Raw genomic sequence first — 112,882 nt, 5'->3', positions numbered from 1 at the left:
TGACGTCTTCCAGCTCACCGTCCAGCTGCCGGAACAGGGAAAGCACGCCATCATTAGTGCTTATGATGATGTGGGCGAGCACGCCTTTATTCCAAGTGGTGGCGTAACCGACGATCACACACCACTGCTTCGCGGCACCGCCAATGCCTATGATCATGTGCAAGTATTCAGCAATGGCATCATGCTTGGTCGCACGATGGCCAATGCCAACGGTCAGTGGGAATACGCGGCGGTGCTTGGGCTTGGGCTCAACAGCCTGAACATCTATACATCCGCAGGTCTCAGTGAAGCCTTCGTGATCACAGTGGTCGCGCCGCAAGCTTCAGGACCCACTATCACCCATGTCTATGATAATGTCGGCGAGTTTGGATTCATCGAGAAAGGTCAGACCACCGACGACCGTACGCCCGGCATCATGGGAAACGCTGCGCCGGATACGCTTGTTGAGATTTTCAGCAATGGTCAAAAAATCGGCCAAGTCATGACGAATGCGAATGGCAGCTGGAATTATTCGCCATATCTGCAGAATGGCGTTCACAGCCTGACTGCCCGAACCGACTCTGGTGTCAGTGAGCCCTTCGTGATCACCGTACAGGCACCGGACACAAGTAACGCGCCGCGCATAGAAGCAATGTTCGACTTCCACGGCGAATATCAAGGAGAACTCGGAGATGGCGCGACCACCGATGACCGCGCCCCTTTGATAGTGGGTCGTGCGGACGGCCAGGCAATCGTGCAGATTTTCGCCAACGGCACCCTGATCCACACACTGCAGGCCAGCAACAGCGGCATGTGGTCCATCAATGTGCCACTGCATCATGGCACGCACGTCATCACCGTCCAGTCCAACGGAATGACTAGTGAGCCGTTCACTGTGAGCATCGTAGACCCAGCCATAGCACGCGAAAGTAATGCGAGCGCTCTCAATGCAACCGAGGAGACCGGGGCCCAATTGACCTACCAGGACCTGTTCAGCACCATCGATCAGCTGTTCGAAGCACCGGCCATGCTGGTGGCACAAGGCCCCTCACCACTGGATATCGACGAGGCGGCCTTCAACGACGCTACCATCAGTGCTGGCGTCATGATCAATGTTCAACCTGCACTGCCACCACTGCACCAATCGGAGTGGATTGAACACGTCGGCTGATTCGTCGGCGCCACATGCAAGCCCCCGACCCATCGGGTCGGGGGCTCGTGGTCCAACGATCGAATCTGCGGCCAGCTATTGAGCCGCGCGCACACTCTCAAGTGGATCGTGCTTCACCCAACGCCGTAGGACACCCGCATCGGCGTACTGACGGGCAATCGCCTGATAACCGTCGAAGCGGCTACTGACCTCACCGACCTGGTTGCCGTAGTGTTCACTTTCGGCGGTCAGCACTTCCAGCAGGCTGCGCCTGCCGAGGTGATGCCACTGCTCGAAGAACGCCGTGCGAATCGCGTCGGATTCCACTGACAGCTCGCGGTACAGGTCGGCACGCGCAAACAACGCAGCGGCGTCTTGGTCGGCCCTTCGGACCCGCAACTCAAGGTCCATCTGCTGTTGCGCCATTGCCTTCTGGGCAGCCTCGGCACGATGCAGGGCAGCACGCCTGGCTGCCTTTGCCGAACCGCCACGGAACGCAGCCCAGCTCACCGTCAACGAGGTCTGCCAGGGCGAGGGTCGTCCCAGCGCATCCTCGGCGGTGCTCTTGTTGATGTCCCAACTGACCTGCGGCACTGCCGCCGCACGCACCACATCGGCTTGTCGCTCAGCCGCCGCCACGCTGGCCTGGGCCTGCTGGATCGACGGATGCTGATCGAGCGTGCGCAACAGGTCGTCCAGATCGGCGCGGTGGAATGGCCAGTGCGGATGGGCGGGGAACACCGGCATCTGCTCGCCCAGCCGCGCACGGAGATTGATCTCCGCCTCCTGTGCGCGTGCCTGTGCATTTTCACGTGCAGCCTGTGCAGAGAGCAGTCGTGCCTTGGCCTGGGTCAGTTCGCTAGTCCGCCCCCGGTCCACGGCCACGATATCGGCCAACATGGTGACCAACGCCTGCATGCGGACCTCAAACTGCTCCGAGACCTGCACGATCAGTCGCTGCTTGTCGCGTTCCAGGAGGTTGGCCACGATCTCGTGGCCCAGCACTTCGTGCTGGGCCGCCAGCGCTGCCTCGGCGGCCACGGCAGCATGCTGTCGGCTAGCGATGGTATGGCGGATGCGTCCGCCATCGTAAAGCGGTGTCGTGATGTTCAACCGAGCATCCACACGACCGCTACGGTCACGGTCAGGGTATCGCCCGCCTGACAGGTAGGAACGGTCGGCGCCCACGCTGACCTGGGGCCATCGCTGGCCCTTGGCCTCATCGATCTCCGCGGCAGCCACGTCGATCTCGGCCAGCCCACGCTGCAGCGTCGGGCTGCGCTGGGCCGCGACATCGAACGCACGCCGGATCAGCAATCGCAGCTCATCCTCTGACGTCCCGACTGCCTCACCGCTCAGCGGTAGCGGCCTGACGCCTGACGGTGGATTGGCACAGATCGCTGGACTGCACAGCAACGCTGCCAGACATACTGGCAGCAGGAAAAGCGGCGGCACGCAGCCAAAGCGACCCGTGCGGCCGCCAGTACGGGGCTTCGTGATCATCACGCTCAACGCTCCCGGAAGGCTTCGCGACCGCGGAGCACCGGTTTGAGCAGATAGTCCAGGATGGTCTTTTCGCCGGTGCGGATGTGCATGGAGGCGACCATGCCCGGCAGGATCGGCAATTGCTTTCCACCCGCCTCCAGCACGCTGCTGTCGGTCAGCACCAGCACCCGATAATAGGTGCTGTCGGGATGGCCGCTCGCGGCCTTCTGCTCGTCGCTGAGCGTGTCCGCACTGATGTGCTGGACCACGCCGCGCAGCCCGCCGTAGATGGCGTAGTCATAGGCGGTGATCTTGATGGTCGCCGGCAGCCCGGGACGAAGAAACGCGACGTCTGCAGGGCGGATCTTGCCTTCCACCAGCAACTGCTCCTCCAGCGGTACGATCTCCAGGATGCGCTCACCGGGCTGGATCACGCCGCCGAGGGTGGTCACCCGCACGTTCTTGACCGTGCCGCGGACCGGGGCGGTGAGGACGGTCCGCTCCACCACGTCCGCGCGCCCGATCAGGTTCTCGCTGAGCTGCGACAGCTCCATCTCCAGCCGGCTGAGTTCCGCGTTGGCATCGGCCTGGAATCGGTTGCTGCGCTCGACCATCTGGGACTTGAGGTCGTTGGCCTGGCGCCGCATGCGCAGGATCTCGACTTCCGACATCAAGCCCTTGGCCGCCAGCGGTTCGGCCAGTGCGATCTCACGCATGGACAGCGCATGGCTGTGCGCCAGCGCGCGCAGGCTCTCATCCAGTGCCCGCTTCCTGGCCTGGTAGGCCAGCGTTTCCTGGCGCACCAGGACCGGATCCTGCTGGACGGCTGCGTCGAACTGCAGGGGAAGCTGGTACGCCTCGGCATGCAGACGCGCGATCGCCGCTTTCAGGCTCAGGTGTTTGGAGGCCGCTTCCCGGTAGCTGGCATCCGCGCGGGTGGGATCCAGCCGGAGCAGCACGTCACCGCGTTCGACGACGGCGCCTTCGCGGACATTCATCTCCGCCAGGATGCCGCCCTCCAGGCTCTGGATCACCTGCTCGCGACTGCTTGAAATGATCTTCGCCTCGCCCTGGGTGATCTCCTCCACACGCGACAGCGCGGCCCACGCCAAGCCAGCAATGAGCGTGACCAGGATCAGGTACAGCACCGCACGCGACCCGGGCGTCGTCTGGTTCAGCAGCGAGGCCTGGATATCGCCCATGAACGCCGTGTCGCCGGCGGACAGCCGGGGACCGCGGGGCTTGCGACGGAACCAGCGACGGATCATGCCGCGGCTCCTGCCGCAGGCACGGGCGCCGTGCTCTTGGGCGTGGCCCGCAGCTGGGCCAGCACGGTGTCCTTGGGCCCATCCGCCACGATGGCGCCGTCATCCACCACGATCACCCGATCGACCAGCACCAGCAGCGCCGGCCGGTGCGTCACCAGCACCAGCGACTGCCCCTCGGTGGCGCGCTGCAGATGCTGCAGGAACGTGGTTTCGGTCTGCGCATCCATCGCGCTGGTCGGTTCGTCCAGCAGCAGCAGGTGCGGCCGTGCGAGCAGGCTGCGGGCCAGCGACACCAGTTGGCGCTGGCCACCGGACAGGCCCTCGCCCATTTCGCCGATCGGCAGGTTGATGCCCTTGGGATGCCGGGCCGCCACATGGTCGAGCCCGGTCAAGCGCAGGACGTGCAGAAACTCCTCGCTGGTCGCGTCGGGCCGGCCGATCATGATGTTCTCGCGCAGCGAGCCGTAGAACAGGCGCGCGTCCTGGCCCACATAGCCGACCGCAGCGCGCCAGTCCGCCGGATCGATCTGGCTGACATCCAGGCCATCGCTGAACATCTGGCCGCTCACCGGTGCATACAGGCGCGCCATCACCCGCAGCAGGGTGGATTTACCGCTTCCCACGCGACCCAGGATGGCGACCCGCTCACCGGCCTCGATCTGCACGCTGACATCGGTCAGCACCGGCGGATTGGGTTCCATCGGCGGCGCCGGGTAGGAGAACCCAACGCCTTTCAGGGTTATCTGCCCGCGCAGGGTGGGCTTGGCCAGGTAGGCCACCTGCGGATCGCGCTCGGTCGGCTTGGCCATCAGCGCGTTCAATGAGGTCATCGCCGCCTTGGCCTGCTGGAAGCGGACGGCCAGCCCGACGACCTGGCCCAACGGGGCGGTCGCACGCCCGGCCAGCATCACCGTGGCGATCATCGCACCCATGCTGAGCCTGCCGGCACCGATCAGGTAGACGCCGCTGACGATCAGCGCGACGGTCTGGAGCTGCTGCAGGAACGCCACCATCCCGGTGGCCACGCTGGACAGACTGCGGGACTTCATCGACGTTGCCGCCGCCAACGCACTGAAGCGTTCCCAGCGGCGCCGCATGTACGATTCGCCGCCCACTGCCTTGAGCGTCTCCAGGCCTTCCACCGTTTCGATCAGCACCCCCTGCTTGAGCGACGACTCGCGCAGGTTCTCCTGCATGGTGGCGGCCAGCGGCCATTGGATGGCGACGCTGATGATCAGGATCAGCGGAATCAGCAGCAGCGGAATCCAGCCCAGTGGGCCGCCGATGGCGAAGATCACCGCGACGAACATCAGCACGAACGGCAGGTCCGACACCAGCGCCAGCGTGGCCGAGGTGGCGAAGTCACGCACCGATTCGAACTCACGCAACTGGTTGGCGAATGCACCGGAAGACGCAGGCTTGTTCTCCAGGCGGATCGACAGCGCCTGCCGGAACAGCATCGCCCCCAGGATCAGATCGGCTTTCTTGCCGGCCGAATCCAGCAGGTGGGCGCGCACATACCGCGAGACCGCCTCCAGGATCATCGCGATGACCACGCCGATGGCCAGCGTCCACAGCGTCACGTAGGCCTGATTGGGCACCACCCGGTCGTAGACATTCATGGTGAAGAAAATGCTGGCCAGCGCCAGCACGTTGATCAACAGCGCGCCGATCGCCGCACTGCGGTAGTAGCGCCGGTAGCGCCACAACGTGCCGAACAGCCAGTGTCCGCCCGGCGTGGGCAGCACCTCGCCGCCACGCGTATCCAGTGTCGCCAGCGGTTTGACCAGCACGGCGTGGCCGGCATACATCCGGTCCATCTCTTCCTGGCTGAGCTCCACCGGATCGGCGCCCATTTCCGGCAGCATCACCTGGTAGCGCCAGCAGCGCGGCGTCGCTTCCTCGTCCACCCGCCGGCCCAGCAGGACGCAGCCGCCCTGCTCCCTGCGCAGCAGGATCAGCGGAAACAGCTGCGCGGGCAGCGCCGCAGCGGCACGTGCCACCAACCCCGCCCCCAGGTTGGCCTGGGCCAATGCGGCCAGCGCCAGCGAGGGCGACAGCTGGCTTCCCTTCGGCAACCCGGCTACCAGGGCCTCGGGCGAGCGGTCCACCCCATGGTAACGACACATCCAGGACACGCTGGCGAGCAGCGAATCCGGAATACGGTGTGGCGACGCCGGCCCCGGCAAGGCGGGCGCCTGGGTGGGCTCGGCGGGAGTGGCACTGTCCATCTACTGGGTCCTGGGGGTGGATCCGCAAAACGCCTGCGGCAATGCGCCCACTGCTCGTGTTCACGAACAGCAGGCACACGCCGCGGCCGCGGAGTCATCCGGCCAAGTATGCGGACGGGCAGCGAATCGCCCGATAGAACAATTACTAAAAACGCGTCGCTCAGAATTTGTAGGTCAGCGTCAGCCGCACATTTCGCGGCTCCCCCCAGGTGTAGGTGCTGTACCAGCTGAAGATCGTGTAGTACGGCTTGTCCAGCAGGTTGTTGACGTTGAGCGTGGCCGACAGCTGGTCGTTGAACTGGTAACGCGCCATGGCATCGAGCAGCCAGTAGGGCTCGGTGCGGTGGACCTGGCTTCCGCCGGTGGCCGGGTTGGTGATGGTGCCGAAGGTGCCGCCCTGCCAGCGCGCGCCACCGCCGAGGCTCCAGCCGTCGGCCGCGCCGGTGAGCCGGTAGCTGGTGTGCACGCTGAACTGGTCTTCCGGCTCCAGCGTGGAAACCTTGGTGGACTGCTGGCGTGCGATCTTGTGCGCGTAGCCGCCCTGGACCTGCCAGCCCGGTGCCAGCTGACCGGACACTTCCAGCTCATAACCTTTGGTGCGCACGCCCATCAGGCCTTCATAGGCGATCCCGCCACTCGGCGTCCTGCCGCCAGTCGGTTGCGCATAGTTGTCCTGCTCCAGCTGGAACACCGCCGCGCTGGCGTTGAGGCGGCCATCATGGAATTCCGCCTTCAGGCCGGCTTCGTAGCTGCGCCCTTCCAGCGGGTCCAGCACCCGGCCCTGCTCGTCCTGGTTGCCCTGCGGTTTGAAGATGGTGCTGTAGCTGGCGAACACGGAGAAATTGCGATTCAGGTCGTACACCAGGCCGGCATACGGGACGATCACGCCGCTCTCGTCGGTATCCGGAGATTCATAGTTGGCGATGCGGCTGCCGACGATCAGCTTCAGCGGATCGGCCAGGTCGAAACGGCCCACCACATAAGCGCCGCTTTCGCGGGTGACCTGGTTGTCACCGTAGCCCCACTGCCAGTCCGGCTCGGGCACATCACCGGTCCAGGCGTAATAATCGGCGACATCGCTGACATAGCCCGGCTGCGGCGAGTAGCCGTTGTTGACCCAGTGCTTGCGCGACACGCTGCCACCGACGACCAGGTCGTGCTGGCGGCCGAACCATTCGAACTTGCCACTGACGTACAGATCGGCCGCGTTGCTGGTGGTCTTGCCGATGTACTGGCCCAGCCACATGTTCACGCCCTCACCGGTGACCGGATCGGGATTGCCGCCGGCCGCTGCGCCCAGCGAGGCGTCATACCCGTTGACCTGGTGGTTGAGCTGCAGCTTGGCGACCCAGTCATTGCCGAAGGTATGCTCCAGCGTGGCGAAGCCGGTGCGCGCGTACTGGCCCCAGCGGCTCCAGCGTGCGCCGTTGTTGAACGAGCGCGGCATGTCGTTGAAGTTGCCCCCACTGTCCAGCAGGGGAATACCGCCCCAGCTGGAGCCTTCTGGATCGCTGTCCTGGTAGTCGGCACCGACGGTCAGCAGCGTGCTCTCGCCGATGTCCGCTTCGAGGATGCCGTAGAAGACTTCATTGCTGCGCTGGTAGTGGTCGACGTTGGAATGCTTGTCCTGGTAGGCGCCGACGACGCGGCCGCGTACGCGCCCGCTCTCGGTGAGCGGCCCGCCGACATCGACCTCGGCCCGGTAGCTGTCCCACGAACCGACGCCCAGCGTGGCACTGCCGGCGAGTTCACGGGTGGGCTTCTTGCGCACCAGGTTGATGGTCGCGCCCGGGTCGCCCATGCCGGTCAGCAGGCCGGTGGCGCCCTTGAGCACTTCGATGCGGTCGTAGATCGCCATGTCGCTGAGCGTATTGCCCGCCGAATAGGCCGAATCGCGCGCCATCGGAATGCCGTCGTACTGGAAGTTCTGCACCGCGAAGCCGCGCGCGTAGTACTCGGTGCGCTCGCTGTCGTAGGTGACGATGCTCACGCCGGGCGTGACCTTCATGACGTCATCGATGCCGTTGAGGCCGAAGTCGTTCATTTCCTGCCGCGTGATCACGCTGATCGACTGCGGCGTCTGGCGCGGGCTGAGCACCAGGCGGGTGGCCGTGGCAATGGTACCGGGCGTATACGAATCACTGCCTTCGGTCACGGTGCCGAGCTGGTTGGCGGTGACCTGCACGGTCTGCAGGGTCTGCGCGCCGTCCTTGGCCGGTGCGTCCCCCGCCGGCGCCTCTTCGGCCTGCACGGCCGCGGTGGACAGGGCAAGGCCGAGCACGCAGACCATCGCCTGCATCAGCGGGGAGATCGAGGGAACAGCACGACGGCGACCCGAGTGGATCGGGGCAACACGGAACGGAACGACGGACACGGCAATGCCTCCAGGCAGGAAAGAATTCCTCTGGCGGCGGCTGGAGGGAACGAATGCGCGGCATGATGCCGCATCCGGGGCGCCAGTGGAAGATGGACCCCGTTGCGGCACTAGGCGTTCTGGAGAGAACCGACCGCCAGGTCAGCTGCGCGGCACCGGCGCATCCGTGGCGATCAGCCTTTCCTGCTTGAGCTCGGCCCAGAATGCGGCCGGCACCGCCACCGCCATGGAAGCGACATTGGCCAGCACCTGTTCCGGCGTCCGCGCGCCCGGAATCACCGCCGAAACCACCTCCGGCGCATCGGCGAACTGCAGCGCGGCCGTGCGCATGTCCACGCCGTGGCGATCGCAGACGGCCTGCAGCCTGGCGCGCTTTTCCGGTGCCCAGGAGGGGACCGTGCCGTCGTAGAGATAGCGGTCGCGCCCGGCCAGATAGCCGGCCAGCAGCGGCGAGCCGACCACCACCGATGCGCCGTGCGCGGCGATCTTCGGGAAGGTGTCATGCAGCGCCTGCTCGTGGTCCAGCAGCGAGTACTGGCAGGCAAGCAGGAAGATGTCCGGGTCCGCCTCGGCCACCGCCCGCAGGGCCGGCTCAGGGCGATTGACGCCGAAGCCCCAGGCCTTGATCAGGCCCTCCTCGCGCATGCGCGTCAACGCGGGCATCGCGCCCTTCGCCGCTTCGGCGAAGCGCTGCTCCCACGGCATGCCGAGGTCTTTCTCATTGTCGGGCGACAGGTCATGGATGAAGACCACGTCCAGCTGCGAGACACCCAGGCGGTTGAGGCTGTCTTCCACCGAACGGCGCGTGCCATCGGCGGAATAGTCGTAGCGGTAATGGAACGGCGACGGGTTTTTCCACATCGTCTCCTGCAGTTCGCCGGCGGTCGCGGTCAGCAGGCGGCCGACCTTGGTGGACAGCGTGTACTCGCGCGCCGGATGGTTGTGCAGGTGATGGCCGTAGCGACGCTCGCTCAGGCCGAGTCCGTACCACGGCGACGTATCGAAACAGCGCACTCCGGCCGCATACGCCGCGGCGAGGGTAGCGTCGCTCTGCGCGTCGGTCGCGGCCGCAAACCCGTTGCCGATCGCGACCCCGCCCAGGCCCAGCCGGGTCTGCGGACGGTAACGCCCGCCCTGTCGCGCGGGATTGCCCGGCAAGGGCTTTGCCGCTGCCTGACCACGGGTGGGCATGACGCTGCCCGGGCCGGCCGACTGGGCCATCAACGGTGAGGCGGCGAAGGCGGCGGTGCCGGCGGCGGCAACGGAGAGGAAGTGGCGACGTGCGTTCACGGCGACTCCTGGTTCTGCGGGGGAAGCCATCAGCCTCGCAGAACCGGGGTGCACAGCACGCGTGGGTGGCGTCAAGGCAGCGGCAACAGCGCATGCCCCTACACGCCCAGCGCTTCAGCCCGGGCGCGCGCCGGCGGCCAGAAGCAGCGCCTCGATCTCGCGGTAACCGCGCTGGCGTGCGTGCTGCAGCGGGGTCACGCCGTCACCGTCGGCCAGGTTCACGTCGGCCTTGGCGGCGATCAATTGACGGACGATCTGCACATGGTGTGGACCGCCATCGCTCAGGATGATCGCCTCCAGCAGCGCCGTCCACTTCAGGTTGTTGACGTGATCGACCTCGACACCGGCCGCGATCAAGGTCGCCACGGCCTCCACATGGCCGCGCTCGGCGGCCGGGATGAGCGCGGTGCCACCGTAGCGGTTCGTGCTTTTCAGGTCGGCCCCGGCAGCGAGCGTGGCACGCAGGATCTCCAGATGCCCGCGGGCACCGGCGTACAGGTACGGGCTGTCCTGGATCGCATCCTTGGCATTGACGTCGGCGCCGGCCTGGATCAGCGCCTGCGCGGCGTCCACGTGGTTGTGGCGGGTGGCCACCAGCAGCGGCGTCGCCTTGGCGGCATCGCGCGCATCCACCTCGGCACCCTGCCCCAGCAGGGTCCGCACGGCCGTGGCATCGCCCGTTTCCGCAGCCCGATGCAGGCGCTCGCCCAACGATGCAGCACTGACCGGCAGGACCATGCCCACCAGCATGCTCATGACCACCCAGCCGCGTAGCGACATTCGTCGAATCGACATGCTTGCTCCTTACGCCGGCAGCGCCAGGGGTGTCGCCGCTCAACAACGACCGTAGCCGAGACGCCGCCCCAGCACCAATGAAGAATGCGGATCGACGTCATGTCTGCTCCGAATGCAGCGGCCGGGAGGGGGTGTCCACGCCCTCCGCATGATCCGGACCGCATAAAGAAAAAGGCCTCCGTACTTGCGTACGAAGGCCTTTCCTGTAACTGGCGGAGCGGGAGGGATTCGAACCCTCGATAGAGTTTTAAGCCCTATACTCCCTTAGCAGGGGAGCCCCTTCAGCCACTCGGGCACCGCTCCAGTGTTCTTGGTCCGCCGCTGCGATGAATCATCTCAGCGGGGGCGCGAATAATAACGTTTTCCGCGCCCTCAGGTAAAGCCTTAATCCGAAGAATTTTCACTTCCGGATGCATTCGGCTCATCGCCGCGCTGGATCCGCTGATAAATCTCTTCGCGGTGCACGGCCACGTCCTTCGGAGCAGTGATACCGATACGCACCTGGTTGCCCTTGACGCCGAGCACGGTCACGCTGACCGAGTCACCGATCATCAGGGTTTCGCCTACGCGGCGAGTCAGGATCAACATTTGTTCAAGTCTCCAGGGGAACCGGTGGTGGGCATTTCCCCACCGGCTTGGCGCCCCGGCAAGAGCGCCCCACGACAACGGGAAAAGATTCGCCATAGTACCGTCAGGCCTCCCGCCCCTTCAAGGAGCAGGAACCGTCAGGTTGTTCAGATACGGGGGGTAACCCAGTCGACGACCGCGGCCAGTGCAGAAGCAAGGGCGGGCCCGTCCTCACCACCACCCTGGGCGAGGTCCGGGCGGCCGCCGCCCTTGCCCCCGATCTGACTGGCGATATGGGCCAACAGTTCCCCGGCCTTGACCTTGCCCATTGCGCTGCCGTTCACGCCCGCCACCAGGGCGGCCTTGCCGTCCTGGGTGCCGGCCAGCACGATCACCGCGTCGCCGAGCTGCTGCTTCAGCCGGTCGATGGCATCGCGCAGGGCCTTGGCATCGAAGCCTTCCAGACGCGCGGCCAGGATCTTGATGCCGTTGACCTCGACCGCGCCGGCGCCGAGATCGGCCGTCGCACCGGCGGCCTGCTTGGCCTTGAGCGCCTCGAGCTCGCGCTCGAGCTTCTTCTGGCGCTCGCCGAGCTGGCGGATCTTGTCGACCACGTCGCCGGCGTTGCCGCCGAGCAGTGCGGCCGCTTCACTCAGCTGCGCTTCTTCGTGGGCCACGTAATCCAGGGCGCCCTGCCCGGTCACCGCTTCGATGCGGCGCACGCCCGAGGACACGCCGCCTTCGGAGGTGATCTTGAACAGGCCGATGTCGCCGGTGCGCGAGACATGCGTACCGCCACACAGTTCGGTGGAGTAGTCGCCCATCTTCAGCACGCGCACGTGCTCGCCGTACTTCTCGCCGAACAGCGCCATCGCGCCGAAGTCGAGCGCTTCCTGCATGCCCATGTTGTGGACTTCGGCCGCGTTGTTGGCGCGCACCTGCTCGTTGACCTTGCGCTCGATGATCGCCAGGTCCTCGGCGCTGATCGGCGCGAAGTGCGAGAAGTCGAAGCGCAGGCGATCAGGCGCGACCAGCGAGCCCTTCTGCTGCACGTGGGTGCCCAGTACTTCGCGCAGGGCGGCATGCAGCAGGTGGGTGGCCGAATGGTTGAGGATGGTCGCGCCGCGGCGCTGGCCATCGACTTGGCCGGACAGTACATCGCCGACCTTGAGGCTGCCCTGGGTGAGCTTGCCCACGTGCCCATGGAACTGGCCCGCGAACTTCTGGGTGTCGCTGACCTCCACCTGCACGCCGGTGCGGGACAGGATGCCGTGGTCACCGACCTGGCCACCGGACTCGGCGTAGAACGGGGTCTGGTTGGTCAGCACGATGACGTCATCACCGGCCTGGGCGCTCTCCACCGGGCGGCCGTCCTTGAGGATGGCGACCACGGTGAGGTCGTCGGCCTGCAGGCGGTCATACCCGAGGAACGCGGTCGGCTTGAGCGTGGCGACCAGATCGGCCGACAGGGTCACGCCACCGCCGAACTTGCCGGCGGCGCGCGCGGTCTCGCGCTGGGTGTCCATCGCGGCGTTGAAGCCCTCGATATCCACGGTCAGGTCACGCTCGCGCGCGATGTCCTGGGTGAGATCGAGCGGGAAGCCGTAGGTGTCGTACAGGCGGAACGCATCCACGCCGGGGATCACGCCGTTGCTGACCTTGGCCGCCACGTCGTCGAAAATCTTCATGCCCGAATCCAGCGTTTCAGCAAAACGCTCTTCTTCGGCCTGCAGGGCGCGCACCACGGTGTCGACCTGGGCCGGCAGTTCCGGATAGGCCACGCCCATCTGCTCGACCAGGGTCGGCACCAGCTTGCTGAAGAACGGCTGGCGCACGCCCAGCATCCAGCCATGGCGCAGCGCGCGGCGGATGATCCGGCGCAGCACGTAGCCGCGGCCTTCATTGGACGGCAGCACGCCGTCGACGATCAGGAACGAGCAGGCGCGGATGTGATCGGCGATCACGCGCAGCGACTTGTTTTCCAGATCGGCCATGCCGGTCAGTTCGCTGGCCTTGCGGATCAGCGCCTGGAACAGGTCGATTTCATAGTTGGTGTGGACGTGCTGCAGGATCGCCGCCAGGCGTTCCAGGCCCATGCCGGTATCCACGCACGGGGCCGGCAGCGGCACCAGGGTGCCGTCGGGCTGGCGGTCGAACTGCATGAAGACCAGGTTCCAGATCTCGATGAAGCGGTCGCCGTCTTCATCCGGCGAACCCGGGGGGCCGCCGGCGATGTGGTCGCCATGGTCGTAGAAGATCTCGGTGCACGGACCGCACGGACCGGTCTCGGCCATCTGCCAGAAGTTGTCCGAGGCGAACGGCGCACCCTTGTTGTCGCCGATGCGCACGATGCGCTCTTCCGGAACGCCGACCATGTCGCGCCACAGCGCGTAGGCCTCGTCATCGGTCTGGTACACGGTGACCAGCAGGCGCTCGGCCGGCAGCTTCCAGACCTGGGTCAGCAGCTCCCAGGCCCACGCGATGGCGTCCTTCTTGAAGTAATCGCCGAAGGACCAGTTGCCCAGCATTTCGAAGAAGGTGTGGTGGCGCGCGGTGTAGCCGACCTGGTCCAGGTCGTTGTGCTTGCCACCGGCACGCAGGCAGCGCTGGACGTCGGCGGCGCGCACGTAGCTGCGCTTCTCGGCGCCAAGGAACACGTCCTTGAACTGCACCATGCCGGAGTTGGTGAACAGCAGGGTCGGATCATTGCCCGGCACCAGCGGCGCCGACGGCACGATCGTATGACCCTTGCCCTTGAAGAACTCAAGGAAATCGCTGCGGATCTGGGAGGTAGTGAATTTGACGGATGCGTTCATGGGGGGCTGGCTTTGTGCGGGCCGGTCAGTCCCTGGCACGCAGCCCCAATGGCCGGGTGTCAACTTCAGGACCGCCGAAACCACAAAGGGTATCAGGCCCGGGCCGCTCAGTCCTCAGGGTCGTAACGGGTGGCCTGGCGGATGCTGTCGCCGGCGAACCCGCGGCGGGCCAGAAGATCGGCGGCTTTGCGCCGCTGGGGCAGTTCCTGCAGGCCGGCCTCGCCGAAACGGCGGCAGACCAGGTCGCGGGCATTCTCGGTCCAATCGCCTTCGAAGGTGTCCATGGCCGCGGCGATCTGCTCGCTGTCCAGGCCATGCGTGCTCAGCTCGGCGCGGATGTGGATCGGTCCATAGCCGGTATTGGCACGGATCCGGACCAGGTTCTCGGCAAAACGGGTGTCGTCCTGCCAGCCGGCCTCGGCCAGCTGGGTGACGGCGGCCTCGGCGGCCTCGTTCTCGATGCCACGGGCCTGCAGCTTGCGGGTCAACTCTTTACGCGAATGTTCCCGCCGTACCAGCAGCCCCAACGCCCGTTGGACCGGCGTCTGTTCCTGGACACGGCGTTTGCGCCGGGGTGCGGGGGCATCGGAGTCTTGCATGGCAGCGGTCCATTACAGTGCGCCGTCCTTGGCGCCATCCCGTCGGGGATAGGTGAAACCACGGGACAGGGCGAGCGTCACTGACGGCGCTGCCCTGCCCCGCAGGAAACTCACTCGGCGTCGTCTTCGGCCTCGTCACCGCCTTCACGCACGGCCTCTTCCGGCTGGAACTTCTCACGCAGCTCGGCTTCCAGGCGCTGGGCAACCTGCGGGTTGTCACGCAGATAACCGCGGGCGTTGTCCTTGCCCTGGCCAATCCGCTCTTCGCCGTAGCTGTACCACGCACCGGCCTTCTCGACCAGCTTGGCTTCCACGCCCATGTCGATCAGTTCGCCTTCGCGGCTGATGCCTTCGCCGTACAGGATCTCGGTGATGACCTGCTTGAACGGAGGCGCCAACTTGTTCTTGACGACCTTGATCTTGGTCTGGTTGCCGATGATCTCGTCGCCCTTCTTGATCGCGCCGATACGGCGGATGTCCAGGCGGACCGAGGCGTAGAACTTCAGTGCGTTGCCGCCGGTGGTCACTTCCGGGCTCTGGCCCGGCATCATGACGCCGATCTTCATGCGCAGCTGGTTGATGAAGACCACCAGGGTGTTGGAGCGCTTGATGTTGCCGGTCAGCTTGCGCAGCGCCTGGCTCATCAGCCGGGCCTGCAGGCCCGGCAGCTGGTCGCCCATTTCGCCTTCGATTTCGGCCTTCGGGGTCAGCGCGGCGACCGAGTCGACCACCACGATGTCCACCGAGCTCGAACGCACCAGCATGTCGGCGATTTCCAGCGCCTGCTCACCGGTATCCGGCTGCGACAGCAGCAGGTCGTCCACGTTGACGCCCAGCTTGGCGGCGTAGATCGGGTCCAGCGCGTGCTCGGCGTCAATGAAGGCAGCGGTACCGCCCTTCTTCTGGCATTCGGCGATCGCCTGCAGGGTCAGGGTGGTCTTGCCCGAGGATTCCGGACCGTAGATTTCCACGACACGGCCCTTGGGCAGGCCACCGATACCGAGGGCGATATCCAGCATCAGCGAACCGGTGGGGATGACCTCGACCGCCTCGACGACGCGGTCGCCCATGCGCATCACGGCGCCCTTGCCGAACTGCTTTTCGATCTGGCTCAGCGCGGCGGTGAGTGCACGCTTTTTGTTTTCGTCCATCGGAGTGGTCCTTGCAGAGGTCGTGTCGGTGGAGGTGCTGTCTTTGGAAGTCTTCTTGGCCATGGGTTCACTTTAAGGCTGGCGTATCGCACAGGCTGAGATTCTGCCCGGCGTTCGGAAAAAAATTATCGGACATCCGTACCAACCTCAGCAGAACCAGAGATGTGCCACAAAAGACCGCGCGTGATTCGGGGAACAACAGGGTCAGCGGTTGGGCCGCAGCAACCCGCAATAGAGGCCTTCGATCGCGAAGTCCTGGTCCGGCAGTACTTCGATCGGCTTGTAATCGGGATTGCGTGGCAACAGGCGGATCCGGTCCTTGCCCATCTTCAACAGCTTGACCGTGATCTCGTCATCGATGCGGGCGACCACGATCTGGCCGGAGCGCGCATCGCGGGTGCGGTGCACGCCGATCAGGTCGCCATCGAAGATGCCTTCATCGATCATCGAGTCGCCCTGCACCTTCAGCAGGTAGTCCGGCGCCGGCGAAAAGAACACCCGGTCCAGCACCACGAAATCATCCGAGCCGATGTCCGCCCCGATTGGCAGACCGGCCGCGACCCGGCCCAGCACCGGCAGGCGCAGGACATGGTCCGGCAGCGCCGCGGCGGGCAGCGATTCGGGCAGGCCGCCCTGCAGCGCCGGCGCCTGGACCAGCCGGATGCCACGGGCCTGGCCGGGAATGCGACGGATCGCCCCGGCCTGCTCCAGCGCTTCCAGATGGTACTGGGCGGCGCGGACGCCCTTGAAGCCGAACGCACGGGCGATTTCGGTCTGCGACGGCGGTGCGCCATCGGTCTCTATACGCTCGGCGATCAACTGCAGGATCGCCTGCTGGGTATCGGTCAGGTCCATGGTTAGTAGTATTACTACTAACGATGCGGGCACGCAAGTGCCCGCAGAGGAAGAGCCATTACAAGGCGGGCGATCCGGCCCCGGCCGAAGCCGCCAGCGACGCCTGTAGCCACCGACCGTTGGTCGGTGAGCGCGCGCAGCGCGGCAATGCCTGGCGGCGCGGACGCGTGTCGCTTGCGGCCATCCCTCCGGGGTTTAGCCTCTGCATCTCTTGGGTCAGGCATCCGTGGGGCCGGATGAGGAGCAGCCTTGCATGGCGTGGCTCCGCGGGGGCAAGCGATGAACGGGCCTGCCGGGCAGGAGCAGCCGACCAACGGTCGGCTCTACGCGCAATGGGCCGCGTGGGCGGCCCATTGCGGGGATCCTGCGAATCCCAGCGGCAAGAACCCTACGGGTTCTTGCCGCTGCGCCAGATCGAAAACAGGATCCACACGCCGCAGAATCCGGCCCCGATGAAGCCGGCCACGCCCAGCGCGAGCAGCCAGCGGCTGGAGACGCCGCCGACGCTGTGCATGACGATCGAGGAGCCGATGATCAGCGCGGCGGTCACGATGCCCATCACCAGCCGGTTGGCGGCGCGGTTGACCTGGTCGCCGAAGCCCTGCAGCGCGGTGGTCTCGATCTTGAGCTGGAGCCGACCGCGGCGCGCCATCTGCAGCAGCCGGCGCACGTCGCGCGGCAGATCGCCGACCAGGTCCATCACCCCGACCAGGCTGCGCTTGCCACGCTTGAGCATGGCACCGGGCGAATAGCGCTGCCACATCACCCGCTCCAGGTACGGGCGCGCGGCACTGGCCATGTCGAACTGCGGATCGAGCTGGCGGCCCATGCCTTCCAGCGTGAGGAAGGTCTTGATCATCAGGGCCAGGTCGGCCGGCAGGGTCAGCGCGTACTGGCGCAGCAGCTGGGTGATGTTGCCCAGCATCAGGCCCATGTGCAGGTCTTTGAGCGGCACGCCGCGATACTGGTCGACGAACGTGCTGATGTCCTGCTGCAGGCGCGATTCGTCGACCTCCACGCCGCCGGCCCAGTCCAGCAGGATGTCGGCCACCTGCTCCGGCTCCTGGGTCACCAGGCCATGCAGGAGCTGGGCGACCTGGAAGCGGCGCTGCTCGGAGATCGCGCCGACCATGCCGAAATCGATCACGCCGATGCGGCCGTCACGCAGGTAGATGATGTTGCCCGGGTGCGGATCGGCGTGGAAACACCCATCCTCCAGCACCATCTTGAGCACGATGCGCGCCCCGGTCCGGGCCAGCTGCACGCGATCCAGGCCGGCTGCATCGACACCGGCCAGGTCGCGGCCGGGGATGCCATCGACGAAGTCCTGCACATTGAGGCTCTCGCAGGTCCATTGCCAGTGCACGCCGGGAATGAGGATGTCGTCGCGGCCTTCGAAGTTGCGCGCGATGCGCTCGGCATTGCGGCACTCGGCAGCGAAATCCAGCTCACGGCGCAGCGACACCTGGAACTGCTGGACCACCTCGGCCGGGCGATAGCGCTGCAGATCCGGCAGGCGTGCCTCCACGATCTCGGCCAGCCGCGCCAGCAGGCGCAGGTCGGCTTCGATCACTTCCCGGATGCCCGGACGACGGATCTTCAGCACCACGGCGGTGCCGTCCTGCAGCGTCGCGCGATGCGCCTGCGCCAGCGAGGCGGCCGCCATCGGGGTTTCGTCCAGCCACGCGAACACCTCGGTGGCCGGCGCCCCCAGATCGCGCTCCAGCTGATCGCGCACCTGTGCATACGGCAGCGCGGGCACCGCGTTCTGCAGTTCGGAGAATTCCGCGATCCAGTCCGGCGGGAACAGGTCCACGCGGGTGGCCAGCACCTGGCCGAGTTTGACGAAGGTAGGGCCGAGGTCTTCCATCGCGCGGCGCACGCGCACCGGGGCGGTCATCCGCAGCATCTGCTGGGTGTCGTTCCAGTGCAGCAGGCGGCCGGCGCGTTCGAGCACATCGGCCAGGCCGATCCGGCGCACCAGGTCGCCGAAGCCATAGCGGATCAGAACCGACGCGATTTCCTGCAATCGCCCCAGGTCACGCACGGTACCCAGCGTTTCCCACATCGGCCCACTCTCCTGTCAGCACACCCGGTCAGGATGTCACAACAGCGGGAAGATTCCCGTCAGCGCCTGCTGCACGGTCTGCCGCCGTATGGCTTCGCGGTCGCCGTCGAACTGGAACAGCTGTGCACGCGCGTAGCCGCCCCGGCCCTTCCAGCCGATCCAGACGCTGCCGACCGGCTTGTCTTCGCTGCCACCGCCCGGCCCGGCGATACCGGTCACCGCCACGGCGATGCCGGCGCCGGAATTGATCAGCGCGCCGGAGACCATTTCCAGCACGGTCTCGCGGCTGACCGCACCGAACTGTTCCAGGGTCTGCGCGCGCACGCCGAGCAGGCGCTGTTTGGCTTCGTAGCTGTAGACCACCATGCCGCAATCGAAGAATGCCGAGGACCCGGCGATATCGGTCATCGCCTTGGCGATCCAGCCGCCACTGCAGCTCTCGGCAGTCACCAGCTGCAGCGATGCCTGCTGCAGGCGCTGGCCCACGTCGCTGGCGAGGGCGCCCAGCTCGGCGTCGGAAGGAACGGTCATGGGGAATCCTGGATCAACGGGGGAACGAACGTCCCCTGTTTTAGCCGAAATCGCGCGTGGTGTCGTGTGTCACCGGGTGCGGCGAAGCGGCGCGATGCGGGCGAACGAAGCGGTGCCGGCCAGTGGCCGGCACCCTCGTCACCATTCCGGAAGCTTCTCCGGGAGCATCGCGCGGATCGGTTCGCCGCCCTCGCCGGCCGCCAGCTTCTCGGCCTCGGCGATCGGGATTTCGACCTGCAGCAGCCAGCCTTCTTCATCGCTGGCTTCGCTGCGCACGACTTCCAGCTGGTGCAGGCGCGACCGCAGGCGACCGGCACTCGGCGGCAGCCGCAGCTCACCGCTGACGTGCTGCAGGCCCAGGCGCTTGCCGAGCACGGACTGCAGCAGCGGCAGGCCGACGTTGTCGCGCGCGGAAATCCAGACCCGTTCGCGTCGGGCACTGTCGGGAACGCCGTCCTGGCCATCGTGGCGTACCTCGGCCCCGTCGATGCGGTCGATCTTGTTGAACACCAGCAGCTGCGGCAGGTCGCCTGCGCCGATGGCGGTCAGCACTTCATCGACCTGTGCGATGCGCTCCTCGCGATGCGGATCGGCGGCATCGACCAGGTGCAGCAGGAAATCCGCTTCGCGCGCCTCGGACAAGGTCGAACGGAAGGCGGCGACCAGATCATGCGGCAGGTCGCGGACGAAACCGACGGTATCGGCGAGCACGACGCTGCCACCCGGCAGCGCGATACGGCGCACGGTCGGATCCAGCGTGGCGAACAACTGGTCCGCGGCGTAGGCCTCGGCACCGGTCAACGCGTTGAACAGGGTCGACTTACCCGCGTTGGTGTAGCCCACCAGGGCCACGCGCGGCAGCTCGCTGCGCAGGCGCGCACGGCGCATCTGGGTGCGCTGCACTTCCACCTTCTCCAGCTTCTTCTGCAGCTGCTCCACCCGCTTCTGCAACAGGCGGCGATCGGTTTCCAGCTGGGTTTCACCCGGGCCACGCAGGCCGATGGAACCACCGCGCTGGCGCTCCAGATGGGTCCAGCCACGGACCAGCCGCGTGGACATGTGGCGCAGCTGCGCCAGTTCCACCTGCAGCTTGCCTTCATGGCTGCGCGCACGCTGGGCGAAGATGTCCAGGATCAACCCGGTCCGGTCGATCACGCGCCGCTCCAGGAACCGCTCCAGGTTGCGCTCCTGGCCTGGCGACAGGGCATGGTTGACCAGGATCAGGTCGGCACCGGTGGCCTCGGCCGCCGCCTTGACCTCGTCCAGCTTGCCGCTGCCGATCAGGATCGACGGATTGGGCCGATCGATGCGCGCGGTCAACGTGGCCGCGATGCTGGCCCCGGCGGAGCGGGCCAGATCGGTGAACTCTTCAAGCACGTCTTCTTCGAGCCGGCCGACATGCGGCTGGATCAGGAGTGCGTGTTCGCCTCGCTTGGAACGGTCAAACACGCAGCTCTCCAGAAATCTTCACGCGGTCACTCAACGTCGTCATCACCTTGGACGCCATCGGCGCCATCATTGGATTGCACATAGCCACCACCGGGCCCGACCTTCACATTGCGCGCCGGCACCACGGTCGAAATGGCGTGCTTGTACACCATCTGGCTCACCGTGTTACGCAGCAGCACCACGAACTGGTCGAACGACTCAATCGTTCCCTGCAGCTTGATGCCATTGACCAGATACACCGACACCGGCACACGTTCGCGCCGAAGTGCATTCAGAAACGGATCCTGCAGCGATTGCCCCTTGGACATTGCACACTCCTGATTATTGTTTTTATGGTCTTCCGGCAGTTGCCACGGCCCCCGCCGCCCGCCGGAACCTTTGATGGTACACGGCGCAGGCGCGTGAAGGCGTGGACTCAGCGTGCGACGAAGGTCGACACCGCATCCGCCAGGGAAGCGTTGTCTAGATGGGGATCGAACCAGCGCGCATCAAGCTCCCCGCGCAACCAGGTCAGCTGGCGCTTGGCCAGCTGCCGGGTGGCCTGGATGCCACGGTCACGGAACTCGGCGGCCGTGCCCTGCCCGTCCAGGTATTCCCAGGCCTGCCGGTAGCCCACCGCGCGCACCGCTGGCAGATCCAGCGGTGCGGCGACGTCGGCCATGGCCGGCAGGGCGCGCAGGCCGCGTACTTCCTCCAGGAAGCCCTGGGCGAGCATCGCGTCGAAACGGGTTTCGATGCGCTGGTGCAGTACCTTCCGTTCACGCGGGGCCAACACCAGCTTCAGTGCTCGCACCGGCAGCCGGTCCACGCCGGGCAGCTTCTGCCAGTCGCTGATCGGGGTCCCGGTCAGTCGATACACCTCCAGCGCCCGCTGGATGCGCTGCGGATCGGTGGCATGGATCCGCTTGGCGGCGGCGGGGTCAACCCCGGCCAGTTGCGCGTGCATCGCCGCCCAGCCCTGCTCCGCTGCCTCGGCGGCGATCTGCACGCGCATTGCCGGGTCGGCTTCGGGCATCGGCGACAGCCCCTGCAGCAGGGCGCGGAAGTACAGGCCGGTGCCGCCGGCCAGGATCGGCATGCGCCCGCGGGCGATGATGCCGCGGACGGCCCGGGCGGCATCGCCGGCGAACTCCGCCGCCGAATAGGTCTGCCACGGGTCACGCACGTCAAGCAGATGGTGCGGCGCCTGCGCACGCTCGCCCGCATCGGGCTTGGCCGACCCGATGTCCAGCCCGCGGTAGACCAGTGCCGAATCGACGCTGACGATTTCACCGTCGAACTGCCGGGCCAGGGCGATCGCGGTCGCGGTCTTGCCCGAGGCGGTCGGGCCCATCACCGCGATCGCCAGCGGTCGCTGGTCGACGGCCATCAGTCCTCGTCCGGCCAGCGCGGCATCGTCGGCGCGGCAGACACCCGCGGCATCGGCACGGCATCGACCGCCGCCCACACCTTCAGGGCATCGACCGTGGCCGCGACGTCGTGCACGCGCAGCAGCATCGCACCACGCTGGGCGGCGATCAGGTGCGCGGCGACCGAACCGGCCACGCGGTCACGCGGCTGCTCACGGCCGGTCAGCTCACCGATGCTGCGCTTGCGCGACAGGCCGGCCAACATCGGGACACCAAGCTCAAGAAAACGGTCCGAGCGCGCCAGCAGGATCATGTTGTGTTCGGTGGTCTTGCCGAAGCCGAAGCCCAGATCGATGATCAGGTGCTTCTTGGCCACGCCGGCCATCTCGGCCTGGAACATGCGTTCGGTCAGGAAACGATGCACCTCGGCGACCACGTCGTCGTAATGCGGGGTGTCCTGCATGCTGCCCGGCTCGCCCTGCATGTGCATCAGCACCACCGGCACGCCGAGCTCGGCGGCAGCCTCCAGCGCGCCGGGCTGGCGCAGCGCATGGATGTCATTGATCAGGCCCGCGCCGGCGGCGACCGCGGCGCGCATCACCTCGGGCTTGAAGGTGTCGATGCTGATCGGCACGGAGGTTTCGCGGGCCAGGCGTTCGATCACCGGGATGACCCGGCGCAGTTCTTCGTCCAGCGGCACCGGCGCACTGCCAGGCCGGGTCGACTCACCGCCGATGTCGAGCAGGTCGGCACCCTCGTCCACCAGCTGCAGGCCGTGTGCGACCGCAGCCTCGACGCTGTCGTGCTCACCCCCGTCGGAGAACGAATCCGGGGTGACATTGACGATGCCCATGACCCGCGGGCGATCCAGCCGCAACAGACGGCCGCCGCAATCGAGCTGGGGAGAAATGTCGAACATGGGCAGATCCACGAAGTACGCCAGCGCGTAGTTTACGCCGGACCACGCGAGCGCCTGCCGGTCCCGCTGATGAGGTCGACCCTCAGCGCTGGCGGCGCTTGCGTTCCACGTACACCGTCTTGGCGATGCTCATCAGCACGCCGACCGCGATGCCGATGCCGGCGCCGAGCAGGAAGTTGTCGCGGGTCAGGCCGATGGCCACGCCCACGATCGTGGCGATCACCATTTCGGTGGTGTGCGAGACCGGCTGCGGTGGGGGGGCGGACATGGCGACTCCAGAACGGGAACGGAAACAGGCCCTCATTATGACCTGCCGGAAACGACGAAGGCCGGGTTTCCCCGGCCTTCGTCACTTACGTGGGCACCACTCAGATCTGTTCGGCGGGGCCGGCGATCGGGGCGACCGGACGGGCGTCGCCGCCCTTGTCGTTGTTGCCGCCATCCTTGTTGCTGGCTGACTTGTCCCAGCCCGCCGGCGGCGGCGGATCGCGCCCTTCCATCACGGCGTTGATCTGCGGCGCATCGATGGTCTCGTACTGCAGCAGCAGCTGGGACATCGTATGCAGCTTGTCGAGGTTGGCGGTCAGCAGCTCGGTGGTACGGGCGTAGGCCTTGTCCAGGATGCTGCGGACCACTTCGTCGATGCGGCGGGCGGTGTCGTCGGAAACACTCTTGTGCTGCGTCACCGAACGGCCGAGGAACACTTCATCGTCCTCTTCGCCGTAGGCGATCGGGCCGAGCTCGTCGGACAGGCCCCACTTGGTGACCATGTTGCGGGCCATCTTGGTGGCGCGCTCGATGTCGTTGGACGCGCCGGTGGTGACCTTGTCGGTGCCGAAGATCAGCTCTTCGGCGACGCGGCCGCCATACAGCGAGCACAGCTGCGATTCGATCGCCACGCGGTTCATCGAGTACTTGTCGCCTTCCGGCAGGTACATCGTCACGCCCAGCGCGCGGCCGCGCGGAATGATGGTGACCTTGTAGACCGGATCGTGCTCGGGCACCAGGCGGCCGACGATGGCGTGGCCGGCTTCGTGATACGCGGTGAGCGTCTTTTCTTCTTCGCTCATCGCCATCGAACGGCGCTCGGCACCCATCAGGATCTTGTCGCGGGCACGGTCGAAGTGGTCCATGCGGACTTCCTTCTCACCGCCACGCGCGGCAAACAGCGCGGCTTCGTTGGCCAGGTTGGCCAGGTCGGCACCGGAGAAGCCCGGGGTACCCCGCGCGATCACCATCGGCTCGACATCGTCGGCCAGCGGCAGCTTGCGCATGTGCACCTTGAGGATCTGCTCGCGGCCCTTGACGTCCGGCAGGCCGACCACGACCTGGCGGTCGAAACGGCCCGGGCGCAGCAGCGCCGGATCCAGCACGTCCGGACGGTTGGTAGCGGCGATGACGATCACGCCCTCACCTCCCTCGAAGCCGTCCATTTCGACCAGCAGCTGGTTCAGGGTCTGCTCGCGCTCGTCATGACCGCCGCCCAGGCCGGCACCGCGATGGCGACCGACGGCGTCGATTTCATCGATGAAGATGATGCACGGGGCCTGCTTCTTGGCCTGCTCGAACATGTCGCGCACGCGGCTGGCGCCGACGCCGACGAACATTTCCACGAAGTCCGAACCGGAGATCGAGAAGAACGGGACCTTGGCTTCACCGGCGATCGCACGGGCCAGCAGGGTCTTGCCGGTACCCGGCGGGCCGACCATCAGCACGCCGCGCGGAATCTTGCCGCCCAGCTTGGTGAACTTGGTCGGGTCGCGCAGGAAGTCGACCAGTTCGCCGACTTCTTCCTTGGCCTCGTCGCAGCCGGCGACGTCAGCAAAGGTGACCTTGATCTGGTCTTCGCCCTGCAGCTTGGCGCGCGACTTGCCGAAGGACATCGCGCCCTTGGCCCCGCCGCCACCGCCCTGCATCTGGCGCATGATGAAGATCCAGAAACCGATGATCAGGATCACCGGGAGGAAGTTCATCAGGATCGCGCCCAGCGAGATGCCGCTGGACGGAGGTGCCTGTTCGAATTCCACCTTCTTGCCGCGCAGCACGTTGATCAGATCACGATCGTAGGGCGCGGTGATGGTGCTGGTCTGGCCGTTGCGGGTGGTATAGGTCACATCGTTGGCACCGCCACGCATTTCGCCCAGCACTACTTTCTGGATGTTGCCGCTGTCCACCTGGTCCAGGAACTGCGAGTACGTCGCCCCCTGCGCGCCGGCTCCGCTGCTCTTCGGCGAGAAGCTCTGGAAGACCACCATCAGCACGACGGCGACGACCACCCATAGCAGGAGGTTCTTGGTCAAGTCGTTCATCCTCATTGGCTCCGGTGTTCCTCTAATTCCTGACGCGATTCGTATGGTTGAGCTTACTTGATCTGCGCGCGTTTTCCCTGCCCCAAGGCGTACACCTCGGGCGAGCGCTTACGGGACGCTTCAGGCTTGCGGATCACCACTTTGTCGTACCGGCGGCGCATTTCGCGCACATAGTCGTCAAAGCCCACGCCCTGGAACAGCTTGATCAGGAACGCGCCACCGGGCTTGAGATGGTTGTCGGCAAACTCCAACGCCAACTCCGCCAGGTGCATCATCCGCGGTTGGTCCACCGCGTCCATTCCACTCTTATTGGGGGCCATATCCGAGAGCACAAGGTCTACCGGCTGATCCCCCAGCATGGCTTCGAACTCCGATAGGACGGTTTGCTCCCTGAAGTCACCGTGAAGGAACTCCACGCCGGCCAGCGGCGGCATCTCCAGGATGTCCAGAGCCAGCACCCGGCCGGTATCGCCGATCTGGCGGCGGACCTGCTGGGACCAGCCGCCGGGGGCGGCGCCCAGGTCGACCACGACCATGTGCGGCTTCAGCAGCCGATCCCGCTCCAGCAGCTCCTCCAGTTTGTAGGCCGCGCGCGAGCGCATGCCCTCGGCCTGGGCCTTCTTCACGAAGGGGTCGGCGAAGTGCTCTTTCAACCAACGTTGACTGCTTTTGCTGCGGGTTGCCATTGAGATGCGGGTCCGATGGGGAGGTCATGATACCCTGATCGCCCCAGTTAACCGCTTGTTCCTGAATGGCTATCGCCCTGACGTCTTCCCAAACCCGTTTCCTCCGCGGCCACGCGCATGATCTGAAAGCCCTGCTCCAGATCGGCGGCAAGGGGGTGACACCGGCCTTCCTGGCTGAACTGGAAGAGGTGCTGGAGCGCCACGAGCTGATCAAGGTCAAGGTCGCTGCCGAAGATCGCGAGGCCCGTGATGCCCTGATCGCTGAGCTGGTCAGTGCCAGCGAAAGCGCGCTGGTGCAGCGCATCGGCCACGTGGCCGTGCTGTACCGCCCGAGCAAGGAACAGCGCCAGATCGTCCTGCCGCGCGGCTGATCCCGGAACGCCCATGCAGCTGAGCCACGAAATCCCCGACTACGCCTATGCCCTGCGTGCCGCCGATGGCCGCAGCGCGAAGGTGAATGACCGGACCCTGGCGGCCAGTTTCATCCTGGCCCCGGACACGCTGATCGAAGCCTGGCCGGTGGCGGACATCGCCCGCCTGACCCCGGAAGACCTGCAGCCGGTGCTGGCGCTGAACCCGGCGCTGGTGGTGCTGGGCACGGGCGATACCCAGGTGTTCCCGCCCGCGGCGGTCATGGCCGCGTGCCTGACCCGGGGGATTGGACTGGAAGTGATGAACAACCCGGCCGCCGCACGGACCTTCAACATCCTCGCCAGCGAGGGTCGCAAGGTGGCGGCGGCATTCATCCTGAAGGGGTGAGACCGGCAATTCCGTTCAGAAAAGGCCGCCCTTGGGGCGGCCTTTTTCGTGGTTACTTCGGCGGCAGGTACAGCAGCGGGTCGACCGGCTTGCCGTTGTACCGGATCTCGAAGTGCAGCATGTCGCGCGCGGCGCCGGTGCGGCCCATCTCGGCGATCTGCTCGCCGGCCTTCACGCTCTGCCCTTCGTTGACCAGGCGCTTGCGGTTGTGGCCATACGCTGACAGCCACTGGTCGCTGTGCTTGATGATGATCAGCTCGCCGAAACCGACCAGGCCGGCGCCGGAGTACACCACCACACCCGCCGCGGTGGCTCGGACCGGCTGGCCGCTGGTACCGGCGATGTCCACCCCCTGCTTGGTCGCTTCACCGGCCACGAAGCGGCCGACGATCGCACCATCGGCCGGCCAGCGCCAGCTGATGTTGCTCTTGATCGCCGTGGTCGGCGCCGGGGTCGCGGCCGGGGTGCTGCCCGGGCGCGGCGCGGTGACCACGGTGGTCGGGGCGCGGCCGGGGCTGCCACTGCCGCCGGGGTACAGGCGCAGCGATTGGCCGGGATAGATGGTGTACGGCTCGGCCAACCCGTTCCAGGCAGCCAGATCGCGCGGCGTGATGTTGTGGATGCGGGCGAGCGCATACAGCGTATCGCCACGACGGACGACCGCGGTCTGGCCCGGCTTGGCCACCGAGCTCTGCGGCGTGCTGTGGGCCACGCTGCCGCCCGACCCCGACGGGCGCACCACGGTCGCGGTGCCACAGGCGCTCAGCGCCGACACCACCAACAGCAGCGCGCCGCTGCGCACTCCTTTGCTCAAACGATCAGCACTCATGCGAACTTCGACCTCCATACAAGCCAGGCGACCAGCACGACCACCAGCGCGGTCGCGATCCAGCCCAGCGGTTCAATCCAACGGCGCAGCGCAGCTTCCGCCCGCGGCCCGCCAATACGAATGACCGCCGCGAGCACATACACGCGCTTGCCTCGGCCGATCAACATGCTCAGGAAATACTGCGGCAACGGCACGCCGACGATACCCGATGCCCATGTGAAGACCTTCATCGGGATCGGCATGAAGCCGCCCAGCACCAGGAAGGTGAACACCGCCCACGGCGACTCGGCCATCTTGGCCTGCACGATGGCGATGCCGCCTTCGATGCTGCCCAGCATGCCCAGCGCGGCAAACACCGGCTTGAGCGCCTCGAAGGCGAAATGGCCCAACGCATAGCCGACCAGTGCACCGGCCATCGAGCCGGCCAGGCTGAGCGTGGCGAACCACCAGCCGCGCTTGGGCTGGGCCACGCACATCGGGGCCAGCATCACCTCGGGCATCACCGGGAAGATGATCGCCTCGATGAAGCTCAACACGGTCAGATAGGTCGGGGCGCGCTCGTGCGCGGCCCACTTCATCGCCCGCTCGTACAGCGGACCAAAAATCTTCATGACGCAACGCTCCTTGGAATCAGTCCAGCATGCCAGACAGCAACGGTACGAACGTGACCGGCGCCAGTACCTGCTGTTCGACACTGCCGTCGTCGCGACGGGTCAACTGGATCAGCGACTGCGCGCCCGGGCCACCGACCGGTGCGACCAGGCGGCCACCCACGGCCAGCTGCTCGACCAGTGCATCGACCAGCGCCGGTGCCGCCGCGGTCACCACGATCGCATCGTAGGGACCGTGCTCGGCCCAGCCGATACGGCCGTCATCGTGCTTGCTGCGGATGTTCATGCCCAGCGCGCGGAAGCGCTTGCGCGCCTGCCGCAGCAGATCGCCGATGCGCTCGACCGTGTAGACCTCCAGCCCGATCGCGCCCAGTACGGCGGCCTGGTAGCCGGAGCCGGTGCCCACTTCCAGCACCTTCTTCGGCGCCGACTGCAGCACCGCTTCGGTCATGCGTGCGACCACCCAGGGCTGCGAAATGGTCTGGCCGTGACCGATCGGCAGGGCGGTATCTTCATAGGCACGCGAGGCCAGCGCTTCATCGATGAACAGATGGCGCGGCACCACGCGGATGGCGTTGAGCGTGGCTTCGTCGGCGATGCCGGCGTCGCGCAGGCGGTCGACCAGCCGGTCGCGGACGCGCTGTGAGGTCATGCCGATGCCGACCGCTTCGGGCTGCAGGCGCAGGCGTGGACTCATGCCGGTCGGTCCAGCGCGGCGGTCAGCCCGCCGACCCAGCTGGCCACCTTCTCCAGCGCCTGGTAGCGGGTGAGGTCGACCTGGATCGGGGTGATCGAGATGTAACCGTTGCGGACCGCGTGGAAATCCGTGCCGGGGCCGGAGTCCTGTTCGCGCCCGGCCGGGCCGATCCAGTACACCTGGTTGCCGCGCGGGTCGCGCTGGGCAATGCAGCCTTCGGCGCGGTGACGGTTGCCCAGGCGGGTCACTTCGAAGCCCCGGACCTCGCTCCATGGCAGGTCCGGCACGTTGACGTTGAGGATGGTGTCGGCGGGCAGCGGGTCGGCCTTGAGCCGGGTGACGATCTCCACGGCGGCGCGGGCGGCCGTTTCAAAGTTGCGCGGCTCGTGATTGTGCGTGACCAGCGACATCGCGACCGCGGGCAATCCCAGGAAGCGCCCTTCCATCGCCGCGGACACGGTGCCGGAGTAGATCACGTCATCGCCGAGGTTGGCCGCGTTGTTGATGCCCGAGACCACGATGTCCGGCTCGTACTCGAGCATGCCGGTCAGGGCCAGGTGCACGCAGTCGGTCGGGGTGCCGGCCACCGAGCAGGTGTAGTGGTCGATGCGCTTCATGCGGATCGGCAGGTCCAGGGTCAGCGAATTGCTGGCGCCGGAGCGATCACGATCGGGGGCGACCACGGTCACTTCATGACCTGCGTCACGCAATACCGTGGCGAGCATCTTGATGCCTGGCGCATCGACACCGTCGTCGTTGCTGACCAGAATCCGCATCTGCGATTTAACCGCTTGATTTTTCAAGACTTCGATTCCATCACTTCCCACTGTTGGCGGCGGTGGCCCTGCCCCTTACGGAGCGCGGCGACCGCGCAAGTGCGTCAGCTATTGTGCCGCAAGCGGACAGATCGTCCTACCCCGATAACGGTAGGCATCGACCCTCCCGCCCATTAGGCTGTACGCATGTCACATCCTGAAGACGAAGATCCTGCGGCCCTGTTCCGGGCCGCCATCGGCGAGGTCACGCCGCTGCGCAAGGTGGTCACCCCGCCGCCGGCCACGCCGCGGCCCAAGCCGCGCGCGCGCATGGCCGAACAGGATGAACAGGACGCCCGTGGCGAATTCGCCCGCCTGCTGCGCGACAGCAGTCCGCTGGAGGCCGGTGACACCGCCAGCTACCGGCGCGAGAACCTGCCGCCCCGGATGTTCCAGCGGCTCAAGCGCGGCCAGTATTCGGTGCAGGACGAGCTGGACCTGCATGGCGCGACGGTGGCGCAGGCCGAGACGCTGGTGCGCCAGTTCCTGGTGGACGCACATGCCCATGAGTACGGCTGCGTGCGCATCATCCACGGCAAGGGGCTGCAATCCGATGGCGGTGCACCGGTGCTGAAGAATCTGGTTGATCGTCTGCTGCGCCTGCGCAACGATGTGCTGGCGTTCCATTCCGCGCCCGCCGGCCAGGGCGGCACCGGCGCGGTGCTGGTGCTGCTGGGCAACCGCTGACGCCGGCCCCGGAATCACCGCCACCGCACGCACGGTAGAGCCGACCGTTGGTCGGCTGCCTTCCAGCGCGGCACCGGAAACTCCCACACCGCACAGCCGACCCACGGTCGGCTCTACACGGCTCAGGTGTCGGACTGGCTGGCGTCTTCCACCGGCCCAAGCTCATGCAGCACCGCCGTGGCATAGCACCCCGGCGGCAGCGCGAAGCTGAGCTCCAGCACATCCGGGGCCAGCCACTGATGCTGCAGCATCGCCGGGCGCAGGCGCAGCGCGCGCCGTTCCTGCTTCAGCCGGGCACTTTCCAGGCCGGCCCGCAGCGCGAGCGACTGTTCGTCCGAGACCGCGCCCAGCTCCAGCTCGGCGGCGGCAGCGGTGCTGCGCAGTTCGCCCTCGCCCCACAACGGGCCACTGGGATGGATGTCGAAGCGGCCAAGACGATCGGCCAGCAGATCCGTCCACGGCTCCGGGCCGAACACGCTGCGGCTGCCATCGAGCATCCAGACCTCACCGTCCAGCGGCGCGTCCCAGTTGCCCTGCTCCACGCGCGCGGCCAGCACCTGGTTGAACAACGCCGAGCGGGCCGCCGAGAGCAGCAGCGAGCGTTGGTCCGGGCGCATGCGGCGGCCGCCGAACATCGCCAGCGCCGCCGGCACGTTGCCGCCATCGCGACCGAAGCGCTGCTCACCGAACCAGTTGGGCAGGCCGCGCGAGGCGATGTGGGAAAGCCGCGCTTCGATGGCGGCGGCATCGCCCTGCACGTCGCGCAGGACCAGCTTGAAGCGATTGCCGGCCAGCGCACCGCGCTGCAGCTTGCGGTTGTGCCAGGTCGATTCGACCACCTCGATTTCATCGGAGGCCAGCAGCGCCGGATCCGGCGCCACGCGCTTGGGCAGGTGCACGCTGAAACGCTGCGTGGTGACCGCATGGCGGTCTTTCATGCCCGCATAGCTGACCGCCATGTCCGGCAGCCCGGCCCATCTGGCCAGCACCTTGGCGACATGCACGGTGTTCGCGCCGCGCTTGCGGATCGTCAGCAGCAGGTGTTCGCCCTCGCCGCTCGGCTCGAACGCCGGCAGTTCGTCGACCTGGAAATCTTCGGGCGTGGTCCGGATCTTCGCGGTGAGCAGCGGCGCACCGAACGCCAGCGGCAACGGGATCACAGCGCCACCAGCAGCACGCTGGCCTGGGCTGCGATGCCCTCGCTGCGGCCGGTGAAGCCCAGCTTTTCCGAGGTGGTCGCCTTGACGCTGACGCGGTCCAGCGCGATCCCGAGCACGGCGGCGATGCGCTCACGCATGGCCAGCGCGTGCGGACCGACCTTGGGCCGCTCGCAGATCACGGTGATGTCGGTGTTGCCGACCTGCCAGCCGCGCTCGCGCAGCAGGCCGTTGCAGTGCTCAAGCAGGTGCGCGCTGTCCGCACCCTTCCAGCGCATGTCGGTCGGCGGGAAATGCACGCCGATGTCACCCAGCGCCAGTGCACCGAGCATGGCATCGCACAGGGCGTGCAGGATCACATCGCCATCGCTGTGCGCGAGCACGCCACAGCTGTGCTCGACACGGATGCCACCGAGCATGACGTGGTCACCCTCGCCGAAGGCATGGACGTCGTAGCCCTGTCCGATGCGGAAGGGAGGGAACTGTGGCGTGGTCATTGCGGGAACCTGCGGTTGGGTGTGGCGCGTGCGGACGTCAGGGTTCGCGACGCGACAACACGAATTCGAAACGGGACAGATCAGCCGGGGTGGTGACCTTGAAGTTGTCTTCGCTGCCTTCCACCAGCAGCGGGCGCAGCCCCTGGCGTTCCATGGCCATGGCTTCGTCGGTGACCTCCACGCCGGCGTCGGCGGCCTCCTGCAGCGCGCGCGCCAACTGGTGGCGGCGGAACAGCTGTGGGGTCAGTGCACGCCACAGGCGCTCGCGCGGCTCGGTGGCATCGATGCCGCCGTCGTCGCCGGCACGCTTGAGGGTGTCGCGCACCGGTGCGGCCAGGATCGCGCCGACCGGATCGGCACGCCCCACTTCCAGCAGACGGCCCAGGTCGGCAGCAGCCAGGTTGGGGCGTGCGGCGTCGTGCACCAGCACGAAATCATCGGCGCGCACGTCATCGGGCAAGGCGCGCAGTCCGGCCAGCACCGAGCCGGCGCGGGTCGCCCCGCCGATGCAGGTCAGGATGGGTTTGTCCGCCAACGACTGCCAGCCTGGCCAGTCGGCGTCGTCCTCGGCGACCACCACCATCACCCCGGCCACCACCGGGTGCGACAGCAAGGCCTCGAGGGTATGGGCCAGCAACACGCGGTCGCCGGCCAGTAGATACTGCTTGGGCGTGGGCCCGCCGAAGCGGGTACCCCGGCCAGCGGCGGGAACCACCGCCCAGATGCCGGCCATCAGGGCACGTCCTGGTGCGGGGCATCCGGATCGGAAACGGCGGTCGGGGCACGCGGCGGCGGCACCGGCGCGTCTTCGACCACGCGGTAGAACTTCTCGCCGGGCTTGATCATGCCCAACTCGCTGCGCGCGCGTTCTTCGATGGCCGCCTCGCCTTCCTTGAGGTCCTTGACCTCGGCAGCCAGCGCGTCATTGCGCTGCTGCAGACCGGCGTTGTCCCGCTTCTGGTTCTCGACCTGGGCCTCGAGCATCATCACCTCGCCCGAGTTGCCCGGCCCAAACCAGAAGCGGTACTGCAGCCACGCGAGCAGCAGCGCGAGCACCAGCAGCAGCCAGCGCCAGTTGCGCATGCGATCAGCGCTTCAGCGACACGAACGCGTCACGACCCGCGTAACGCGCGCCGGCACCGAGGGCTTCCTCGATACGCAGCAGCTGGTTGTACTTGGCCACGCGATCGCTGCGGCACAGCGAGCCGGTCTTGATCTGGGTGGCGGTGGTGGCCACGGCGATGTCGGCGATGGTGGTGTCTTCGGTTTCGCCCGAACGGTGCGAGACGATCGAGGCGTAGTTGGCTGCGTGCGCCATGGCGATCGCTTCCAGGGTCTCGGTCAGGGTGCCGATCTGGTTGACCTTGATCAGGATCGCGTTGGCGGTGCCGGACTCGATGCCTTCCTTGAAGATCTTCGGGTTGGTGACGAACAGATCGTCACCGACCAGCTGCACCTTGTTGCCGATGCGGTCGGTCAGCAGCTTCCAGCCGGCCCAGTCGTTCTCGGCCAGGCCGTCTTCGATGGTGATGATCGGGTACTGCGCGGCCCAGTCGGCGAGGAAGTCGACGAACTGCTCGGAGGTCAGGCGCTTGTTCTCGCCGACCAGGTTGTACTTGCCGTTCTCGTAGAACTCGCTGGAGGCCACGTCCAGGCCCAGCAGCACGTCTTCACCGGCGGTGTAGCCGGCCTTGCCGATCGCTTCCAGGATGGTGTCCAGCGCTTCGACGTTGCTGCGGAAGTCCGGCGCGAAGCCACCTTCGTCACCCACCGCCGTGCTCAGGCCATGGCCCTTGAGCACCGACTTGAGCGAATGGAAGATTTCGGTGCCGGCGCGCAGCGACTCGGAGAACGAGGTGAAGCCGACCGGCAGCACCATGAACTCCTGGAAATCGACGTTGTTGTCGGCGTGCGCGCCGCCGTTGATGATGTTCATCATCGGCACCGGCAGGGTCACGTCGCGCCCGTTGGCCAGGTGCTGCCACAGCGCCTGCTTTTTCGAGGCGGCCACGGCATGCGCATTGGCCAGCGAAACCGCCAGCAGCGCATTCGCGCCCAGGCGGCCCTTGTTCTCGGTGCCGTCCAGATCGATCAGGCGGCGGTCGAGGCCTTCCTGGTCGGCGGCATCGAAGCCCTTCAGCGCCGTGGCGATCGTGGTGTTGACGTTGGACACGGCGTTGCGCACGCCCTTGCCCAGGTAACGGGTCTTGTCGCCGTCACGCAGTTCCACCGCTTCCTTGGTGCCGGTCGAGGCGCCCGACGGCACCGCGGCACGACCGAACGAGCCGTCCTCGAGGATGACTTCGGCTTCCAGCGTGGGGTTGCCACGGCTGTCGAGGATTTCACGGGCGTGGATGCTGCGGATCGTGGTCATAGCGGGCCGGTTACCAGTCAGAGAGGGGAGGCGCCGCCAACGCAGCGCCGAAAACATGCCGCGTGATTATCCCTGCACACCCGCCACTTGCCAAATCGGCGTGGCGGACGGCAGTACCCCGGCCACGCCGGCGTGGCGCGAGGTCAACGAGGGGATCAACAAGACCAGCAGCAACAGGCCCAGCAGGGCCAGCGCGGCACCGCCGCCAGCCGCCTGCCGGCGCAGCCGGAATGCGAGCACGCTGGCGGTGACACAGACCAGCGCGACAGTACCGGTCAGCGACAGCGTGACCAACAGCAGCGGCCGTACCGAGCGCAGCGCGTTGTCGCCATCGCCGGGCGTGCCGACGCTGGCAAACACCAGCAGGACCAGCACGAACACCCCACCCCAGGCGGTGATCGCCGCACCCAGCGCGATCCAGCCCCAGGCCCAGCCGCGCCAGCCGCGGCGCACCGCGGGTGACGGCGGAATGTCGGCCATCATGCGAAGCGCGAGAACCCGTGCTTCTTGGTGACCGCGTCGAGTTCCATCAGGGTTTCGAGCAGTTCTTCCATGCGGTCCAGCGGCCATGCATTCGGGCCATCGGACAGCGCCTTGGACGGATCCGGATGGGTCTCGGCGAACAGGCCCGACACACCAACCGCCACCGCCGCGCGCGCCAGCACCGGCACGAACTCGCGCTGGCCGCCGGAGCTGTTGCCCTGCCCGCCCGGCAGCTGCACCGAATGGGTGGCATCGAACACGACCGGGCAGCCGGTATCGCGCATCACCGACAGCGAACGCATGTCGCTGACCAGGTTGTTGTAGCCGAAGCTGGCACCGCGCTCGCAGACCATGATGTCCTGGTTGCCGGTGGCCTTGGCCTTCTCGACGACCGGCTTCATGTCCCACGGCGAGAGGAACTGGCCCTTCTTGATGTTGACCGGCTTGCCGGCCGCGCACACCTTGGTGATGAAATCGGTCTGCCGGACCAGGAAAGCCGGCGTCTGCAGCACGTCCACCACCGAGGCCACTTCGTCCATCGGGGTGTACTCGTGGACGTCGGTCAGCACCGGCACGCCGATCTGCTTCTTCACTTCGGCCAGGACCTTCAGGCCCTCTTCCATGCCCGGGCCGCGGAAGGCGGTGCCCGAGGTGCGGTTGGCCTTGTCGAAGCTCGACTTGAAGATGAAGTTGATGCCGAGGCGATCGGTGATTTCCTTCAACTTGCCAGCCACGTCCAGCTGCAGCTGCATCGACTCGATCACACACGGGCCGGCGATCAGGAACAGGGGCTGGTCCAGCCCGACGTCGAATCCACACAGTTTCATGGCGTTTCCTTGTTGTCCGGCGAACACTGGCCTGGCCAGCCGCCGTGGGTGATTAGCGCTCTGCAATGGGGGCACGCGGCCCCCACTGCAAGTGCGGCGTGCCGATCAGGCGGCGGCGTCCTGCGCCAGCTTGCCACCGGCCTTGCGCTCGCGCGCGGCACGGATGAAGCCGATGAACAGCGGGTGGCCTTCGCGCGGGGTGGACAGGAACTCCGGGTGCGCCTGGCAGGCCAGGAACCACGGGTGCTGGTCGCGCGGCAGCTCGATGACTTCCACCAGGGTGTCGTCCATCGACTTGCCAGCGATCACCAGGCCCGCATCTTCCAGCTGGGTGCGATAGCGGTTGTTGAACTCGTAACGGTGGCGATGCCGCTCGGACACCACGTCCTTGCCGTACAGCTCGCGGGCCAGCGTGCCCGGCTTCAGGCGCTGCTCCTGCAGGCCCAGGCGCATGGTGCCGCCCAGATCGCTCTTGTCGTCACGCTTCTCGACATCGCCGGTGGCGGTGCGCCATTCGGTGATCAGGCCGATCACCGGGTTCGGCGACTGGCGGTCGTTCTCGGTGCTGTTGGCGCCTTCCAGGCCCGCCACGTGGCGGGCGAAATCGACCACCGCAGCCTGCATGCCATAGCAGATGCCGAAGTACGGCACGTGCTGCTCACGGGCGAACTGCGAGGTCAGCACCTTGCCTTCGAAACCGCGGTCACCGAAGCCGCCCGGCACCAGGATGCCGTCGACATCCCTGAGCGCGGCCAGGTCGCTGTCTTCCAGCTCCTGTGCTTCGAGCCATTTCAGGTTGACCTTGGTGCGCTGGCGCAGACCGCCGTGCTTGAGCGCCTCGCCGACCGACTTGTAGGCGTCCTGGTGATCGACGTACTTGCCGACCACCGCGATGGTGACCTCGTCCAGCGGGTGCAGGGTGGCATCCACCGCCGCTTCCCACTCGGCCAGATCGGCCGGGCCGGCCTTGTCGCCGAGCTTGAGCTGGTTGATGACGATGTCATCCAGGCCCTGCGCGTGCAGGCCCATCGGAATGCGGTACAGCACGTCCACGTCCGGCACGCTGATCACGGCGCGCTCGGAGACGTTGGTGAACTGGGCGATCTTGCGACGCTCCGAATCCGGGACCACCTGCTCGGAACGGCACAGCAGCACGTCCGGCTGGATGCCGATCGAGCGCAGTTCCTTGACCGAGTGCTGGGTCGGCTTGGTCTTCAGTTCGCCGGCGGCGGCGATGTACGGCACCAGGGTCAGGTGCATGAACAGCGCCTTCTCCGGGCCGCGCTCGGTGCGCACCTGGCGGATCGCCTCCAGGAACGGCAGCGACTCGATGTCGCCCACGGTGCCGCCGATCTCCACCAGCGCCACGTCGAAGCCTTCGGTGGCCTCGTCCATGCAGCGGCGGATCTCATCGGTGATGTGCGGGATGACCTGCACGGTGGCGCCCAGGTAGTCGCCGCGGCGCTCCTTGCGGATCACGTTCTCGTAGATGCGGCCGGTGGTGACCGAATTCTTGCGGCTCAGGCGGGTGCGCACGAAGCGCTCGTAATGGCCCAGGTCCAGATCGGTCTCGGCGCCGTCGTCGGTGACGTAGACCTCACCGTGCTGGAACGGGCTCATGGTGCCCGGGTCGACGTTGATGTACGGATCGAGCTTCATCATCGTCACCCGCAGGCCACGGGCCTCGAGGATGGCGGCAAGCGACGCGGCGGCAATACCTTTGCCGAGCGAGGACACTACGCCGCCGGTTACGAAGATCAAGGGAGTCATGGCTGGGGGTGTCCTGTCAGGAAGGGGGAAACGGCGCCGGCGCGCAGGGCGACGGACGACGTGAAGGGAGAAATCGGGGCGGGCCGGGCGGCAGCGGAGGATTCACGCGCCAAGGCCGGGATCAGGGGGGATGCGGTGCGGGAGTGGGTCAGCGACGTCGGGTCAGCCGTGCCGGCCGCTGTCTGGACCGTCACCTCCTGCCTACCCTGCTGGCGATCGCGCACGATCAGGCCAGTCCATTCGCTGATGGATGACACGCACTACTCCCGGAAAGCCATAGTTTACAGATTGACGGCCTCCAGCCCAAGGGGCGGATGACGGTCTTCACATAAAAAACGCCCCGGCCAGGCCGGGGCGTCTGTGGTCAGGCAACAGGAATCAGCGCTTCTTCCGCGCTTCTTCCTCTTCCTCCTTCTGCGGGGCCTGCTCGCCCCTGGCCTTCATTTCGGCCGTGGCGGCGGCGCGGCGCTTGGCCTTGGCGTCCGCCTCGGCCTGCGCCTTGTCGGCCTGTTCGCCCTGCTGCGGCGTGGGCTGGCCCTGTCCGGCGTTCTGGGCCAGTGCCATGGGCACGGCCACCACGGCGGCGGCGATGGCAACGATGGTCAGCAACTTCTTCATGGGGTGCTCCTCGCGGTATGGCATGGAATGGGGCGCCGGTAGGTCCGGTTTCCCATCCAGCACAGTCTATCGTGCCCCGGTCGGCCGCCCCCTGAACGTGTGGCGTGCAAAAAACCCGTCCAGACCGCAAACTTCGCCGTCGCATTGCGCTTTATGAAGACAGATGAACGCCCGCTATAACGCCGCCGATATTGAAGTCCTGTCCGGCCTGGACCCGGTCAAGCGCCGCCCCGGCATGTACACCGACACCGCGCGCCCGAACCATCTGGCGCAGGAAGTCATCGACAATGCCGTCGACGAAGCCCTGGCCGGACATGCCCACACGGTCGAAGTCACGCTGTTCAAGGACGGCAGCTGCGAGGTCAGCGATGACGGCCGTGGCATGCCCGTGGACATCCACCCCGAGGAGAAGATCCCCGGCGTCGAACTGATCCTGACCCGCCTGCATGCGGGCGGCAAGTTCAACAACAAGAACTACACCTTCTCCGGCGGCCTGCATGGCGTTGGCGTCAGCGTGGTCAACGCGTTGTCCACCCTGGTCGAAGTGCATATCAAGCGCGACGGCAGCGAACACCGCATCACCTTCCGCAACGGCGACCGCGCCACCCCGCTGGAAGTGGTTGGCAGCGTCGGCAGGAAGAACACCGGTACCCGCGTGCGCTTCTGGGCCGACCCGAAGTACTTCGATACGCCCAAGTACAACCTGCGCGCGCTGCGCCACCTGCTGCGCGCCAAGGCCGTGCTGTGCCCGGGCCTGACCGTGAAGCTGCACGATGAAGCCACCGGCGAGCAGGACACCTGGTACTACGAAGATGGCCTGAGCGATTACCTCAAGGCCGAGCTCGGCGAGCGCGAGATGCTGCCGGCCGACCTGTTCGTGGGCCACCTGAAGAAGGAAAACGAGGTGGTGGACTGGGCCCTGGCCTGGATTCCCGAGGGCGAGCTGGTCCAGGAAAGCTACGTCAACCTGATCCCGACCGCCCAACACGGCACCCATGCCAATGGCCTGCGCACCGGCCTGACCGAGGCGCTGCGCGAGTTCTGCGACTTCCGCAACCTGCTGCCGCGTGGCGTCAAGCTGGCCCCGGAAGATGTCTGGGACCGCGTGTCGTTCGTGCTGTCGCTGAAGATGACCGACCCGCAGTTCAGCGGCCAGACCAAGGAACGCCTGTCCTCGCGCCAGGCGGCCGGCTTCGTTGAAGGCGCCGCACACGATGCCTTCAGCCTGCTGCTCAACCAGAACGTGGACATCGGCGAGAAGATCGCCCAGCTGGCCATCGAGCGCGCCAGTGCGCGCCTGAAGACCGAAAAGCTGGTGACCCGCAAGAAGGTCACCCAGGGCCCGGCCCTGCCCGGCAAGCTGGCCGACTGCATCAGCCAGGACCTGTCGCGGACCGAGCTGTTCCTGGTCGAAGGCGACTCCGCCGGCGGCAGTGCCAAGCAGGCCCGCGACAAGGATTTCCAGGCGATCCTGCCGCTGCGCGGCAAGATCCTCAACACCTGGGAAGTGTCCTCGGGCAGCGTGCTGGCTTCGGAGGAAGTGCACAACCTGGCCATCGCGATCGGCTGCGATCCGGGCAAGGAAGACATCGCCGGCCTGCGCTACGGCAAGGTCGTCATCCTGGCCGACGCCGACTCGGACGGCCTGCACATCGCGACCCTGCTGACCGCGCTGTTCCTCAAGCACTTCCCGGCGCTGGTCGATGCCGGCCACGTGTTCGTGGCGATGCCGCCGCTGTTCCGTGTCGACGTGGGCAAGCAGGTGTTCTACGCCCTGGACGAGGAAGAGAAGCGCACGATGCTGGACAAGATCGAGCGCGAGAAGATCAAGGGCCAGGTGAGCGTGACCCGCTTCAAGGGCCTGGGCGAAATGAACCCCCAGCAGCTGCGCGAGTCCACCATCCATCCCGATACCCGCCGCCTGGTGCAGCTGACCATCGACGATGGTGAGCAGACCCATTCGCTGATGGACATGCTGCTGGCCAAGAAGCGCGCCAGCGACCGCAAGGGCTGGCTGGAAAAGAAGGGCGATCTGGCCTCGCTGGAAGTCTGAAAGAAGGGCGATCTGGCCTCGCTGGAAGTCTGAAAGAAGGGCGATCTGGCCTCGCTGGAAGTCTGATCCGCCTCATGTGACACCGAAAGAACCCGCCTCCCGGCGGGTTTTTTCTTTGCTGTCGCGCCAGGCATGGATGCATGCGGCGGGAAGAATTACCGTGGCGTCACCGCACTCGCAGGAATCCCCATGCCGTTCGATCCCACCCTGCAACTGGTGAGCGCACGCCTGGTGCTGACACCGATCCGCTCCACGGACGCGCAGGCGTTGTTCGCGATCCAGTCCGACCGTGCGGGCATGCGCTACTGGAACCATCCGGCGTGGACCGACCTCAAGCAGGCCTACGTGCAGATCCTCGACGATCTGGCCGCGCTGGACGCGGGCACGCAGTTGAAGCTGGCGATCCGTGAGCTCGCGGACGGGCCGCTGCTGGGCATCGTGGTCGTGTTCGCGATCGACGAGACGTCCAGGCGCGCGGAGATCGGCTATCACCTGGCGCCGTCGGCCCAGGGCAAGGGCTACATGCACGAGGCACTGTCACGGTTCGCGGCCTACCTGTTCGATGAGTTGCGCATGCGTCGGCTGGAAGCGGAGATCGATCCGCGCAACATACCTTCGGCGAAGGTGCTGGAACGGATCGGGTTCCAGCGCGAAGGACTGCTGCGGGAGCGCTGGCGGGTCGCCGGCGAGGTCTCCGATTCAGCCGTCTACGGCCTGCTGGCCCGCGAGTGGCAGGATCGGGCCGACCCGGCGCCGCGATGAAGCCGGCGCGGCGCCACCCTGCGGGTACCGACCTCGCCCCGCCCTGCCGGGCGTGCCCACGCCCACGAAAAAGCCCGCCTTGCGGCGAGCGTTTCGATGTTCAAACGGGTGGACCGATCAGGCCCAGCCGAACATTTCGAACAGCCGCAGGATCAGGTACGCACAGCCGCCGGCGGCCGGGATCGTCAGGATCCACGCCCACACGATCCGCTCGATCACGCCGAAGCGCAGCGAACGCGGGTTCTTGGCGAAGCCCACGCCCATGATCGCGGTGGAGATGCTATGCGTGGTCGAGACCGGCATGCCGAAGTGCGCCGCCACGGTCAGGATGGTGGCCGAACTGGTTTCCGCGGCGAAGCCGTGGATCGGATGCAACTTGACCATCTTGTGGCCCAGGGTCTTGATGATCTTCCAGCCACCCGAGGCGGTACCGGCCGCCATCACCACGGCGCAGGTCAGCACGATCCACATCGCGATGCCGTCACCGGCGGTCGCATCCGGGTGCATGAAGGCCAGCCCGGACGGCAGGTCGTTCAGCGCACCGGTCGCCTCGGCACCGATCAGCGTCATGGCGATGATGCCCATGGTCTTCTGTGCATCGTTGTGGCCGTGGGCGAAGCCCATGTAGGCCGCCGAGACGATCTGGGCCTTGCCGAAGAACGCATTGACGATGCGCGGGCGCGCCAGACGGCCCAGGAAGCCACCGATCTTCGCCATGCCCGCGATCAGGCCCCACAGCAGCAGCATCACCGCGATGCCGAGCAGGAAGCCGGCGATCGGCGAAGTGATCATCGGCAGGAACACCTTCCACAGCAGGCCCTTGTTCTGGGCCCAGGTGCCGATGCGCTCGGACCAGATCAACGCGTCCCAGTTGTTGTGGGCCGCAGCCAGGCCGGCGCCGCACAGGCCACCGATCAGGGCATGCGAGGACGAGGAAGGCAGTCCCTTCCACCAGGTGATCAGGTTCCAGATGATGCCGCCCAGCAGCGCGCACAGGATCACCTGCGGGGTCACATCGACCACGTTGGTGTTGAGCAGGCCCGAGGCGATGGTCAGCGCGACGGCGGTGCCGGTGAGCGCGCCGATCAGATTCATGAACGCGGCGAGCATCACCGCCCAGCCAGGCGAGAGCACTTTGGTCGCCACCACGGTGGCGATGGAGTTGGCGGTGTCGTGGAAGCCGTTGATGAACTCGAAGACGAGCGCGGCCAGGATCACCACCAGAACAAGGGTCAGCATGCTGTGGTGTCCGTCAGCTGTTCTTCAAGACGATCTGGTACGCGACCACGCCGGCCTCGCGGCAACGATCGATGGCCTTCTCCAGGATCTCGAAGAATTCCTTGAGCAGGAACATCTGCAGGCTGTCCAGGCGGCCGGAATAGATGTCGCGGTACAGCTCGAGCATCAGGCGGTCGGCTTCGTTCTCCAGCGAGCGCAGCTTCTCGTTGAGCGCGGTCATCCGGTCCAGGTTCATGTGGCGCAGGTCGCCCACCATCTCCACCACTACGCTGGCGGCCTGCTCCAGCATCGCCGCGCGCGGCGCGAAATCGATGTGTTCCAGGTGCTGGGTCGCCAGCGAATAGCGATCGGCGAACTTCTCGATCTGCTTGGGAATCTTGTACAGCGCCGAACCCAGCGCTTCGATGTCTTCGCGCTCGATCGGGGTCATGAAGCTGTCGACCAGCGCCTGGCTGATCTTGTCCGAAGCGGCGCGCTCGCGCAGGCGGGCCAGCTTGAAGGCGTCCAGCGCCGGCTGGCGGTCCGCTTCGCGCAGCATCGCGTGCAGCGCCTTGGCGCTGTCCTGGGCGGCTTGGGCAGCCTCGTCCAGCAGGGTGTAGAACTGTTTGCCGGAGCCAAAAATGGTCTGCAGAGAGAACATTGAGAAACCTATTCGCCGTCGAGGAAGGACGGCACCGGGCGGAATTATGACGGTTTGATGTCCAATCCGGGTACTCCCTGTCATCTTCACGCTCCCGCGGCCCTGCCTGAACGACCCTGATTGCATCCCTGCCCCGGCCTTTTGTTAAGATGCGCGGGCACCTTCGGGTGCACTCTATGGACGACGACCCTTACCCCCCGCCGCACCGCCGCGCTCACGCGCCCTCCGGTCGCCGACATCGCTTGAACACGCCCTCCCTGCCACCAACCGGGGATGCTGCCCGTGTTTGAACTGCTTATCGTCCTTGCCCTGATCCTGCTCAACGGCTTCTTCGCCATGTCCGAGATGTCGGTCATGACCTCGCGCAAGAGCCGGCTCAAGCAGATGGCCGCCTCCAGCAAACGCGCCGAGCGCGCCCTGGCCCTGTCCGAGAAGCCGGAAAGCTTCCTGTCCACGGTCCAGATCGGCATCACCCTGATCGGCATCCTGACCGGCGTGTTCGGCGGTGAGGCGATCGGCCTGGCCATCGCCGAGTGGCTGCACGGCATCGTCCCCGCGTTCGCCTACTCCAGTGAGGTGGGCAAGGCCCTGGCGGTCGCCCTGATCACCTTCCTGACGCTGATCTTCGGCGAACTGGTCCCCAAACGCCTCGCGATCACGCGCTCGGAAGATATCGCCGGCCTGGTCGCATGGCCGATGGGCTGGCTGTCCCGGATCGCCTTCCCGGCAGTGTGGCTGCTCTCGCACAGCACCCGGCTGGTGCTGCGCGTGCTCGGCCTGGGCAAGGACGAGGCCGCCTCGGTCACCGAAGAAGAGATCCGCATGCTGGTGGCCGAAAGCCACGAGGCCGGCGTGATCGACGCCCACGAGCGCGACATGATGAATCGCGTGATGCGCCTGGGCGACCGCACCGCCGACAGCCTGATGACCCCGCGTAACCGGATCGCCTGGCTGGATACCCAGGCCGATCCGGAAAAGAACATCGCCACCATGCGCGAGAACGAGTTCTCGCGTTACCCGGTGTTCCGCGACAACGACCAGGACATCGTGGGCGTGCTGGAAGTCAAAAGCCTGGTGACGCGCCTGGTCCGCGATGACCACTCGCTGTTCCAGAACCTGCGCGAGCCGCTGTACGTCTCCGAGTCCACCCACGCGATGAAGCTGCTGGAGATCTTCCGCGAGGAGCAGCAGTCGATGGCGCTGGTGGTGGACGAGTACGGCGAGATCCAGGGCCTGGTCACCATCAGCGACCTGATGGGCGCGGTGGTCGGTCGCCTGCAGTCGGTGGAGAACGTGGACGAGGACGCGCTGGTCGTGACCCGCGAGGACGGCTCGTTCCTGGTCGATGGCTCGCTGTCGATCGAGGACCTGCGCGAACTGATGGGCAACGCCGAGCTGCCCGATGCCGACGATGGCGATTACTACACCCTGGCCGGCATGTGCATCCACTATTTCGGCCGCATCCCGCATGCGGGCGAGTACTTCGATTGGGCCGGCTGGCGCATCGAGATCGTCGATCTCGACGGTGCCCGTGTCGACAAGCTGCTGCTGCGCACCCTGAGCGAAGACGAAACCGATGACATCACCGGGTGAGCCGACGCCGCCGGAGCCGACGCGGCCGCAGTACCGCAACGAGGGTATCCGCACCCTGCTGGCGATGTTCGACCACGGTGACCCGGAGGAACGGCTGCTGCTGGGCCAGATCCTGCAGGATCTGCAGCAGAGCGCGTTCGGTGTATTCCTGTTCGTGGCGATCCTGCCGGCCTTCATTCCGATTCCCGGGATCGGCGGTGCGGTCAGTGGGCCGCTGGTGATACTGATCGGTGCGCAGATGCTGTGCGGCATGCGCCGGCCCTGGCTGCCGGGCTTCATCCGCAACCGTGGGCCCAAGCGCGGCACCATGCATCGCTTCCTGGAACGGATCGATGGCCCGCTGCGGCGGCTGGACCGCCTGCTCAAACCGCGGATGGCCGGACTGCTGGTGCCGCTGCCGGCGCATGCCTTCAGCGGGCTGCTGCTGATCCTGATCGGCGTCCTGCTGTCGCTGCCGATCCCGCTGACCAATTACCTGTTCGGGTTCCAGCTGCTGCTGTTCGCCTTGGCCCTGCTGGAACGTGACGGCGTGCTGATGCTGGTCAACTGGATCGGCGCAGTGGCTGCCGTGCTGTTCTTCGGTTTCAGTTCGGGCCACCTGGTGGGCTTTACGGTGGATCTCTTCCAGCGCTGGTTCGGCTGAAAGCGCCGCGGCGCCCCTGCACGCGTTCCACCATGAAAAAAGCCGACCCCGCGGCCGGCTTCAGCATGCCAACGGCCGGCGCATGGCCGGCCCCGTTGAACGCGGTCAGACGCCGCGCTTGAGATCCACCGTGCCGGTGTCGGACATCGCGCCCGGGTCATCGGTCACGGCCGACAGCACGAAGTAAAGGGCCTTGCCGAGCAGGCCACCCGGGCCATCCCAGTATTCGGCCGATTCGGCGCTGACGTGGATCAGGCGCAGGTTCGGGTCGTCCTTGCCACCCGGGAAGAAAATCTTCATCGCCGGCGACCACAGTTCATCGATCCTGGCGCGATCGTTCACCACGCGGGCGAGGCCCGAAACCGAGACATACGTGTTGCCCGAGGGCGAGGCGTAGGCGACGTTGACGCGCGGGTTGGCCGCGATCTCGGCGACCTTGGGGCTGTCGGCTTCGGTGGCGAACCAGAGGTCGCCATCGAACTCGACTTCCTGCGTGCCCAGCGGACGACTGAACAGACGCCCGTCCGCGCCGACCGTGGTGAACATCGCGATATCGACGTCGCGGATCAGTTCGGCCAGTTGCTTGATGTGCTGCTGGCGATCGTGTTCGGCCATGGGGGTGACTCCTGCAAGGGGAGCCACCATCACAGCCGATCGGCGGCTACGGCGACGTGAACCGCGCGGTCACGCCTTCTTCGCACGCGTCCTTGGCATCACACCTGCAGTGCGCGCCACGCCTGCATCGCCAGCCCGAACGAGCGCTTGCGCGCAGCGTGGTCGTAGATGTTGGCGGTGACCAGCACTTCGTCCGGCTTGTGCCGCGCCACGAACGCGGCCAGGCCTTCTTGGACCTGCTTCACGTCACCGACCACCGCGCAGGCCAGCGCGTTCTGCACACCCACCTTTTCGTGCGGCTGCCAGAACACTTCGATGTCGTCGATCGGCGGCGGAATCAGGCCCGGCAGGCCACGGCGCAGATTGACGAAACTCTGCTGCTGAGTGGTGAACAGGCGCTTGGCGTCGGCTTCGGAATCGCTGGCGACCACGTTCAGGCCCAGCACCGCGTAGGGTGCCTGCAGATACTGCGAGGCGCGGAACTCGCGGCGGTAGACCGCCAGCGCTTCGTCCATCGCGTCCGGGGCGAAGTGCGAGGCGAACGCGAACGGCAGGCCCATCGCCGCCGACAGGCGTGCACTGAACAGGCTCGAGCCCAGCAGCCACACCGGCACTGGAATGCCTGCACCGGGCACCGCACGCACGGCCTGGCCCTTCTGCGCGGGCTCGAAGTAATGCAGCAGCTCGCGCACGTCCTGCGGGAACTGATCGGCGCTGTCGAAGTAACGGCGCAGCGCACGGGCGGTCGGCTGATCGGTGCCGGGCGCGCGGCCGAGGCCCAGGTCGATGCGGTCGGGGTACAGCGAGGCCAACGTGCCGAACTGTTCGGCCACCTGCAGCGGCGAGTGGTTGGGCAGCATGATGCCGCCGGCGCCGACGCGGATGCGCCTGGTGCCCCCGGCCACATGGCCGATCAGCACCGCCGTCGCGGCGCTGGCGATGCCCGGCATGTTGTGGTGTTCGGCCAGCCAGTAGCGGTGGAAGCCCCAGCCTTCGGCGTGCTGGGCCAGGTCCAGCATGTTGGCGAAGGCCTGCGTGGTGTCGCTGCCTTCGCAGACCGGCGCCAGATCAAGAATCGACAGCTGCATCATGAATGCTCGTTCCAACCAGGAGATATCTCACTGAGATGGGGCTGTCCGCGCGGTTTGCCACCGCCGGCAAGGCACAGGTGGCAAGACGCTGATTTCCGTCTCGCGACGATTCAGGACAATCTACGCCGTGAAAACGCCTCAGGCGGCGTCGGCGTCCTGATCGACCAGCGGCCGCAGGGACGGGTCCAGCGCCACGCGCTCGTCGAACACGAAGCAGCGCCCGTCATAGCCCTCGCCGCCCACGGCCTCGAAATAGCCCAGGATGCCGCCGTCCAGCTGCAGCACGTTGTCCATGCCGTCGTTGCGCATCCACAGCGCGGCCTTCTCACAGCGGATGCCGCCGGTGCAGAAGCTGACCACGGTACTGTCCCTGAGCGCTTCGCGGTGCGGGGCCAGGGCCTCGGGCAGGTCGGTGAACTTGGTGATCGGCAGCACCAGCGCGTCCTGGAAGGTGCCGTACGCGATCTCCTGGGTATTGCGGGTATCCAACATCACCACCGGCTTGCCCGCGTCATCGTGCCCTTGGCGCAGCCAACGCTGCACGGTGGCCGGGTCGATGGACGGCGCCCGCGGGTAGCCCAACGGCTGGCCGTCGTCGATGCGGAAACTGATGATCTCCGGCTTTACCTTGGCCTTGAGCCGGGCGAACGGCTGCATGCGGCTGTAGCTGGTCTTCACGCGCAGTCCTGCAAACCGCGCATCCGCGCGCAGGGCGGCGTAAAAGCCGTCGATCTGCGGCTCGGCGCCGGCGAGGAACAGGTTGATGCCCTCGCCCGCCACCAGGATCGTGCCGCGCAGCTGCGCGGCGGTGGCCCGCCCCAGCAGGGTCGCGCACAGCGCGTCCGGGTCGGCGACGGGGGTGAAGTGGTAGGCGGCGGTATTGGCGATCATCCCGCCATTTTAGCCGCTGGGCCGACGCTACGCCTTACCCGCGCGGGAATCAGCCCCGCAGCAGCACGAACGGCAGCAACACCAGTGCCGCCGCGACGGCCATTCCGATCAGCACCATGACCACGAACACCGGGCGGCGCCGGATCAGACTGCCGAAGGTCTCGGCGGTGCCCTCGCGCAAGGCGGCCTCACGCTCAGCACGGACGCGTTCGCCGCGCGCCTGCTGGTAGTCCCCCATCAAGGCCTTGGCCCGCGGGTGATCCTCGTTGTCACGGATCCAGATGCCACCGAAGGAGATTCCCCAGGGACTGGGCTCGGTGCGGTAATGGGCGATGCCCGCCTGGTCCAGCAGGGCGGTGACATCCTGGATTTCATCGTCCGCGACATTGCGCAGGTTGAGCAGCAGTTTCGACATGCGCCCATGATAGCGCCCGGCGATGCGCTACCCTTGCGTCCCCGTTTTTTGGATCCGGAGCCCGCCCATGCGCCGCCTGCCCCGTTACCTGCTCGCCCCCCTGATGCTGTCGCTGCTGGCCGCCTGCACCCCGCCCGGCCCGCCGCCCGGTGGCAGCATCGCGCAGTTCGAGACGATCGACACCCAGCCGGGCACCGGCGCCGAAGCCACGCCCGGCAGCAAGGTGACCGTGCACTACACCGGCTGGATCTACGACGAGCGCACCGCCGACAAGCACGGTGACAAGTTCGACAGCTCGGTGGACCGTGGCGAGCCCTTCAGCTTCGACCTCGGCCAGGGCCAGGTGATCAAGGGCTGGGACGAAGGCGTTGCCGGCATGAAGGTCGGCGGCAAGCGCACGCTGATGATTCCGGCCGAGTATGGCTACGGCGCCCGTCGCGCCGGCCCGATCGCGCCGAACTCCTCGCTGGTGTTCGATGTCGAACTTCTCGACGTCAAGCCACGTTGATCCCGCCTGCATGAGCATTGCCCTGACCACCCCACGCCGGGTCGCGATCATCGGCGGCGGCCCCGCCGGCCTGATGGCTGCTGAAACCGTGCGCGCTGCCGGCCACGCCGTCGATCTGTACGAGGCCAAGGGCTCGCCCGGCCGCAAATTCCTGATCGCCGGCAAAGGCGGCCTCAACCTTACCCACTCCGACGCGCCTGACGTGTTCGTCTCGCGTTACCGCGAGCGCGCGGCGGACGTGGCTGGCTGGCTGGCGGATTTCGATGCCGAAGCGCTGCGCGCCTGGGCACTTGGCTTTGGCGTGGAAACCTACGTAGGCAGTTCCGGCCGTGTGTTTCCCGTCGACCGCAAGGCCGCGCCGCTGCTGCGCGGCTGGGTGCGCCGACTGAAGGAACAGGGTGTGCGCTTCCACGTGCAGCATCGCTGGACCGGTTGGGACGAGGTGGGCGCGCTGCGTTTCGAGACGCCCGACGGCGAAACGACCGTGGCGGCAGACGCCGTGGTGTTCGCGCTCGGCGGCGGCAGCTGGCCGGAACTCGGCTCGGATGGCGCATGGGTTGCGCCAATGGCCGCGACGGGCATCGACATCGCCCCGCTGCAGCCGGCCAACTGTGGGTTCGACATCGGCTGGACCCCCTACTTCAGCGAACGCCAGGCCGGCGCCCCGCTCAAGCCGGTGGTGGCGCACTGGACCGACCTGACAGGCGAACCGCGCGCGCTGCAGGGCGAGTGCGTGATCACCGCGACCGGCATCGAAGGCAGCCTGATCTATGCCCTGTCAGCCGATCTGCGCGACCACCTGGCCCGCGACGGCCGGGTGGACCTGCAGCTGGACCTGCTGCCGGGCCAGACCGAAGCGCAGGTACTGGAAAAGCTGCAGAAGCCACGCCAGGGCCGCAGCTTCGGCGAGGTGCTGCGTCGCCAGCTGGGCCTGGCCGGGGTCAAATCCGCGCTGCTGTTCGAGGTGCTGGGCCGCGAGGCCGGGCAGCTGCCGCTGGAGCAGATCGCACACGCGCTGAAGCGCCTGCCGCTGGCCCTGCAACGACCGCGTCCGATCGATGAAGTGATCAGCACCGCGGGTGGCGTGCGCCTGGAAGCATTGGATGCGCATTTGATGCTGCGCGCACGCCCGGGCACGTTCTGTGCGGGCGAGATGCTGGACTGGGAAGCGCCGACCGGCGGTTACCTGCTCACCGCGTGCTACGCCAGCGGGCTGCGCGCCGGGCGTGGCGTGGTGGCGTGGCTGGCGCAGGCGTGAATCACGCGGTGCCGGCCACTGGCCGGCATCAGCGCGTGCGCTGCATCCGCACCGAGGCGAGCGCCACACCGCTGGGGTGCGGGTAGTTCTCCTCGCGCAGGGCCTCGAAGCCACAGCGGCGATAGAACGGCACCGCATTGAGCGAGGCCGAGAGCACCAACGGCCGCGCGGGGTCGGCCAGCGCCTCCATCGCCTGCATCAGGGTCAGCCCGATGCCGCGCCCACCGCACTCGGGATCGACGAACAACGCATCGATCTCGTTGCCGTCCAGATCGATGACGCCATAGCCCAACAGCGCTCCGGCGGCGTCTTCCGCGATCACGCAGCCACCGCCGGCGAGCAGCGCGCTATAGTGTTCCGGCGGCGGTGAGGCCGACCACGGGGCGATCACCTCCGGCGGATACGCCGCACTGCACAGTTCGCGGACGCAGCGCGTGCGCAGCACCCACAGCGCGTCCGCCTCGTCGGCCCGGCCACTGCGCAAACGCACGACGCGATCGTCGGTCATCGCGATTTGCTCGTGCGCAGCGCCTGGATGCGCGCCGGTGGCTGGAACGAGTCGCTGCGTGCGTCGGCCCAGTAGTCGTGGAAGACCGCGTGGTCGGGCACCTTGCGCAGCAGTTCACCAGGCGCCAGGTAGCGATACAGCGAGGCCAGCGACCGGATCTCCACCGGCGAGACGCGGCGCAGGATGTGCTCAGGACCCAGCTCGGAGGGATCGTTCAATCCCGCCGCGCACAGCAGGTCGCGCAACGCGCGCAGGGTGTTCTCGTGATAGCTGTGCACGCGCGTGGCCTTGTCGGCCGCATCCAGGTGGCGCCAGCGATTCGGGTTCTGGGTGGCGATCCCGGTCGGGCACTTGTCGCTGTGGCAGCTCAACGACTGGATGCAGCCCAGCGCGAACATGAAACCACGGCCGGCGTTGCACCAGTCCGCGCCCAGCGCGATGGTGCGCGCGATCTCGAACGCGCCGGTCACCTTGCCGGCCGCACCCACGCGGATGCGGTCGCGCAGGTCCAGCCCGACCAGGGTGTTGTGCACCAGCAGCAGGGCTTCGTGCATCGGCACGCCAACGTGATCGATGAACTCGGCCGGCGCCGCGCCGGTCCCGCCCTCGGCGCCGTCAACGACGATGAAGTCCGGCAGCAGTCCGGTTTCCTGCATCGCCTTGGCGATGCCGAACCATTCCCAGGGATGGCCAATGGCCAGCTTGAAGCCGACCGGCTTGCCGCCGGACAGCTCGCGCAGCCGCGCGACGAACTGCAGCAGCTCGACCGGGGTATTGAACGCGCTGTGCCTGGAGGGCGACACGCAATCCACGCCCATCGGCACGCCACGGGTGATCGAGATCTCCTCGCTGACCTTGGCCGCCGGCAGCACCCCGCCGTGACCGGGCTTGGCACCCTGCGAGAGCTTGATCTCGATCATCTTGACCTGATCGTGGTTGGCGTTGGCGACGAACTTCTCTTCGCTGAAACCGCCGGCATCGTCACGGCAACCGAAGTAGCCCGAGCCGATTTCCCAGACCAGGTCGCCACCCATCTCGCGGTGATAGGGCGAGATCGAGCCTTCGCCGGTGTCGTGGTAGAAACTGCCGCGGCGCGCGCCTTCGTTGAGCGCGCGGATCGCGTTGGCCGACAACGAGCCGAAGCTCATCGCGGAGATGTTGAACACGCTGGCCGAATACGGCTTGGCGCAGTTGGGCCCGATCTGGATGCGGAAATCGTGGTGGCCGATCTCGGTCGGCGCCAGCGAATGGTTGATCCATTCGTAGTCCACCGCATAGGTGCTGCGCAGCGTACCGAACGGGACCACGTCCATTTCATTCTTGGAGCGCTGGTAGATCAGTGCGCGCTGCTGGCGCGAGAACGGCACATCCTCCAGGTCGCTCTGCACGAAGTATTGGCGGATCTCCGGCCCGATCGATTCCAGCCCATAGCGGAAGTGCGCCATCACCGGATAGTTCCGCCGCAGCGTGCTGCGCTTCTGCAGCATGTCCCACGTGCCCAGCACCACCAGCAATGCCGTCACGCCCACGCCCCAGTACCAGGCGGGCCAGATCGTGGCCAGCCACACGCAGACCGGGAACAGCAGGATGGCGAGCAGGTACGCAAGATAGCGATGCATGGCTTTCCTCAATCAATAGCTGCCAACGAGTCTACAGGCGGTCGTCCACCACTTCCCGCGGCCATACGGATTTGACGTCGTACACCACGCCCCCCGGCTTCAGCAGTGCACGCACCTGCGCCGCCTCGTACGCGCGGAAACGATCATGCGCCACCGCCAGTACGACTGCGTCGTAACCGGCTGCATCCGGCGTGTCGACCCAGTGCACGCCGGCACCGGCCAGGGCAGCCGGGCCGACCCACGGGTCCTGCACGTCCACCCGCGCGCCACTGGCCTGCAGGCGCTGCGCCAGTTCCAGCGCGCGACTGTTGCGCAGGTCCGGGCAGTTCTCCTTGAAGGTGACGCCCAGCACCAGCACGCGTGCCTGCGCGACCGCGAGGCTGCGCGAGGCCAGCAGTGCGAGCACGCGCTGGGCGACGTGCTCACCGACCCGGTTGTTGACCTGGCGCGCGGTGTGGATCAGATCGGGGTGATACCCCACGCTTTCCGACTTGTGCAGCAGATAGTAGGGGTCAACGCCGATGCAGTGGCCACCGACCAGGCCCGGACGGAACGGCAGGAAATTCCACTTGCTGCCCGCCGCGTCCAGCACGTCCTGGGTATCGATGCCAAGCCGATCGAAGATCAGCGCCAACTCGTTGACCAGGGCGATGTTGACATCGCGCTGGATGTTCTCGATCACCTTCGCGGCTTCGGCCACGCGGATCGACGGTGCCGGCCAGGTGCCGGCGGTGATGATGTCTTTGTAGAGGGCGTCGACCACGGCAGCCACCTCCGGCGTCGAGCCGGAGGTGATCTTGCGGATGTCCGGCAACCGACGCTCGCGGTCGCCCGGATTGATCCGCTCCGGGCTGTAACCACAGTAGAAGTCGTCGTTGAAGCGCAGCCCCGACCCGGCCTCCAGCAGCGGTACGCAGACCTCCTCGGTGGTACCCGGATAGACGGTGGATTCGTAGATCACGACGTCGCCGCGCTTGAGCAGGCCGGCGATCAGGCTGCTGGCGCTGCGCAGCGGTCCCAGATCGGGCTGTTCGTGCACATCGATCGGGGTGGGGACGGTCACGATGTACACATTGCAGGCGGCCAGATCGGCGGGATCGGCGCTGTAACGCGCGTGGACCGCGGCGGCGAGCTCGCCAGCCTCAAGTTCCAGCGTGTGATCCACGCCACGCTGCAGTTCGGCGACCCGCGTCGCGTCGATGTCGTAGCCCACCGTGGGCTGCCGCCGGCCGAAGGTCACCGTCAACGGCAGCCCGACGTAGCCAAGCCCGATGACCCCGATGCGCGGAGCAGCCGCGGCGGAAATGGCCTGGCTCATCGCTGGGCTCCGCATCGCGGAACCGGGCCGGCCATCAGGCGGGGCGTCATCTGGGAATGGATCATGCGATACGGAGCCGGAATACAGGTGCTGCAAGCCTAACGCGGCAGACCCCGCCCCACAAAGAACAAAGCCGCCGCCCGCGGAGAGTACGGACGACGGCCAAAGGAATGATGGTCCAGCTGCGGTTACTACCCTTTCAGACAGCCTCCAAGGGCAAACCCCGCAAGACTGGTCACAGCTGGTACAAGGAGCATAGGCGGCGAGCCGTGATCATTGTGTTACGGCCAGCGTTGGTTTGCGTTACGAGCCCAACGTCACGGCCGCCGGTTCCAGCTCGCCCGAGACGCCGGTCCACGCCGCGAGCAGGCAGCCGAACCCCGCAAGTGTGTTCCCATCGTCCGGCAAGCGTACCTGGAACCCCTGCCAGGGCACATCGCTGATGCGTGCCAGCGCGTCGGCCTCGACCGCTGCCGACGCCATCGTCCAGCGGGGGAAATGGCGGGCGCCGATCGGGCCTCGCGCGAGTTCGCGCAGGTTGGCATGGATGCGCGCGTTGAACACGCGCTGGAACACGGAGTCGACGCCGTCCTCCGGGCCTTCGAAGTACTGCAGGAAACGCTGCCCATCAAACATCAGGACGCCGGTCACGCCGGCGACCTTGTTGAAGCTCATTGCTGCACGCAGGATCTGATCGATATCAGACGTTTCGATTCCATCGACGGCGTCGCTGACATAAGCGACCGCGTGCAGCGGCATGAAGGACTTCCGGAATGAACTGAAGCTGACTATGCCACGAAGTATTCGCACTGGGTAGACACGCGATATGCATCGGATGCCGCTTGGAAATCCGCCCCGGCGCCGGGCTCACTCCGGCGCCTGGACCTCGTAGCCGCGTCCACGCAGCAGTTCCAGATACCCCCCGGGAGCAACCAGTGACGTCACCGGCACGGTCGCGAACGTCACTGCGTTCTTCTGCAGGGCGCCGCTGGCCAGGTCCAGCCATTTGCGTTGCGCCTGCGCGTCCACATCGGCCATCCCGCGGCGCCGCCCGAAGTCGCTGTTGGCCACCGCATCCACGCAGGCCAGGTACTGCCCTTTCACCGCCAGCCGCTGGAGCGCCTCCACGTCGCCCACCGACCAGGCATTGGCGCGCTCGGCCAGCAGCGGCAGCCCGTGTTCCACTACATCCAACGTACGACGGAAACATTCCACATCCTGCAGCGCGGTCCCGCGTACTTCCTTCAGCGCCTGCCGCGGGTCGGCGATCTTGATCGTGACCTGTGTCGAGACCGGCTTGAGGCCATGCGCCCTGCTGGCTTTTTCGACGACCTTGGACACCGGCGAGGACCGCCCGAGGCCGACGTCCTTGAGGGCGGCGGCGTACAACTGGGTGGCGGCCACCAGTGGCCGGTCTTTTTCGATGCCGTTGTCGCGCCCGATGTGCCGCTGTTTGAGTGCTTCCCAGCGTGCATAGAGATCGGCGGGCAGCACCTCGCGCAGCGTGCGGCCCTCCGGATCGCGGGCGGCCTTCATCGCCGAGGGCACCAGGGTCAGCCCCCGGAAGAAACCGACATCGGCATCCAGCGTCCAGCCGGGCGAGCCCAACACCTGCTGCGCGCTGGCGATCACCGCCTGTACCTCGTCGGCGCGCCATTGCAGTTTCGCCGGCAGCGGGGAGACCGTGCCGAGAATCCACAACGTGTGGCCCTGGCCGTTGCGGACCTGCCACATGCCCGGCCCCGGCTGTACACCGGACACCACGACCGGGGCGAGGTCGATCACCTCACCGGCCGGCGGCGCCTGCGCCGGCAACGGGTCCTGGCCGTTCACCTGGGCCGCGCCACCCACCAGCAGCGCGATCCCCAACGCCAGTGCCTTCCCTGCACGTACTGCATCGACCATGTCGCCTGTCCTGGATGAGGTGGAGCGCAGCGTACGGCGGCGCGTGACCGGCTGCGTGAAGTTTGCGTTGCGCCGCGCGGTCGGGACAATGAGCGAGGGCAGCCGGTTGGCTGCCCTCGCGTCGGATCACCGCGTCTTCGTGCGCCGGACCGTGGCCCGATCAGAACTCACGCCAGTCGCCCTCGATGCTCACGGTCGAGCGCGATGACAACGGGGTCACGTTGCCACCCGCAGGCCGAGGACGGGCAGCGGCATGCGGCGCCAGCGACGACGTCGGTGCCACCGTGCGTGGCAACACCGCCGCCTGCGGGTGGCCGCCGCTCTGCGCCGCCAGCCGGAAGCGCGCCACCGCGCCGGACAGCGCGACCGCCTGCTCTTCCATCGATCTGGCCGCCGTAGTGGCCTCTTCCACCAGAGCCGCATTCTGCTGCGTGGTTTCATCCAGCTGCACCACGGTCTGGCTGACCTGTTCGATGCCGGCGGACTGCTCCTGCGACGCAGCCGAGATCTCGGCCATGATGTCGGTGACCTTCTGCACCGAGGTGACGATCTCGGTCATGGTGACCCCCGCCTTGTCGACCAGCCCCGCACCGACGGCCACCTTGTCCACCGAGTCTTCGATCAGCCCTTTGATCTCCTTGGCCGCCGCGGCCGAGCGTTGCGCCAGCGTGCGCACCTCGCTGGCCACCACCGCAAAGCCCCTGCCCTGCTCACCGGCGCGGGCCGCTTCGACTGCCGCGTTCAAGGCCAGGATGTTGGTCTGGAAAGCGATGCCGTCGATGACGGTGATGATGTCGGCGATCTTCTTCGAAGAGGCCTCGATCCCGCGCATGGTGGAGACCACCTCCTGCACCACCTGGCCACCTTCGGAGGCCACCGCTCCGGCGCCGATCGCCAGCTGGTTGGCCTGCCGCGCGTGCTCGGCGTTCTGCCGCACGGTGGAGGTCAACTCCTCCATCGAAGCCGCGGTTTCCTCCAGGTTGGCCGCCTGCTGTTCGGTGCGGCGCGACAGATCACTGTTGCCGCTGGCAATCTCCACCGCCGCCGTATTGATGCTGCCGGCCGCGAACTGGATGCTGCCGATGATGCCGGTCAGCTGCCCGACGGTACTGTTGGCGTCATCCCGCATCCGCGCGAACACCCCCTGGAACTGGCCATCCATGCGGACCGTCAGGTCACCGGAGGCGATTGCCTTGAGCAATGCCGACAGCTGCCGGAGGTTGTCGTCGCTGACGTGCATCATCGTGTTCAAGCGCTCGATCATCACCTTGAACTGATGCTCGAAGGCATCGGCGTCGCCACGTTGGCTGAAGTCGCCCGCCGCGGCCGCCGAGGCAAGGCGGTGGATCTGACCATTGATCGCGGCGAGGTTCTGCTTGGTGGTGGCCATCGCCTCGGTAAAGCGCGCCTTGTCGCCCGGCAATGCCTCCAGGTCGTCGGCCAGATCACCCACGGCATAGTTGCGCACCACGTCGATGATCTTCTGCGTCAACGCGATGCTGCTGCCGACCAGTGCGTTGGTCCCGCTGGCAATGCGCCCGAAATCACCGGGGAAACGTCCTGCGTCGATGCGATGGTCCAGTTCGCCCAGGTCATGCCGGTGGGCCATCTCCTGCTGCGCGGTGGAGAATGCGCGCAACTGCCTGCTCATGTCCTCCATGCTCGCCAGCAACTGCCCGGTCTCGTCCCGGCTGCGTGCGCCCACCACGGTGTCGAAGCGGCCTTCGGCGATCGAGCGCGAGACCTCCATCGCCCGACGCAGCGGACCGACCAGGCTGCGGGTGATCCACCAGGCCATCACGCTGCCCGCCAACAACGCCAGGGCAGCAAAGGCCACCAGCAGGGTGCGCGATGCCTGGATGGCGTCATTGATGGCGGCCGCACCTTCCGCGTTGCGTCGTTCCTGCAGCTCCACCGCGGACTCGATCGAGGCCGCGCGCGCGGCCATCAATGGGCCGGCCTCGCCGTACAGCAGGGCGGTGGCCGCCTCGTCCTCGCCGGCACCGGCGTGCTCGATGATGCGGTTGTGCAGCGCGACCGCCGCCTCCTGCGCCGCCTTGATGGCCTGCTTGGCCTGCATCCCTTCGGCGTTGTGGGGGATGGCATCCAGCGCGGTACGCGCCTTGGCGTAGTCCTCGCGCACGGTCTGGATGCGCGCGAGGATCGCCGGTGTGTGCTGCTCGCCCTCCAGGATCAGGTCACGCAGGTTGGTTTCATTCTGGAAATTGCTACGGCGCATCGAGGAGAGCAACTGCACCTTGCGGTTGTTGGTTTCCATCTCCAGCACGCGCTTCCCGATTCCGGCCGCCTGGTACAAGGCCAGCGACGAGGAAAGGATCAACAGCATCAACAGCATGCCGAAGCCCAACGCCAGCTTGTTGCCCACCTTCAGATTTCTTACGTAGTCCATTGCATTGCGTCCGCTATATCGTCACGAGTGACATCGGAACCCAATTGCGGCTGCACGATTGATAGCTTGAGTCAATGATCAAGCGTGGCGGGAGGCCGTTTCCGTGATCGAATTCCGCAGCAGCGCCTTAATCGCGGACGACTTTTCGCGCGGCACGCCAAAGATCCGGCAGCGACGCCGGGCGACACCTTTTTGCTGCGCAGCAACACGCGGCGACGTCGGCGAGCCGGCGTCAATCGCCCGGCACCGTGATGTCCGTCAGGACAGGCTTGTGAGACAACTTCCTCAGATAAATCTCAGTTCTGTGACCGACTTCAGAAATTCGCCGGGGCCATCAGGGCACCGCGGAAGGCGTTCCCCTCTCATGCGGACACACGCACGCAGCGCAGTACCCGGCGCCTGTGCACAGGGCCGCGGCGACCGCGAACGATCGAAGGAACGAAGGAACGAAGGAACGAAGGAACGAAGATGAGGAGCGACACTGCAAGGTCTCGACCCGCGCTCGCGGGGAGATACACCCTTACAGCGTGGTGCCCGGGGCCGGAATCGAACCGGCATGGGGTTGCCCCCGGCGGATTTTAAGTCCGATGCGTCTACCAGTTTCGCCACCCGGGCTACGGCGCGCATAGGGTGCCTGATCGCACCGGTTTTTGGAATGCGTGCGCCGATACCGCGCCGCTCAGATCGCCCGGGAATACCGCACCGGCTGATCCGGCTGCGCCAGGTAGCGGTCGAAACACATCGCCAGCAGCCGCAGCAACGGACGCCCACGTTCACTGGCGCGCACCACCCCCTGCGCATAGTCGGCCAGGCCGTCCGCCTTCAGTGCGGCCAGCGCGCGCAGGCCATCGGCGAAATACGTCTCGAAGTCCACTCCATGCCGTGCCGCCAGGGCGGCGCCGTCCACTTCGCCGTGGCACATCAGCTGCCCGATCAAGTCGGCGCGCAGCACATCGTCCTCGTCCAGCTGCAGACCCCGCCAGACCGGCAGGCGCCCTGCATCGACCGCTGCTTCCCAGGCCGGCAGTTCGCGCGGGTTCTGGCTGTAGGTGTCGCCGATGTGACTGATCGCACTCGCGCCGAGTCCGACCAGATCGGTATCGGCGTGCGTGGTGTAGCCCATGAAGTTGCGGTGCAGCTGGCCCGCGCGTTGTGCACGCGACAGGTCCTCTTCGGGCAGCGCGAAATGGTCCATGCCGATGTACTGATATCCTGCGTCGGAGAGCCGCTGCACGGCCAGGCCGAGCAGCGCGAGTTTCTGTTCGGGGCTGGGCAGGTCCGCATCGGCGATCTGGCGCTGCGCGCGGAACAGATGCGGCAGGTGGGCGTAGCCATAGACCGCCAGTCGATCCGGGCGCTCACGCAACACGGTTTCCAGGGTCTGCGCGAAGCCGGCCAGCGTCTGCCTGGGCAGGCCATAGATGAGATCGACATTGACCGACCGCAGCCCGTACTCGCGGCACGCGCGCAGGATGTCCAAGGTGGCCTCCACGCCCTGCTCGCGGTTGATCGCCTTCTGTACGTCCGGATCGAAGTCCTGCACACCCAGGCTGGCGCGGTTGAAACCGAGCTCGGCCAGCACCGCGATGCCATCGCGGCTGACGAAACGCGGGTCCAGCTCGATCGAGAAGTCGCGGGCGGCGGCCGAGCTGAAGGTGAAGCGCTGGCGCAGCCCATCGATCAACTCGCGCATCTGCGCCGGTGCGAGGAAGTTTGGCGTGCCACCGCCGAGATGCAGCTGGATCACTTCGCGCGCCGGATCGAACTGCGGCGCCACCAGGTCCGCCTCGCTGAGGACCCGGGCGACGTAGCCGATGCCCTTGCCGTGGTCGCGGGTGATGACGCGGTTGCAGCCGCAGTAGAAACACGGACTGCTGCAGTAGGGCACGTGCACGTACAGAGACAGCGGCGGGCCGAGCCGGTTGCTGCCCGCGATGGCCTCGCGCAGGGCAAGCTCACCATAGCCGTCATGGAAATGCGGCGCGGTGGGATAGGAGGTGTAGCGCGGGCCGAGCCGATCGTGGCGACGCAGCAGCTCGGGGTCGAAGTGCCAGGCAAGGCCGGCGGCGGCAGGCGAGAAGGTATCCATGCCGCCAGCTTGCGCGTGCGCGGGTACGCGCGCATTGCGTCAGATCAATTCAGCCCAGACGGCCAGCCATCGGCAGGCTGGGCCAGCGCAGCATCTGGAAGCGGCGCCAGAAGGTATCGGCGATCCGCTCGGCCACATCGTCGGCAAGCCGTTGCATCGGCGGATTGCCGCATTCGGCGGTGGTCTGCCGGAAGAGCGCCAGCCAACGGTCGAACAGATCGCGGTCGAGCTCGTCCATGGCCATGTGCTTGGGCATCGGCGCCCCCTTGAAGCGGCGCGTACCGCGCAGCATCGCCGACCAGAAATCGACCAGCTGGGCCAGGTGCGCATCCCAGTCGTGGATCCGCGCCGTGAACACCGGGCCCAGGCGCGGCTCCTCGCGCACGCGCGCGTAGAAGTCATGCACCAGGCGGGTGACCTCCTCTTCGCTGCACAGGTCCAATGCAGGGAGGGGCAGTGCGTTGTCGGTGGGATCGGCCATGGACATCCTCGGGCGGCAACGCCCAGCATCGGCGGCAGCGCTTGTCGCTGCCTTGATCAGAATCAATGAAGGCCGTGGCGAAGCCTTCTAGTCTGGGCGCTCGACAGGAAGCACGCAGCCGCGATCCCGGCCCCCGGTCGGCGCGAAGTATAGCCGTGCCCTGCCCCCTCCTCCTGACCGTGGCCGCAATGAACGACCTGCACGACCCGCCCGACGGCAGCCGCCGACGGCTGATCCAGCAATGGGGCGCCATCCTGTGGCCCAGCTTCGTCGCGGCCGGCCTGGCCAGCGGGGTGTTCTTCGCGTTCGTCGACCCGCTGCGCCTGCGCGACATCAGCTTCCCGCAACACGAGATCAGCCGCGAGCTGGGCTACACGCTGGGGTTCTTCATGTTCTGGGGGGTGACCGCCGCCGCCAGCACGATCACCTGGTACCTGCTGCGGCCGATCCCCAGCGACGACGATGATCTGCCGCTGGGGTGACCATGACAGACCGCCTCGCCCTGCATCTTGTCAATACCTCGCCCGCCCCCCCTGCCCCGGCGCGACGCGCGCCACTGCGCTGGCGGCCGCTGCTGTCCGCGCTGCTGCTGGCCGGTTTCCATGCCCTGCCCTGGCTGCGCTGGGACGGGCAGCAGGCAGTGTTGTTCGACCTGACCGCGCGCCGTTTCGATCTGTTCGGCTGGACGCTCTGGCCGCAGGACGTGGGCATCCTGCTCGGCCTTGCCGCGGTGCTGGCCACCTCCCTGGCGCTGCTGACCAACCTCACCGGTCGCGTGTGGTGCGGCTACGGCTGCCCGCAGACACTGTGGAGCCGGTTGTTCCGCTGGATCGAACAGGGCAGCACGCGCTGGCTGCCGACCCCTGGCGTGGCGCGCACGGTCAAACACGTGCTATGGCTGCTGGTGGCCGCGTGGACCGGGATCACCTTCGTGGGCTTCTTCAGTCCGATCCATGGCCTGGTCGGCACCTCCTGGCCACCGGCCTGGAGTGGCTGGGAAACGTTCTGGATCGTGTTCTACGCAGCGGCCACCTGGGGCAATGCCGGCTTCCTGCGCGAGCATGTCTGTCGCGAGCTGTGCCCGTATGCCCGCATCCACGGCGTGTTCTGCGACAGCGACACCCCGCGCATGCACTACGACGCGCGCCGCGGCGAACCACGTGGACCGCGCATGGCCGGACTGGGCGGCGTCCACGCCCGCGGCCGCGGCCTGCTCGACCCCACCAGCGCCAGCGACTACGCGTTCCGTGCCGCGCATGAGGAGATCGCCGGCCCGATGCCGCACTTCAGCGCCGATCGGCTCGGTGATTGCCTGGACTGCGGGGCCTGCGTCAGCGCTTGCCCGATGGCGCTGGACGTGCGCGCCGGGCCGCACGCCGATTGCATCGGCTGTGGCGACTGCCAGGCCGCCTGCGATGCGCAGATGCGCGCCTGGCAGTTCCCGGGCGGGTTGATCCGCCATGCCAGCCCTGCGGCCATGCAGCAGCACGCGTCGCGTTGGTTCCGCCCGCGCACGCTCGCCGCGGCCGGCACGTTGCTGGCACTGCTCGGCATCGGTCTTCATCACCTGTGATCGCAGCGCGCCTGCGGATTCCCCCGCGCCGATTCCCGGTCCCCCGACCCGGTTTCAGCGTGCGCGCGGTCGCGCGCTGCGTGGCGGCACCAACTGGGCCCGCCGCACGATCCCCAACTGTTCGATGATCAACGCCAGCTCATTGGTGACGCGGGTTCGCGCAGTGCCCTGCGCCGGTGGGACCAGACGCTCGAGCACGCGCTGGTAGGTGGACCAGAATTCCGGGCCGCAGCCATGTTTCACGTAGCTGGCTTCCAGCTCGGTTCGCACTCCGTCAGCCAAGTCATGTTCGCCGTATTCCATACGACCTCCGTGGGACTTGCTTGCTTCAGGGACGACAAAACCCCCTCAGGGGCGGATTCACTTCGGGTTCACCTAAAATTTGCACGGTCATCGCATTAAGTCAATTAACCAAAGGGCAAACGCGACGACGATGATGAATCGTTCATATTAGGCCACTACCCGCCTCCGCATCATGCGGGCGCCATATTGACAGCAATATGTCAGCGCGATTCTGCAGATAATCCGCGACGGATTGGCCCAGCCCCGGCAAAACCGGCCAGCGCGGCATTCACCCAGCCGGCGGCCGCGTCTCATGCTGCCCGGCATGCTCGGGCAGATGCGGCGCGACGAACTGAAGCAGGCGCTCCATCGCACCTCCCGCCGGTGGAGTACCCGCAGGACGGTCGGCGAAGGCTTCCCAGTCGCCGGCCGAGAGCGCCTCGATCAAGGTGGGCTCCACGCCCAGCCAGCGCATGCTCCAGTAGGGGAAAAAACGTTGCGGTACACGTGCATGGCCAAGCTTGCGGATGGCCCGGTGGCTGCGCGCCTGCAGCACGCGCTCATGCACGGCCGACACCCCATCGTCGGGGCCCTCGAAGTACTGCACGAAACGGCTGCCATCGCAGAGCAGCACACCGGTCACCCCGGCCAGGCTGTTGAAGCGGATGGCATCCTCGACAAGCGCGTCGAGATGCTCCGCGGACAGCGGGCCCGCAACGTCGCTGACATACGCGATCGCGCATAAGGGCATGGGTAAACTCCGAGGATCTTCAAAGCACTATGCTGGCACTTTCAGGTACCTAAATAAAGCTGCTGGCTGAAGCATTCAGACGTCGGAATAAACGAAAGGTTTTCGCCGTAACACTTTCGTCGATCCGGCGTCCGCCTCGGTACCAGGCCGACTTACCGGCCCGGCGCAATCGCACTCCGCACCGCCTCACTGAAGGCATCGAGCAGGAACGGCTTGGCGATCATCGCCATGCCGTTGTCGAGGAATGCCGAACGCTCCTGCGCTTTCTCCGCGTAGCCGGTCATGAACAGCACCGGCAGGCACGGCCGCGATTGCCGCGCGATTTCCGCCAGCTGCCGTCCGTTGAGGCCGGGCAACCCGACATCGGTGATCAGCAGGTCGATTTTCTTCGACGAGCCCAGGATCGGGATCGCGCCATCGGCATCCCCGACCACTTCGGCGGTATAGCCGAGATCCTCGAGCACCACCGTCACCAGCATCCGCACCTGCTCGTCGTCTTCCACCACCAGGATCGACTGCCCGGCGCCAAGCGAGACCGCCTGCGCGTTCGGCGCGACGGCGTCCTCGGCGGCGTCGTGCACCACCGGCATGAACAACGAGACGGTGGTGCCCTGCCCCGGCGTGGAATCCACGGTGATGTGACCGCCCGACTGCTGCATGAAGCCATAGATCATCGACATGCCCAGGCCGGTGCCCTTGCCGATCGGTTTGGTGGTGAAGAACGGCTCGAAGATCCGCTCGACCACCTCCGGCGGCATGCCGGTGCCCGAATCGGAGACCGCCACCACGGCGTACTCGCCGCCCGGGATGGTCGGAAGCGTTCCGTCGGCAACGTGGACATGCGACGTGCGCAGCCGCAACTCGCCGCCGTCGGGCATGGCATCGCGTGCATTGATGGCCAGGTTGAGCAGTGCGCTTTCGAACTGGTTGCTGTCCAGGTTCGCGTGCAGCGGCATATCGCTGGTCACCATCTGGATGCGGATCGATTCCCCCAGGGTACTGCGCAGCAGGTGCTGGACCGAACCGACCAGCTCATTGAGCTCCACTGTCTTCGAGTCCAGCGATTGTCGGCGCGAGAATGCCAGCAGCCGCTGGGTCAACGCGGCCGCACGCTGGCTGGAGGCGGCTGCCGCATCCAGGAAGCGTTCCAACCCCTCCATGCGCCCCATTTCCAGGCGCATGCGCATGATGTCGAGCGAGGACAGGATGCCGGTCAGCATGTTGTTGAAGTCATGCGCGATGCCGCCGGTGAGCTGGCCGATCGCATCCATCTTCTGCGACTGCCGCAATGCGGCCTCGCTGGCCTCGCGCGCGGCCATCTGGCGTTCCAGCTCGGCGGTGCGCTCGGCCACCATCGCCTCCAGGTCCAGCGCGTGCTGCTGGCTGCTCTCAAGCGCCAGCTTGGAGGCGGTGACATCGGTGACGAAGACGTGGAACCCGTCCGGCGCTCCCTCCGCATCGAAGCGCGGCGAGTAACGGATTTCGCTGTCGCGCCGGCGGCCATCACTGAACGGCCAGTTGGCTTCGAACACGACGTGCTCGCCGGACAACGCGCGTTCTATCAAAGGACGGCGACTGGTCCAGACCTCCTGCCCGAATACCTCCGGCACGCGCTTGTCGATCACCTCCGACACCGGTCGCTCGAACCAGGTTTCATAGGCCTTGTTCGCGAAACGGTAGTGCAGGTCACGGTCGATGAAGGCGATCAGCACCGGCATCGCATCGGCCACCAGGCGCAACTCGGCCTCGCTGCGCTCCAGCGCGGCGCGCCCATCGGCCAGCGCCCGCATCTGGTCTCGGACCAGGAACTGTTTGTCGCGTGCGCGCAGCGCACTGCGCACCGAGCTCAGCAGCGAGCTGCTGCCCAGCGGCCGGTCCAGTTCGATGAGGTTGATCGCCAGCTGCAGCCCGGCATCCGCCAACGGACGCTTCTGCGAGCGTGGCGAACGCAGCAGGATGAACGGAATGTCCGACCACGACGGTTGACGGGACAGCGGCTCCAGCAACGCGGCGGTACCCTTCGCGACGGCTTCTTCGGTGACCACCACCGCGCCGACGTCGTCATCAAGCGCCTCGGCCAGATGCGCCAGGCCCTCCTGGATGGTGGTCCGCAGTCCGGCAGTAGTGAGCACCGCCGCGATGCTCTGCGCATCACGCCCGAAGGGTGCCACGATGTGCACCACCCCTGGCGCGGCGTCACTCTGCACGCGTATGGCCGAGCAGATGCGCCGTATTGCCCACGAACTCCGGTGTGCCGGTCAGGATGCCCTTGAACTCATTGAGCGGCGCGCTGAGCGAGATGCCCTTGCCGTCGATGTTCAACTCGCGGATCGTGTTCTCGTGCGCACCACCGCGGTTCTTGATCACCGAGATCGCCTTGCGGATCCGCCCCTGCGATTCGAAAAAGCGGAACAGCACGACCGAGTCGGCGATATAGGAAACGTTGAGATTGCCCGTGGACATGGTGCCGACCAGCCCGTGTTGCGGATTGATCAGGATGGTCGCCACGCCCTTCTGGTTGAGATAGGAAAGCATCTCGTGCAACTGGAGCATCAGCTGCTTTTCCTGCGGCATGGCGGTGACGTAGCCGTTGAGGCTGTCGATCACCAGCAGGCGGCAGTGGCGCTCCTCGACCGCACGCTGCATGTTCCAGGCGAACTCACCCGGAGAGATCTCGGCCGGATCCACCTGCTGGATCTCCAGCAGACCCGAGGCCAGATGCTTGCTGAGATCGATGTCCAGCGACTCGGCGCGCGCCAGCAGGGTGCCGATGCGCTCATCGAACTCGAAGATGCAGCAGTGCTCCCCGCGTTCGCAGGCCGCCCACACGTACTGCAGCGCCACGTTGGTCTTGCCGCTGCCGGCCGGGCCGGTCAGCAGCGTGCTGGTACCCCGCAGCGGTCCGCCACCGAGCAGACTGTCGATCTCACCCACCCCACTGCTGATCGGCGTGCCGTTGAACTTGGCGTGGTGGTCCGACGCGATCAAGCGCGGGAAGACCTCCAGGCCGCCTTCGCGGATGGTCATGTCGTGGTAGCCGGCCGTGAAGTTCACGCCGCGCAGTTTCTGCACATGCACGCGGCGCCGCGCCGGACCAAAATCCAGCGTCAGGCGTTCCAGCGACACCACGCCATGGCAGAGACTGTGCAGCTGGCCATCGCGCTCCTCGCCGGAAGCGGTCATGTCATCGACCAGCACCACCGTCGCGCTCTTGGGCGCGAAGAACTGCTTGAGCGACAGGATCTGCCGGCGGTAGCGCAGCGGATCCTGCGAGAGCAATCGCAGTTCGGATAGCGAATCGAACACCACCCGGTGCGGCTTGATGCGCTCGACCTCGCCCAAGATCAGCTTGACCGCCTCATCCAGCTCGACCTCCCAGGAATGCAGCACCGACTGCAGGCGGCCATCGCCCAGCGCCTCTTCGGCCGAGGCCAGCTCGAACAGCTCAAGGCCGTCCAGCGACCAGCCGTGGGCATGCGCGACCTCGCGCAGCTCATCGGCCGTCTCGGAGAGCGTGATGTACAGGCAGCGCTCGCCCTTGCTCAGTCCGTGCAGCAGGAACTGCAGGGACAGCGTGGTTTTGCCCGATCCGGGCGGTCCCTCGAGCAGATACAGCCGCCCCTGCGGGAAGCCCCCGCCCAGGATGCTGTCGAGGCCTTCGATACCCGTCGCTACGCGTGCTTTTTGTGTCTGCATAAGGCTGCCAATATGGACGAGCGCAGCATACGGAGCGCCTTGTGTAGGCCCCGTCGGCTCAGCCCCGCCAACCTGAATACAGCCCGAAACGCACAAAGCCCGCTTACGCGGGCTCTGGGCTACTTTCTATTTGGAGGCCTGGGTCGGAATTGAACCGGCGTACGCGGATTTGCAGTCCGCTGCATGACCACTCTGCCACCAGGCCGGTGACCCTACGATCATCAAGGGCGTAATGCATGCCCCGATAGAACAAGACCCCGAGAACGGGGCCTGGTCAGGATTTGGAGCGGGAAACGAGACTCGAACTCGCGACCTCAACCTTGGCAAGGTTGCGCTCTACCAACTGAGCTATTCCCGCAAAATCAAGCGTGTATGTTACCGAAACCACTCGAAACACACCAGCTTTTTCACACTTTTTTTCACATCCCGGCCGATGCCCTTGACCGGATGCCCGCGTGCCACCGCGGAGAAAAACAAGGCCCCAAGGGGGCCCTGTCGAAATCTGGAGCGGGAAACGAGACTCGAACTCGCGACCTCAACCTTGGCAAGGTTGCGCTCTACCAACTGAGCTATTCCCGCAGACTTTCGCTTGCCCCGACGGCACCGCACCCTTGGGCGCTGGAGGCTGTCGGCCCCTCGACCTGCGTCGAAGGAGCGCTATTCTGTCGGAATTCCTTCACGTCGTCAACATCCTTTTCGTCCCGTCCGGCCGCCCCTCTCGCCTGACGGAAGCACCCGGTCGGTCGGCTTGTCCTTCGTCGGCGGAGGGAGGCACGACATTGCCTATCCGCGATGGCGACCCGGTTGAAACCAGAGGTAGTGCAGTGCTGCCCTGAAGGCGTCTGGCTGCATGCCATATATGTGACTTGCCTAACAATTTCACACTGCCAGGATTCGCATTCTCTCAGGCGAGTCCCCCTTTTCTGTTGCCCCTCACCGTCAAGGAAAAAGGCGCATGCACACCCCAGCCAGCAGCCCATCGCCCCCCGGCAACGTCCACCCGCCATTACCCGACTTCCTCCAGTCGCGCGTGGACGGGCACAGCATCGGCCGCGTCCAGCAGCGCTGGTCAGGCCAGCACCTGTTGCGCGGCCAGATACCCGGCAACGACGCGCTGCTGCTGTCGAGCAATGACTATCTGTGCCTGGCCAGGGAGGATGCACTGATCCAGGCGCAAGCGCGGGCGCTGTTGCAGTCGCACCACCAACTGCTGATGTCGGCGGTGTTCCTGCAGGGCGACAATCCAACCGCGCGATTGGAACGGCGCCTGGCACAGTTCGTTGGCGCGCAGGACAGCATCCTGTGCCAGTCCGGCTGGGCTGCCAACGTAGGGCTGCTGCAGGCCATCGCCAGCCCCAGCGTTCCGGTGTATCTCGACATCCATGCGCACATGTCGTTATGGCAGGGCGCGCAGGCCGCCCAAGCGCGCGCGATCCCTTTTGCGCACAACGATGTCAGGCACGCCGAACGGCAGATTCTCAAGCATGGGCGCGGGGTGATCGCGGTGGACGCGGTCTACAGCACTAATGGCAGCTTGTGTCCGCTACCCGATTTCGCCGACCTCGCCCACCGCTGTGACTGCATCCTGGTGGTGGACGAATCGCATTCGATGGGTACCCACGGGCCTCGAGGCGCCGGCCTGGTGGCCCAACACCAGCTGTACTCCAAGGTGCACTTCCAGACTGTCAGCCTGGCCAAGGCATTCGCAGGGCGTGCCGGCCTCATCACCTGCCCCACCGCATTCAAGGACTACTTCGCAATGGAGTCGTTCCCGGCCATCTTCAGTTCCAGCCTGCTCGACCATGAGTTGGCCTGGTTCGGGCAAGCCGCGGATTTCCTGCAGCACGCCCAGCAGCGCCGCCACCGCCTTGCCCACATCAGCGGCCAGGTGCGTGCCGCGCTGACCGAGCTCGGCTATGCCGTGGGGAGCGGCAGCGAACAGATCATCGCCCTGGAACCCGGCCTTGAATCACTGACGCTGAAACTGCGCGACGCCCTGCAGTCGCGGGGGATTTTTGGCTCGGTGTTCTGTGCGCCGGCGACCGCACTGAACCGCTCGTTGATGCGACTGTCGATGAACGCCGGGTTGAGTGACCTGGATCTGGAACGATTGATCGATACCTGCGCGGCAATCCGCGACGAGGTGAAGCTGGCACAGTGGCGGCAACCGCTGCGAAAAGCCGGGCGCCAGGCGGCGTGAGCCATGCGCTCATCGCGTCGATGAGCGTTCAAGGCGCGCTCCAAAGAAAAAGCGACCCGAAGGTCGCTTTTTCTTTGCCCCGCTGCGATGACGCTACCGCGGATGCCTTGTCTGGAGCGGGAAACGAGACTCGAACTCGCGACCTCAACCTTGGCAAGGTTGCGCTCTACCAACTGAGCTATTCCCGCTTGGGAGGCGAAATTCTACAGCCAAATGCAGGGCTGTCAACAGCCCTCAGGCATTCTTTTTTGCTTTGGCGTTCTCGCGCGCAAGGCGCTCGTCCTCGCGCAGGCTCGGCCACGCCGCATGCAGGTACTGCAGGCCCGACCACAGGGTCAGGATCGAGGCGATCGCCAGGGTCCAGTCGCCGATGTGGAAGACCTGGATACCCATCCAGATATCCTGCATCGGGGTGTGCGGCGCCACCGAGTACAGCAGGCACAGCAACGCGACCATCTGCGCGGTGGTTTTCACCTTGCCGATCACCGCCACGCGCACCTTGGCGCGCTGGCCGATCTCGGCCATCCATTCGCGCAGTGCCGAGACGGCGATTTCGCGACCGACGATCACCGCCGCCCACACCGCCATCCAGGCAGTGGGATGGCCCTGCACGATCAGGAACAGCGCCACGGCCACCATCAGCTTGTCCGCGACCGGGTCGAGGAAGGCGCCGAATGCCGACTGCAGGTCGTAGCGGCGGGCAATCCAGCCATCGAGCCAATCGGTGAGCGCCGCCAGGCCGAAGATCGCCGCGGAGGCGAAATTGGTCCACTTGTAGGGGAGATAGAACACCAGCACCAGGACGGGGATCATCACGATCCGCAGCAGGGTCAGCCAGGTGGGGAGGGTCAACTTCATTGCGTCTCTCTACTCGCCCGCCGCATCGGGCGTGGGCAGTCCATGAAGGTTAGCGTAGATACGCGCAGCGAGGGCGTCATTGATGCCGTCCACGTTCGCGATTTCCGCTTCGCCGGCGGCCTTGAGGCCGACCAGGCCGCCGAAATGCTTGAGCAGGCTGGCCCGCCGGCGTGGACCGATGCCGGGAATATCCTCGAGCTTGCTGGTCATGCGGGCCTTCTGGCGGCGCCCACGGTGGCCGGTGATGGCGAAGCGGTGGGCCTCGTCACGCACCTGCTGGATGAACTGCAGGGCGGGCGACGCGGCCCCGGGACGCAGCTCGCGCCCGTCCGGCAGCACCAGCGCTTCATGCCCTGCCCTGCGCTCCACGCCCTTGGCCACGCCGACCAACATCACCCCTTCCACGCCCAGATCGGCCAGCGCCGACTGCGCCTGGGCCAACTGGCCGGCACCGCCATCGATCAGCAGCAGATCCGGCAGCACGCCGTCTTCCTCGACCGCGCGACGGAAGCGGCGTTCGATCGCCTGGTGCATGGCCGCGTAATCATCGCCCGGCTCGATGCCGCTGATGTTGAAGCGGCGGTACTGGCTGCGCACCGGACCGGCCGCGTCGAACACCACGCAGGACGCCACGGTGGCTTCGCCCATGGTGTGGCTGATGTCGAAGCACTCCACCCGCTTGACCTGCTCGGCCAGGCCCAGCATCTGCCGCAGGTCTTCGCTGCGCGCGTGCTGTGCGTTGCGGCTGCCCATCTCGGTGACCAGGGTGATCTGCGCGTTGCGTGCGGCCAGTTCGACATAGCCGGCGCGCTCACCGCGCACGTTCCAGCGCAACTGCACCTTGTGCTCGGCCGAGGCACTCAGTGCCGACTCGATCAGGCTGGCGTCGGGAATTTCGCGGTCGAGCAGGATCTCGCGCGGTGGTGCGTGCTCGGCGTAGTACTGGGAGACGAATGCGCCCAGCACTTCGTCGGCGCTTTCTTCGCCATTGGTGCGCGGGAAGAACGGGCGTGTCCCCATGTTGCGGCCATCACGGAAGGCCAGCAGCAGCACGCAGGCACTGGCGCCCTGGGTCGCGCAGGCGAGCACGTCCAGATCGGCCGCACGGCCGTCCACGTACTGGCGGGTCTGCATGCTGCGCAGTGAAGCGATCAGATCGCGCAGGCGCGCGGCCTGTTCGAACTCCAGTGCTTCACTGGCCGTCTGCATCTGGGTGCCGAGCTCACGGGCGAGCTGGTCACTCTTGCCTTCCAGGAACATCGAGGCGCGGCGTACCGATTCGGCGTAATCCTCCGGCGCCACCAGGTCCACGCACGGCGCGCTGCAGCGGCCGATCTGATACTGCAGGCAGGGCCGCGAGCGGTTGCGGAACACGCTGTCTTCGCAGCTGCGCAGCTTGAACAGCTTGTGCATCAGGTTGAGCGTTTCGCGCACCGCGGTAACGCCCGGGTACGGCCCGAAGTAACGCCCCGGCACCGCCCGCGGCCCACGGTGCAGCGCGATCCGCGGCCATTGTTCGCGGGTCAGCAGCACGTGCGGATAGGTCTTGTCGTCGCGCAGGGAGACGTTGTAACGCGGCGAGAGCGACTTGATCAGCTGGTTTTCCAGCAGCAGCGCCTCGGCCTCCGAGCGGGTCACGGTCACGTCCATGCGCGCGACCTGCGACAGCATCGACATGATCCGGGTGGTCTTGGGGGTGCCGTTGAAATAGCTGCCCACGCGGTTGCGCAGCGCGCGCGCCTTGCCGACGTACAGCAACGTGTCGTCCGCGGCGTACATGCGGTACACGCCGGGGGCGGTGCTCAGGTGGGCCGCAAATGCCTTGCCATCGAAGGCGGGGGCGGAAGAAGCAGTCATTCGTTGATCGGCACGTCGCTCAGGACACCACTGACAGGGTCGAAACGCAGCACGGCATGGGCGTCGGTCTCGGCGATCCATACCGCGCCACCGCCCAGCGCCAGGCCGGCCGGGCCGTGCAGGCGGCGTGGCAGTTCCAGCGTGCTCAGTTCGCCGCCGCCCAGGCGCAGCGTGCGCAGGCGGCCGTTGCCGGCGTCAGCGATCCACAGCAACGGCGCATCCGGACTCAGCGCGATCGCCTGCGGGTACTGCAGCAACGCTGACGTCCGCGGCCCGTCCTGTTCGCCGAAGGCCCACAGTCCCTGCCCGACCAGCGTCTGCACCAGATCGCCGCGCAGCTGCATCGCACGGATCGACGAGCCCAGCGCATCGCAGACGTACAGCACCTGCTGGACCGCCGCGACCGAGCACGGCTGCGCGAACGCGGCCAGGTGGCCACTGCCGTCACGCTCGTCGATCGCCCCGCTGCCGGCCCGCCACTGCAGGCTGCGCTGGCCGAGGTGATAACTCCAGATGCGGTTGTCGCCGGCCATCGCGATGTGGATCTGGTTGTCGGCGACCGCCAGCCCCTGCGGGTGGTTCAATGCCGTGCGCCGCGGATCAGCGACCGGCCCTTCGATCGGCTCGCCGGGGCGGCCGGTGCCGCACAGGGTGTCGACCTGGCCGGACAGCAGATGGATCCGGCGCAGCGCATGGTTGCCGGTGTCGGCGACGTAAAGCCATTCGCGTTCGAGCGCGAGGCCCTGCGGATGATGGAAGGCCGCCTGGGCCTGGTCGCCGTCCATGAAATCGGCCGTGCCCATGCCGAACTGGCGCAGCACACGGCCCCCGTGGCTGCACTCCAGCACGCGGTGATGACCGGTATCGGCGATGTAAAGGCGCTCGGTGGTCACCGCCAGCCCGGTCGGGAACCGCAGCGGGAGGCGCGGTTCCGGGCTCAGTTCGCGGGCACCATGCAGCTCCTCGTCGGACGGCCGCGCGCTGCCATCGCACAGGGCGGTCAGCGCACGCTCCAGTTCCCCGCCGAGCCCGACCAGCCGTTCGCGTTCGCGCCCCTGGGCATCGAGCAGGACCAGCGTCGGCCATGCGGTCACGCCGAAGCGGCGCCAGCCATCCCATTCCGCGTCCAGCAGCGCCGGCGCGTTGAGGCCCTGGCGACGCAGCAGCTTGCGGGACTGGTCAGGGTCGCGCTCACCATCGAAACGGGGCACCTGCAGCACCAGCAACTGCAGCTTGCCCGGATGGCGCGATTGCCACTGGGCCAGTTCGGCCAGACGTTGTGCGCACCACACCGAGGCTGCGTTGACGAAGGCCAGCACCACCGGCCGCCCCTGCAGCTCGGCGAGGGTGGCGGGCTTGGCGTTGAGCCAGGTGGCGAATTCGGGCAGATCCTGGACGGGCTGGACGTTCATGCCCTGATTATGCCGGACTACGCGTCATGCAACCGTCGTGCCACGGTCACGGGTGGGCGGCCCACCAGGCTTCGGCACGCTCCAGATCGTCCGGGGTATCGATGCCGGGCGGGAACTCGGCCGGGGCCAGGGCAACGCTGATGCGATGCCCTGCTTCCAGCACGCGCAGCTGCTCCAGCGATTCCAGCTGCTCCAACCTGCCCGGCGGCAGCGCGGCGAACTGGCGCAGGAACGCGGCGCGGTAGCCGTAGATGCCGATGTGGCGCAACCAGTGCGGTCCGGACAGCGTGTCACGCGAGCGCGCGAAGGCGTCGCGGTGCCACGGAATCGGCGCGCGGCTGAAGTACAGCGCATCGAGGTTCTGCTTGCGCACCACCTTGACCACGTTCGGATCGAACAGGGTTTCGGCGTCCTCCACCGGCGTGGCCAGCGTGGACATCTCCGCACCGCTGTAGACCAGCGCTTCGGCCACGGCACGGATGCCCTCGGCCGGCGCGAACGGCTCATCACCCTGCAGGTTCACCACCAGGGTGTCGTCCGACCAGCCGGCCTGCGCGGCGCACTCGGCCAGCCGATCGGTGCCGGACGCGTGCGTGGTGGAGGTCATTGCCACGCGCACATCGGCCAGGCCCTGCAGGGCATCGGCGATGCGCTGATCGTCGGTGGCCACCCACACCTCGCGTGCGCCGGCGAGCAGTGCACGCTGTGCCACGCGCAGCACCAGTGGCTCGCCGCCGAGCAGGCGCAGCGGCTTGCCCGGCAGCCGCGAGGCGGCGTAACGGGCGGGAATGGCGACGACGAACTCGACGGAAGCACTCATGCGGGATGACCTGTACGAAAGGAAGGCAATCAGGGCCTCAGTGTGCCGCAACCGGGACCGGCCCGGTCAACGCTTGCCGAGCTTCTCGACGCGGTCCAGCAGGCTGATCCAGAACGCGGCCGGCAGTTCAGCCGACAGTGGCACGGCGAAGTGCCACTCGGTCGCGAAGGCCTTGCACTTGACCGCATCCTTTTCGGTCATCAACACCGGCAGCTCGCTGCCGAAGCGCAGATCCGCCGGCTGGTAGGCATGGTGATCGGCAAAGGCATGCGGCACCACGCCGATGCGATGCGCACGCAGCATGTCGAAAAAGCGCTGCGGGTTGGCGATGCCGGCCACCGCATGCACGCGCTGGCCCTGGAAATGCGAGAGGCGTCGCGCGCGGCCGCCCTGCAGCGGCTGCGCACTGTCGATGCGCAGTTGCATCGGCCACTCACCGAAGCCGCAGGCGGTCTGCGCCTCGGTGCCATCGCTGGCCTGGCCCATGTTGACCACGCGGAAATCACAGTCGCGCGCGCGGCTGGCCGGCTCGCGCAGCGGCCCAGCAGGAATCAGCCGGCCATTGCCATAGCGACGCTGGGCGTCGACCACTTCGATCTCGATATCGCGCGCCAGCCGGTAATGCTGCAGGCCGTCGTCGCAGACGATGATGTCGCACCCCGCCTCGACCAGCGCCTTGCCGGCCGCGACACGGTCTGCATCGACCCGCACCGGCACGCCGGTCTTCCAGGCGATCAGCACCGGCTCGTCACCTCCGAGCGCGGTATCGGTACTGGCCAGCACCCAGCGCGGCGTCCCCGCGTCCTCGCGGCCATAGCCACGGCTGGCGACACCCGGCTTCCAGCCCGCGTCGCGCAGGCGGTTGACCAGGGCAATCGTCAGCGGGGTCTTGCCGGTGCCGCCGGCAGTGACATTGCCGACCACCACCACCGGCACCGGCAGCGAATGCCGTTTCAACCAGCGACGGCGATAGGCCATCCGCCGCAGCGCGATCGCTGCGCCGTACAGCGGCGATGCCAAGCGCGCCAGGAACGGTATGGCGCTGCCGTCATACCAGTACGACGGCGTCTGCGTGCCCTTGCCTGCCATCAAGGCTGCCTTTCGCGGAACTGCATCTTGTGCAGATGCTCGTACAGGCCGCCCAGCGCCAGCAGCTCGGTGTGCGTGCCACGTTCGACGATGCGGCCATGATCCATCACCAGCACCTGGTCGGCATGTTCGATGGTGGACAGGCGGTGCGCGATCACCAGCGTGGTGCGCTCGGGCATCAGGCGCTGCAGGGCATCCTGCACCAGGCGCTCGGATTCGTTGTCGAGCGCGGCGGTCGCTTCGTCGAGGATCAGGATCGGCGCGTCGCGCAGGATCGCGCGGGCGATCGCCAGGCGCTGGCGCTGGCCGCCGGAAAGCAGCGCGCCATTCTCGCCGACCGGTGTCTGCAGCTGCTGCGGCATGCGCGCGATGAACTCCCACGCATTGGCGGCCTCGGCGGCGGCGCGGATCTGCGCGTCGGTCGCCTCCATGCCGTACGCGATGTTGGCGCCCACGGTGTCATCGAACAGCATCACCTTCTGTCCGACCATGGCGACCTGGCGGCGCAGGTCGGCCAGCGGGTAATCATCCAGTGCCACGCCATCGAGCGTGATGCGGCCGCCGCTGGGCTCGTAGAAGCGCGGCACCAGCCGGATCAGGCTGGTCTTGCCGCTGCCGGAGCGGCCGACGATGGCCGTCACCGTGCCCGGCCTGGCCACGAAACTGATGTCATCCAGCGCGATCCCGGTGTCCTCGCGGTAGCGCAGCATCACATGCTCGAAGGCGAGCTCGCCACGCGCGCGACCGATCCGCTGGATACCCTGGTCGCGCTCGACCGGCATGTCCAGAATCCCGAACAGGCGCTCGGCGGCGGCGACGCCGCGCGAAATCGAGGTCTGCACACTGGTCAGGCGACGCAGCGAGGGAATGATCGCCATCATCGAGGTCATCAGGCCCATGAACTGGCCCGCGTTGAGCTTGCCGGCCAACGCCTCGCGGGTGGACACCCATACGATCACGGCCAGCGCCAGCGCGGCCAGGAACTGCACCGTGCTGGAGGCCAGCGCGCGCGTGGTCTCGACCTTCATGTTCAGGCCGAGCATGCGGTTGGCCAAGCGCGAGTAGCGCGAGATTTCGTGCGCCTGGGTGCCGTGCACCTTCACTTCCTGCTGCGCGGCCAGCGACTGCTCGGCGGTCTGCGCCATGCCGCCCATGCCGTCCTGGATGCCCCGGCTGATCCGGCGATAGCGCTTGCCGACGATCGAGACGATCACGCCGATCAGCGGCACCACCACCAGCATCGCCATCGTGACCTTGACGCTCATCTGCAGCATCACCACCAGCATGGCGATGATGGTCAGGGTATCGGCCACCAGGGTCTTGAGCGCATCGGCGCTGGCCTGGGTGACCTGCTCGGTGTCGAAGTTCAGGCGGCTGACCATCACCGGCGTGGCCTCGGCATCGAAATGCGAGGACGGCAGGTGCAGGTACTTCTCCAGCACCTGCTCACGCAGGTCACGCACCACGCTGCGGCCGGTGCGGGCAAGCGCGTAGTCGCTGACCAGGGTGGCCAGGCTGCGCATCATGAACAGACCGAGGATGGTCAGCGGCAGGATCACCGCCATGCGCGGCTCCGGGTTGACGAAGCCACGGTTGACCAACGGCTCCATCAGCTTGGTGAAGCTGTAACCGGCCAGGGCCTCGACCACCATCGCGATCACGGCCGCGACCATGAACACCCAATAGGCCCCGGTATAGCCCAGCAGGCGCTTGTAGATCGGCCAGACGGACGAATGTTTCTTGCTCATGGACGCACCTCCGGCGCGGTAGCGATGGCGATGCGGCGGAAGCCCAGCTGGCCCAGGGCATCCTGGGCGGTGACGACAGCCTGGTAAGGCGTACGCGCGTCGGCGCGCAACAGTACGGTCTGTTCACGATCACTGCCGGCGACCGCGGCGATGGTCTGCTTGACCGACTCGACGTCGGTGCGCAGGACTTCCTGATCGTTGATGAAGTAGCGCCCCTCGGCATTGACCAGCACGCTCAGCGAGCGCGGCGGCTCGGTGGTGTCCTGCTGGCTGGCGGTCGGCAACTGCAGCTGCAGCGTCGAGCGCGCGTCGAAGGTGGTGGTGACCACGAAGAAGATGATCAGGACGAGGATCACATCGATCAGCGGGACCAGATCGATGTGCGGTTCGTCCTGGATCCGGTCATTGCGGATACGCATCCGTCAGCCCTTGACCGTGACGGGTGCGGCGCCGGCCGGGGCACCGGTGGGACGCGGCGCAGTGTTCATCACGCCGGGACGGCCATCCAGCGCGTCCAGCAGGGCCGACGCCTCCTGTTCCATCTCGATCACGTAGCCGGCGATGCGGCCCTTGAAGTAGCGATGGAACATCAACGCGGGGATCGCCACGATCATGCCGGTGGCGGTGCACACCAGCGCCTTGCCGATGCCGCCGGCGAGCTGGTTCACATCGCCCACGCCATGGTCGAGAATGCCCATGAACATCTGGATCATGCCGACCACCGTGCCGAGCAGGCCCAGCAGCGGGCCGGCCGAGGCGATCGTGCCGAGAGCGTTCAGGAACCGCTCCATGCGGTGAACCAGATGCCGCCCGGCATCTTCGATGCGCTCGCGGATCTGGTCACGCGGACGGTTGCGTGCTTCCAGTGCGGTGGCCAGCAGCGCACCCAGCGGCGAGTTGCCGCGCAGCGACTGGATATGGCTCGGGTCGAGCTTGCCGCGCGCGGCCCAGTTGCGCACTTCCTGCCCCAGCCCGGGGGGCAGGACTTCATTGCGGCGCAGGGTCCAGAAACGCTCCAGGACAATTGCCAAAGCCAGTACGCCCAACAGCAGCAGCGGCAGCATCGGCCAGCCACCGGCCTTGACCAGTTCCCACACGTTTCAATCCTCCGGCCCAGCGGCCGCCTGTTTGATCGCCGATAGGATAGCAGCCGACCGGCTCCGCTCCGCGGCATCCCACCAACGTCGCTCGAAAACCCGTTGTTCACGCACCTGCAGGCCTTCACGCCCGAGCCAGACACGCACCGCGCCGCTCTCGGCCGTGTTGAGCACCTCGGCGCCCACCGCCTGCCAACGCGCCACCACCTCGGCACGCGGATGGCCGAAGCGATTGCGGTGGCCGGCCGAGACAATCGCCAGGCGCGGCGCGACGGCGTCCACCCAGGCCGGGGTGGAGGAGCTGGCGCTGCCATGGTGCGGCACCACCACCGCCGCGGCCGCCAACAGCGCGCCGGCCTGCTGGAGCAGCAACGCTTCGCTGCCCTTCTCGATGTCGCCGGCCAGCAGGATCGCCCCCTGCCCGGTTTCCAGACGCAGCACGCAGCTGCTGTCGTTGATCGAACGGGGTTCACCGCGCGGTGGATGCAGCACCCGGAACGTCACCCCGTCCCACTGCCAGGATTGACCGGCGTGGCAGGCCGAGGCGCGGCCGCGAAGGGCACCCTGTGGCGCCTGCAGCGCCGCGCCGGGAAAGCTGCGGCGCACGCCAGGCAGACCGCCGGTGTGGTCGCGGTGGTCGTGACTGATCATGATCCGGTCCAGCCGGCCCTGCCCCAGCGCACGCAGCGTAGGCACCACGATCCGTTCGCCGGCATCGTAGCCATCGTCGCTCCCCGGCCCGGTGTCGTAGAGCAGCGCGTGCCGGCGGGTGCGCACCGCCACCGCCAGGCCCTGCCCCACATCCATCACCAGCAGCTCCACCTCGCCGTGCCGGGGCCCATGGCGCGCCGGCCACAACAGCGGCAGGCACAGCAGCAGGGCGGGCAGCCGACCGCCGCTGCCACGTGGCAGCAGCAGCCAGAACACCCCGGACACCGCCGCGACCAGCGCCCAGCGGTTGGCCTGCGGCAGCCACCACAGCGACAGCTCGCTGCGCGCTGCGTACCCGAACAGCCACCAGCTCGCGTCGAAGCACCACGCCGCCAGCTGCCAGGGCCAGCGCCCCGCCCCCTCGATCAGCACTTCCAGCGCGGTACCGAGCAGCGCCAGCGGCACCACCACCATCGTCCACCAGGGAATGGCGACCAGATTCACCAGCGGCCCGGCACGCGAGGCCTGCCCGAACAGCGCCACGGTCAGCGGCAGCAGGGCCACGATGGCCACGCCCTGGGCACCCAGGAAGCCCCGCAGCCAGCTTTCCTGACGCCCCGGCAGGCACCAGATCAGCCACAGCACCCCGGCAAAACTCAGCCAGAAGCCAGCGGCCAGGATCGCGAGCGGGTCGAACAACAGCATCGCCAGCGCCGCCAGCGACAGCGACTGGGCCACGGTCGCCCGCCGCCGGCTGCAGCGTGCGGCGGCCACCACCGCGATCATCAGCACGGTGCGCACCGTCGGCAGCGCGAAGCCGGCCGCTGCCGCGTAAAGTCCCGCGCCCGCGACCGCCGCCGCCGCGGCCCCCATCGGACGCGGCAGGTACAGGCCGAGTGTCGGCATGCAGCGCCATAGCGCGCCCGCCAGCAGCGCGGCGACACCCGCCACCACGCCGACATGGAAGCCGGAGATCGCCACCAGGTGGGTCACCCCCAACGCGCGCAGGTCGTCCCAGTCGGCCTGGCTGAGGCCACGCGTATCGCCCAGCGCCAGCGCCTGGACAAAGCGGCGACCGTCGCCCGGGACCGCTCTGGCGATCGCATCGGCCATCCGCTCGCGCCACGCAGGCAATCCGGTCGGCGCGGCGAGTGGATGCGCCTGCGCAGGTTCCCGTACGTACCCGCTGCCAGCCACCCGCTGCCGCAGTGCATAGCCCTCCGCGTCGAACCCGCCGGGGTTCACCAGGCCACGTGGCGGCCGCACCCGCACGCTGAGCGACCAGCGTTCGCCCGCCCGAAGCACGCGGCGGCGATCGTCGGTCCCGCCCCGGAACCGGTCATGCCAACCCAGCGCCAGCTCACGGCCCTGCAACGCGGCGGGCATGGCAGGGTCATCGTCGACCCGGAAGCGGAAACGGGTTCCACCGGGACCGTGGTCGGGGAGGCTGATCACCCGCCCGTGCAAGGCGTGGTCCACCGGTGCACTGCCGGGCGGCAACTGCTGTGCAAGGCCGGCATGGCCGTGCAGGGCGGCCCAGCCGAAGCCAACGAGGGCAGCGCCCAGGCAGCGCAGACGGCTGGGCAGCAGCCAGGTCGCCAGACCCGTGATGAGCGCGGCCCACATCCCGTGGCGTGATGGAAGGGACGACGTGAAAACGGTCACGCTCGCGCCGATCAGAACACCGAGCGTACAGGCCTTGCCGAACATCGGGGGCGGCATTCGCCTGGAGACGGCCAGACTGTGCAGTGCCAATGACATGACCATCGGACCGGGAAAACCCAAGCCTGCCCTTGCCGCCGGGCAACCACCATCAGGAGGTGCCGCAGCGATCCATCAGGCCATCATGGGGAGATCCACGCGCGGCGACCGTGGTGACCGACGACGTCAGACAATCTGTGACGCAGTTCAATTAAAACTCCGTCGTCCACAGAACCTGGAGAATCCCGGCAGAAACCGCCCCGACCGCTGCGCCATTGCACGCAGGCGCATTCGCCGATAGTGTCCAAGCTGCGCTGGGTGTGATGTTCAGGCCCTTGGTCACCACAAGGATAAGGGGGTGTACGTGCAGCTGGAATGGTTGAAAAAGGAGTTTCACCTCAATCTGCGCATCTCTTCCAGTGGCGTGCTGCTGGCACTGGTTTACGCGTTGGCCTTCTGGGCGACACGGCAACTGTCGGTGGATCAGCTGTACCTCCCCGCAGGAATCCGCGTGTCGGCGCTGTTGCTGTGCCCGCCGCGCCTGTGGCCCTACCTGATCGCGGGGGAGTACGCGTTTTTCGCGCAGGCGCGCTTTCATCTGATCGATCAGTATGGACTTCCCTGGGTTGTCCTTGCTTCCGGATCGCTGATGCCGACGGTCGCCTTGATCGTGCATCTGCATCGCCGCAGGATGGCCACCGACACGCCTGCCTGGCTGCTCTCCATTGCCGCACTGGCGGCGGTGTCCGTGACGGCCCTCAACCAGGGCCTCGCATATCTGCTGATGCCCTCGCTGCACGACGCCATCTCCTGGATGGGCGTGGCCAAGTTCATCATCGGCGACTACCTCGGCATCCTGATTTTCGCGCCGGTCGCACTGCTCTGGAAACAGCACCAGCATGCCTCCCGCACCACCACCGGTGGGTGGATCATGGCCGCGGCGACATCGATGGTAATCGGCGTGCTCGGGTGGTACGCGATGCAGCTGCCCGGCGACGATCTGCTGGCCAAGAGCACCCTGCGCATCGCCATGCTGCTGCCGGCCGCGGCACTGACCTGCATGTATGGATGGCGCGGCGCCGCCATCAGCGTGGCCGGACTGAATCTCACCATCGGCATGACCATGGACAGCTCCGGCCTGCCGGGGTCGTTCGACCCGATTGCCTTCCTGGCGCAACAGGTGCTGGCGGTCACCGGTACCGCGCTGCTGCTGCTTGGCTCGACCATCTCCCGCCACTACCACAGGTTCAATGTGCATGACCGGCTGGGCCGGCAGGCCGCCGCCCTCGTCCGGACCGCCCACCTCGCGAGCGAGGAAGACCGGAAGGAACGTGCGCTGCGCATGAAGACCATCGGCGAGGATATCGATCGTTCGTTCCAGATGGCGGCCGATCTTCTCAAGGCGCGGGGCCACCTTGCCTCGGCGACGGATATGCTCCGCCGTGGCGCCTCGCAGTCGCGCCTGTTCCGCGAGCAGATCAGCAGGGTCTACCCGAGCGAAATCGAATACTCCGGGCTGTATACCGCGCTGCAGTTGAGCGGTGTCGCCAGTGCCTGGGAATCGACGGATCGCGTGGCGCGCCCGCGGTTCAGCGGCGATCCCTGCCAGCTCAGCCTTGGCCTGCAATTGGCGGCCTACCGCAGCCTGCTCGATGCGGTCGCACTGATGCTCAAACACGAATCCGGATACCTGCGTGTGCATGCTCACTGCGGTCGCCGCGGCAACGCGCAGGGCATCATCATCTCGGTGGCCCTGCTCGACCCGGAACGCACCGTGGCCGCGGAAACAATGGCGCGTGCGAAGGAGGTGCTGGGTGGGCGGGCGCTGGCTTACGGCGGCAACCCACGTTGCCGCCGTAACCGTCTCCGCTTGGTGCTGCTCGAACCCCGGCAGGCTTACCGCGTACCGTCCGGGCTTTCGATCGACCAGATCACGCCACGCGCCGTGCTGTAAGCCACCAGCCACAGCCCCGGCTTGCGGTACACCACGTCCCGGACGGCGCCCGCCGGAATGTCCAGCGTCCGGCCCGGCAGCGAGACACGGTCGGCATCCACGCCGCCCGGCAGCGTCCAGAACACCGTGTCGATGTTGCCGATGATCGCGCGCACCTGGTCATTGCGGTCATTGACCTGGATGTACCAGATCCCGTCCCGCTTGAACTCGAATGCGTGCCAGCTGGCGGCCTCGCTGACATCCAGCGCCAGCGGCGCGGACTCCCCCAGCCCCTTCGCTGCGATGTAGCTTCCATGCGGCTCACTGACACAACAGGCGGCTGCCTGTGCCGATGGGGCTGCCAGGATCGCCGGCGCGAAAACCGCCGCCGCGAATGCCAAAACCGTAAGACGATGCGTCGTTGCCATCTTGCCTCCTTCCATTGGGATTAGGTCACAGGACCGGTTCCGGCCAGCCGCAGGTCTGGCCAACCGGCCCCGAGACGCTACCACATGGCATTCAGGCAACGCGCGCGGACGGTGTGGAGGCGCCGGAGAATCCACGGCGTCGCGAAAACGAAAAAGCCGGCCCAGTGGCCGGCTTCGTCTTGCTCCACCTGTTCCCGTGGTTTCCCAGGTACTGAAGTGGTGGGCGGTACAGGGTTCGAACCTGTGACCCCTACCATGTCAAGGTAGTGCTCTACCGCTGAGCTAACCGCCCGTTTTGCTTCCCTGCCCCGCTGCGAATGCGTCGGTGCAGGCCGCGTATATTACGGACGCCCCCCGGAAAGCGCAATACTTTTGTGAAGATATTTCACGATGTGTTGTTCAGCCCAGGCTGGCCTCCTTCAACTGGCGGATCTGGTCGCGTACACGGGCGGCATCTTCGAACTCCAGATCGCGCGCGTGCTGGTACATCTGCTGCTCCAGCGCCTGCAGGCGCTTGGCGATCTGGGCCGGATCCATGGTGCGGTAGTCGGTCGCCTCTTCGGCCACGCGCCCGCCCTTGCCCTTGCCCTTCCCTTTGCCGCGCACCTCCTTCTCGGCCGCTTCCGAACGCGCGCCCTCGAGCACATCGGTGATCGGGCGCAACACCGACTTGGGCACGATGCCATGCAGTTCGTTGTACTCGACCTGCTTGGAACGGCGGCGGTCGGTCTCGTCGATCGCCGCCTGCATCGAGCGTGTCATCTTGTCCGCATACAGGATCGCCTTGCCCCGCAGGTTGCGCGCAGCGCGGCCGATGGTCTGGATCAGCGAACCGGTCGAGCGCAGGAAGCCTTCCTTGTCGGCATCGAGGATCGCCACCAGGGAGACCTCGGGCATGTCCAGTCCCTCGCGCAGCAGGTTGATGCCCACCAGTACATCGAACTTGCCCAGGCGCAGGTCGCGGATGATCTCCACGCGCTCGACGGTATCGATATCCGAGTGCAGGTAGCGCACGCGGATGCCGTGCTCGGTCAGGTACTCGGTGAGGTTCTCGGCCATGCGCTTGGTCAGCGTGGTGACCAGCACTCGGTCGCCCAGCTTGATGCGCTCGTTGACCTCGCTCATCAGGTCATCGACCTGGGTGCCGACCGGACGGATCTCCACCACCGGATCGATCAGGCCGGTCGGGCGCACCACCAGCTCGGTGATCTCGCCTTCCGTTTCGCGCAGCTCGTACGGACCCGGCGTGGCCGAGACATAGATGCTGCGTGGGCAGCGCTCTTCCCACTCTTCGAAACGCAGCGGACGGTTGTCCAGCGCCGACGGCAGGCGGAAGCCGAACTCGACCAGCGTCTCCTTGCGCGAACGGTCGCCTTTGAACATCGCGCCGATCTGCGGAATGGTGACGTGCGATTCGTCGATGACCAGCAGTGCGTCGGGCGGCAGGTAATCGAACAGTGTCGGCGGCGGATCGCCGGCGTTCTTGCCGGTGAGATGCCGCGAGTAGTTCTCGATGCCGTTGCAGTACCCCACCTCGGCCATCATCTCCAGATCGAACTGGGTGCGCTGTGCCAGGCGCTGCGCTTCGACCAGCTTGTTCTGCTCGTACAGTTGCTCCAGCCGGACCTTCAGCTCCGCCTTGATCGTGTCCACCGCCGACAGCACGCGCTCGCGCGTGGTGGCGTAGTGGGTCTTGGGGTAGATCGTGTAGCGCATCATCCTGCGCAGGCTCTCGCCGGTCAGCGGATCGAACATGCTGATCTGCTCGACCTCGCCTTCGAACAGTTCGATGCGCACCGCTTCGCTGTCTGATTCGGCGGGGAACACATCGACCACTTCGCCACGCACGCGGAAGGTACCGCGGTGCAGCTCGAATTCGTTGCGGGTGTACTGCAGCTGGGTCAGGTGCTTGATCAGGTCGCGCTGGTCGATCCGCTCGCCGGTGGAGAGGATCAGGCGCATCGACAGATAGTCCTCGGGCGCGCCGAGGCCATAGATCGCCGACACCGTCGCCACCACGATCGCATCCGGGCGCGACAGCAGCGTCTTGGTCGCGGCCAGCCGCATCTGCTCGATATGCTCGTTGATCGAACTGTCCTTCTCGATGAAGGTGTCCGACGACGGCACATAGGCCTCGGGCTGGTAATAATCGTAGTAGCTGACGAAGTACTCGACCGCGTTGTGAGGGAAGAACGACTTGAACTCACCGTACAGCTGCGCCGCCAGGGTCTTGTTCGGCGCCATCACCAGGGTCGGCTTCTGCACCTGCTGGATCACGTTGGCGATCGTATAGGTCTTGCCGGAACCGGTGACCCCGAGCAGCGTCTGCTTGGCGATGCCCGCCTCGAAATTGGCAGTCAGTTTCTCGATGGCCGCCGGCTGGTCGCCCGCCGGCGAATACGGGGATACAAGTTGGAAACGATCGCTCATGGTGCCGCCACTGCCGGGAAGCCTTCAGTATAACGGCCGGCTTGGTGACGGCCGGTTGATGGAATTACCGACAGCAAAACGCGGCATGAACCGGCAGCGGCAGGGGCTTCCGGCGGCCAGAGTGGTCTTTGCCCACACGCCTGAACGCCTCCGTGCACCGTGACCAACCCCCTGCCCTGCCGCGCCCCGTGCGCCGGCGTAACGCTGACCCAGGCGCTGATCGCGATGGCGGTCCTGGCGATCCTCGCCGGCATGGCCCTGCCCGCCATGCGGCAGACCCGCGACCGCCTGCAGGCAGACAGCCTGCGCATGCAGCTGGCCTCGACCCTGGCCACGGCGCGCAACACGGCCATCAGCCAGCGGCGACCGATCGCGGTCTGCCCGACCGACGACGGTATCCAGTGTGGCCGGGACTGGAGCCGCGGCTGGATGCTCTACCCTGCCACGCCATCGCCGGGTCAGGTTCCGCCGCAGGGCCCGCTGCTGGTGCAGCAGCAACCACGCTCACGGCTCAGCGCCCGGGGGAGCCAGTCCAAACCCACCGTCCAGTTCCGCCCGGATGGGCGGCTGAATGGCAGCAATCAATCCATCATCTTCTGCCTGGATGGCGCGGTTCAAGGCAAAGTCGTGATCAGCCTCCCGGGACGCGTCCGCAGCGAGCGTCCACGCCGGCACACGGCGTGCTGAATCGCCCCCCGGGAACCGGGGCCGCACCGCGTCGAAAAAGCAAAAAGCCGCGATTGCTCGCGGCTTCTGCAGATCTGGCGCCCGAAGTTGGACTCGAACCAACGACCCCCTGATTAACAGTCAAGTGCTCTAACCGGCTGAGCTATTCGGGCGGGGTGCGCATTCTAGCCAGCAACAGGCGTGCGATGCAAGCACTCCGGCACGGCCGATGTGCAGCGGCCTTACCAGCAACCGGAGACGGTCGTTTCAGTCGGCGTCTTGCGCCCGGCGTGGTCCAGCGACAGCGTGCCGCACTTGTCCTTGGCCTGGCTTCCGCCGTCGACCGGGGTCGCCTGGATGCCGAAGGTGTTGGCGGTCGGGTCCTTGTCGAAGGCCAGCCGGTATTGCGCGGTGCCTTCGCGCGGTGACTGCGCGAAGACCAGCGTTGCGCCGACATAGGTGTTCTGGATCGTGTGGTAGCGCTCCAGGTTCTGGGCCAGCTCCACCAGATCGGCCTTGGCCTGGGCGCGCCGCGACTTGCGCACGGAGTCCTGGTAGGCCGGCAGGGCCACGGTCGCCAGGATGGCGACCACGGCCACCGTGATCATCAGTTCGATCAGGGTAAAACCGGCACTTCGGCGGCGGAACGGGGTGCGCATCGGAATTCTCGTCAGGAGGGTCATCAGCGCACCTGCCGCCAGGACTGGCGTCCGCAGGGGCGCGGCATGTACAGCGGATCGGCACCGGGCGCGCGCAGCACGAAGGTGCACTGGTTGGCCTTGATCAAGTCATCCACGGTGCAGCTGGACTTGGTCGGATCGCACGGGGTCAGCTTGGGCACGAAGATGTTGCTGTCCTTCACCGGGGGACCACTGCTGGTCGCTCCCCCCTTGGTCAACGCGACGCCGCCACAGTCGCCCGTGCACAGCGAATCACCGCCGATCTCCAGACTGAGGCCGGTCATCGATCCGCCACCGGTCAGCAGATCGAGCGAGTACATCCAGTTGGTGCCGCCGCCACCGCCGCAGACCGCCTGGCCGGGCTCATAGCTGGTGAACACCACCTTCCGGTCCTGGATGGTCGGGTAGCCCACGAAACGCTCGCCGGCCACCACGTTGCCCACGATCAGATCGGTGTACCAGCCACGCTTGCTCACGTAATTGACGGCATTGCCGCTGACATTGCGCAGCGAATAGCCACCCTTCGCCGCGCGCTCGGTGATCTGCTGTGCCACCAGGTCACCGCGCCCACCGATCACGCCGGTCATGTTGTCCCAGATGCCGTACAGCGACTGCACCGGCGAGGTCGCACTGACCGCGTTGTCGTCATTGGTGAAGTACTGGCCGGTTCCGAAGACGATGTTGTAGCCGCGGCCGGCCGCCTTGGAGACCTCCAGCCCGCCCATGATCGGCTGCGCGACGCCGTTGCGGTTCGCGGTGAACAGCGGGGCGCCGCCATAGGCGACCACCCACTTGCTCGGGTCCGGATCGCGGAGGTCGAATTTCCACAGGTTGCCCTGCATGTCACCGCCATAGACGGTGTCCGCGATCCCGTTGTTGTTGTAGGCCGCCACCGGTGCGAGGTTGATCAGGCCGTTGCGCAGCGCATAGCTGCCGCCACTGGGTGCCAGTCGATTGAGGACTTCCCCGGTCTGGATGTCGACCACGAACAGGACCGGCTTGCCGCTGGAAGCGTTGACGCCGTTGCCGAAGATCGCCACGAAGCGCGGCGCACTGTCGGCTGCGCTGCCCGAGACCGGCACGATCACCGGCTTGCCCAGCGCGAAGCCCATGTCCGAATCGGTCTTGCCCGACACCTCCCACAGCACGTCATCCTTGGTGAACGCGCCGGGGTTGCTGATGTTCAGGCCAAACATCGCGCCGTCGCCGACCGCCTCGGCGTTCGGCGCGCGGGTAGCGCCGCCGGCGCCGGTGGAGCCGACCAGCACGGTATGCCAGGCATCGCCGTAATAGACGTCCGACGAGGTCAGCGCGCCATCCACGTAGTACCGGTGCGAATAATCCGGATTGGCCAGCTCGGCCATGTGCTGCAGCGCTGCCGAGGGGATGAAGGCGAAGACTTCGTTGCCGGCCGTGGTGCCGGTGGAGGCATCGAAGGCGTGCAGCATGCCGTCGTTCGCACCGACGTAGAGCATGGTGCTGCGGCTCTTCTTCGCGGTCATGTAGGCCCTGTACCGCGACCCCAGCGTTGCCTTCCATGCCGGCGTGGAACCCCAGCTGCCATAACCGTAATTGTCGGCCGTGGAGACGATCTCGGTGGTGGAATTGACGATGTCGCCCAGGATCGAGCCGCGCGGGCGGAAACCGCTGATCGCCGAGCCTTTCAGGTAGTTCACCAGGTCGGCCACGGTGTGCGAACCGAACCAGTTCGGAATGGAACTGCTGAAGCCCATGTTGGCCAGCTGCGCCGTGCGATCGCCGCCGGGAATGTTGTTCGCCTCGAACGGCGCGGCCGCCACCGGCACCAGCGCGCCGCTCCCATTGACCGTGGTCGGCGACGTTGCCATCACGATGGTGCGTCCGCTCGAGCTCATCTTGGTCGACGCGCGCCACAGTTCAGCGCCATCGGTGCCCGTGTCGGTGACCTTGCTGGCCACCACGTCACCGACCCAGTCGTTGGTCCCCGATTGCACTTTGTAGCTGGCCGAAACCGTGAACGAGCCGTTGCTGATGCGGGCACCGGAACCGCCGCCCGCCACCGGTGCATCCCCCTCGGCCGCGCTTGCGAAGATCGCTTCCAGGGCGGCCTTGAGCTTGGCCGGATTGCGCGCCAGGAAGTAGTTGTCCGGCGTGCCGGGCACCTTGGTGTCCCACTTGCCGTTGGGCACGCCGTACTTGGCGGCATACCACAGCGGGCTCTCCAGCTGGCTGGCCTGGGCACCGCTGAGCTTGTAACGGACCACGGAAGGCGCGGTCCAGTTGGCCGGCGGATTCTCCGAGGTGCTGATTACCGAACCGTTGCTGTCGCCGGGACGCAGCAGCAGGCGCTGCACGTTGGTGGCCGCGTTCGAGCCGACGATGGTGTAACCGGTCAGCATCGCGTTGCCTGCGTAGGCCGACAGGTTTTCCAGGCGCACCAGCACCTCGTCTTCGCCGATGGTCGAGCTCAACAGACCATTGGTGCACTCCGTGCGGTTCAACGACCGCCAGCACATGTCGGCAACGCCGGCCTTGTCGCCACAGGCAGCGCCCACGCAGTAGCTCAGCATCGTGACCACGTCATTGTCGTGGTCGTTGCCCCACAGCGAGTCCTCCCACACCAGCGAGAAGCTGCCGGACTTGCCATCGGCCCGGTACGGACGACCATAGACATGATTGGGAGCCACGGTGGACTGCTTGGTGCCGATCCCCACCGAACCCAGGAAGCAGCTGCGCCAGCCCGAGCTGTTGAAGCCCGCGCTGCCGGTGTTGTTGGCCTGGCACAGCGGCGACAGCGAAATCGTGCCGCCGGCCACGCTGATGTCGAACTTGGGCAGATTTTCCGCCATGGCCACTGTGTAGGTGGTTGCGGTCACCTTGTAGTCGGCCGGCTTGTCGGCCAGGCCGGGGCGAAGATCGGTCTCCGCGGCCGCCTTGGCCAGGCCCGCGATCAGATAGCTGCCTTCGGTGGAGGGGATGTCCGGGCAGATGCCGCGCACCAGGCTGAGGTTGTTGACCGTCAACGCCTGGCAGATGTCTTCATGGGTGTTGATCGATGCATAGCGCGGCGTCTCGCCCACCCGCCCGGCCATGAAGCTTTTGCCATGCAGGCCTTCGGCAGCCCCCAGGGCATCGGTGGCCGAGGCGGCCGAGGCCAGGTGCGGCACCGAGCCGATGTTGTCGCTGTCGAATGACGGCAGGCCGGAGGACATCACCAGGATGTTGCAGGTCGCGCAGTACGAGTTGCCGCCCTGTGCCGGGCTGCGGTACGGGTCCTTCCAGTCGATGCCGGTCGGCAGTCCCGACAGATCGCCGGTATCCCCGTAGACCTTGGACCCTGCACCAACGTAACGGAGGGCTTCGGCATACATCTCCGCCAGCGGGTTACCCCAGGCGCTGCAGTTCTTGGCACCGTCGCCGGCGCTGCCCGGATCCTGGAGATGGCCGCGACCGGAGAATCCCTGGCGATTGAGGATGCTGTAGTCGTTGCAGTCGTTCCAGTTGTTGTTCCAGTTCCACTGATCGATGCGGAAGTTGGAGATCGTGTTGATGATGCCCTCCGCGCCACTGTCCTTGGCCAGGCAGAGCTGGCCGGTGGCCAGGTTGATCTCGTCGCCGGCGTCGCACAGCTTGCTGCCGTTGCCGGCGATCTTGCCGATATTCCTGCGCAGCACGCCGCCATCACGGGGGCTGGAATAGGTACCCGTCACCAGGCCGAAGCGCAGCCGACCGCTCTCGCCATAGCTCTGCAGCAGGCCGCTGGGCTTGTAATGATCGGTGGTGCCGTCGTTGTACTTGCGGCAGAAGCTCTCGCGATGCGCGCCATTGGCAGGGTCGCAGACTTCCACGCGAACGGTGTAATCGGAGGTGCTCTTCGGCGTATCCGAACCGCCATCGCCGGAGCGATTCCGTCCGCACTGGTACAGCGCCGTGGAGGCCCATTCCGACCAGACGCCGGACGCAACGCGCATCAGCGGCGCCCCGCCGGCGCTGATGCTGGCGTTGCAGAATGACGCGCTGCTGGTCAGCGGCGTGAAGCTGTTGATGTCGGTACCGGTGTAGACCTTCACCCAGGCGTGCAGGTCGTTCGGGATCTGCGCGCGCTCCAGGACGGTCTTGGTGGCATCGTCGGTGGAGCGCTGCCCGCCGTAGAGCACGTAGCGCATCACATCCAGCCGGCTCATCGTGACCCAGTTGAGGAAGTTGCCCGACCAGGCCGTGCCACCGCAGCTGTGCTTGTTGGTGCCGGTGGCGGCATTGGCGGCCTTGAACACGCCAGCGCTGTAGCTGTAGCAGAGATTCGAATCGAAGTAGCCGGCGTACGGGAACTTGTCCTGGTACGTCGTATCGATGATCTTGTCGTCGTCCAGATCGCTGTAGTCGCTGTAGGCCTTGTTGAACAGCTGCTCGTCGCGCGACATCACCATCATCATCAGCGGCGGCTGGCTCTGTTTGGTATAGAGCGGCTCCTGGGCGATGTCGTAGTCGCCCAGCGCCGCGCGCAGTGGCAGCACGCGGCTGAGCAGGAAGCCCACCGCGATGACAAGGAAACCAATGCGCAGCCAGTTGACGGTGCGCTTGCTGAAATGGAAGCGATCAGAGGTCATGGGATATAGATCGTGTCGACGACCGCACTGGCCGAAGGATGGGTCGGTTCGTCACTGGCCAGTGCAGTGATCTGGTAGATGTTGCCGGTCTCTTCGTTCTGCCGCTCGCCCACGCGCGCACTGGACGCGGCGAAGCACTTGTCCAGGCGCCGCGTGTAACTGGCCTTGGCCAACGTGGTGCCATCGGCCCAGGTCAGGGGATCGAAGATCGGGCTGCACTCCTCCTGCTGTGCCGCGTAGGTTCCGCCTTTGGACAGATCGGCATCGATCGTGTTCTCCAGCAAGCGCGCATCGGCCTCGGCATTCTGGAAAGCCAGGTTGGTCCGCAGGTAATTGGCGGCCATGCGCTCCTGCATGCCAGTGACCTGCATGCCGGCCACGCCGAGCAGGGCCAGCAGGATCAGGATGATCAGGGCGACATACAGCACGGCACCGTTCTGGCGGCGCGGTGCGGCAAAGGGTTTTGGACGCGATGCCATGGGGACCTCAATTGCCATAAAGGCGATTACGGACGGCGATCGTGGTCTGATAGACCGTGCGGAAACGACCGTCCCGCGGCGCGGTGAAGGTGACCCCCAAGGCGGTCAACGCGGCATCGGCATTGGCCTGGGGGGCCGCCGACGGGTCCGGACTCTCCAGCAACAGGCCCAGCTGCACGGCACCGACCCGACGCCAGCCGTCCGCTGCCGGGGTGATCGAGGCGTCCACGTCGGCGGCGGTGCCCTGCTGATCGATGTACCCGGTCGGCGGCGACGACGCGCTGAGCGAACGGTCCTGCCCATACAACAGCTGCATGTTGCGGACGCCTTCAACCAGCGCCTCGGGGGTGCCGGCCGCCAGTGCCTCGCCGGGCTTGGCCGAGAAACGGACGCGGTACAGCGAACTCTGCCGGGTGGTGGCGTCGTATCCGATGTAATAGACCACGCTCTCCGCGCGGTACAGCACCGACTGCCCCGGGGTGTACAGCGAGGTGAAGCTGCCCGCATTGTTGGGCGCGGACTCGAAGGTCACGGTGCCGGCGGAGGCACTCACTGCCTGTGCCTGGAACAGGGTGGCGGTCAGGCAATCGGCCACACCGAACAGGCCAGGCTCTTCCACGCCACTCTGGAGCACCGCCCACCGCGAGCTGTCGAAGCTGAAGACCGGCTTGTCATCCGTTCCCGACACCAGGGTGACCGGGACGCCGTCCGGCACGAGGAAGCGGAGCGCGACGATGTCGCTGCCATCCACGCGATTGGTCAGCGCAGCGGCGTACTCCGTCGGCAGCGCCGGGGTGTACTCGATGCTGCCGGTCGACGGCGTGGCACTGAGGGTCAGTGGATCACCCGGCTTGGTGTCGGCGGCCTCGAAGCCCTGGATGGACTGCATGAAGTCCAGCGCCGGATGCCCGCCGGTGGCGAACGTCGTGTGCATCGAACCCGGGTTCTGCACGTTATGGCTCTGATCGTTCACGCAGCCGAAGTGACCGGCCATGCGCAGGTCGCGCTGCAGGAAATCCATCGCGAAACGCCCGTTTTCCTGCACCCGCGCCAGCCCCTCGGAGAGTCGCGATGCCGTGCGCGAGGCCGCGAAGACCTGCATCAGGCCCAGCAGCAGGACCAGGCCGATGACCATGGCGATCATCAGTTCGACCAGTGACAGGCCGCGGGCGGAGCCGCGGAAGGAAGGCGCGCGCATCACAGCTGCGTCCTCGCCGAGAAGGTCGTGTCGGCCGCATCCAGCCAACGCGCATCCCCCCAGCTCACGCTGACGGTCACATCGTCACCGTTACGGGTGACGGTCGCGCTGGCCTCGTCGCCCAGGGCTTTGCCCAACCGGCAGCGCCAATCCGTCATGTACTGGTCCTTGGTGATCTGCGCCCCGATCGGCGACCTGCAATCGGCCGCCTTGGTGGTGGCTGCGTAGCTGCCCACATAGGTGGTCGCGGCAACGCGGTTGATCCGGATCTGGTCGAGCAGCTCGTAGCTGAGGTTGGTCGCCTGGGTACGGAAATTCGCGCTCTGCACGAACCGCACGTTCATCGTCTGCAGCAGGGCGAACCCGAGCAGGCCGATGCTCATCACCACGATCGCGATCAGCACTTCGATCATCGTGAAGCCGCCCTGCCCCGCGCGCCGCGCCCGAAGGTGTCTCGCCATCACTTGCAGCTCTCCCGTTCCACACGTACCTGCCCGATCGCCGACAGCCGCAGCGTGCGCTGCAGCGGCTGGTCGCCGCATTCGTCCGGTTTGAGGGTGATGTCCAGCGCCGTGGCGGCACGATTGCGGCCCCGGCCGTCGAAGGTCACCACCAGGTTGTCCTTGCTGCCCAGCATCCTGGACGAGCCGGCCGAGTAGCGCAGCACCTGCTCCTCGGTTTCGAAGGTGCCGCTGCCATCGGCATCGGACCACACCATCCAGCCGTCTCCCCAGCTGTCGCCGTCGCAGCTGGTGCCGTCGGAGGACGCACAGACGCCCGCGCCGCGGGTGTTCTTCAGCGCCTCGCTGCGCGCCAGCGCCAGCGAGGCCATCAATTCGTTGGTGGTGGTGGCCGCGCGGTTGGAACGCAGCACGCCCTGGAAACTCGGCATGCCCAGCGTGATCAGGATCGCAAGCACGGCGATGGTGACCATCAACTCGATCAGTGTGAAGCCGTTGGACCGGCGCAATGACATGAAACGCTCCCCAGCGTTGATGACACGGAAGATGAACGACCCACCACCGATCAGCAAGCGGCGGCAGGACGAACGGTCGCCCGGAGGCGACAGGCGTCAATCGGTTGACACCCGCGTGGATCGGCGGCGGGCCCCCTGCCCGCCACCGCTCCGGTCAGGCCCTCAGGCCATGACCTTGTAGCAGGGCTGGTACTCGCCCGAGATCTTCATGCGGCGCTGCTCGACGAAGCCGCGCAGCAGCTCGTCCAGGGCCTGCATCATGTCCGCATCGCCGTGGATCTCGAACGGCCCGAACTGCTCGATGCGGCGCATGCCGTCTTCCTTCACGTTGCCGGCGACGATGCCCGAGAACGCGCGACGCAGATCGGCGGCCAAGGCATGTGGCGGTCGGCCGTGGTGCAGGTCCAGCGCGGCCATCGCCTCGTGGGTCGGCACGAACGGCTGCTGGTACTCCCACGGAATCTCGATCGACCAGTTGAAGAAGAACGAATCCTTCTGCGCCAGGCGGTGCTCGCGCACGCGTTTGATGCCCTGGGCCATCAGGCGGGCCACCGCCACCGGATCGCCGATGATGATCTCGTAGCGGCTGGCGGCCTCCTCACCCAGGGTGAGGCGGATGAAGCGGTCGATCTGTTCGAAGTACGGCGCGGCCACGGTCGGGCCGGTCAGGATCAGCGGGAACGGCAGGTCCTTGTTCTCGTCGCGCAGCAGGATGCCCAGCAGATACAGGATCTCCTCGGCGGTGCCGACGCCGCCGGCGAACACGATGATGCCGTGGCCGATACGCACGAACGCTTCGAGACGCTTCTCGATGTCCGGCATGATCACCAGGTGGTTCACGATCGGGTTCGGCGACTCGGCGGCAATGATGCCCGGCTCGGTCAGGCCGATGTAGCGCGTGGTGCTCTTGCGCTGCTTGGCATGGGCGATGGTGGCGCCCTTCATCGGGCCCTTCATCGCACCCGGGCCGCAGCCGGTGCAGATGTCCAGGCCGCGCAGGCCGAGCTCGTAGCCGACCTGCTTGGTGTACAGATACTCATCGCGGCCGATCGAGTGCCCCCCCCAGCAGACCACCAGGTTCGGGTCGCCCGGGTTGAGGATGCGCGCATTGCGCAGCAGCCCGAACACCGCATTGGTGATGCCTTCGGAGGACTCCAGCTCGGCCGCGTAGGCCGGGCCCATCTCGATGGCCATGTAGGCCAGGTCGCGGACCACCGCGAACAGCAGCTCGGCCACGCCGCGGATGATTTCGCCATCCACGAATGCCATCGCCGGTGCATTGACCAGGTCGATGCGCACGCCGCGGTCCTGCTGCGCCACCTGGATGTCGAAATCCGGATACAGATCGCGCGCCGCGCGCGGATCATCCGAGGCGCTGCCGCTGGTCAGCACGGCCAGCGCGCAGCGGCGCAGCAGCTCGTGCATGCCGCCACCGGAGGCATCGCGCAGGCGCGCCACTTCAGCGCGCGACAGCACATCCAGCCCACCGCGCGGGTAGATCCGCGCGTCCTGCACCGGCAGCGTCCGCGCCGGCTTTTCGTTGATCGTCATGTCCATCTTTTTCGCTTTCCTCAAGGTTACCGACTGTACCGCTGCCCCCTTAAAAAGCAAAACGGCCGGGAAACCCGACCGTTGGATGTGTGGCGCCCCGGCGCCGCTTCCGGGGCCGCCGCAGTTGCATGTTTTTCGCGAAACCGGCTGATCATAGGCCTATCGCGCGGGCTGAGCAAGCACCGCGGCATGATTGGTGCGTCGGCACGGTCGGATGCCGGACAGCAGAACGGCCAGGTTGCCCTGGCCGTTCCGGATGTAACGCGGGTCGTTAACTCAGTTCATCAGAACTGGTAACGGAAGCCCAGCTGCAGCGACCACTGCGAGACACCGGTATCGAAGCCGTCGGCATCCTGGTTGGCCACGCTCGGGGTGTCCGCGCCGGTGAAGTTGTACACGTACTTACCGTCGTAGATACCCTGCAGAGCGGCAACACGGGCGTTGGCGTAGAAGCCGTAGTCGTAGATGTTGCCCCACTTCTTGTTGAGCATGTTGCCGACGTTCTGGATGTCCACCCAGATCTCGGACTTGTGGCTCTTCATGAAGCCCGGCAGCTGCTGGCTGATGCGGATGTCGAAGGTGTTGATCCAGCCGGTGCGGAACTTGTTGGCCGGTGCCACCTGGCCGGTGTACTTGGCCAGATCCGGGTTGGCGGCCAGCCAATCGAAGAAGTTCTTCTCCATCTCCGAATCGGCCGTGAACACACCCTTGTCGGTCAGGCTGCCGAACAGCACCTCACCACGGTTGGGGACGTAGAACAGGTCGTTGCCGTTGCGGCCGTCGCCATTGGCGTCGGTCGAATAGATGTAGCTGTACGGACGGCCGCTGCGGCCTTCGTACACCAGGCCCACCTTGGTTTCATAGTCACCGAAGAACTTGTGCTTCCAGTTCAACGAGCCGGAGATGCGGTCCTTGATCTCGTAGCGCGAGGTGTTCAGGGCTTCTTCGTTGGCGTTGAAGGCATACTGGTAGCCCCAGCCCGAGCTGGCGGTGGAGCTGGTCAGCGTGCCCACTTCCTTGGCATCGGTGTAGGTGTAACCCAGGTTCCAGGACCAGTCGCTGTCGGCGCTCCACGGCTTGCTCAGCGAGACCGTGAACTGCGAGGTGCGCCCCTTGTCGGTGTTGTCGATCAGGTAGACGTTGTCGAAGCCGCCATTGGCGCCGTCACGCACGCCGCCGGTGCCCCACAGCTTGCCGTAGGTGGACGGAGCATAGTAGTTGGTGCGGCCGTCCGGACCGATCTGGCGGCCCGGGCCCAGGTTCAGATGCTGGTAGTACAGACCATCCTTGACCTTGGTGACCAGCATTTCAGCCGACGCGACCAGGCCGTACCACGGCAGTTCGTGATCCAGGGCCAGGTTGGCCTTGTAGATCGACGGCAGCTTGAAATCCTTGCCGACGAAATTGACGTTCTGCTTGGCCGAACCCGGGGTGGCCGGAATCGGCTGGTTGTCCTTGTCCGGATTGAACGGCTGACCGTTGTAACCACCCGTGATGTTGTAGGCGGTGTAGTTGAAGCCAGTGGTGGAATAGCTGTTGCTGATCCACACCTGCGGCGAGTCACCCTGGAACAGGCCCACGCCACCACGCAGCTGCGTCGGACGATCGGTGTCGAAGCTGTAGTTGAAGCCGAAACGCGGCTGGATCAGGAACTTGCTCTCGAACACCTGGCTGTTGTTCAGGCCGAAGACGTCCAGCGCCTTCTGGTTGAACTGCGGCGAGGGGCTGGTGTCCGGACGGTCGGCGCGCACGCCGAAGGTCAGGGTCAGGTTGTTGTTGACGTACCAGGTGTCCTGCACGAACAGGGCCAGGTTGCTGTACTTGTAATCAGCGGCGATCGAGCCCGGCGCGTTTTCCTGGGCCAGGTTGTAGGTCTGCCAGCGGCCGGCAGCGAAGTTGTCCAGACCGTAGAAGGTGTAGGTGCCCCACGAATTGGCGCCGTAGTAGTTGTAGACGTCGTTGGTGTCGTAGGAAGCACCGAACTTCACGTCATGGTCGCCCAGGGTCCAGGTACCGGCAGCGTAGTAGTTCCACGCCTTGGTCTGCAGGATGTTGTCCTGCGAGTTGGCCTCGGTGCCCAGGTACAGCGAATCACCCTGCGGGGTGGTTGCGTTGCGCGGGAAGTAGATACGGATGCTCGGCGCACTCGTCGACACTTCACGGATCGCCGAGTACTCGCGGTACGACGCCTTCAGTTCGGTCGAGAAGTTGTCGGACCAGTCGCTGAACAGCTGGGCGACATAGCTCTCGTTGGTCTTGGCGTGCTGGTACCAGTACGAGCTCAGCGACGCGGTCGAGGTCGAGTTCATGCCGTTGATGCGCAGCTTGCTCTGCTCGAGCTTGCTGTAACGGATGCTGGCGCGATGGTTGTCGTTGATGTTCCAGTCGAGCTTCAGCGCGTACTCTTCAAGATCGGTGTCGCCGTTGCTTTCAATGCCGCCGGCGTCAAAGCCGTAGACATCCTTGGCAATCTGCTGGGCGCGCGCGACATCGGCCGCATTGAAGTTGGCGTTGGCCTTGCCCAGCGCGGTACCCGAGAGATCGGCACCCGGCGCGGCCTGCTCGAACTTCTCGTAGTTGGCGAAGAAGAACAGCTTGTCCTTGACCAGCGGACCACCCAGGGTCATGCCGTAGGTCTTTTCCTTGGTGAAGCCCTTGAACGGCTGGCCTTCCGGATTGTCGCCGAACCAGTCGCCATCACGGTAGGTGCCGTACACCGAACCATGGAATTCGTTGGTACCGGACTTGGTCACCGCGTTGACGGTGGCGCCGGCGGCGGCAGCGATGCTGACGTCGTAGTTGGACAGGTTGATGTCCAGCGCTTCGATGGCTTCCATCGCGACCGGCTGGCGACGGGTCGGCATGTTGTTGCCTTCCAGGCCGAAGGTGTCGCTGGCGGAGACGCCGTCGATGTTGATCGAGTTGAAGCGCGGGTTCTGGCCACCGGCCGAGATCGAGCCGGAGGCGCGATCGATGAAGGTCACGCGCGGATCCAGGCGCATCAGGTCCTGGATGTTGCCGCCGATGGACGGCGCGGTTTCGATCTGCTGCTGGCTGATGTTGGTGCCCGAGCCCATCTTGGTGGTGCTGAACACTTCCGAGCCGCCGCCAACGGCGACAACCTGGACTGCCTCCAGATTGGTCGCCGCGAGGTCGCCGGTCAGGGCGGCATTGACGGTGCCGGTCTGGTTGACGCCGAGGTACACACCTTCTTCGGTCTTGGTGCCTTCACCGGACTTGGTGATGGTGATGGTGTACGGACCACCCACGCGCAGGCCGCGCGCGTTGTAACGACCCGCGGCATCGGTGGTCGCACGGCTGATCGTGCCCGACTCGGTGTGCGTGATGGTGACTTCGGCACCAGCGACAGGCGCGCCTGCAGCGCTCGTGACCTGACCGCCGACACCGGCGGAGGTGCTCTGGGCGAAGGCGGGAGCGGCGGCAAGTGCGGCCACGAGACCAAGCGTCAGCTTGGACATCCGGAGACAACGGGAGTGGGTCATTGGGGAGTAGCCTCGATGCGAGATTGGCGATGGCGGAGAAAAAAACGCGCCCAAGCAGCCTTGCTGGCGGCTGACTGGACTTTTATCTGGGTTCCCTAGCCGCGAGCTGGTTTCAGCCGCAACGGTTAACACTAGATTAACACGATAGCCTCGGATTGTGACGGATTAGAGACAAAACACACGCCATCACAACGGGATCGTGACGCCATCTTCACATCTGTCCGTGACCGCCTGAATGCAGGCTGCCAACGGGTTTCAGCATGGGTGGAGTGGCTGGGGGCCGGGCGGCGCCCCGGTACCGGGCGCCCTGCGGGTGACGCCCTCAGGCGTCGAGAATCTGGCCGCGGTGCGTGGCGCCGGCCGCGGACAGCAGCAGGACTGCGGCGGCGGCACAGTCGGCCGGGTCCCGGGCGGTTCGGTCCTCATCGAGCGAGAACGCGCGGGCGCGCAGCGCCGTACGCATCGGGCCCGGCTGCAGGCCACTGACCCGGACCGGGCTGCGGCCGAGCTCGTCATGCAGCGAGGCGATCAGGCCGCGCAGGCCGTGCTGGGCGGCGCCGTAGCCACCCCAATAGGCCTGCCCTACCCGCGCCGGGTCGTCCACGGTGAACACCAGCGCGGCATCCTCGCGCTGGCGCAGCAGCGGCAGGCAGGCCTGGGCCAGCCAGGCCGGCGCGGTCAGATTCACATGCACGGCGCGGGCGAAGGCGGCCGGGTCGGCCAGCTCGAACGGCGTCAGCCCGGCGAAATCGGCCGCGCAGTAGAGCACGCCGTCCAGACGGCCGAGCTCGGATTGCAGGCGCTCGACCAGGGTCGCGTAATCGTCGGGGCCAGCCCCTTCCAGATCCAGCGGATACAGCAGCGGCTCGGGACCGGCGGCCTCGACGGCGGCATAGACGCGATCCAGGCGGCGGGGTTTGCGCCCCAGCAGGACCACGGTTGCCCCGGCCTGTGCGCAGGCGACGGCCGCGGCGCTGCCGAAGCCTCCCCCGGCCCCGGCGATAAGAATGACGCGATCGGCGAGCGATCCGGTCCCGACCACCACGGACGGGACCGCACTCACGATTGCGAAGCCTCTTCGACGATCCGCTTGAGCTCGCCGGATTCGAACAGCTCCAGCACGATGTCGCAGCCGCCGATCAGCTCGCCGTGGATGAACAGCTGCGGGAAGGTCGGCAGGTTGGAGAAGCGCGGCAGGTTGGCGCGGATCTCGGGTTCTTCCAGCACGTTGACCGTGCGCAGCGCGATCGCGCCGGCGGCCATCAACGCCTGGATGGCACGGCTGGAAAAGCCGCACATGGGATATTGCGGGGTTCCCTTCATGAACAACACGAGGGGGTAACGTTCGACTTCGGACTGGATCTGCTGCATCACCGCCACAACGACTCTCCCTCCAATGGGACAACCCGGCCTCACCGGTCGGATAGACTTCCCTGGCCGCCATTGTATGCCCTACCTTCGCGTGGTGGGCACCCTGCCATCCGCCACACTGATGACGATCCGCCATGGATCGGCGCTCTCCCCTCCCAATCTGTCGTGCCCATGCCCCTAGAACTGCCTCGCCTTCCTTATGACCGCGCCGCCCTGCAACCCCACCTGTCGGCGGAGACGCTGGACCTGCATCACGGGCGGCATTTCCGGGCCTATCTGGAGGCGGTCAATGCACGTATCGAAGGCACGGAGCTGGCCGAGCTGCCGCTGGAGGAGATCGTCCGCCAGAGCCAGGGCAGCCTGTTCGATGCCGCAGCCCAAGCCTGGAACCACCAGTTCTACTTCCAATGCCTGCACCCGCGCGCCGGTGGCGAACCGCAGGGTCGGCTGGGTGAACTGGTGACCCGTCATTTCGGCGATGCCAAGCGTCTGCGCGATGCCTTCGACCGGGCGGCACTGAGCCTGTTCGGCTCGGGCTGGGTGTGGCTGGTGCAGCATCCCAATGGCGCACTGGCGATCCAGGCCACGCGCAATGCGGGCACGCCACTGACCGGCGAGAGCACCCCGCTGCTGGCCTGCGATGTGTGGGAACACGCGTATTACACCGACTACCAGAATGAGCGCGCACGCTATCTGGACGCGTTCTGGAAGCTGGTGAACTGGGACTTCGTTACCGCGCAACTGCGTGATTGAGGTAGCGCACGACCGTTGGTCGTGCGGCCGGCTGTGCACCCGGGCAGGTAGTGCCGGCCGCTGGCCGGCTCCCCTTGCATCTGGCACAGCGAGCGCCGGCCAGCGGCCGGCACTACCGGACCTCTAACCGCGCAGGATCTCGATCACCGGCGCAACCTGGTCGCCGCGCTCAAGCTGCCCACCGACGCTTTCCAGTGCACCGGCCAGCGCCGCCGCATCGTCATCACGCAGCGTGGCATGGCCAACCTTGCGCCCGTCGCGCGCCTGCTTGCCATAGTCGTGCCAATGGCCACCGGCCTGGGCGAGCACGGCGTCGGCGTCGGGCACCTGCCCGATCCAGTTGAGCATGCAGGCATGGCCGAGCATGCGGGTGTCGCCCAGCGGCAGACCGAGCACGGCGCGCAGGTGGTTGTCGAACTGCGAGGTCTCGCTGCCTTCGATGGTCCAGTGGCCGGAGTTGTGCACGCGTGGTGCCATCTCGTTGGCCAGCAGCGCATCGCCACGGCAGAACAGCTCAAGCGCGAACACGCCGACGTAGTCCAGGCGCTCGGCCAGGGTACGGGCGTAGCCGATGGCCGCCTCGTGCTGGGCCGCCGACAGCCGTGCCGGGGCCAGACTGGCCGAGAGCACCCCATTGACGTGCCAGTTGCCGGTGATCGGCCAGGCGCGGAACTCGCCGTCCTGCCCGCGTACCGCCACCACGCTGACCTCGCGATCGAAGGCGACGAAGCCTTCCAGGATCAGGCCGGTCTTGTCCACATAGCTGCCCAGGGTGTCCCAGGCGGCGTCGATGTCGGCGGCGCTGCGGATCCGGAACTGGCCCTTGCCGTCATAGCCCAGCCGGCGGGTCTTGACGATGCAGGGCATGCCGAACTCGGCGACCTTGGCCGCGAGTTCGTCACGACTGCGGATATCGGCGAAGGCCGGCAGCGGGATGCCCAGCGACTGGAACAGGGTCTTCTCGCTGAGCCGGTCCTGGGCCACGGCCAGCGCATCCGGATTCGGATACACCGGCACGCGCTCGGCCAGGAACTTGGCGCTCTGCGCCGGCACGTTCTCGAAATCGAAGGTCACCACGTCCACGCGGGCGGCGAAGGCAGCCAGGGCGGCCTCATCCTCGAACGCAGCCACCTGCAGCGGTGCCACCTGGGCACCACAGGCATCGGCGGCCGGGTCGAACAGCTCGAAGCGCAGACCCATCGGCGCACCGGCCAGGACCATCATGCGGGCGAGCTGACCGCCGCCCAGAATGCCAACGGTCCTGGTGGTCATCGACGCGGGTCGTCGTGGGCCATGACGTCTTCGGTCTGGCGGGCGCGGAACGCGTCCAAGGCCTCGGCAATCGCCGGCTGGTCCGAGGCCAGCATGGCGGCCGCGAACAAAGCCGCGTTGGAGGCGCCGGCATTGCCGATGGCGAAGGTGGCGACCGGGATGCCAGCCGGCATCTGTACGATCGACAGCAGCGAATCCATGCCGTTCAGGGCCTTGGACTGCACCGGCACGCCCAGTACCGGCACGGCGGTCTTGGCGGCGATCATGCCCGGCAGGTGCGCGGCCCCGCCGGCACCGGCGATGATCGCGCGCAGGCCGCGCTGGCCCGCCTGCTCGGCATACGTGAACAGCACGTCCGGCGTGCGATGCGCCGAGACCACTTTCACTTCATAGGGTACGCCCAGCGAATCCAGCTTCTGGGCGGCGTGCTGCATGGTTTCCCAATCCGAGCGGGATCCCATGACGATGCCGACAAGCGGCGCGGTTTGGTTGAGGGTCATTGGCCGTCACCTGCCTTAAAGACGTATTCTAGCCGTCTTCCACGCAAGACGAAGAATCCATGGATCGCAAGCTGCTCGACCTCCTGTGCTCGCCCGATACGCGCCAGCCCCTGTCCCTGCTCGATGCCACCGGCCTGGACGCGCTCAACCGCGCGATCGGCGGCGGTGCCGTGCTCAAGGCCGATGGCAGCCCGCAGGCACAGACGCTGCGCGAGGCCCTGCTGACCCGTGACCGCAAGCAGGTGTTCCGCGTCGACGACGGCATCCCGGTGCTGCTGGCCGAGGAGGCCATCGCCACCGCCCAGATCGCCGATTTCCCGGGAAAATGAGCCACCTCCCCGTGCCGGCCCCCGAGGCCGCCCTGGTGGCCGCCGATGTGGCCCGTGCGCTGGCCGAGGACATCGGCAGCGGCGATGTCACTGCTGCCCTGCTCCCGGACCGCCCGGACACGGCCTACCTGCTGTGCAAGCAGGACGCGGTGATCGCCGGCCGCCCCTGGTTCGATGCGACCCACAAAGCGCTGGATCCGGAGGTGCGGATCGACTGGCGCGTGGCCGAGGGCGACCGCGTCGCCGCCGGCACCGTGCTGGCCCTGCTGCGGGGCCGCAACCGCAGCCTGGTGAGTGCCGAGCGGACCTCGCTGAATTTCCTGCAGACGCTGTCGGGGACGGCGACCACCACCGCGCAGTACGTCGCGGCGGTGGCCGACACCGGCGCGCGGATCCTGGACACCCGCAAGACCCTGCCCGGGCTGCGCGTGGCGCAGAAGTACGCGGTGCGCTGCGGCGGCGGCGAGAACCACCGGCTGGGCCTGTTCGACACGGTCATGCTCAAGGAAAACCACATCCGTGCGGCCGGGTCGCTGACCGCTGCGGTGCACGCGGCGCGCGCGCAGTGGCCGGCCCTGCCGCTGGTGGTCGAGGTCGAGGACCTGGACCAGTTGCGCGAGGCGCTGGCGGTGGGCTGCACCCGCATCCTGATCGATGATTTCGATGCGGCCACGCGGCGTGAGGCCGTGCGCATCGCGGCCGGACGGATTCCGCTGGAAGTCTCCGGCAGCGTCAGCCTGGCCGGGCTGCGCGCGATCGCCGAGGACGGCGTGGACTGCATCTCCATCGGCGGGCTGACCAAGCACGTGCAGGCCATCGACCTGTCGCTGAAGCTCGGCGATCCGCCGCAGGGCTGATGCCGCTTTCACGGTATGGGCAGATGCGGTCTGCGAGGCTGCATCTGCCCCCACCTGGAATGCACGCATGCGCTGCCTGCCGCTTCTCGCCTGCCTGTCTCCCCTGCTCGCGCTGCTGCCGCTCCAGGCATCCGCGGCCGAGGTCTGCGATGTGCCACCGCGCTTCGGGCTCAGCCCGGTGGCGATCAACATCGTCCGGACCGCCTGCAATGAACATCGCCTCTGGTACCGGCCCTTCATCGACCGCGATGGCCGCGCCGCCAGCCTGAGCGCGACCGAAGCCGAGGATGTGCACCTGGCCGACAACGGGATGGTGGCCTGGCAGCGTGTAGTCGGCTACTGGCGGCAGAGCGGCACGTTGTCGCCGATGGGCAGCCAGCCCGGCGCATCGAGCTGCATGGCCCCGCCCGGCACGCGCTATACCGACACTGACTGCCGCGCCTTCCTGATCGACAACCCGTGGTCGGCGGCGTTCATCTCATGGGTCATGACCCGCGCCTCGGTGCCCGGGTTCACCCGTTCGCCGCGACACATCGACTACATCCGTGCCGCCTACCAGAACAGCGGCCCCTACCGCATGACCGATCCGGCACAGGAAAAGCCCGCGCCGGGCGACCTGCTGTGCTATCTCCGTGACCGGCGCGAGACGCTGAGCTACAGCGGCCTGGTGCAGTCGCTGGGCAGCGGCACGGTCACGCACTGGAAATCGCACTGCGAAGTGGTCATCGCCGCCAACATGGGCGGCGATCGCACGCTGCACCTGATCGGCGGCAATGTCATGAACACCGTGGCGATGCGCAAACTCTCGCTGGACCGCAGTGGGCGGATCGAGCTGCCGCCGGCGAAGGCCAGCACGAGCGACGGCATGGACCTGGGGTGCACGCCGGGCCGCGAGGAGGAATGCAGCTTCAATCGCCAGGACTGGGCCGCGCTGCTGAAACTGGTGGCGACCGCGCCCGCGCCGGTGCCGATGGGCACCCCGGACCCGGCGACCCCGCCCGCTGCCGATGCGACAGCACCGCCGATGGCACCACCCGCTTCCCAGGCACCGTTGCGAGCGCCCACCGTGGTGCCGCCCCGCCCGCCGGTCCCGAACGCGAATCCGATCCCGGCGACTCCAGCCCCGGCCCCGGCTTCGCCGCCGGTCCCGCCACCGCGCACGCCCTGATCAGGATCGCGCGCATGGCTTGATCCGCGGCGCGTTCGTCGCCATCTTGGAGGGACCGACCTCCCTGACCGCGCCGAGTCACCGATGCCCAGTTTGATCCTGTTGATGATTGCCGGCGCGTTCGCCTACGCCTTCTGGAATTCCTCGCGTGCCGCCGCCGAGCGTGCCGGCGTGCTCGGGCGCAATGCCTGCCGCGCTGCCGATGTGCAGTGGCTGGACCAGAGCGTGCACGCCACCGGCCTGCGCGTGTGCCGCAAGGACAACGGCTGGCTGGGCTGGGAGCGCACCTTCAAGTTCGAGTATTCGCACGACGGCGTGGACCGCCACAGCGGGCGCATGGTGCTGCGCGGCGATCAGCTGATCACGTTCGTGGGGCCGTCGGCCGCGAGGATCAGCGAGATCCGGCGGAGCGAAGAATGACGAGTAGGACTGCATCAGGGTCCGGCCACCAGCTTGCAGCGCCCCTCTCCCTGCGCCGGTGGATGCTTGGGATATCGATTCTGCGGGTAAACGTGCGCCGCGCTGGTCGCGACGAAGCCGTCGGCGTAGTGCAACTCAACGAAGGCCGAGACCCATCCGGTCTCGGCAGGCGGCAAGGCCACTACCAGGCCCTCCATTTCCGGGAGCGCGACGTCCTTTGCTTCATAACGAATGCCGCAGGCATATCGAAAATCGCGATCTACATCATTCCGCGCCGTCCACAGCACCGCCCTGACCGGCCGCTCACTGCTGTGCACGTGCACTTCCGGCGTCATGGCATCCGACCACCATTCGGCATGCACCCGAGCCAGGTCTTGTCCCCGTCGCCAGCGGGTCAACGCCGGCAACATACTGCTTGCCATGAACCGGCGAATTCCGCCATGGTCTGCATTGGGGGCCACGCGCACACTCGTTTCCCCGGGCAGGCGTGACAGATAAAACCGACTGGCATCGGGCGGGAAAAAATCATCGCCACTCGCACTCACAAGATACTTGGGGATCTCCAACCTGAAGTGAAGCGGCCCTTCCAGGTATCGGTAAGGGTCAATGACCTGCATCAGCGCAGCAAATTCCGCACTGGCAAACGCTCCGGTGACGCCATGCTGCCAATAGGGAAACAAGGCGATAGGCCAACGGCCCCCGTAGCTGCGCTCTATGTGGGGGGCAAGCGCCTGCCAATGCATATCGATGACAAAGGGCATCAGATGACTGACCCGGTCATCCACCAGCGGTAGCATCCACGCCGCCCAGCCCCGCTTGGAAGCACCTGCAACGATGAAGGAAGGTGCCTGCGCAGGCGTCAGCTCCCGCTGCGCCAGGTCCATCGCACGAATCGCAGCTTCAGCCATCGGCACCTGCAATGGCCACTGTGCATGCCCCGCAGGATCATCGAGAAAGCGTCGCCAACTGAGTGCGACCAGATCATCCTCGACACGCAACTGGTCGTCCCCGGGAAGCTGCAAGGCCTGCTCGGGCACGTCCGCAACGGAGACCACAACCATACCAAGCTGGCGCGCCAACGTTTCCAGCATCTCCGGCGCCATATCATCGGCAGGCGCCGGAGGTCGAGGGCCGCCGCCATCGAGCACGCCATTGTTGATCACCAGAAGTGCGGGGCCCGGTTGATATCTGTGCGGAACCAGCACCTCGACACGATGCATCCAATCCCCGCCCTTTCCGGATCGGGAGGGCCATCGCTGGGAATTCAGTAGAAACCGGCGGCGGACACCCCCATCAAACGCCTCCTCTCCGGCCCGCTCATATATCAACGGCAGCAGGGATTGCTGTTGGCGATAACGCGGCCAGACGTCAGCGGGATCAAATGCCCACGCCGATATGGCAGGCACGGCCAGCAGCACACAGGCCAGAAGACGTTTCATGCTCATCGACCCGATCTCCTCGATTCAGGGATCGAGATTGTCAGCTGGCCCTGCCGGCAAACCAGAGGCGAGTACGACACTGTGCCGCGTCTGTGACCCAGTGCCTTGCAAATTTCGTGATGAACCACTGAAATCCGGCTCGATGCGGCGCGCATGCGAGGACATCAAACGCCGCACATGCCCGAGCACGGCCGCCATTGATGGATAGCGCTAAGCAGGCACGCCACACGACATCGCCGCCTTGCGGCGGCGATGTCTGGCTTATTTGACCACCCGCAGATGCGGGCGACCGCTGGGCTTGGGTGGTGCGTCGTCCGGCGGGGTCGGTGAATCGTCCGGCGGCAGCTCATCATCCGGACCCGGCTCGTGGCCCGGAATGTCATCCGGCAGCGCCATGCCCTGCCCGGTCTCGCGGGCATACACGGCCAGCACGGCCGAGATCGGCACCTGCACCGGGTAACTGGTCCCGGAGAAGCGGGCCGAGAAGCTCACGCTCTCATTGTCGATATGCAGGCGCACCACGGCACGCTCGGCGATGTTCAGGACGACGCGGCCGTCCTTGACCGCGCTCTGCGGCACCTGCACGCCGGGCATGCCGGCGTCGACCAGGATATGCGGCGTCAGGTCGTTGTCATTGATCCATTCCACCAGGGCCCGCAACAGGTACGGACGGTGGCTGGTCATGCGAAAAGTGTCTTCAGTCATGTGGTAGAGCCGAACCGTGCTCGGCTGCTCTTGATCCGGATTGCCTGATGCAAGTGTACGCGCCCGCCTACCCGCAGGTCAGCCATGGCGCGTACCGGCACCGCGATTTCGTTCAGTGCGCCGGTGCCGCACGCGGCACCGATCCGGATCAGACCGGCAGATCGCGCAGCTTCTTTTCCTGCTCGGTGAGGCTGCGGATGAAACCGGGGTGGCGGAAAATGCGGTTGCCGTAGTCTTCGATCGACTTGCCATCCTTCGGCAGCGGCACGTCCAGTGCCTGCAGCCGCCAGATGATCGGCGCCATCGCGCAATCGGCCAGGCTCATTTCCGGATTGAGGAAGAACTTGCTGGCCTTGAACAGCGGCACCGCGCTGGTCAGCAGTTCCTTGAGCCGCTTGCGCCCGGCCTCGGCCTGGGTCTTGTTGCCCAGCTGGATGGCCTGCACCTGCGGCACCCAGTCGTGCTCGATGCGCAGCATCGCCAGCCGGATGCGGGCCCGCGAGAGCGGATCGACCGGCATCAACGGCGGGTGTGGATAGCGCTCGTCCAGGTACTCGCTGACCACCGACGCCGCGTACAGCACCAGCTCGCGCTCCACCAGGGTGGGCACGGAATGGTACGGATTGAGATCGATGAGATCTTCGGGCGGGTTCTGCGGGTCGACCGGCACGGAGTCATAGGTGACGCCCTTGGCCGCCAGTACCAGCCGGACGCGATGGCACAGGACATCGTCGTTCGAGGAAAACAGCGTCAGGGTATTCCGCATGCGTACGCTCGCCGCCATCAAAGGCTCTCCAACGTCCGGTAACCGCCGGTCGTATCGGCGCCGCCAGCCCATTGCCAACGGTCGTCACAGTACCCGAGTGTGCAACCGCACATCACAAAAGCCAATAGGTCGATCGTCCCACGACGGGAACGATCGACATCGGAAGGCGCCGGACCGCTCAGTGGACGTCCTTCCAGTATTCCTTCTTGAGCAGATACGCCAGGAAGGTGAGCAACGCCAGGAACAGGATCACCCACACCCCCAGCTTCTGGCGCTTCAGCGCGGCGGGCTCGCCGGCGTACTCCAGGAAGTTGGTGATGTCGCGCACCGCCTGGTCGTACTGGCCGGCATCGACGCTGCCCGGCTGTTCGATCTTCAGGCCGACCACCGGCGGGTCTTCGCCGGGGTTCTCCGGCTTGCCGTGCACGGCGTGCTGCAGCCCTTGCATTTCCCACAACGGGTTGGGCATGGAGGCGTTCGGGAACACGGTGTTGTTCCAGCCCAGCGGGCGCGTCGGATCCAGGTAGAACGACTTCAGGTAGGTATAGACCCAGTCGCTGCCCCGCACCCGCGAGATCAGGCTCAGGTCCGGCGGCATCTTGCCGAACCACTTTTCCGCCTGCGCCTTGGGCATCGTCACCGGGATCGGCTCGCCGACCGGGGTGCCGGTGAAGTTGAGGTTGTTCATGACCTCTTCCTCGCTCAGCCCGAGGTCGGCGGCCATGCGCGAGTAGCGCAGGTATTTGAGCGCGTGGCAGCCGGAGCAATAGTTCATGTAGAGCTGTGCGCCACGCTGCAGCGAAGCTCGATCGCTGAGATCGTTGCCGGCCTGCAGGGTCTTGGCGCCCTCGGCGGCATCGGCCACCGCGACACCGAGCATCAGGGCCGCCGCGCAGGCCAGCCGGACAATCCAGTGGTCAGTCATGCGTGGTCACCCGGTCCGGTACCGGCTTGGTCCTGTCCAGCTTGGTCCATAGCGGCATGGTGATGAAGAAGGCGAAGTACAGGAAGGTCAGCACGCGACCGATGTAGGTTTCGTGCGCATCCGTACCCGGGCCGGAGCCGATCACGCCCAGCCATACGAAGCACACCGCGAACATGCCCAGCAGGCCGCGCGAGAGCAGGCCGCGGTAACGGTAGGACTTCACCCGCGCCCGATCCAGCCATGGCACCAGGAACAGGATGGCGATCGCCGAGAACATCACGATCACGCCGCCGAGCTTGTTGGGCACCACGCGCAGCATCGCGTAGTACGGCGTGTAGTACCAGACCGGCTTGATGTGCTCGGGCGTGACCAGGCGGTTGGCCTCGGTGAAGTTGTCGTGCTCGAGGAACAGCCCGCCGAAGGCCGGCGCGAAGAAGATGATGAAGGCGGCGATGATGAGCAGGAAACCGGCGCCGACCGCATCCTTGAGCGTGTAGTACGGATGGAACGGAATGCCATCGGTAGGTGCCGTGGCCGACCAGCGGTTGCCCTTCGGCCCCTTCTTGATCTCCACCCCATCCGGGTTGTTGGAACCCACCTCGTGCAGCGCGCCCAGGTGCAGCACCACCAGCAGCAACAGCACCAGCGGCAGCGCGATCACGTGCAGGGCGAAGAAACGGTTGAGGGTGGCGTCGCTGGGCAGGTAATCGCCCATGATCCACTCGGTCAGGCCGGTGCCGATCACCGGGATCGCGCCGAACAGCGAGATGATCACCTTGGCGCCCCAGAACGACATCTGGCCCCACGGCAGCACGTAGCCCATGAAGGCTTCGGCCATCAGCACCAGGTAGATCAGCATGCCGAGGATCCAGACCAGCTCGCGCGGCTTCTGGTAACTGCCATAGAGCAGGCCGCGGAACATGTGCAGGTAGACCACGATGAAGAACAGCGAAGCACCGGTGGAGTGCATGTAGCGGATCAGCCAGCCCCACTCCACGTCCCGCATGATGTATTCGATGGAGGCGAACGCTTCGGCCGCGTTCGTCTTGTAGTGCATCGTCAGGAAGATGCCGGTGACGATCTGGTTGACCAGGATCAGCAGCGCCAGCGAGCCGAAGTAGTACCAGATGTTGAAATTCTTCGGCGCGTAGTACTCGGTGACGTGCTTGCGGTAGACCGGCATCAGCCCAGGCGCGCGTGCATTGACCCAGTCGGCGACGCCGGTGGCGGTGCGGGAAAGGATATTGGCCATGTTCAAGCCGCCCCCTGCGGATCAACGCCGATGATGATGGTGTTGTCGTCCTGGTAATGGTGCGGCGGCACCAGCAGGTTGATCGGTGCCGGAACATCCTTGAACACGCGACCGGACATGTCGAAGCGCGACTTGTGGCAGGGGCAGAAGTAGCCGCCCTTCCACTGGGGGTCGTAGGGCTCGGGGCGGATCTCGGCGACCATTTCCGGCGAACAGCCCAGGTGAGTGCACAGCCCGACCAGCACCGAGACCTCGGCCTTGATCGAGCGGAATTCGGGATTCTGCTTGAGCACGTACTCGGGCTGCTGTTCTTTCTCGCCCGATTCGGGATCCTTGAGGCGGCCGTCCAGCCCGTGCAGTGCATCGAGGATGGCCTTGGAACGCTTGACGATCCAGATCGGCTGTCCACGCCACTCCATGACCAGACGCTGGCCTTCCTGGAGCGCACTGATGTCGGCAATCACCGGGGCACCGGCCAGTTTGGCGCGGGCGCTGGGATTCCAGGACTTGATGAACGGCACCGCTGCAAATCCGACGCCGACCGCTCCGACCACCGCAGTGGTTGCTGAGAGAAACCGTCGACGTCCAGTGTTGACTGGATCGTTTACCCCATCGTTGGCCATCCGGCACTCCGATATTGATTTAGGTAGCTTGAGGCTGCCAGCAGACCGGTGGGGGCCAGTCCACATTGAATCAGCCGCGAGTGTAGCTGAACCGGAGTCGGCCACACAACGCGGTACTACGGAACGACATTACCCCGACAGTACGGCATCAGGTACCACCGGCGCCATGGGTCATTGATGGCTGGCCACGGCACCGCGATAGCGATCGGCCAACAGGGCCACCCGCTTCACGTAATACTGGGTCTCGCTGTAAGGCGGCACGCCACCATGGCGGTCGACCGCACCCTCGCCCGCGTTGTAGCCTGCCGCCGCCAGGGTCAGGTCGCCGTTGAAGCGCTTGAGCAGCCAGGACAGGTACTGCACGCCGCCGCGGATGTTCTGCGAGGCATCGAAGGAATCACTCACGCCGAAGCGGCGCGCGGTGGGCGGCATCAGCTGCATCAGCCCCTGCGCGCCGGCGCGGCTGAGCGCGGTCGGGTTGTAGGCCGATTCGGCATGGATGATCGCGCGGACCACCGCCTCCTCCACCCCGAACTCGCGGGCGGCGGCGGCGATCTCAGTCTGGTAGGCGGTGGTGTTGAGCCGCACTGAGCCGAAGTTGACCGCCGGGTTGGCGCCGCAGGCATAGCAGCGCTCGATGAAACTGTAGTGGATGGTGCGGACCTGGCCGATGCTGGCGACGCCGGTCGGGCGTGCACTGGTGTAGTGGCGCACGCCGTCCTTCATGTAGGCATACAGTTGGCCGCTGCGGACCTTTCCTGCCTTGTTGCCGCTCGCCGCCGGGGCGGGCGGCGCGGTCAGCACCGTGGCTGGGACGGAGGCCGGTGCCGGGGCCGGGTTGATCGCGGTCGCCGCCGTGGCGGAATCGGCCCGGGCCGGCGCGGGTGTCGCGCTGGCGATCGGGGCCGCCGGCGTCGGCGCAGGCGGCGCTGCCAGCGCCCGGCGAGGCGCCGCGCTGCGGTCGGGCCGGTAGCTGCTGATCACGCTGCAGGCTGCCCCGGGCACGCGCTTGCTGACATAGCTGGGGATGCCGTCGCTGCCAACGCACTTGTACAGGGTGCCCGCACTGGCCGGCATAGCGGTCAGCGCAGCCAAGGCCAGCGCAGCGATCCCCAACATCCCCTTCATGAGCGGGAGTGTCCCCAATTCGCCAGGAATTGCCAAGGGGGGCGCCCGACCCGGCTACAATGGCCTGCTCACCGCAGCCATCCGGCTGCCTGCCCGCCCACCCGACTGGAATAAGCGCCATGACCGGGACGCCAGCTTCGACCGCGCCGACTTCGGCCGGTTCTACCCTGCCTGCCTCTGCTCCGCCCAGCTCCGCCGCCCGCCCCGACCTGCTCCCCCTGCCCGGCGCCAAGCCGCAGGTGACTGGTCCGGTGCGCGGCAAGCTGTACATCAAGACCCACGGTTGCCAGATGAACGAGTACGACTCGACCAAGATGGCCGACGTGCTCGCCGCCTCGGAAGGGCTGGAACTCACCGACGACCCGGCCGAGGCCGACGTGTTGCTGATGAACACCTGTTCTATCCGCGAGAAGGCCCAGGAGAAGGTGTTCAGCCAGCTCGGTTACTGGAAGGCGCTGAAGAACAACGGCCGTGGCGTGATCATCGGCGTCGGCGGCTGCGTGGCCTCGCAGGAAGGCGAAGCGATCATCAAGCGTGCCCCGCACGTGGACCTGGTGTTCGGCCCGCAGACCCTGCACCGCCTGCCGGAGCTGATCCGCCAGCGCCGTGAGTCGGGCAGGTCGCAGGTGGACATCAGCTTCCCGGAGATCGAGAAGTTCGACGCCCTGCCCGAGCCGCGTGCCGAGGGTGCCTCGGCGTTCGTTTCGATCATGGAAGGCTGCTCGAAGTATTGCTCGTTCTGCGTGGTGCCCTACACCCGCGGCACCGAGGTCAGCCGTCCGTTCGAGGACGTGGTGGTGGAAGTAGCGCAACTCGCCGCCCAGGGCGTGCTGGAGATCAACCTGCTGGGCCAGAACGTCAACGCCTACCGCGGCCCGTACGGGGACGGCGAGTTCGCCGACCTCGGGCTGCTGATCCGCACCATCGCCGAGATCGACGGGGTCGGCCGGATCCGCTTCACCACCTCGCACCCCCTGGAGTTCAGCGACTCGCTGATCGATGCCTACCGCGACGTACCGCAGTTGGCCAACTTCCTGCACCTGCCGGTGCAGGCTGGCAGCGACCGCGTGCTCTCGGCGATGAAGCGCGGCTACACCGCGCTGGAGTTCAAGTCCAAGATCCGCAAACTGCGCGCGGTCCGCCCGGACATCTCGATCAGCTCGGACTTCATCGTCG

Annotated in this window: 102 protein-coding genes and 8 tRNA genes (1 of these 110 cut by a window edge); 21 read left to right on the top strand and 89 right to left on the bottom strand. The window is 66.5% G+C overall.

What is annotated here, in order from left to right:
- The coding region (locus tag AC07WC_RS10475; protein ID WP_495209929.1) for a hypothetical protein at positions 1-1,150 on the top strand (1,150 nt) is incomplete at its 5' end.
- 75 nt (positions 1,151-1,225) lie between these two features.
- Here the strand turns inward: AC07WC_RS10475 and AC07WC_RS10470 are convergent.
- The 21 genes from AC07WC_RS10470 to rlmE form a co-directional block, all read right to left on the bottom strand.
- Positions 1,226-2,632, bottom strand: coding sequence for a TolC family protein (locus AC07WC_RS10470; protein ID WP_495209928.1), 1,407 nt, complete (start codon positions 2,630-2,632; stop codon positions 1,226-1,228).
- Positions 2,633-2,637: 5 nt separating this feature from the next.
- On the bottom strand, positions 2,638-3,882 hold the full coding sequence (locus AC07WC_RS10465; protein WP_495209927.1) for an HlyD family type I secretion periplasmic adaptor subunit: 1,245 nt from the start codon (positions 3,880-3,882) through the stop codon (positions 2,638-2,640).
- Positions 3,879-6,113, bottom strand: coding sequence for a type I secretion system permease/ATPase (locus AC07WC_RS10460; protein WP_495209926.1), 2,235 nt, complete (start codon positions 6,111-6,113; stop codon positions 3,879-3,881). The genes AC07WC_RS10465 and AC07WC_RS10460 overlap by 4 nt, the downstream gene beginning before the upstream one ends.
- A gap of 160 nt (positions 6,114-6,273) precedes the next feature.
- Positions 6,274-8,487: a TonB-dependent siderophore receptor gene (locus tag AC07WC_RS10455; protein ID WP_495209925.1), complete on the bottom strand. Its 2,214-nt coding sequence runs from the start codon at positions 8,485-8,487 to the stop codon at positions 6,274-6,276.
- 141 nt (positions 8,488-8,628) lie between these two features.
- Positions 8,629-9,777 carry an aldo/keto reductase gene (locus AC07WC_RS10450; RefSeq protein ID WP_495209924.1) on the bottom strand — a complete coding sequence of 383 codons (1,149 nt, stop codon included), beginning with the start codon at positions 9,775-9,777 and terminating at the stop codon, positions 8,629-8,631.
- Between the two features lie 114 nt (positions 9,778-9,891).
- Positions 9,892-10,566 carry an ankyrin repeat domain-containing protein gene (locus AC07WC_RS10445; protein ID WP_495209949.1) on the bottom strand — a complete coding sequence of 225 codons (675 nt, stop codon included), beginning with the start codon at positions 10,564-10,566 and terminating at the stop codon, positions 9,892-9,894.
- A 216-nt stretch (positions 10,567-10,782) separates the two neighbouring features.
- Positions 10,783-10,875 (bottom strand) — tRNA-Ser (locus AC07WC_RS10440).
- Positions 10,876-10,956: 81 nt separating this feature from the next.
- Positions 10,957-11,160, bottom strand: coding sequence for a carbon storage regulator CsrA (csrA, locus tag AC07WC_RS10435; protein WP_019183311.1), 204 nt, complete (start codon positions 11,158-11,160; stop codon positions 10,957-10,959).
- Positions 11,161-11,306: 146 nt separating this feature from the next.
- Positions 11,307-13,955, bottom strand: a complete 2,649-nt coding sequence (gene alaS, locus AC07WC_RS10430; protein ID WP_495209923.1) for an alanine--tRNA ligase — start codon at positions 13,953-13,955, stop codon at positions 11,307-11,309.
- A 107-nt stretch (positions 13,956-14,062) separates the two neighbouring features.
- Complete coding sequence (recX, locus tag AC07WC_RS10425; RefSeq protein ID WP_495209922.1) at positions 14,063-14,554, bottom strand: recombination regulator RecX; 492 nt, start codon at positions 14,552-14,554, stop codon at positions 14,063-14,065.
- A 110-nt stretch (positions 14,555-14,664) separates the two neighbouring features.
- Positions 14,665-15,705, bottom strand: coding sequence for a recombinase RecA (recA, locus tag AC07WC_RS10420; RefSeq protein ID WP_495209921.1), 1,041 nt, complete (start codon positions 15,703-15,705; stop codon positions 14,665-14,667).
- Between the two features lie 204 nt (positions 15,706-15,909).
- On the bottom strand, positions 15,910-16,560 hold the full coding sequence (gene lexA / locus AC07WC_RS10415; protein ID WP_495209920.1) for a transcriptional repressor LexA: 651 nt from the start codon (positions 16,558-16,560) through the stop codon (positions 15,910-15,912).
- 388 nt (positions 16,561-16,948) lie between these two features.
- Positions 16,949-18,628, bottom strand: a complete 1,680-nt coding sequence (gene ubiB / locus AC07WC_RS10410; RefSeq protein WP_495209919.1) for a 2-polyprenylphenol 6-hydroxylase — start codon at positions 18,626-18,628, stop codon at positions 16,949-16,951.
- A gap of 36 nt (positions 18,629-18,664) precedes the next feature.
- Positions 18,665-19,159 (bottom strand): CinA family protein, encoded by a 495-nt coding sequence (locus AC07WC_RS10405; RefSeq protein ID WP_019183317.1) that lies wholly within the window; start codon positions 19,157-19,159, stop codon positions 18,665-18,667.
- A gap of 138 nt (positions 19,160-19,297) precedes the next feature.
- Positions 19,298-20,608, bottom strand: coding sequence for a ribosome rescue GTPase HflX (gene hflX / locus AC07WC_RS10400; protein ID WP_495209918.1), 1,311 nt, complete (start codon positions 20,606-20,608; stop codon positions 19,298-19,300).
- 26 nt (positions 20,609-20,634) lie between these two features.
- Positions 20,635-20,916 (bottom strand): RNA chaperone Hfq, encoded by a 282-nt coding sequence (gene hfq / locus AC07WC_RS10395; RefSeq protein WP_123728913.1) that lies wholly within the window; start codon positions 20,914-20,916, stop codon positions 20,635-20,637.
- A 107-nt stretch (positions 20,917-21,023) separates the two neighbouring features.
- Positions 21,024-21,977: a tRNA (adenosine(37)-N6)-dimethylallyltransferase MiaA gene (gene miaA / locus AC07WC_RS10390; RefSeq protein WP_495209917.1), complete on the bottom strand. Its 954-nt coding sequence runs from the start codon at positions 21,975-21,977 to the stop codon at positions 21,024-21,026.
- The gene (gene folP, locus AC07WC_RS10385; protein WP_495209916.1) at positions 21,977-22,876 is read right to left on the bottom strand and encodes a dihydropteroate synthase; all 900 of its coding nucleotides are present in this window, start codon (positions 22,874-22,876) and stop codon (positions 21,977-21,979) included. Before folP ends, miaA begins: the two co-directional genes overlap by 1 nt.
- Positions 22,877-22,958: 82 nt before the next feature.
- On the bottom strand, positions 22,959-23,144 hold the full coding sequence (locus tag AC07WC_RS10380; RefSeq protein ID WP_495209915.1) for a hypothetical protein: 186 nt from the start codon (positions 23,142-23,144) through the stop codon (positions 22,959-22,961).
- A gap of 100 nt (positions 23,145-23,244) precedes the next feature.
- Positions 23,245-25,185, bottom strand: a complete 1,941-nt coding sequence (gene ftsH, locus AC07WC_RS10375; protein WP_495209914.1) for an ATP-dependent zinc metalloprotease FtsH — start codon at positions 25,183-25,185, stop codon at positions 23,245-23,247.
- A gap of 53 nt (positions 25,186-25,238) precedes the next feature.
- The gene (gene rlmE / locus AC07WC_RS10370; protein ID WP_088432257.1) at positions 25,239-25,871 is read right to left on the bottom strand and encodes a 23S rRNA (uridine(2552)-2'-O)-methyltransferase RlmE; all 633 of its coding nucleotides are present in this window, start codon (positions 25,869-25,871) and stop codon (positions 25,239-25,241) included.
- Between the two features lie 65 nt (positions 25,872-25,936).
- Here rlmE and yhbY point away from each other — a divergent pair, with 65 nt between their 5' ends.
- Positions 25,937-26,242, top strand: coding sequence for a ribosome assembly RNA-binding protein YhbY (yhbY, locus tag AC07WC_RS10365; RefSeq protein ID WP_019183325.1), 306 nt, complete (start codon positions 25,937-25,939; stop codon positions 26,240-26,242).
- Positions 26,243-26,255: 13 nt separating this feature from the next.
- A complete protein-coding gene (locus AC07WC_RS10360) occupies positions 26,256-26,630 on the top strand; it encodes an Mth938-like domain-containing protein (protein ID WP_495209913.1) in 375 nt (124 codons plus the stop codon).
- A 52-nt stretch (positions 26,631-26,682) separates the two neighbouring features.
- Here the strand turns inward: AC07WC_RS10360 and AC07WC_RS10355 are convergent, their stop codons facing one another.
- Genes AC07WC_RS10355 through surE form a run of 4 tightly spaced genes read right to left on the bottom strand, consistent with a single transcriptional unit; the run spans position 26,683 to position 29,543 of the window.
- Positions 26,683-27,459, bottom strand: coding sequence for a peptidoglycan DD-metalloendopeptidase family protein (locus tag AC07WC_RS10355; RefSeq protein ID WP_495209912.1), 777 nt, complete (start codon positions 27,457-27,459; stop codon positions 26,683-26,685).
- A complete protein-coding gene (locus AC07WC_RS10350; RefSeq protein ID WP_019183328.1) occupies positions 27,456-28,070 on the bottom strand; it encodes a YqaA family protein in 615 nt (204 codons plus the stop codon). Before AC07WC_RS10350 ends, AC07WC_RS10355 begins: the two co-directional genes overlap by 4 nt.
- 19 nt (positions 28,071-28,089) lie before the next feature.
- Positions 28,090-28,767 (bottom strand): protein-L-isoaspartate(D-aspartate) O-methyltransferase, encoded by a 678-nt coding sequence (locus AC07WC_RS10345; RefSeq protein ID WP_495209911.1) that lies wholly within the window; start codon positions 28,765-28,767, stop codon positions 28,090-28,092.
- Complete coding sequence (surE, locus tag AC07WC_RS10340; protein WP_019183330.1) at positions 28,764-29,543, bottom strand: 5'/3'-nucleotidase SurE; 780 nt, start codon at positions 29,541-29,543, stop codon at positions 28,764-28,766. Before surE ends, AC07WC_RS10345 begins: the two co-directional genes overlap by 4 nt.
- A gap of 186 nt (positions 29,544-29,729) precedes the next feature.
- Here surE and AC07WC_RS10335 point away from each other — a divergent pair, with 186 nt between their 5' ends.
- Entirely contained in the window at positions 29,730-30,269 is a 540-nt protein-coding gene (locus tag AC07WC_RS10335; protein WP_495209910.1) for a Smr/MutS family protein, read from the top strand.
- Between the two features lie 122 nt (positions 30,270-30,391).
- Here the strand turns inward: AC07WC_RS10335 and truD are convergent, their stop codons facing one another.
- The 9 genes from truD to AC07WC_RS10290 all read right to left on the bottom strand — a co-directional run bounded on the left by truD (position 30,392) and on the right by AC07WC_RS10290 (position 37,995).
- Positions 30,392-31,429: a tRNA pseudouridine(13) synthase TruD gene (gene truD / locus AC07WC_RS10330; protein WP_495209909.1), complete on the bottom strand. Its 1,038-nt coding sequence runs from the start codon at positions 31,427-31,429 to the stop codon at positions 30,392-30,394.
- Entirely contained in the window at positions 31,426-31,923 is a 498-nt protein-coding gene (gene ispF, locus AC07WC_RS10325; protein ID WP_495209908.1) for a 2-C-methyl-D-erythritol 2,4-cyclodiphosphate synthase, read from the bottom strand. Before ispF ends, truD begins: the two co-directional genes overlap by 4 nt.
- A 37-nt stretch (positions 31,924-31,960) precedes the next feature.
- Positions 31,961-32,659, bottom strand: a complete 699-nt coding sequence (gene ispD, locus AC07WC_RS10320; RefSeq protein ID WP_495209948.1) for a 2-C-methyl-D-erythritol 4-phosphate cytidylyltransferase — start codon at positions 32,657-32,659, stop codon at positions 31,961-31,963.
- Complete coding sequence (ftsB, locus tag AC07WC_RS10315) at positions 32,656-33,006, bottom strand: cell division protein FtsB (RefSeq protein ID WP_495209907.1); 351 nt, start codon at positions 33,004-33,006, stop codon at positions 32,656-32,658. Before ftsB ends, ispD begins: the two co-directional genes overlap by 4 nt.
- 4 nt (positions 33,007-33,010) lie before the next feature.
- Positions 33,011-34,297: a phosphopyruvate hydratase gene (eno, locus tag AC07WC_RS10310; protein ID WP_495209906.1), complete on the bottom strand. Its 1,287-nt coding sequence runs from the start codon at positions 34,295-34,297 to the stop codon at positions 33,011-33,013.
- Between the two features lie 66 nt (positions 34,298-34,363).
- Complete coding sequence (locus AC07WC_RS10305; protein ID WP_495209905.1) at positions 34,364-34,777, bottom strand: hypothetical protein; 414 nt, start codon at positions 34,775-34,777, stop codon at positions 34,364-34,366.
- Complete coding sequence (gene kdsA, locus AC07WC_RS10300; protein ID WP_019183338.1) at positions 34,777-35,607, bottom strand: 3-deoxy-8-phosphooctulonate synthase; 831 nt, start codon at positions 35,605-35,607, stop codon at positions 34,777-34,779. The genes AC07WC_RS10305 and kdsA overlap by 1 nt, the downstream gene beginning before the upstream one ends.
- A 105-nt stretch (positions 35,608-35,712) precedes the next feature.
- Positions 35,713-37,377, bottom strand: coding sequence for a CTP synthase (gene pyrG / locus AC07WC_RS10295; protein WP_495209904.1), 1,665 nt, complete (start codon positions 37,375-37,377; stop codon positions 35,713-35,715).
- 378 nt (positions 37,378-37,755) lie between these two features.
- On the bottom strand, positions 37,756-37,995 hold the full coding sequence (locus tag AC07WC_RS10290) for a hypothetical protein (RefSeq protein ID WP_176989627.1): 240 nt from the start codon (positions 37,993-37,995) through the stop codon (positions 37,756-37,758).
- A 163-nt stretch (positions 37,996-38,158) separates the two neighbouring features.
- Here AC07WC_RS10290 and parE point away from each other — a divergent pair, with 163 nt between their 5' ends.
- Together parE and AC07WC_RS10280 are read left to right on the top strand one after the other, a co-directional pair.
- A complete protein-coding gene (gene parE / locus AC07WC_RS10285) occupies positions 38,159-40,048 on the top strand; it encodes a DNA topoisomerase IV subunit B (protein WP_495209903.1) in 1,890 nt (629 codons plus the stop codon).
- A 189-nt stretch (positions 40,049-40,237) separates the two neighbouring features.
- Complete coding sequence (locus tag AC07WC_RS10280; RefSeq protein ID WP_495209902.1) at positions 40,238-40,810, top strand: GNAT family N-acetyltransferase; 573 nt, start codon at positions 40,238-40,240, stop codon at positions 40,808-40,810.
- A 117-nt stretch (positions 40,811-40,927) separates the two neighbouring features.
- On the opposite strand, the gene AC07WC_RS10275 is transcribed toward AC07WC_RS10280, so the two are convergent.
- Together AC07WC_RS10275 and AC07WC_RS10270 are read right to left on the bottom strand one after the other, a co-directional pair.
- Positions 40,928-42,049 (bottom strand): inorganic phosphate transporter, encoded by a 1,122-nt coding sequence (locus tag AC07WC_RS10275; protein ID WP_495209901.1) that lies wholly within the window; start codon positions 42,047-42,049, stop codon positions 40,928-40,930.
- Positions 42,050-42,062: 13 nt separating this feature from the next.
- Complete coding sequence (locus tag AC07WC_RS10270; protein WP_019183345.1) at positions 42,063-42,689, bottom strand: DUF47 domain-containing protein; 627 nt, start codon at positions 42,687-42,689, stop codon at positions 42,063-42,065.
- A 282-nt stretch (positions 42,690-42,971) separates the two neighbouring features.
- On the opposite strand from AC07WC_RS10270, the gene AC07WC_RS10265 reads away from it, so the two are divergent.
- Both AC07WC_RS10265 and AC07WC_RS10260 read left to right on the top strand, forming a co-directional pair.
- Positions 42,972-44,282, top strand: coding sequence for a hemolysin family protein (locus AC07WC_RS10265; protein WP_495209900.1), 1,311 nt, complete (start codon positions 42,972-42,974; stop codon positions 44,280-44,282).
- Positions 44,266-44,925, top strand: coding sequence for an exopolysaccharide biosynthesis protein (locus AC07WC_RS10260; RefSeq protein WP_495209899.1), 660 nt, complete (start codon positions 44,266-44,268; stop codon positions 44,923-44,925). Before AC07WC_RS10265 ends, AC07WC_RS10260 begins: the two co-directional genes overlap by 17 nt.
- Positions 44,926-45,030: 105 nt before the next feature.
- Here AC07WC_RS10260 and AC07WC_RS10255 read toward each other — a convergent pair whose 3' ends face one another.
- From AC07WC_RS10255 to AC07WC_RS10240, 4 genes are all read right to left on the bottom strand, one after another.
- A complete protein-coding gene (locus AC07WC_RS10255; RefSeq protein ID WP_495209898.1) occupies positions 45,031-45,540 on the bottom strand; it encodes a pyridoxamine 5'-phosphate oxidase family protein in 510 nt (169 codons plus the stop codon).
- 98 nt (positions 45,541-45,638) lie between these two features.
- Positions 45,639-46,631 carry an LLM class flavin-dependent oxidoreductase gene (locus AC07WC_RS10250; protein ID WP_495209897.1) on the bottom strand — a complete coding sequence of 331 codons (993 nt, stop codon included), beginning with the start codon at positions 46,629-46,631 and terminating at the stop codon, positions 45,639-45,641.
- A gap of 138 nt (positions 46,632-46,769) precedes the next feature.
- Complete coding sequence (locus AC07WC_RS10245; protein WP_495209896.1) at positions 46,770-47,522, bottom strand: sulfurtransferase; 753 nt, start codon at positions 47,520-47,522, stop codon at positions 46,770-46,772.
- 49 nt (positions 47,523-47,571) lie between these two features.
- Positions 47,572-47,937: a DUF6164 family protein gene (locus tag AC07WC_RS10240; RefSeq protein ID WP_495209895.1), complete on the bottom strand. Its 366-nt coding sequence runs from the start codon at positions 47,935-47,937 to the stop codon at positions 47,572-47,574.
- Between the two features lie 67 nt (positions 47,938-48,004).
- Here AC07WC_RS10240 and AC07WC_RS10235 point away from each other — a divergent pair, with 67 nt between their 5' ends.
- Together AC07WC_RS10235 and AC07WC_RS10230 are read left to right on the top strand one after the other, a co-directional pair.
- Positions 48,005-48,445, top strand: a complete 441-nt coding sequence (locus AC07WC_RS10235) for an FKBP-type peptidyl-prolyl cis-trans isomerase (protein WP_495209894.1) — start codon at positions 48,005-48,007, stop codon at positions 48,443-48,445.
- Between the two features lie 10 nt (positions 48,446-48,455).
- The gene (locus AC07WC_RS10230) at positions 48,456-49,703 is read left to right on the top strand and encodes a TIGR03862 family flavoprotein (RefSeq protein ID WP_495209893.1); all 1,248 of its coding nucleotides are present in this window, start codon (positions 48,456-48,458) and stop codon (positions 49,701-49,703) included.
- A 28-nt stretch (positions 49,704-49,731) separates the two neighbouring features.
- On the opposite strand, the gene AC07WC_RS10225 is transcribed toward AC07WC_RS10230, so the two are convergent.
- The 9 genes from AC07WC_RS10225 to AC07WC_RS10185 form a co-directional block, all read right to left on the bottom strand.
- Entirely contained in the window at positions 49,732-50,193 is a 462-nt protein-coding gene (locus AC07WC_RS10225) for a GNAT family N-acetyltransferase (protein WP_495209947.1), read from the bottom strand.
- A 14-nt stretch (positions 50,194-50,207) separates the two neighbouring features.
- On the bottom strand, positions 50,208-51,830 hold the full coding sequence (locus AC07WC_RS10220) for an FMN-binding glutamate synthase family protein (RefSeq protein ID WP_495209892.1): 1,623 nt from the start codon (positions 51,828-51,830) through the stop codon (positions 50,208-50,210).
- A 31-nt stretch (positions 51,831-51,861) separates the two neighbouring features.
- Positions 51,862-53,148, bottom strand: a complete 1,287-nt coding sequence (locus AC07WC_RS10215; protein WP_495209891.1) for a nucleotide sugar dehydrogenase — start codon at positions 53,146-53,148, stop codon at positions 51,862-51,864.
- Between the two features lie 303 nt (positions 53,149-53,451).
- Positions 53,452-53,907: a BLUF domain-containing protein gene (locus tag AC07WC_RS10210; RefSeq protein WP_495209890.1), complete on the bottom strand. Its 456-nt coding sequence runs from the start codon at positions 53,905-53,907 to the stop codon at positions 53,452-53,454.
- Between the two features lie 108 nt (positions 53,908-54,015).
- Positions 54,016-55,053 carry a TraB/GumN family protein gene (locus tag AC07WC_RS10205; protein WP_495209889.1) on the bottom strand — a complete coding sequence of 346 codons (1,038 nt, stop codon included), beginning with the start codon at positions 55,051-55,053 and terminating at the stop codon, positions 54,016-54,018.
- A gap of 160 nt (positions 55,054-55,213) precedes the next feature.
- The gene (locus AC07WC_RS10200) at positions 55,214-57,463 is read right to left on the bottom strand and encodes a methyl-accepting chemotaxis protein (protein ID WP_495209888.1); all 2,250 of its coding nucleotides are present in this window, start codon (positions 57,461-57,463) and stop codon (positions 55,214-55,216) included.
- 528 nt (positions 57,464-57,991) lie between these two features.
- Positions 57,992-58,078: transfer RNA gene (locus AC07WC_RS10195), tRNA-Leu, on the bottom strand.
- 64 nt (positions 58,079-58,142) lie between these two features.
- Positions 58,143-59,552: an oxygen-independent coproporphyrinogen III oxidase gene (gene hemN, locus AC07WC_RS10190; protein ID WP_495209887.1), complete on the bottom strand. Its 1,410-nt coding sequence runs from the start codon at positions 59,550-59,552 to the stop codon at positions 58,143-58,145.
- Between the two features lie 49 nt (positions 59,553-59,601).
- Positions 59,602-60,039, bottom strand: a complete 438-nt coding sequence (locus tag AC07WC_RS10185) for a group III truncated hemoglobin (RefSeq protein ID WP_495209886.1) — start codon at positions 60,037-60,039, stop codon at positions 59,602-59,604.
- A 182-nt stretch (positions 60,040-60,221) separates the two neighbouring features.
- Between AC07WC_RS10185 and AC07WC_RS10180 the strand changes: the two genes are divergently transcribed.
- Together AC07WC_RS10180 and AC07WC_RS10175 are read left to right on the top strand one after the other, a co-directional pair.
- On the top strand, positions 60,222-60,515 hold the full coding sequence (locus AC07WC_RS10180; RefSeq protein WP_495209885.1) for a hypothetical protein: 294 nt from the start codon (positions 60,222-60,224) through the stop codon (positions 60,513-60,515).
- 2 nt (positions 60,516-60,517) lie between these two features.
- Positions 60,518-61,606 (top strand): 4Fe-4S dicluster domain-containing protein, encoded by a 1,089-nt coding sequence (locus AC07WC_RS10175; protein ID WP_495209884.1) that lies wholly within the window; start codon positions 60,518-60,520, stop codon positions 61,604-61,606.
- Between the two features lie 54 nt (positions 61,607-61,660).
- Here AC07WC_RS10175 and AC07WC_RS10170 read toward each other — a convergent pair whose 3' ends face one another.
- The 7 genes from AC07WC_RS10170 to AC07WC_RS10140 all read right to left on the bottom strand — a co-directional run bounded on the left by AC07WC_RS10170 (position 61,661) and on the right by AC07WC_RS10140 (position 66,914).
- On the bottom strand, positions 61,661-61,909 hold the full coding sequence (locus tag AC07WC_RS10170) for a hypothetical protein (protein WP_019183363.1): 249 nt from the start codon (positions 61,907-61,909) through the stop codon (positions 61,661-61,663).
- A 268-nt stretch (positions 61,910-62,177) separates the two neighbouring features.
- Complete coding sequence (locus AC07WC_RS10165; RefSeq protein ID WP_495209883.1) at positions 62,178-62,639, bottom strand: BLUF domain-containing protein; 462 nt, start codon at positions 62,637-62,639, stop codon at positions 62,178-62,180.
- Between the two features lie 152 nt (positions 62,640-62,791).
- Positions 62,792-64,846, bottom strand: a complete 2,055-nt coding sequence (locus AC07WC_RS10160) for an ATP-binding protein (protein WP_495209882.1) — start codon at positions 64,844-64,846, stop codon at positions 62,792-62,794.
- The gene (locus tag AC07WC_RS10155; protein ID WP_495209946.1) at positions 64,836-66,347 is read right to left on the bottom strand and encodes a DUF7125 family protein; all 1,512 of its coding nucleotides are present in this window, start codon (positions 66,345-66,347) and stop codon (positions 64,836-64,838) included. The genes AC07WC_RS10160 and AC07WC_RS10155 overlap by 11 nt, the downstream gene beginning before the upstream one ends.
- A 119-nt stretch (positions 66,348-66,466) precedes the next feature.
- Positions 66,467-66,540, bottom strand: a tRNA-Cys gene (locus AC07WC_RS10150).
- A gap of 77 nt (positions 66,541-66,617) precedes the next feature.
- Positions 66,618-66,693 (bottom strand) — tRNA-Gly (locus AC07WC_RS10145).
- A gap of 145 nt (positions 66,694-66,838) precedes the next feature.
- A tRNA-Gly gene (locus AC07WC_RS10140) sits at positions 66,839-66,914 on the bottom strand.
- A gap of 376 nt (positions 66,915-67,290) precedes the next feature.
- Here AC07WC_RS10140 and cqsA point away from each other — a divergent pair.
- Entirely contained in the window at positions 67,291-68,535 is a 1,245-nt protein-coding gene (cqsA, locus tag AC07WC_RS10135) for an alpha-hydroxyketone-type quorum-sensing autoinducer synthase (RefSeq protein ID WP_495209881.1), read from the top strand.
- Positions 68,536-68,647: 112 nt separating this feature from the next.
- On the opposite strand, the gene AC07WC_RS10130 is transcribed toward cqsA, so the two are convergent.
- The 10 genes from AC07WC_RS10130 to AC07WC_RS10085 form a co-directional block, all read right to left on the bottom strand.
- Positions 68,648-68,723 (bottom strand) — tRNA-Gly (locus AC07WC_RS10130).
- A gap of 46 nt (positions 68,724-68,769) precedes the next feature.
- Complete coding sequence (pgsA, locus tag AC07WC_RS10125; protein WP_495209880.1) at positions 68,770-69,393, bottom strand: CDP-diacylglycerol--glycerol-3-phosphate 3-phosphatidyltransferase; 624 nt, start codon at positions 69,391-69,393, stop codon at positions 68,770-68,772.
- Between the two features lie 9 nt (positions 69,394-69,402).
- The gene (gene uvrC / locus AC07WC_RS10120; protein WP_495209879.1) at positions 69,403-71,250 is read right to left on the bottom strand and encodes an excinuclease ABC subunit UvrC; all 1,848 of its coding nucleotides are present in this window, start codon (positions 71,248-71,250) and stop codon (positions 69,403-69,405) included.
- Positions 71,247-72,662 (bottom strand): hypothetical protein, encoded by a 1,416-nt coding sequence (locus AC07WC_RS10115; protein ID WP_495209878.1) that lies wholly within the window; start codon positions 72,660-72,662, stop codon positions 71,247-71,249. The genes uvrC and AC07WC_RS10115 overlap by 4 nt, the downstream gene beginning before the upstream one ends.
- Positions 72,663-72,708: 46 nt before the next feature.
- Positions 72,709-73,482, bottom strand: a complete 774-nt coding sequence (kdsB, locus tag AC07WC_RS10110) for a 3-deoxy-manno-octulosonate cytidylyltransferase (protein ID WP_495209877.1) — start codon at positions 73,480-73,482, stop codon at positions 72,709-72,711.
- A 66-nt stretch (positions 73,483-73,548) separates the two neighbouring features.
- Complete coding sequence (gene lpxK / locus AC07WC_RS10105) at positions 73,549-74,571, bottom strand: tetraacyldisaccharide 4'-kinase (RefSeq protein WP_495209876.1); 1,023 nt, start codon at positions 74,569-74,571, stop codon at positions 73,549-73,551.
- Complete coding sequence (gene msbA, locus AC07WC_RS10100) at positions 74,571-76,319, bottom strand: lipid A export permease/ATP-binding protein MsbA (RefSeq protein WP_495209875.1); 1,749 nt, start codon at positions 76,317-76,319, stop codon at positions 74,571-74,573. Before msbA ends, lpxK begins: the two co-directional genes overlap by 1 nt.
- Positions 76,316-76,738: an ExbD/TolR family protein gene (locus AC07WC_RS10095; protein ID WP_019183376.1), complete on the bottom strand. Its 423-nt coding sequence runs from the start codon at positions 76,736-76,738 to the stop codon at positions 76,316-76,318. Before AC07WC_RS10095 ends, msbA begins: the two co-directional genes overlap by 4 nt.
- 3 nt (positions 76,739-76,741) lie before the next feature.
- On the bottom strand, positions 76,742-77,416 hold the full coding sequence (locus tag AC07WC_RS10090) for a MotA/TolQ/ExbB proton channel family protein (RefSeq protein ID WP_495209874.1): 675 nt from the start codon (positions 77,414-77,416) through the stop codon (positions 76,742-76,744).
- A gap of 3 nt (positions 77,417-77,419) precedes the next feature.
- Entirely contained in the window at positions 77,420-79,693 is a 2,274-nt protein-coding gene (locus tag AC07WC_RS10085; RefSeq protein ID WP_495209873.1) for a DNA internalization-related competence protein ComEC/Rec2, read from the bottom strand.
- A gap of 433 nt (positions 79,694-80,126) precedes the next feature.
- Here AC07WC_RS10085 and AC07WC_RS10080 point away from each other — a divergent pair, with 433 nt between their 5' ends.
- Positions 80,127-81,722 carry an MASE1 domain-containing protein gene (locus AC07WC_RS10080; protein ID WP_495209872.1) on the top strand — a complete coding sequence of 532 codons (1,596 nt, stop codon included), beginning with the start codon at positions 80,127-80,129 and terminating at the stop codon, positions 81,720-81,722.
- On the opposite strand, the gene AC07WC_RS10075 is transcribed toward AC07WC_RS10080, so the two are convergent.
- From AC07WC_RS10075 to uvrB, 3 genes are all read right to left on the bottom strand, one after another.
- Positions 81,665-82,144 (bottom strand): hypothetical protein, encoded by a 480-nt coding sequence (locus tag AC07WC_RS10075; RefSeq protein WP_495209871.1) that lies wholly within the window; start codon positions 82,142-82,144, stop codon positions 81,665-81,667. The genes AC07WC_RS10080 and AC07WC_RS10075 overlap by 58 nt on opposite strands.
- A gap of 202 nt (positions 82,145-82,346) precedes the next feature.
- Positions 82,347-82,421 (bottom strand) — tRNA-Val (locus AC07WC_RS10070).
- A gap of 107 nt (positions 82,422-82,528) precedes the next feature.
- The gene (uvrB, locus tag AC07WC_RS10065) at positions 82,529-84,559 is read right to left on the bottom strand and encodes an excinuclease ABC subunit UvrB (protein ID WP_495209870.1); all 2,031 of its coding nucleotides are present in this window, start codon (positions 84,557-84,559) and stop codon (positions 82,529-82,531) included.
- A 159-nt stretch (positions 84,560-84,718) separates the two neighbouring features.
- On the opposite strand from uvrB, the gene AC07WC_RS10060 reads away from it, so the two are divergent.
- Complete coding sequence (locus AC07WC_RS10060) at positions 84,719-85,246, top strand: GspH/FimT family pseudopilin (RefSeq protein ID WP_495209869.1); 528 nt, start codon at positions 84,719-84,721, stop codon at positions 85,244-85,246.
- Between the two features lie 75 nt (positions 85,247-85,321).
- On the opposite strand, the gene AC07WC_RS10055 is transcribed toward AC07WC_RS10060, so the two are convergent.
- The 11 genes from AC07WC_RS10055 to grxD form a co-directional block, all read right to left on the bottom strand.
- Positions 85,322-85,398 (bottom strand) — tRNA-Asn (locus AC07WC_RS10055).
- Between the two features lie 69 nt (positions 85,399-85,467).
- Positions 85,468-85,908, bottom strand: a complete 441-nt coding sequence (locus AC07WC_RS10050) for a type IV pilin protein (protein ID WP_495209868.1) — start codon at positions 85,906-85,908, stop codon at positions 85,468-85,470.
- Positions 85,908-90,491, bottom strand: coding sequence for a pilus assembly protein (locus tag AC07WC_RS10045; RefSeq protein ID WP_495209867.1), 4,584 nt, complete (start codon positions 90,489-90,491; stop codon positions 85,908-85,910). Before AC07WC_RS10045 ends, AC07WC_RS10050 begins: the two co-directional genes overlap by 1 nt.
- The gene (locus tag AC07WC_RS10040; RefSeq protein ID WP_495209866.1) at positions 90,488-90,970 is read right to left on the bottom strand and encodes a pilus assembly PilX family protein; all 483 of its coding nucleotides are present in this window, start codon (positions 90,968-90,970) and stop codon (positions 90,488-90,490) included. The genes AC07WC_RS10045 and AC07WC_RS10040 overlap by 4 nt, the downstream gene beginning before the upstream one ends.
- Before the next feature lie 7 nt (positions 90,971-90,977).
- Positions 90,978-92,168 carry a PilW family protein gene (locus tag AC07WC_RS10035; protein ID WP_495209865.1) on the bottom strand — a complete coding sequence of 397 codons (1,191 nt, stop codon included), beginning with the start codon at positions 92,166-92,168 and terminating at the stop codon, positions 90,978-90,980.
- Positions 92,168-92,629: a type IV pilus modification protein PilV gene (gene pilV, locus AC07WC_RS10030; protein ID WP_495209864.1), complete on the bottom strand. Its 462-nt coding sequence runs from the start codon at positions 92,627-92,629 to the stop codon at positions 92,168-92,170. The genes AC07WC_RS10035 and pilV overlap by 1 nt, the downstream gene beginning before the upstream one ends.
- Complete coding sequence (locus AC07WC_RS10025; RefSeq protein WP_495209863.1) at positions 92,629-93,144, bottom strand: GspH/FimT family pseudopilin; 516 nt, start codon at positions 93,142-93,144, stop codon at positions 92,629-92,631. The genes pilV and AC07WC_RS10025 overlap by 1 nt, the downstream gene beginning before the upstream one ends.
- Positions 93,145-93,306: 162 nt before the next feature.
- Entirely contained in the window at positions 93,307-94,695 is a 1,389-nt protein-coding gene (gene ppnN, locus AC07WC_RS10020; RefSeq protein ID WP_495209862.1) for a nucleotide 5'-monophosphate nucleosidase PpnN, read from the bottom strand.
- A gap of 284 nt (positions 94,696-94,979) precedes the next feature.
- Positions 94,980-98,174 carry a TonB-dependent receptor gene (locus AC07WC_RS10015; RefSeq protein WP_495209861.1) on the bottom strand — a complete coding sequence of 1,065 codons (3,195 nt, stop codon included), beginning with the start codon at positions 98,172-98,174 and terminating at the stop codon, positions 94,980-94,982.
- Positions 98,175-98,520: 346 nt separating this feature from the next.
- On the bottom strand, positions 98,521-99,261 hold the full coding sequence (locus tag AC07WC_RS10010; RefSeq protein WP_495209860.1) for an SDR family NAD(P)-dependent oxidoreductase: 741 nt from the start codon (positions 99,259-99,261) through the stop codon (positions 98,521-98,523).
- Positions 99,258-99,578, bottom strand: a complete 321-nt coding sequence (gene grxD / locus AC07WC_RS10005; RefSeq protein ID WP_495209859.1) for a Grx4 family monothiol glutaredoxin — start codon at positions 99,576-99,578, stop codon at positions 99,258-99,260. Before grxD ends, AC07WC_RS10010 begins: the two co-directional genes overlap by 4 nt.
- Before the next feature lie 162 nt (positions 99,579-99,740).
- Between grxD and AC07WC_RS10000 the strand changes: the two genes are divergently transcribed.
- Positions 99,741-100,322, top strand: coding sequence for a superoxide dismutase (locus tag AC07WC_RS10000; RefSeq protein WP_495209858.1), 582 nt, complete (start codon positions 99,741-99,743; stop codon positions 100,320-100,322).
- A gap of 123 nt (positions 100,323-100,445) precedes the next feature.
- Here AC07WC_RS10000 and AC07WC_RS09995 read toward each other — a convergent pair whose 3' ends face one another.
- Both AC07WC_RS09995 and purE read right to left on the bottom strand, forming a co-directional pair.
- A complete protein-coding gene (locus AC07WC_RS09995) occupies positions 100,446-101,594 on the bottom strand; it encodes a 5-(carboxyamino)imidazole ribonucleotide synthase (RefSeq protein WP_495209857.1) in 1,149 nt (382 codons plus the stop codon).
- Positions 101,591-102,094 (bottom strand): 5-(carboxyamino)imidazole ribonucleotide mutase, encoded by a 504-nt coding sequence (purE, locus tag AC07WC_RS09990; protein ID WP_495209856.1) that lies wholly within the window; start codon positions 102,092-102,094, stop codon positions 101,591-101,593. The genes AC07WC_RS09995 and purE overlap by 4 nt, the downstream gene beginning before the upstream one ends.
- A gap of 59 nt (positions 102,095-102,153) precedes the next feature.
- Here purE and AC07WC_RS09985 point away from each other — a divergent pair, with 59 nt between their 5' ends.
- From AC07WC_RS09985 to AC07WC_RS09970, 4 genes are all read left to right on the top strand, one after another.
- Complete coding sequence (locus AC07WC_RS09985) at positions 102,154-102,423, top strand: Trm112 family protein (protein WP_495209855.1); 270 nt, start codon at positions 102,154-102,156, stop codon at positions 102,421-102,423.
- Complete coding sequence (gene nadC, locus AC07WC_RS09980) at positions 102,420-103,280, top strand: carboxylating nicotinate-nucleotide diphosphorylase (protein WP_495209854.1); 861 nt, start codon at positions 102,420-102,422, stop codon at positions 103,278-103,280. The genes AC07WC_RS09985 and nadC overlap by 4 nt, the downstream gene beginning before the upstream one ends.
- Before the next feature lie 67 nt (positions 103,281-103,347).
- Entirely contained in the window at positions 103,348-104,448 is a 1,101-nt protein-coding gene (locus AC07WC_RS09975) for a DUF2272 domain-containing protein (protein WP_495209853.1), read from the top strand.
- A gap of 84 nt (positions 104,449-104,532) precedes the next feature.
- Positions 104,533-104,868: a DUF3301 domain-containing protein gene (locus AC07WC_RS09970; RefSeq protein ID WP_495209852.1), complete on the top strand. Its 336-nt coding sequence runs from the start codon at positions 104,533-104,535 to the stop codon at positions 104,866-104,868.
- A 14-nt stretch (positions 104,869-104,882) separates the two neighbouring features.
- Here the strand turns inward: AC07WC_RS09970 and AC07WC_RS09965 are convergent, their stop codons facing one another.
- The 7 genes from AC07WC_RS09965 to AC07WC_RS09935 all read right to left on the bottom strand — a co-directional run bounded on the left by AC07WC_RS09965 (position 104,883) and on the right by AC07WC_RS09935 (position 111,706).
- On the bottom strand, positions 104,883-106,313 hold the full coding sequence (locus tag AC07WC_RS09965; protein WP_495209851.1) for a PhoPQ-activated protein PqaA family protein: 1,431 nt from the start codon (positions 106,311-106,313) through the stop codon (positions 104,883-104,885).
- A 255-nt stretch (positions 106,314-106,568) separates the two neighbouring features.
- Positions 106,569-107,012 (bottom strand): ClpXP protease specificity-enhancing factor, encoded by a 444-nt coding sequence (locus tag AC07WC_RS09960; protein WP_019186263.1) that lies wholly within the window; start codon positions 107,010-107,012, stop codon positions 106,569-106,571.
- A gap of 148 nt (positions 107,013-107,160) precedes the next feature.
- On the bottom strand, positions 107,161-107,796 hold the full coding sequence (locus AC07WC_RS09955; protein WP_088433019.1) for a glutathione S-transferase N-terminal domain-containing protein: 636 nt from the start codon (positions 107,794-107,796) through the stop codon (positions 107,161-107,163).
- Between the two features lie 160 nt (positions 107,797-107,956).
- Positions 107,957-108,658 carry a cytochrome c1 gene (locus AC07WC_RS09950; RefSeq protein ID WP_495209945.1) on the bottom strand — a complete coding sequence of 234 codons (702 nt, stop codon included), beginning with the start codon at positions 108,656-108,658 and terminating at the stop codon, positions 107,957-107,959.
- 37 nt (positions 108,659-108,695) lie between these two features.
- On the bottom strand, positions 108,696-109,955 hold the full coding sequence (locus tag AC07WC_RS09945; RefSeq protein ID WP_088433021.1) for a cytochrome b: 1,260 nt from the start codon (positions 109,953-109,955) through the stop codon (positions 108,696-108,698).
- A gap of 2 nt (positions 109,956-109,957) precedes the next feature.
- Positions 109,958-110,578, bottom strand: a complete 621-nt coding sequence (petA, locus tag AC07WC_RS09940; RefSeq protein ID WP_019186259.1) for a ubiquinol-cytochrome c reductase iron-sulfur subunit — start codon at positions 110,576-110,578, stop codon at positions 109,958-109,960.
- 171 nt (positions 110,579-110,749) lie between these two features.
- Positions 110,750-111,706, bottom strand: coding sequence for a lytic transglycosylase domain-containing protein (locus AC07WC_RS09935; RefSeq protein ID WP_495209850.1), 957 nt, complete (start codon positions 111,704-111,706; stop codon positions 110,750-110,752).
- A 119-nt stretch (positions 111,707-111,825) separates the two neighbouring features.
- Here AC07WC_RS09935 and miaB point away from each other — a divergent pair, with 119 nt between their 5' ends.
- On the top strand, positions 111,826-112,882 hold the 5' portion of the coding sequence (miaB, locus tag AC07WC_RS09930) for a tRNA (N6-isopentenyl adenosine(37)-C2)-methylthiotransferase MiaB (protein ID WP_495209849.1). The gene runs 404 nt beyond the window's last position; 1,057 of the gene's 1,461 nt are visible here — the first part of the coding sequence; the start codon lies at positions 111,826-111,828; its stop codon lies off the right edge, out of view.

The organism is Stenotrophomonas sp. GW821-FHT01H02A (assembly GCF_059422145.1).
This window is presented reverse-complemented; position numbering and strand designations above follow the sequence as displayed.

Excerpts from the sequence above, each read along its gene's own strand:
- AC07WC_RS09965 (WP_495209851.1), bottom strand. The coding sequence starts at position 106,313 with ATGAGCATGAAACGTCTTCTGGCCTGTGTGCTGCTGGCCGTGCCTGCC.
- hfq (WP_123728913.1), bottom strand. The coding sequence starts at position 20,916 with ATGTCCAAGGGGCAATCGCTGCAGGATCCGTTTCTGAATGCACTTCGG.
- AC07WC_RS10215 (WP_495209891.1), bottom strand. The coding sequence starts at position 53,148 with ATGAGCCAGGCCATTTCCGCCGCGGCTGCTCCGCGCATCGGGGTCATC.
- AC07WC_RS10335 (WP_495209910.1), top strand. The coding sequence starts at position 29,730 with ATGTCACATCCTGAAGACGAAGATCCTGCGGCCCTGTTCCGGGCCGCC.
- AC07WC_RS10205 (WP_495209889.1), bottom strand. The coding sequence starts at position 55,053 with ATGGTCGATGCAGTACGTGCAGGGAAGGCACTGGCGTTGGGGATCGCG.
- AC07WC_RS09945 (WP_088433021.1), bottom strand. The coding sequence starts at position 109,955 with ATGGCCAATATCCTTTCCCGCACCGCCACCGGCGTCGCCGACTGGGTC.
- AC07WC_RS10085 (WP_495209873.1), bottom strand. The coding sequence starts at position 79,693 with ATGTGGGCCGCGCTCATCACGGGTCTGGCGACCTGGCTGCTGCCCAGC.
- purE (WP_495209856.1), bottom strand. The coding sequence starts at position 102,094 with ATGACCCTCAACCAAACCGCGCCGCTTGTCGGCATCGTCATGGGATCC.
- AC07WC_RS09955 (WP_088433019.1), bottom strand. The coding sequence starts at position 107,796 with ATGGCGGCGAGCGTACGCATGCGGAATACCCTGACGCTGTTTTCCTCG.
- AC07WC_RS09995 (WP_495209857.1), bottom strand. The coding sequence starts at position 101,594 with ATGACCACCAGGACCGTTGGCATTCTGGGCGGCGGTCAGCTCGCCCGC.
- parE (WP_495209903.1), top strand. The coding sequence starts at position 38,159 with ATGAACGCCCGCTATAACGCCGCCGATATTGAAGTCCTGTCCGGCCTG.
- cqsA (WP_495209881.1), top strand. The coding sequence starts at position 67,291 with ATGCACACCCCAGCCAGCAGCCCATCGCCCCCCGGCAACGTCCACCCG.
- AC07WC_RS10095 (WP_019183376.1), bottom strand. The coding sequence starts at position 76,738 with ATGCGTATCCGCAATGACCGGATCCAGGACGAACCGCACATCGATCTG.
- AC07WC_RS10040 (WP_495209866.1), bottom strand. The coding sequence starts at position 90,970 with ATGGCATCGCGTCCAAAACCCTTTGCCGCACCGCGCCGCCAGAACGGT.
- folP (WP_495209916.1), bottom strand. The coding sequence starts at position 22,876 with ATGTTCGACATTTCTCCCCAGCTCGATTGCGGCGGCCGTCTGTTGCGG.
- recA (WP_495209921.1), bottom strand. The coding sequence starts at position 15,705 with ATGGACGAAAACAAAAAGCGTGCACTCACCGCCGCGCTGAGCCAGATC.
- AC07WC_RS10355 (WP_495209912.1), bottom strand. The coding sequence starts at position 27,459 with ATGAGTGCTGATCGTTTGAGCAAAGGAGTGCGCAGCGGCGCGCTGCTG.
- AC07WC_RS10170 (WP_019183363.1), bottom strand. The coding sequence starts at position 61,909 with ATGGAATACGGCGAACATGACTTGGCTGACGGAGTGCGAACCGAGCTG.
- AC07WC_RS10305 (WP_495209905.1), bottom strand. The coding sequence starts at position 34,777 with ATGGCCGACATTCCGCCGTCACCCGCGGTGCGCCGCGGCTGGCGCGGC.
- kdsA (WP_019183338.1), bottom strand. The coding sequence starts at position 35,607 with ATGAAACTGTGTGGATTCGACGTCGGGCTGGACCAGCCCCTGTTCCTG.
- msbA (WP_495209875.1), bottom strand. The coding sequence starts at position 76,319 with ATGAGCAAGAAACATTCGTCCGTCTGGCCGATCTACAAGCGCCTGCTG.
- nadC (WP_495209854.1), top strand. The coding sequence starts at position 102,420 with ATGAGCCACCTCCCCGTGCCGGCCCCCGAGGCCGCCCTGGTGGCCGCC.
- miaA (WP_495209917.1), bottom strand. The coding sequence starts at position 21,977 with ATGGCCGTCGACCAGCGACCGCTGGCGATCGCGGTGATGGGCCCGACC.
- AC07WC_RS10280 (WP_495209902.1), top strand. The coding sequence starts at position 40,238 with ATGCCGTTCGATCCCACCCTGCAACTGGTGAGCGCACGCCTGGTGCTG.
- AC07WC_RS10460 (WP_495209926.1), bottom strand. The coding sequence starts at position 6,113 with ATGGACAGTGCCACTCCCGCCGAGCCCACCCAGGCGCCCGCCTTGCCG.
- AC07WC_RS10175 (WP_495209884.1), top strand. The coding sequence starts at position 60,518 with ATGACAGACCGCCTCGCCCTGCATCTTGTCAATACCTCGCCCGCCCCC.
- AC07WC_RS10405 (WP_019183317.1), bottom strand. The coding sequence starts at position 19,159 with ATGACCGTTCCTTCCGACGCCGAGCTGGGCGCCCTCGCCAGCGACGTG.
- AC07WC_RS09985 (WP_495209855.1), top strand. The coding sequence starts at position 102,154 with ATGGATCGCAAGCTGCTCGACCTCCTGTGCTCGCCCGATACGCGCCAG.
- AC07WC_RS10180 (WP_495209885.1), top strand. The coding sequence starts at position 60,222 with ATGAACGACCTGCACGACCCGCCCGACGGCAGCCGCCGACGGCTGATC.
- AC07WC_RS10245 (WP_495209896.1), bottom strand. The coding sequence starts at position 47,522 with ATGATCGCCAATACCGCCGCCTACCACTTCACCCCCGTCGCCGACCCG.
- AC07WC_RS10240 (WP_495209895.1), bottom strand. The coding sequence starts at position 47,937 with ATGTCGAAACTGCTGCTCAACCTGCGCAATGTCGCGGACGATGAAATC.
- AC07WC_RS09960 (WP_019186263.1), bottom strand. The coding sequence starts at position 107,012 with ATGACTGAAGACACTTTTCGCATGACCAGCCACCGTCCGTACCTGTTG.
- AC07WC_RS10235 (WP_495209894.1), top strand. The coding sequence starts at position 48,005 with ATGCGCCGCCTGCCCCGTTACCTGCTCGCCCCCCTGATGCTGTCGCTG.
- recX (WP_495209922.1), bottom strand. The coding sequence starts at position 14,554 with ATGCAAGACTCCGATGCCCCCGCACCCCGGCGCAAACGCCGTGTCCAG.
- petA (WP_019186259.1), bottom strand. The coding sequence starts at position 110,578 with ATGGCCAACGATGGGGTAAACGATCCAGTCAACACTGGACGTCGACGG.
- AC07WC_RS10275 (WP_495209901.1), bottom strand. The coding sequence starts at position 42,049 with ATGCTGACCCTTGTTCTGGTGGTGATCCTGGCCGCGCTCGTCTTCGAG.
- AC07WC_RS10380 (WP_495209915.1), bottom strand. The coding sequence starts at position 23,144 with ATGTCCGCCCCCCCACCGCAGCCGGTCTCGCACACCACCGAAATGGTG.
- ppnN (WP_495209862.1), bottom strand. The coding sequence starts at position 94,695 with ATGACGATCAACGAAAAGCCGGCGCGGACGCTGCCGGTGCAGGACGCG.
- AC07WC_RS10185 (WP_495209886.1), bottom strand. The coding sequence starts at position 60,039 with ATGTCCATGGCCGATCCCACCGACAACGCACTGCCCCTCCCTGCATTG.
- hemN (WP_495209887.1), bottom strand. The coding sequence starts at position 59,552 with ATGGATACCTTCTCGCCTGCCGCCGCCGGCCTTGCCTGGCACTTCGAC.
- alaS (WP_495209923.1), bottom strand. The coding sequence starts at position 13,955 with ATGAACGCATCCGTCAAATTCACTACCTCCCAGATCCGCAGCGATTTC.
- AC07WC_RS10035 (WP_495209865.1), bottom strand. The coding sequence starts at position 92,168 with ATGCGCGCGCCTTCCTTCCGCGGCTCCGCCCGCGGCCTGTCACTGGTC.
- lpxK (WP_495209876.1), bottom strand. The coding sequence starts at position 74,571 with ATGGCAGGCAAGGGCACGCAGACGCCGTCGTACTGGTATGACGGCAGC.
- AC07WC_RS09950 (WP_495209945.1), bottom strand. The coding sequence starts at position 108,658 with ATGCTCGGTGTCGCGGTGGCCGATGCCGCCGAGGGCGCCAAGACCCTG.
- eno (WP_495209906.1), bottom strand. The coding sequence starts at position 34,297 with ATGACCACGATCCGCAGCATCCACGCCCGTGAAATCCTCGACAGCCGT.
- AC07WC_RS10260 (WP_495209899.1), top strand. The coding sequence starts at position 44,266 with ATGACATCACCGGGTGAGCCGACGCCGCCGGAGCCGACGCGGCCGCAG.
- yhbY (WP_019183325.1), top strand. The coding sequence starts at position 25,937 with ATGGCTATCGCCCTGACGTCTTCCCAAACCCGTTTCCTCCGCGGCCAC.
- kdsB (WP_495209877.1), bottom strand. The coding sequence starts at position 73,482 with ATGAGTGCTTCCGTCGAGTTCGTCGTCGCCATTCCCGCCCGTTACGCC.
- ispF (WP_495209908.1), bottom strand. The coding sequence starts at position 31,923 with ATGACCACGCCACAGTTCCCTCCCTTCCGCATCGGACAGGGCTACGAC.
- AC07WC_RS10465 (WP_495209927.1), bottom strand. The coding sequence starts at position 3,882 with ATGATCCGTCGCTGGTTCCGTCGCAAGCCCCGCGGTCCCCGGCTGTCC.
- AC07WC_RS10470 (WP_495209928.1), bottom strand. The coding sequence starts at position 2,632 with ATGATCACGAAGCCCCGTACTGGCGGCCGCACGGGTCGCTTTGGCTGC.
- AC07WC_RS10165 (WP_495209883.1), bottom strand. The coding sequence starts at position 62,639 with ATGCCCTTATGCGCGATCGCGTATGTCAGCGACGTTGCGGGCCCGCTG.
- uvrB (WP_495209870.1), bottom strand. The coding sequence starts at position 84,559 with ATGAGCGATCGTTTCCAACTTGTATCCCCGTATTCGCCGGCGGGCGAC.
- AC07WC_RS10025 (WP_495209863.1), bottom strand. The coding sequence starts at position 93,144 with ATGTCATTGCGCCGGTCCAACGGCTTCACACTGATCGAGTTGATGGTC.
- AC07WC_RS10350 (WP_019183328.1), bottom strand. The coding sequence starts at position 28,070 with ATGAAGATTTTTGGTCCGCTGTACGAGCGGGCGATGAAGTGGGCCGCG.
- AC07WC_RS10200 (WP_495209888.1), bottom strand. The coding sequence starts at position 57,463 with ATGGACTACGTAAGAAATCTGAAGGTGGGCAACAAGCTGGCGTTGGGC.
- AC07WC_RS10290 (WP_176989627.1), bottom strand. The coding sequence starts at position 37,995 with ATGAAGAAGTTGCTGACCATCGTTGCCATCGCCGCCGCCGTGGTGGCC.
- ftsH (WP_495209914.1), bottom strand. The coding sequence starts at position 25,185 with ATGAACGACTTGACCAAGAACCTCCTGCTATGGGTGGTCGTCGCCGTC.
- AC07WC_RS10015 (WP_495209861.1), bottom strand. The coding sequence starts at position 98,174 with ATGTCCAAGCTGACGCTTGGTCTCGTGGCCGCACTTGCCGCCGCTCCC.
- surE (WP_019183330.1), bottom strand. The coding sequence starts at position 29,543 with ATGCGGATTCTGGTCAGCAACGACGACGGTGTCGATGCGCCAGGCATC.
- uvrC (WP_495209879.1), bottom strand. The coding sequence starts at position 71,250 with ATGACTGCTTCTTCCGCCCCCGCCTTCGATGGCAAGGCATTTGCGGCC.
- AC07WC_RS09975 (WP_495209853.1), top strand. The coding sequence starts at position 103,348 with ATGCGCTGCCTGCCGCTTCTCGCCTGCCTGTCTCCCCTGCTCGCGCTG.
- AC07WC_RS10250 (WP_495209897.1), bottom strand. The coding sequence starts at position 46,631 with ATGATGCAGCTGTCGATTCTTGATCTGGCGCCGGTCTGCGAAGGCAGC.
- AC07WC_RS09935 (WP_495209850.1), bottom strand. The coding sequence starts at position 111,706 with ATGAAGGGGATGTTGGGGATCGCTGCGCTGGCCTTGGCTGCGCTGACC.
- AC07WC_RS10270 (WP_019183345.1), bottom strand. The coding sequence starts at position 42,689 with ATGTTCTCTCTGCAGACCATTTTTGGCTCCGGCAAACAGTTCTACACC.
- AC07WC_RS10045 (WP_495209867.1), bottom strand. The coding sequence starts at position 90,491 with ATGACCTCTGATCGCTTCCATTTCAGCAAGCGCACCGTCAACTGGCTG.
- ubiB (WP_495209919.1), bottom strand. The coding sequence starts at position 18,628 with ATGTGGGAAACGCTGGGTACCGTGCGTGACCTGGGGCGATTGCAGGAA.
- AC07WC_RS10360 (WP_495209913.1), top strand. The coding sequence starts at position 26,256 with ATGCAGCTGAGCCACGAAATCCCCGACTACGCCTATGCCCTGCGTGCC.
- csrA (WP_019183311.1), bottom strand. The coding sequence starts at position 11,160 with ATGTTGATCCTGACTCGCCGCGTAGGCGAAACCCTGATGATCGGTGAC.
- AC07WC_RS09970 (WP_495209852.1), top strand. The coding sequence starts at position 104,533 with ATGCCCAGTTTGATCCTGTTGATGATTGCCGGCGCGTTCGCCTACGCC.
- AC07WC_RS10345 (WP_495209911.1), bottom strand. The coding sequence starts at position 28,767 with ATGAGTCCACGCCTGCGCCTGCAGCCCGAAGCGGTCGGCATCGGCATG.
- ftsB (WP_495209907.1), bottom strand. The coding sequence starts at position 33,006 with ATGCGCAACTGGCGCTGGCTGCTGCTGGTGCTCGCGCTGCTGCTCGCG.
- rlmE (WP_088432257.1), bottom strand. The coding sequence starts at position 25,871 with ATGGCAACCCGCAGCAAAAGCAGTCAACGTTGGTTGAAAGAGCACTTC.
- pgsA (WP_495209880.1), bottom strand. The coding sequence starts at position 69,393 with ATGAAGTTGACCCTCCCCACCTGGCTGACCCTGCTGCGGATCGTGATG.
- AC07WC_RS10050 (WP_495209868.1), bottom strand. The coding sequence starts at position 85,908 with ATGACCCTCCTGACGAGAATTCCGATGCGCACCCCGTTCCGCCGCCGA.
- AC07WC_RS10000 (WP_495209858.1), top strand. The coding sequence starts at position 99,741 with ATGCCCCTAGAACTGCCTCGCCTTCCTTATGACCGCGCCGCCCTGCAA.
- pyrG (WP_495209904.1), bottom strand. The coding sequence starts at position 37,377 with ATGACTCCCTTGATCTTCGTAACCGGCGGCGTAGTGTCCTCGCTCGGC.
- pilV (WP_495209864.1), bottom strand. The coding sequence starts at position 92,629 with ATGGCGAGACACCTTCGGGCGCGGCGCGCGGGGCAGGGCGGCTTCACG.
- AC07WC_RS10230 (WP_495209893.1), top strand. The coding sequence starts at position 48,456 with ATGAGCATTGCCCTGACCACCCCACGCCGGGTCGCGATCATCGGCGGC.
- lexA (WP_495209920.1), bottom strand. The coding sequence starts at position 16,560 with ATGGACCTGACCGATACCCAGCAGGCGATCCTGCAGTTGATCGCCGAG.
- AC07WC_RS10220 (WP_495209892.1), bottom strand. The coding sequence starts at position 51,830 with ATGCATCGCTATCTTGCGTACCTGCTCGCCATCCTGCTGTTCCCGGTC.
- AC07WC_RS10075 (WP_495209871.1), bottom strand. The coding sequence starts at position 82,144 with ATGGAAGGAGGCAAGATGGCAACGACGCATCGTCTTACGGTTTTGGCA.
- AC07WC_RS10255 (WP_495209898.1), bottom strand. The coding sequence starts at position 45,540 with ATGGCCGAACACGATCGCCAGCAGCACATCAAGCAACTGGCCGAACTG.
- AC07WC_RS10115 (WP_495209878.1), bottom strand. The coding sequence starts at position 72,662 with ATGAACGTCCAGCCCGTCCAGGATCTGCCCGAATTCGCCACCTGGCTC.
- AC07WC_RS10210 (WP_495209890.1), bottom strand. The coding sequence starts at position 53,907 with ATGCCGCTGCACGCGGTCGCTTATGTCAGCGACGCCGTCGATGGAATC.